Genomic DNA, 111495 nt, shown 5'->3' on the forward strand with positions numbered 1-111495 from the left:
AGTAGCTGGTACGCCCTCATCGTCTAGTGGCCCAGGACGCCGCCCTTTCAAGGCGGTAGCACGGGTTCGAATCCCGTTGGGGGCACGCGCAATCCTGTGCGAGACTTGTTCTCGCACAAGCTTGGTCCTGTGGAGCAGTTTGGAGTGCTCGCCACCCTGTCAAGGTGGAGGCCGCGGGTTCAAATCCCGTCAGGACCGCTGTAGTTCACTTCGGTGGACTACGTGGCTGGGTAGCTCAGTTGGTACGAGCGATCGCCTGAAAAGCGATAGGTCGCCGGTTCGACCCCGGCCCCAGCCACCACCCGAAAGCCCCGCCGATCCGGCGGGGCTTTCGCTGTATCTGGGGCGGGCCCGCCTCCCCCGAGCGGGCCCCCTCCCCTCAGCTCTCCTCCGGCTCCCGGGTTCGCGCCCGCCAGCCCCGTACGCCCAGGACGACCGCTGCCAGTGCGGCCAGCGCCGTCAGCAGCGCCCAGTCCGGGACCGCGTCCGCGATGCCCTTCGTCCACTCCTCCACCGCGTACGAGTCGTCCACGTCCAGCAGGCCGGGCAGGGCCGTCGCCCCGTCGTACGCCAGGAACAGGGCACCCAGGGCGATGAAGAACAGGCCTGACAACAAGGACGTCGTGTGGAGTTCGAAGCGGGCCACCTTCAGGACCCGGCCGCGCAGCCACTTGCGGCCGCCCAGTTCGAAACGCTCCCAGAGCAGGGCCAGGAGGAAGAGCGGGACCGCCATGCCCAGGGCGTACACCGCGAGCAGCAGGCCGCCGTAGACCGGGCTGCCGCTCACCGCCGCCACCGTCAGGACGCTGCCCAGGATCGGGCCCGCGCAGAAGCCGGCGAGGCCGTAGACCGCACCCAGCGCGTACACCGACAGCGCGGTCGTGGGGAGGATCTTCCCGGACAGTTCCGTCATGCGGCGGCTCGCGAAGCCCATGCCGACGATCTGGGCGACGCCGAGCGCGATGATCAGCCAGCCGCCGAAGAGGACGAGCTGGTCCCGGTGGCCGTAGAAGATCCGGCCCGCGTACGAACCCGCCGCGCCCAGCGGGACGAGGGTGGTGGCCAGGCCCGCGTAGAAGATGCCGGTGCGGGCGAGCAGCTTGGTGCGGCTGGAGATCGAGTACGCGAAGAACGCGGGCAGGAGCAGCGCGCTGCACGGGCTGAGGAGGGCGAGGAGGCCGCCCAGGAACGCGGCGAGGTAACCGATGTTCGGGGTCACTTCTTCGCCTTCGCCGCGGCCTCGATGGCCTGCGCGAACGCGTCCATCGGCTGGGCGCCCGCGATGGGGGTGCCGTTGATGAGGAAGGAGGGGGTGGAGCTGGCGCCGAGGCCGTACGCCTCGTCCTGGTCCTTCTTCACGGCCGCCTTCGCCGCGTCGCTGTCGAGGTCCGTCGCGAAGCGGGCCGCGTCCGGCACGTCGGCCTCCTTGGCGAGCTCCTTCAGGCGGCCCGCGCCGAACCCCTTCTCCTTCGATCCCTCCGCGTACGCCGCCGCGTGGAACTGCCAGAACTTCCCCTGCTGCCCGGCCGCCCACGCCCCGCGCGCGGCCGCCTCCGACTCGGCGCCGAAGATCGGGAAGTTGCGCCACTCGATGCGCAGGGTGCCGTTGTCGACGTACTTCTTCACGAGCTCGGGCTCGGTGTCGCGGGCGAACTTGCCGCAGTACGAGCACTTGAAGTCGGCGTACTCGATCATGACGACGGGTGCGTCCGCGCGGCCCTGGGCGAGCGGGTCCTTGGCGTCGCGGCGGGCCAGCTTCTCCAACTCGGGGTGGGCGCCCGCGGCCGGGTCGGCGGTGGACGCGGAGTCGTTGACGGTGGGCTTCGCGTCGGGGGAGGTCGCCTGGTAGGAGGCGATCCCGAGGACCGCGGCGGCGGCCACCGCGGCGACCCCGATCAGGATCGGCTTGCGGGACTTGGCGGCGGGCTTCGCGGTGGTCCTGCTCGGCTTGCTGTTCTTGCTGGGCTTCGTGCTCTTGGGCATGCGGAACTCCGGTGCGTACGGCAATCGCGTACGAGAAGAGACGGAAAGGGGACGGCGGTCGCGTGAGGCGGGACCGGCGTCTAGACCCTGAGCACCGAGAGTTCGACGGGGGTGGGCGCGCTGAGCGTGGGCCCGCGCACCGGCGGGTTGCGGTGGGCCGCGTACAGGCCGCACAGCGCGCCGGGGGCGACGCGGTCCTCCAGGACCGGGGCCTGGTCGTGGGCGGTGCGGGCCCGGACCGGCGCCGCGGGGTCGGAATCCTGGTGCGAGCCACCCTGCTTGCAGCCCGGCGCGGCCGAGCCGTCCGTGAAGGCGGGCGCCGATGCCTTCTTCACCAGGACGCCGCCGGGCGCGGCCGAAGCCGTCGGGGCCGGCCCGCACAGCGCCACCGCGAGCACTCCGAGCACCATGAGCAGCGCCGCGGTGAGGCGGCGGCGCGGGGCACGGGAGCGGGGCATGCCCGAAATGGTACGGGTGGGCTCCGGAGCGCGCCTAAATGCGTTCGCCACTCGTCCTCGGCGGGTGAGATCCTGAATCAGGTATGTCTACTTCCTTCGCCGATCTCCAGACGCTGCTCGACGGGGCCTCGCTGCGCGACGCCCACCGCCTCGGCCGCCGTCTCGAAGGCGCCCGTCGCATCCGCAAGCCCGAGGCCCGGCAGGCCGTGCTCGACGAGATCGCGGCCGAGGCCCAGAAGTCCGCCGAGCGCATCGCCCGGCGGTCCGCCCGCATGCCCGAGGTCAGCTACCCCGAGCAGCTCCCGGTCAGCCAGAAGCGGGACGAGATCCTGGAGGCGATACGCGACCACCAGGTCGTGATCGTCGCGGGTGAGACCGGCTCGGGCAAGACCACCCAGATCCCCAAGATCTGCATGGAGCTGGGCCGCGGAGTGCGCGGCATGATCGGGCACACCCAGCCCCGCAGGATCGCGGCCCGCACGGTCGCGGACCGGATCGCGGAGGAGCTCAAGGTCCCGCTGGGCGAGGCGGTCGGCTGGAAGGTCCGGTTCACCGACCAGGTCGACCAGGACGCGACGTTCGTGAAGCTGATGACCGACGGCATCCTGCTCGCCGAGATCCAGACGGACCGCGAGCTGCGCGGCTACGACACGATCATCATCGACGAGGCCCACGAGCGGTCCCTGAACATCGACTTCCTGCTCGGCTACCTCGCCCAGCTGCTGCCGAAGCGGCCCGACCTGAAGGTCGTCATCACCTCGGCGACCATCGACCCGGAGCGGTTCTCGCGGCACTTCGGGGACGCCCCGATCGTCGAGGTCAGCGGCCGTACGTACCCGGTCGAGCTCCGCTACCGGCCGCTCCTCGAAGAGGACTCCGACGACAGCGACCGCGACCAGATCACGGCGATCTGCGACGCCGTGGACGAGCTCCAGTCGGAGGGCCCGGGCGACATCCTGGTCTTCCTGTCCGGCGAGCGCGAGATCCGCGACACCGCGGACGCGCTGATCAAGAAGAACCTCCGGTTCACGGAGGTTCTGCCGTTGTACGCGCGTCTGTCGCACGCCGAGCAGCACCGCGTCTTCCAGCAGCACAGCGGCCGCCGGATCGTGCTGGCGACCAACGTCGCCGAGACCTCGCTGACCGTCCCCGGCATCAAGTACGTCATCGACCCGGGCACGGCCCGCATCTCGCGCTACAGCCACCGCACCAAGGTGCAGCGCCTGCCGATCGAGCCGGTCAGCCAGGCCAGCGCCAACCAGCGCAAGGGCCGCTGCGGCCGCACCAGCGACGGCATCTGCATCCGGCTGTACAGCGAGGACGACTTCGTCACCCGGCCCGAGTTCACCGACGCGGAGATCCTCCGTACGAACCTGGCGTCCGTCATCCTGCAGATGACGGCGGCCGGCCTCGGCGACATCGAGAAGTTCCCCTTCATCGACCCGCCGGACCACCGCAACATCCGCGACGGCGCCCAACTCCTGCAAGAACTGGGCGCGTTGGACCCTTCCGAGAAGGATCCGAAGAAGCGGCTCACGCAGCAGGGCCGCAAGCTGAGCCAGCTTCCCGTGGACCCGCGCCTTGCCCGCATGGTCCTGGAGGCCGACCGCAACGGCTGTGTCCGCGAGGTCATGGTCATCGCGGCCGCGCTGTCCATCCAGGACCCGCGCGAGCGCCCGAGCGAGAAGCAGGCGCAGGCCGACCAGCAGCACGCCCGCTTCAAGGACGAGACGTCCGACTTCCTCGCCTACCTCAACCTGTGGCGGTACGTACGCGAGCAGCAGAAGGAGCGCGGCTCCTCCAGCTTCCGCCGGATGTGCAAGCAGGAGTACCTGAACTTCCTGCGGATCCGCGAGTGGCAGGACATCTACTCGCAGCTGCGTACGGTCGCCAAGACCATGGGCATCCACCTCAACGAGGAGGACGCGCCCGAACAGTCCGTCCACACCTCGCTGTTGGCCGGCCTGCTCTCGCACATCGGGCTCAAGGACACCGACAAGAACGAGTACCTGGGCGCCCGCAGCGCCAAGTTCGCGATCTTCCCGGGCTCGGCGCTGTTCAAGAAGCAGCCCAAGCTCGTGATGTCGGCGGAGCTGGTCGAGACGTCCCGCCTGTGGGCCCGGGTGAACGCGAAGGTCGAGCCCGAGTGGATCGAGCCGCTCGCCCAGCACCTGGTCAAGCGCACCTACAGCGAGCCGCACTGGGAGAAGGACCAGGCCGCGGTGATGGCGTACGAGCGCGTGACGCTGTACGGCGTGCCGATCGTGGCCAACCGGAAGGTCAACTACGGCCGCATCGACGCCGAGGCGTCCCGCGAGCTGTTCATCCGCAACGCGCTGGTCGAGGGCGACTGGCGCACGCACCACAAGTTCTTCTCGGACAACCGCAAACTCCTCACCGAGGTCGAGGAGTTGGAGCACCGCGCCCGCCGCCGCGACATCCTGGTGGACGACGAGACGCTGTACGACTTCTACGACCAGCGGGTGCCCGAACACGTCGTGTCCGGCGCGCACTTCGACTCCTGGTGGAAGCACAAGAAGCACGACGAGCCCGAACTCCTCGATTTCGAGCGCGAGATGCTCATCAACGAGAAGGCCGGGGCCGTCACCAAGGACGACTATCCGGACTCGTGGCGCCAGGGCCCGCTGAAGTTCCGGGTGACCTACCAGTTCGAGCCGGGCGCGGACGCGGACGGCGTGACCGTGCACGTGCCGCTCCAGGTCCTGAACCAGGTCACCGACGAGGGCTTCGACTGGCAGATCCCGGGCCTGCGCGAGGAGGTCGTCACGGAGCTGATCCGCTCGCTCCCGAAGCCGATCCGCCGCCACTACGTACCGGCGCCGAACTACGCCGCGAAGTTCCTGGAGCGGGCCGTCCCCTTGCAGGAGCCGCTGCCGGTCACCCTCGCCCGCGAGCTCCAGCGCATGGTGGGCGTCCCGGTCACGGCCGACGACTTCGACCTCACCCGCGTACCGGACCACCTCAAGATCACGTTCCGGATCGTCGACGAGCGGCGCCGCAACCTCGCCGAGGACAAGGACCTGGAGGCGCTCAAGCTCCAGCTGCGCCCGAAGGCCCGTCAGGCCCTCTCCAAGGCCGCCGCGGCGACCGCCGGGCCCTCGGGCGAGTCCATCGAGCGCTCGGGCCTCACGGACTGGACGATCGGCACCCTGACCAAGGTCTTCGAGACGCGCAGGGCCGGCCAGCCCGTGAAGGCGTTCCCGGCGCTGGTGGACGCGGGCGAGAGCGTCTCGGTACGGCTCTTCGACACCGAGGCCGAGCAGCAGCAGGCGATGTGGCGCGGCACCCGGAAGCTGATCCTCCTGAACATCCCGGTGAACCCGGCCAAGTTCGCCTCGGACAAGCTGACCAACCAGCAGAAGCTCGCCCTGTCCCGCAATCCGCACGGCTCGATCCAGGCGCTCTTCGACGACTGCGCGACGGCGGCGGCGGACAAGCTGATCGCGGACCACGGCGGCCCGGCGTGGGACGAGGAATCGTTCCGCAAGCTGTACGACAAGGTCCGCGCGGACCTGGTGGACGCGACGGTGCGCACGGTCGGCCAGGTCCAGCAGATCCTGGCCGCCTGGCAGGCCTGTGAGCGCCGCCTGAAGGCCACGAACAGCCTGACCCTGGTCAACAACGTCACGGACGTACGGAACCAGCTGGCGGCCCTCGTGCCGCCCGGCTTCGTGACGAAGACCGGCCTCAGGCGGCTTGCCGACCTGATGCGCTACCTGGTCGCGGTGGACCGCCGGCTCCAGCAGATGCCGACGGCCGTCCAGCGCGACACCACGCGCATGGAGAAGGTCCACGAGATGCAGGACGAGTACGCGTGGCTCCTTGAGCAGTTGCCGCAGGGGCGGCCCGTTCCGCAGCAGGTCCTGGACATCCGCTGGATGATCGAGGAGCTGCGGGTGAGCTACTTCGCGCACGCGCTCGGCACGGCGTTCCCGGTCTCCGACAAGCGGATCGTGAAGGCGATCGACGCGGCTGCGCCGTAGCGCGGCTATCGCTGTGAGTGAGTTCGACCTGACCCGCTGACCTGCTGTACAGTCTCATTCGCAGCCAAGCACCAACGGGCTGCGAAACAAGGTCCTGTGGAGCAGTTTGGAGTGCTCGCCACCCTGTCAAGGTGGAGGCCGCGGGTTCAAATCCCGTCAGGACCGCAGTAGAACCGGAGCCCGCATCCCTCACCGGATGCGGGCTCCGGTGTTTGTCAGGTGCAGCCCCCGGAGGCCGCGCCCCGCGGCGGAGCCGCGAACATACACAGCAAATCCCGTCAGGACCGCCGCCGCCTCCGAGCCCGCATCCCTCGCCGGATGCAGGCTCCGGTGTTTTGTGCCGGATGCACGCCCTGCGGGTTTGTCGGCGCCCCGCGCCTCAGGAACTCCGCCGCTCGGCCCGGTCCCGGCTCCCCCAGAGTCCGGGCCTTCTCGCCGTCTTGACGGGGGCACCTGCCGCCGGTACCCCTGCAAGGGAGGGAAACGGGGGCTCCGTCCCAGGAGGTGGTGCATGACGGCGTCGTCGAGGCACGAGACGCGGGCGCTGCTGCGCGCCCACCTGTCGGCCGCTCTGGGCTACCGCCACCTCACCCGCCACTGCGCGGTCTGCCATCGGCTCCTGAGGCTCGCCATGGAGGTCGCCGAGCCCGCGCGCCCCGAGGACGAAAGTCCCCCCAACCGGTGACCTATGGCGGGCCGATGGCCGCCCGCGCGGTGGGAGGCTCTGAATGGACGGCTCTTGACGGTGTGACGGGAGTCACGGAATGAGTTTCCGGAACGACTGAACTTACGCACCCCATACAACGCCCCGATTTAATATGTGCAATTGCACCACCCTGGGGGGTGGGGCCACGGAGCCGACGGAAGGCCCCCCTCCGGAGCGCTCGCGACGGGCCCCGGGGAGCTGCCGGAAGTGCCGGACAAGGCCGGACATAAAAAGATCGCGCTGGACCCGGCGGAGTCCAGCGCGATCAATGACGCAGCCCGTTGGGGCGGGCTGGGCGTCATGTGGAGCTATAGGCGGGCCGGGTCGGGGTGGGGGCCCCGGATGGCCCGGATTATTGGGGTGTTGTTCAGGCCTCGCTGCGCTGCTGCGGAATACCCGCCAGCAGTGCGCGGACCTCTGCCTCGCGGTACCGGCGATGCCCACCCAGCGTGCGGATGGACGTGAGCTTGCCGGCCTTGGCCCAGCGGGTCACCGTCTTCGGGTCCACGCGGAACATCGTGGCAACCTCAGCCGGGGTCAGCAGCGGCTCGGCATCAGGGGTGCGAGCGGTCATGAGCGGCCTCCTCGGGAGAACCGAACCTTCTCGGTTCTTTCCTCTAAATTCTGCACCTTGACCCGCGTTGCCCGAAATGGCGGACGCGAGCCGAGTCGGTTATAGGACGAACGGCTTGTCCTCGGCACTACAACTACACCATCCGTCCAGCCACGTCGGCCAAACCGATGGAATTGCCCTCCCAGGTGTTCATCAGCGACGGAAGCCGATGGACCATGCCATAGCGGACAGTCACGCCACAGTGACGATCAGTCACAGAGCGATCAGGAGTCGTCAGACCCCCCATAGCAAGCAATACCGAGCAATCCGCCCTTAGTTGGGCGGAAGGGATCCTCCCCGGACCCCTTGTCCTATTTTGGCACGAGGGTGGGGTCTGGGCGCAAGGGTGAGATAAGTGCGGTCCGTCACGCTTAGGGCAAAGGCCCGGATCAGGACCTACGTCCTGCGGAGATCCCGCGAAGGCCCCCCGGAAGGCTCCCGAAGATCCCACGGATGGCCTCATGAAGACCCCCCGTCGGCCCCTCCGAAGGCCCCTCGGGACCGGCCGGGAGACCTCAGTTGGCCATCCGGCGTTCCTTGACGGCCCGCCAGCGCTCCGTGAAGCGGCCGTACGCCTCCTCCGCGCCGGCGTCGTCGCCGGCCCGCAGCGCGGCGATCCCCTCGGCCACGTCGGCCGCCGAGCGGTCCGCCTCCAGGCTGTCGTGCGAGAGGGCGTGCACGAGGCCGCCGTAGTCCAGCTCGACCAGCGAGCGCGGATGGAATTCCTCCAGCCAGCGCCCGACGTCCACCAGGCCCTCGGTCAGCGGCCCCTCGTCGATGTGGTCCCGCAGCGTCCGCAGCGCCCTCGCGAGGCGACGGCGGGCCTGGACCATCGGGGTGCGGTAGCGCAGCACGGGCGCGGTCGCACCCTCACCCGGTGCATACTCGCGCTCTTCGCCCGAAAAGACCGTGAACCAGCTCACAGGAATGTGCCAAACACTCGTCAAGATCCACGGCCGGGCGTCCGGGTTCCGCTCCCGCCAGCGCTCGTAGTCCGCCTCGGCCTGCCTGCGCACCACCGGAGGCAGCAGCGCGTCCAGGACCGGCTCGGGGAACTGGCCCGCGAGGCCCTCCAGGGCCTGCCAGCCGCGCAGCCGGGTCCGCCAGGGGCACACGCACACCACCCCGTCGACCTCCGCCACGAAAGCGTCCCCGCTCTCGTGCACGGGCACCGGGACGGGCGGGGTGGGCACCAAGTCGGCCAGCGCGCGCCGGAGTTCGTCCTGGGCTCCTGGGGTGCGCCCGCGCTCGGCGTAGCGCTGCCAGTGGCCGCGCTCGGGTTCGGGAAAGGCGGCAAGGGGCTCGTACACCCGCAGGTAGGACGCGTACGGAACGATCACCGAGGACACCACCGCCATGCCCCGCATCGTCCCACGGGCACGCGCCCCTGTGCTCCTGGTGGGGGTGATCCTCAGCACTGCGCCTGATCTACGGGCGCGTAGGACTTAACCTGCTCCCGAACCAGGCCTGCCCCACCCGCAGGCGGGCCGTCAACCGCCGCTTCGTACTTGGGAGTCACCACCGTGACCGATGTGACCGGAGCCGATGACGTACTGCACACCCTCTTCCGCTCCGACCAGGGCGGACACGAGCAGGTCGTGCTGTGCCAGGACCGAGCCACCGGGCTCAGGGCCGTCATCGCCATCCACTCCACCGCCCTGGGCCCGGCCCTGGGCGGTACGCGCTTCTACCCGTACGCGACCGAGGCCGAGGCCGTCGCCGACGCGCTCAACCTGTCGCGCGGAATGTCGTACAAGAACGCCATGGCCGGGCTCGACCACGGCGGCGGCAAGGCCGTGATCATCGGCGATCCCGAGACGATCAAGACCGAAGAACTGCTGCTCGCCTACGGCCGGTTCGTGGCCTCGCTCGGCGGGCGCTACGTGACGGCCTGCGACGTCGGCACCTACGTCGCCGACATGGACGTCGTGGCGCGCACCTGCCAGTGGACGACCGGCCGCTCCCCCGAGAACGGCGGTGCGGGCGACTCGTCCGTGCTCACCGCGTACGGCGTGTTCCAGGGCATGCGGGCCTCGGCCCAGCACCTGTGGGGCGACCCGACGCTGCGCGGCCGCAAGGTCGGCGTCGCGGGCGTCGGCAAGGTCGGCCGCCACCTCGTCGGGCACCTGCTCGCGGACGGCGCCGAGGTCGTGATCACGGACGTGCGCGAGGAGTCGGTGCGCACCATCACCGACCTGCACCCCGAGGTCGCCGTCGCCGCCGACACCGAGGCGCTGATCCGCACCGAGGGCCTGGACATCTACGCCCCGTGCGCGCTGGGCGGCGCCCTGAACGACACGAGCGTGCCGGTGCTCACCGCGAAGGTGGTGTGCGGCGCGGCCAACAACCAGCTCGCGCACCCAGGTGTGGAGAAGGACCTCGCGGACCGCGCGATCCTGTACGCACCCGACTACGTCGTGAACGCGGGTGGCGTGATCCAGGTGGCCGACGAGCTCCACGGCTTCGACTTCGACCGCTGCAAGGCGAAGGCCTCGAAGATCTTCGACACCACGCTGGCCATATTCGCTCGTGCGAAGGAAGACGGCATTCCGCCGGCCGCCGCGGCCGACCGGATCGCCGAACAGCGCATGGCGGAGGCACGTCAACACTGAGCCCCCCAAGGACCCGTCGGCCGCGCTGAGAGACATGCCTCACGCCGGTCGGCGGGTCGGGCGCCAAGAAGAGGTTAAAATCGCGGTTGACCAGCGAGGACAGGGCGCTTTGTTGGTTCTGCCAAGTGGCGCGTCATGCGGGCGGCGTACCGTATGGCCGCGGAAGCAGGTACCGTTGAAGCCCTACGGACGCGGTCTCTCTACGGAGAGTCCGTTCCGGATCATGAACGCGTGTCAAGACTCTGGGGCCGTCGAGCCCCGTCACCGAGGGGGTCGAGCCATGGGGCGCGGCCGGGCAAAGGCCAAGCAGACGAAGGTCGCCCGCCAGCTGAAGTACAGCAGCGGCGGGACTGACCTGTCGCGTCTGGCCAACGAGCTGGGCGCATCTACTCCGAACCCGACAGTGAGCCAACCGCCGAACGCGGAGCCACTGGAGGACGACGAGGACGACGACCCGTACGCCCGCTATGCGGATCTGTACGGGAATGACGACGACGAGGACGAAGAGTCCGGTCCGTCGTCGCAGCGCCGCGGCGCTTGACTTCGCTGATCCCGCTTTCGCAGCAACGCTTCTCTTCGCTGCTCTGAGCACACCGACCCGGTCCGGGGCCTTCGCCCCCGACCGGGTTTCGTGCTGCCTGTAGCGGCTTACTTGGAATAGTCACCGGTCAGCTCGGCGCCGTCGCGGTGGTCGCCCCGCTCGACGATCTCGCCGGCGACCCAGGCGTCCACGCCCCGGTCCGCGAAGGTCTGGAGCGCCACGTCCACCGAGGCCTCGGGGACGATCGCCATCATGCCGACGCCCATGTTGAGCGTCTTCTCCAGTTCGAGCCGCTCGACGTTGCCCGCCGTGCCGACGAGGTCGAAGACCGCGCCCGGCGTCCAGGTCGAGCGGTCGACCGTGGCGTGCAGGTGGTCGGGGATGACCCGGCCCAGGTTGTTGGCAAGACCGCCGCCGGTGATGTGGCTGAAACCGTGCACCTCGGCGGTGCGGGTCAGCGCCAGGCAGTCCAGCGAGTAGATCTTGGTGGGCTCCAGGAGCTCCTCGCCGAGCGTGCGGCCGAACTCCTCGACGTGCTGGTCCAAGGTCATCTTGGCCCGGTCGAACACCACGTGCCGGACGAGTGAGTACCCGTTCGAGTGAAGACCGGAGGACGCCATGGCGATGACCGCGTCGCCCTCGCGAATGCGGTCGGCGCCCAGGAGCTGGTCGTACTCGACGACGCCGGTGCCGGCGCCCGCGACGTCGAAGTCGTCGGGGCCGAGCAGGCCCGGGTGCTCGGCGGTCTCGCCGCCGACCAGCGCGCAGCCCGCCAGGACACAGCCTTCGGCGATGCCCTTCACGATGGCCGCGACCCGCTCGGGGTGGACCTTGCCGACGCAGATGTAGTCGGTCATGAACAGCGGCTCGGCGCCGCACACGACCAGGTCGTCCACGACCATGCCGACGAGGTCGTGCCCGATGGTGTCGTACACGCCCATCTTGCGGGCGAGGTCGACCTTCGTGCCGACGCCGTCGGTGGCGGAGGCGAGCAGCGGGCGCTCGTAGCGCTTGAGGGCCGAGGCGTCGAAGAGTCCGGCGAATCCGCCGAGGCCGCCCAGGACCTCGGGGCGCTTCGTCTTCTTCACCCACTCCTTCATCAGCTCGACGGCGCGGTCGCCCGCCTCGATGTCGACGCCCGCGGCTGCGTAGCTGGCACCAGTGGTCTCAGACATGTCTCTGGAGAACTTTCGTGTCGTACTGCAGGGTTTTACGGGCGGCGCAGGGCGTCGGCTGCCGCGGTCGCGGCGGGGCCGGACGCCAGCTCGGACTCCAGGAGCTGCTTGCCAAGCAGCTCGGGGTCGGGGAGCTCCATCGGGTACACGCCGTCGAAGCAGGCGCGGCAGAGGTCGTCCTTGGGGATCGTCGTCGCTTCGATCATCGCGTCGGTCGAGATGTACGAGAGCGAGTCGGCGCCCAGGGACGTGCCGATCTCCTCGATGGTCATGCCGTTGGCGATCAGCTCCGCGCGGGTCGCGAAGTCGATGCCGAAGAAGCAGGGCCACTTCACCGGCGGCGACGAGATCCGGATGTGGACCTCGGCGGCGCCCGCCTCGCGGAGCATCTTCACCAGGGCGCGCTGGGTGTTGCCGCGGACGATCGAGTCGTCGACGACCACCAGGCGCTTGCCCCGGATGACTTCCTTCAGCGGGTTCAGCTTGAGCCGGATGCCGAGCTGGCGGATGGTCTGCGAGGGCTGGATGAACGTACGGCCGACGTAGGCGTTCTTCACCAGGCCCGAGCCGTACGGGATGCCGCTGGCCTCCGCGTATCCGATCGCGGCGGGGGTGCCGGACTCCGGAGTCGCTATCACCAGGTCGGCCTCGACCGGTGCTTCCTTGGCGAGTTTCCGGCCCATCTCCACTCGGGAGAGGTAGACGTTCCGGCCGGCGATGTCGGTGTCCGGGCGCGCCAGGTAGACGTACTCGAAGACACAGCCCTTGGGCTTCGCTTCTGCGAATCGGGAGGTGCGCAGGCCGTTCTCGTCGATGGCGACGAGCTCACCCGGCTCGATCTCGCGGACGAAGCTGGCGCCGCAGATGTCGAGCGCGGCGCTCTCCGATGCGACGACCCAGCCGCGCTCCAGGCGGCCGAGCACCAGCGGGCGGATGCCCTGCGGGTCACGGGCGCAGTACAGCGTCTGCTCGTCCATGAAGACCAGCGAGAAGGCTCCCTGGACCTGAGGCAGGACCTTGGCGGCCGCTTCCTCGACGGTCAGCGGCTTGCCGTCGTCGTCCGTCTGGCCCGCGAGCAGCGCGGTGACCAGGTCGGTGTCGTTGGTGGCGGCGAGCTGGGTGGCCCGGCCGTTCTCCTTGGGCAGCTCGGCGACCATCTCCGCGAGCTGCGCGGTGTTCACCAGGTTGCCGTTGTGGCCGAGCGCGATCGAGCCGTGGGCGGTCGCCCTGAAAGTCGGCTGAGCGTTCTCCCACACGGAGGCACCGGTGGTCGAGTAGCGGGCGTGACCGACCGCGATATGACCTTGGAGGGAACCGAGCGAGGTCTCGTCGAAGACCTGGGAGACAAGTCCCATGTCCTTGAAGACGAGGATCTGGGAGCCGTTGCTGACCGCGATGCCCGCGGATTCCTGGCCCCGATGTTGGAGGGCGTAGAGCCCGAAGTAAGTGAGCTTCGCGACCTCTTCACCCGGAGCCCAGACACCGAAGACGCCGCAAGCGTCCTGGGGGCCCTTCTCACCGGGGAGCAGGTCGTGGTTGAGTCGTCCGTCACCACGTGGCACGCCACCGAGTGTAGGCGAGATCGACCACTGGTCCGAATTGGGGATACGGACAGCCGGGCACCCTGCCCGCATTTGTAGCTTTCGCGCCTCGCCCCCTCGCGGCGAGTCCCTGTCGGCCCCTCGGACACGTCCGTGCAGGTGGGCCCGGGTGTGCCTGGACCGGTCGCGATGTTTGCGCGTGCTTGCGACGGCGGATGTGCGAACGGTGCGAGTGTGACGGAGTTCGCTTCACGCCCGGAGTCGGGAAGGGCGGCCGGTAGGGGCGCGTGCGCGCTGCGTGAGGGCGCTCCCGCGCTCAGCCCGAGGTCGCGGACAGGCCCTTGCCGCCCGGGGTGGCGGTGAGGATCAGCGTGCGGTGGTCCAGGCGATAGCCGACCTTGCCCCGGAGAACGCCCAGAACGGCCTGTTCGAGCTGCATCTCGGGGCCCGCACACATCATCCGCGTGGAGCCGAGAGGGCCGAAGGTGACGGTGTGCTCGTCCGCGGAGACCGTCGCCGCACCGCGGACCGCATTGCACCCGGCGTTGCCCTGCACCTGCCCGTCCTTGCCGAAGGTCAGATACGCCCGGCCGGCGGTGCCGTCCGGGAGGGGCCGGGTGACGTCCGCGTCGAGGAGTCCGTTCACGGTCCACCGGGTGGTGGTGAGGGGTGCGTCCGGTTCGGCGCTCCGCAGCACGCGCTCCCTCGGGGGCTGGGGTCGCCCGGGGTCCGTGTCGCAGGCCGAGACGGCGAGCAGCCCGGCGAGGACGGCCGTGGTGGTGCTGAGCTTGCGGCTGGGCTTTCCCATGCGGATGGGACGGGGCGGGCGGGGGCCCGGTTCCGCGTGGGTGGGCGTATGTACGGCCACGACGTCGGCGTAGGTGCGGCTACGGCACCGGGCTCGGCAGCTGCGCGACCGCGATGTACGTACCGCTACGCCATGCCATCACGCCGCTACGCCATCACGACATCACCGGCAGCACCGCCGCCAGGTCCGCCCGCTCGCCGCTCGCCGCGACCTTCGCCGAGTCCAGCGCCTCGGCCCATCCCGTCCGGCCGGTGGCGAGCCGGATCCAGGTGAGCGGGTCGGTCTCGACGACGTTCGGCGGGGTGCCCCGGGTGTGCTTGGGGCCGGCCACGCACTGCACCACCGCGTACGGCGGGATCCGCACCTCGACCGAGCCGCCGGGCGCCTTCACGGCGAGCGCGTCGGCGAGCAGCCTGGTGCACGTGGCGAGCGCCTGCCGGTCGTAGGGGACGCCGAGTTCGGGCAGCGCGTCATTCAAGTCGTCGGTGTGGACGACGAGTTCGACGGTCCGGGTCACCAGGACGTCGGCGAAGGTCATCGCGCCGAACCGGGTCGGCATGAGCCGGGTGTCGGGGGTGGCCGCGAAGAGTTCCTCGGCGCGGGCCGCCCGCTGCTCGAAGAGCGCGTCGAGATCGGCGACGGAGGCCGCCAACTCCCTTGTCCCGTCGGCCACTTGGCCACCCACGTCCGCGGTGCGGAACGGCCAGTCGAGCAGCACGACCTCCTGCGCCGGCGGCTCGTCCTCGGCGAGGTGGCGATCCAGCATGCCGAGCGCCATCGTGTGGTGCACGGCGAGCTCGCGCACCGTCCAGTCGCCGAGCCGGGTGGGCCGGGCGAGCTGCTCGGGCGTGAGCGTGCCGACGGCTCGGCGTACGTGGCCGAACTGGGCGAGGACGGCGGCCCGGGTCTTCGCCGGGTCGTACTTGCGGGCACGCTTCTTGGCCGGGGGCATGAAACCGAGCCTACGCCGGGCCGGGATAGCTCCCCAGACCGTTTTCGACCTGCGCGAACGCCCGCTCGGCACGGTCCGCGGCATCGGTGGCGACCCAGCGCGCGGACTCCCCGCCGAGGATGCGGCGGTGGTGCTCGTTGATCAGCGCGTTGCGGGCGCCGGTCAGCTGGGCGGCCGCGACGGCGGCGAGCATCGGGTCGCCGCCCTCCGCGGCGAGCAGCTCGGCGAGTTCCCGCTGCGCCTCACCGAAGGCGAGGGAGGCGCGCTGGAGCAGCACCGGTGTGTTCTGGATGAGCTGGCGGGCCTGGAGGGAGCGCGGGTCGTCGTTGAGGCCGACCGACGGGTCGCGCAGCTCGATCATCTCCAGGAACTGGCGGCGCACGGCGGCCACGGCCGACTCACCGGACGCGCGCTCGCGCACGGCCCGTACGACATCGCCGACGTGGTTCATCATCGGCGCGGTGACCAGGTCTTCCTTCGTGCCGAAGTAGTTGAAGACGGTCATCTTCGACACGTCGGCCGCGGCGGCGATCTCCGCCACCGAGACGTGGTCGAAGCCGCGCTCGGTGAACAGGTCGAGCGCGGTGCGCCAGATCCGCGTCGCGGTCTCCCGCTTCTTGCGCTCGCGCAGCCCCTCACCAGCAGTCATGCAGATCACTGTACCAGGATGAAATTTAATCTGGGATGAAAGATTGACCCAGTACATTTTCTGGTCCATGGTGGTGCCCATGACGAAGACCATGACGAGCACCAAGACCGTGAAGAGCGCCAACACCCAGGCCACGGACCCCACTCGGCCCCTGATGACCAAGGCCCAGACCCTGATCGGGATGGTCGTCTGCATCGCCACGATCCTGCTCGCCGTGCTCGACATGAACATCGTGTCGGCGGCCACCGTGCCCATCGCCCGTGATCTCGACCCGGCGCACGGAGTCGACAAGATCCCCTGGCTGATCAGCGCGTTCGCGCTCGCCTCGGCCGCGGCGCTGCCCCTGTACGGGAAGCTCTGCGACAGCCTCGGCGCGAAGAAGGTCTTCGTCGGCGCCGTCGCCACCTTCCTGCTCGGCTCCGCGCTGTGCGGCGCCGCCCAGTCGATGGCCGAACTGATCGCGGCCCGCGCCCTCCAGGGCCTCGGCGGCGGCGGACTGATGAGCGTCACCATGGTCGTACTCGCCCAGCTCAAGGGCCCGGACGGCAAGGGCGGCAGCAAGGCGAGCGGTGTCGGCGGGATCGTCGGGGGCACCGGCATGGCGATCGGCCCCTGGATCGGCGGCACCCTCGCGGACCACGCCGACTGGCGCTGGATCTTCTACATCAACCTGCCGCTCGGCATCGCCGCGCTGATCGGCGCCGTCCTCGTACTGAAGCTCCCCATCTCCCCGGTCCGCCACCGCATCGACTACCTCGGCGCGGCGCTGGCCGCCGCGTTCACCAGCAGCCTGCTCCTGATGACGAGCTGGGGCGGCAAGCAGTACGCCTGGGGCTCGCCCGAGATCCTGGGCCTGATCGTGGCCTGTGTCCTCTCGCTCGCGCTGTTCCTGCGCCGCCAGAGCACCGCCGCCGAGCCGGTCCTGCCGCTTTCGATGTTCAAGGTGCCCCAACTGCGGTACGGGTTCGCCATCCAGGGGCTGGTCGGCGCCGCGATGATGGGCGCGCTGGTCTACGTCATGATCTACCTCCAGGCGGTGCGCGGCCTCGCCCCCGCGGCCTCCGGGCTCTACCTCATCCCGATGGCGCTGGGCATGACCGCCGTCGGCCTCGCGGCGGGCAGGCTCACCGACCGCGGCTGGCGGATGAAGACCTTCGTGCTGACCGGCACCGTCGCCTCCGCCCTCGCGCTCGCCCTGCTCGCCACCCTCGACGCCGGCACCTCGCTGTGGCAGATCCGGGGTGCGCTCCTCCTCATGGGCTGCGGGTTCGGCCTGCTCATAGGCCAGCTCATCCCGTACGTCCAGAACGCCGCCCCCGCCCACCAGTTGGGCATCGCGACCACCAGCATCCGGTTCTTCCAGACGCTGGGGAACGCCCTTGGCGCGGCCGTCTTCGGCACCCTGCTCAGCCGGGTGTACGAGACGAAGGTGCCGGGCGGCTCGACCAGCACCCTCGCCCACCTGACCGGCGCCGCCCGCGACACCGCCGTGCACGGCTTCATCTCCGCGCTGGACGTGGTCTTCCTGGTCGCGGCCGGGATCATGGCGGTCGCCGCCGTCCTGGCCGCCCGCCTCCCCGCCGAGACCCGGCCGGTGGCCACAGCCCCAGTGGAGACCGGGCAACTCGTCGACGCCTGAACGCACTTCGGCCCCGTACCTCATCAACTGAGGTACGGGGCCGAGGAGTTGGCGCGTACTAGGCCAGCAGGGCGGGGATGGTCGCCTCGTGGGCCGTGCGCAGTTCGGTCAGCTCCAGGGTGAACTCGCCCTGGACGTCGATGGATTCGCCGTCCACGACACCGATCCGGGTCGCCGGAAGGCCGCGCGCGCCGCACATGTCGGTGAAGCGCAGCTCCTCGGAGCGCGGCACGGACACGATCGCGCGGCCGGCCGACTCGCTGAACAGGAACGTGAAGGCGTCGAGCCCGTCCGGCACGACCAGGCGCGCGCCCTTGCCGCCCTTGAGGCAGGACTCGGCCACGGCCTGGATGAGGCCGCCGTCGGACAGGTCGTGCGCGGCGTCGATCATGCCGTCGCGCGAGCCCGAGATCAGGATCTCGCCGAGCAGCTTCTCGCGGTCCAGGTCGACCTTGGGCGGCAGACCGCCCAGGTGGTCGTGGATGACCTGGGACCAGGCCGAGCCGCCGAACTCCTCGCGGGTGTCACCGAGGAGGTAGAGCAGCTGCCCCTCCTCGGCGAACGCGATCGGGGTGCGCCGGTTCACGTCGTCGATCACGCCGAGCACCGCGACCACCGGGGTCGGGTGGATCGCCGTCTCACCGGTCTGGTTGTAGAGCGAGACGTTGCCGCCGGTCACCGGGGTGCCGAGCTGGAGGCAGCCGTCCGCGAGACCACGGGTGGCCTCGGCGAACTGCCACATCACGTCCGGGTCCTCGGGGGAGCCGAAGTTCAGGCAGTCCGAGATCGCGAGCGGCTTCGCGCCGGAGGCCGCCACGTTGCGGTAGGCCTCGGCGAGCGCGAGCTGGGCGCCGGTGTACGGGTCGAGCTTGGCGTACCGGCCGTTGCCGTCGGTCGCCATGGCCACGCCCAGGTTCGACTCTTCGTCGATCCGGACCATGCCCGCGTCCTCGGGCATCGCGAGCACCGTGTTGCCCTGCACGAAACGGTCGTACTGGTCGGTGATCCAGGACTTGGAGGCCTGGTTCGGGGAGGCGACCAGCTTCAGGACCTGGTCCTTCAGCTCGGCGCCGGACTGCGGACGCGCCAGCTTGCCCGCGTCGTCGGCCTGGAGCGCGTCCTGCCAGGAGGGGCGCGCGAACGGCCGGTGGTAGACCGGGCCCTCGTGGGCGACGGTGCGCGGCGGCACGTCCACGATCTGCTCGCCGTGCCAGAAGATCTCCAACTGGGAGCCCTCGGTCACCTCACCGATGACGGTGGCGATGACGTCCCACTTCTCGCAGATCTCCATGAAGCGGTCGACGTGCCGCGGCTCGACGACCGCGCACATGCGTTCCTGCGACTCGCTCATGAGGATTTCCTCGGGAGAGAGGGAGGAGTCCCGAAGGTGCACGGTGTCCAGTTCGACGCGCATGCCGCCCGAACCGGCGCTCGCCAGCTCCGAGGTCGCGCACGACAGGCCCGCGCCACCCAGGTCCTGGATGCCCGCGACGAGCTTCTCCTTGAAGATCTCCAGGGTGCACTCGATGAGGAGCTTCTCCTGGAAGGGGTCGCCGACCTGGACGGCGGGCCGCTTGGCGGGACCCGTCGATTCGAACGTCTCACTCGCCAGGACCGAGACGCCGCCGATGCCGTCGCCGCCCGTGCGGGCGCCGTACAGGATGACCTTGTTGCCCGGGCCCGACGCCTTCGCGAGGTGGATGTCCTCGTGCTTCATCACGCCGATGCAGCCGGCGTTGACCAGCGGGTTGCCCTGGTAGCAGGCGTCGAAGACGACCTCGCCGCCGATGTTCGGCAGGCCCAGGCAGTTGCCGTAGCCGCCGATGCCCGCGACGACGCCGGGCAGCACGCGCTTGGTGTCGGGGTGGTCGGCCGCGCCGAAGCGCAGCGGGTCGACGACCGCGACCGGGCGGGCGCCCATGGCGAGGATGTCGCGGACGATGCCGCCGACGCCGGTGGCCGCGCCCTGGTAGGGCTCGATGTAGCTGGGGTGGTTGTGCGACTCGACCTTGAAGGTGACCGCGTACCCCTGGCCGACGTCGACGACGCCCGCGTTCTCACCGATGCCCACCAGCATGGCGTCGTTGGCGGGGACCTTGTCGCCGAACTGCTTCAGGTGGACCTTGCTGCTCTTGTACGAGCAGTGCTCGGACCACATGACCGAGTACATGGCGAGCTCGGCACCGGTCGGGCGGCGGCCGAGGATCTCCCGGATGCGCGCGTACTCGTCCTCCTTGAGGCCGAGCTCCTTCCAGGGCTGCTCGACGTCCGGGGTCTCGGCGGCGTGCTTGACGGTGTCCAGAGTCATGCGTTGACCAGCTTCTTCAGGATCGAGGTGAAGAATCCGAGGCCGTCGGTACGCCCCGTACCGATCAGCGGCTCCACGGCGTGCTCGGGGTGCGGCATCAGGCCGACGACGTTGCCGGCGGCGTTGGTGATGCCGGCGATGTCACGGAGCGAGCCGTTGGGGTTCAGGTCCAGGTAGCGGAACGCGACCCGGCCCTCGGCCTCCAGCTCGTCGAGGACGCGCTCGTCGGCGACGTACCGGCCGTCCATGTTCTTGAGCGGAACCTGGATCTCCTGGCCGGCCTCGTAGTCGGCGGTCCAGGCGGTCTCCGCGTTCTCCACCCGCAGCTTCTGCTCACGGCAGATGAAGTGCAGGTGGTTGTTGCGGAGCATGGCGCCCGGCAGCAGGTGCGACTCGGTGAGGATCTGGAACCCGTTGCAGATGCCGAGGACCGGAAGGCCGGCCTTCGCCTGCTCGATGATCGTCTCCATCACCGGCGAGAACCGGGAGATGGCCCCGGCCCGCAGGTAGTCGCCGTAACTGAACCCGCCGGCCAGGACGACGGCGTCGACCTGCTTGAGGTCCTTGTCGCGGTGCCAGAGCGAAACCGGCTCGGCGCCCGCGATGCGCACGGCCCGCAGACTGTCCCGGTCGTCGAGCGTGCCGGGGAAGGTGACAACGCCGATGCGTGCAGTCACTTGGACTGCTCCTCGACCTTGACGGTGAAGTCTTCGATAACGGTGTTGGCGAGGAAGGTCTCGGCCATCTCGTGGATGCGGGCGAGGGCGGCCTCGTCGACCGGTCCCTCCACCTCCAGCTCGAAACGCTTTCCCTGACGTACGTCGCCGATCCCCTCGAAGCCGAGACGGGGCAGTGCGCGCTGCACCGCCTGTCCCTGCGGGTCGAGGATTTCCGGCTTGAGCATGACGTCGACTACGACGCGTGCCACTGGCACTCCCGGTGTGGTGTGGTGCGAAGGCGGTTCCCTCAGAGTACCCGCCCAAAAAATCTACGCGGGTAGATATAGTTGACCTCCGATCACGTTCCGGTTTCGGCCGCGACAACACGTGGGAAAAATCCCGAGAAAAAGTCGCCGAAGTCATTGCGTCGGGACACGCTGATGCAATTGGCTGGGCTTCACATTGCAATGGGTGCCGCTGTACAAAGGAATCCCAGCGAAAGCAACATTGCTCCATAACAGCCGGAAGGCCGGTATCGCCGCACGTCAGGCACGTGGGGGCGGCGAGGCCGTAGGAAGGATCCGATATCCGTGGCTCAGCGCGTAGTGGTCACACTCTCCGATGACATCGACGGCGGAGAAGCGGCGGAAACGGTCACGTTCGGCCTGGACGGAAAGGTCTACGAGATCGACCTCAATCCCGCCAATGCAAAGAAACTGCGCAAGGCGCTCGCGCCTTACGTGACAGCGGGACGCAAGCATGCGAAGTCCGGGAAGACCTACCGGCACACGGCCGTCGCGCCCGACCCGGCGGCCGTCCGCGCCTGGGCGCGCTCCAACAAGATGGACGTGCCGGCCCGCGGCCGGATCCCGAAGAAGGTCTACGAGGCCTTCGCCGAGGCGAGCTGACCTCCCGTCCGGGGCGGCCCTGCACCCGCCCCGGACACCGGAGTTGCAATCCCCCCCTGCTGATCAGCTAGAGTCTGGAGCACGCCGAGGGGCAAGGCCAAAAAGCCCGGTCCACCGGAGCGTGCGGGTGTAGTTCAGTAGTAGAACATCCCCCTTCCAGGGGGAAGGCGCAGTGTGCAATTCCTGTCACCCGCTCTGCATTGCGTGCCGATCCATCTTGTGGATCAGGTAGAGTAGTGCTCGCACCACGCGGTGAAAGCTGTGTGGCGGCATGCGGACGTGGCTCAGTTGGTAGAGCATCACCTTGCCAAGGTGAGGGTCGCGAGTTCGAATCTCGTCGTCCGCTCAGGAAGCACTAAAGGCCCCAGTTCATCGAACTGGGGCCTTAGTCATGTACCCGGCCAAGTGCCGCTCCCCTCCTGACATTTGTCATGTGCGGTGATGACACCGCGCACTGCCCGCGCCCCGCTTCCCGCGGAACGCTGAAGTCATGGCAGGCACAGCGAATGTGATCGAGGTCGAGGAGCTGCGGCGGACCTACGCCGGGGGCTTCGAGGCCGTTTCCGGAATCTCCTTCTCGGTGGCGCGGGGCGAACTCTTCGCGCTGCTCGGCACCAACGGCGCGGGCAAGACCTCCACCGTCGAACTCCTCGAAGGTCTCGCCCCGCCCAGCGGCGGCAGCGTCCGGGTGCTCGGGCACGACCCGTACACCGAACGGGCCGCCGTGCGCCCCCGGACCGGCGTGATGCTCCAGGAAGGCGGCTTCCCCTCCGAGCTCACCGTCGCCGAGACGGTACGGATGTGGGCGGGGTGCACGAGTGGCGCCCGGGGCGTGGACGAGGCGCTGGAGCTCGTCGGCCTGGAGCGGCGCTCCGACGTACGGGTCAAGCAGCTCTCGGGGGGCGAGAAGCGGCGGCTCGACCTGGCGCTCGCGCTGCTCTCGCGGCCCGAGGTGCTCTTCCTCGACGAGCCGACCACGGGCCTGGACGCCGAAGGGCGGCGCGACACCTGGGAGTTGGTGCGGGCGCTGCGCGACGGCGGCACCACCGTGCTCCTGACCACCCACTACCTGGAGGAGGCCGAGGCGCTCGCCGAGCGGCTCGCGATCCTCCACGAAGGGCGGATCGCGGCGAGCGGCCGGGTCGACGAAGTCGTCGCCGCCCAGCCCTCGCACATCGCCTTCGAACTGCCCGACGGCTACCACCTCGGCGATCTGCCGCCGCTCGACCGGCTCGGCGTCAGCAGCCACGAGACGAGCGGACGCACCGTGCGGCTGAAGACCACAGCGCTCCAACACGCCGCCACCGGGCTGCTGTTGTGGGCCAGGGACAGCGGGGTCGAGCTGCGGGGGCTCGACGTGCGCTCGGCCTCGCTCGAAGAGGCGTTCTTGAAGATCGCGCAGGACCAGCGCGGAGAAATGGAGGCCGCTCGATGAGCACCACCCTGGACGCGGTGCGGAGCCCGGTTCTGGCGCCCGCGCGGTCCCTGAAGACCGCGGCGGACCGCATGAAGGCACTGGCGCGGGCCGAACTCACCCTGCTCGGCCGGAACAAGTCCGCCCTGTTCACCGTCCTCGTACTGCCGAGCCTCATGAGCTACGCCATGTACTCGGCCGTGCAGGGTCTCGACCTGAAGCAGACCGGGCTCAGCGTCGGCACCGTGGTGCTGCCGGGCGCCCTCGGCTACGTCCTGCTGTTCGCGGTGTACTCACCGCTGGTCGGCGTCTATGTCGTACGCCGAGAGGAACTCGTCCTGAAGCGCCTTCGCACCGGGGAGCTGCGGGACCTGGAGATCCTGGCGGGAGCGGCGCTGCCCTCGGCGCTCATCGCCCTTGCGCAGTCCGCGCTGCTCGCGGTCGCCTGCTCGGTCCTGCTGCACGTTCCGATGCCGGGATCGGCATGGCTGGCGGTCGTCGGGCTCGTGCTCGGCGCACCGATGATGGCCGCCCTTGCCGCGGCGACCTCGGCCATCACCAAATCCGCCGAGGGCGCCCAGATCGCGGTCATGCCGATGATGATGCTGTCGATGGCGGGGTCGGGCATGGTCGTACCGCTGGACGTCATGCCGGACAAGCTGGCCACCGTCTGCGAGATGCTGCCGCTGACCCCGGCGGTCCAACTGATCCGGAGCGGCTGGACCGGCGGCACCGGCGTCGGCGACGTACTGCGGGAACTGCTCGTCATGGTTGTCTGGACGTTCATCGCGGTGTGGGTCGTGCGCAAGCGCTTCCGCTGGGAGCCGCGGCGCTGAGACAGGGGGGACGGCAGGGTGTTCGGGCGGATACGGGCGTGGCACCGGCGGCACTGGCGCGACCGCAGCAGGGTCGAGAAGGTCGAGGTGCAGAGCCGGCTGATCTGGCGGTGCTCGACCTGGTTCCTCTTCCTCAGCTGGGACGTGCCGTTCATCCTGGAGGGCCTGCGCAACGATCCGCTGCCGCTGGCCCTCGGCACCGCGACGGTCGTGACGGGCGCGGTGCAGGCCTTCCAGGGCAACAAGGTCCACCGGATGGCCGTCGACCACTACCTGGGGCGCGTCGAGGCGCCGCGGCGCGCACTGCTCGTGGCCGGGGCGCTCTGCGCGCTCTCGCTCGCCCTGCTCGCGGGGCTCCGGGCGGCGCACGGCATCACGGATCCGACGCTCCTGCTCGTCGTGATGTACATCATGATGCCGCTCGGAATGACGTACTGCCTGCTCGTCCAGCCCCGCACGTTCCTGTGGCGGTTCGCGCTGCTCGGCATCCCGGCCGTGGCGGTGTTCGCGCCGGTCGGAGTGCCGGGCGCGCAGCTGATCGGGCTGGCGATCGGGGTGGCCCTGTCCGGCACGTATGCCCTGATGGTCTCGCGCTGCGGGGCCTGGACGCTGTCGGTGCTGTGGGAGTCGGACCGGGCCCGCGAGACCGAGGGCCGGCTCGCCGTCGCCGAGGAACGGCTGCGCTTCGGGCGGGACATGCACGACGTGCTCGGCCGCAACCTCGCCGTCATCGCCCTGAAGGCCGAGCTCGCCGTGCAGCTCGCCCAGCGCGGCCGGCCCGAGGCGGTGGCGCAGATGGTGGAGGTACAGCGCATCGCGCAGGAATCGCAGAAAGAGGTACGGGAAGTGGTGCGCGGCTATCGCGAGGCGGACCTCGGCGTGGAGATCGAGGGCGCCCGAGGGGTCCTTGAGGCGGCCGGGATCGGCTGCGCCTACAGCGGCCCCTCCGACGCGCTGACCGTCGAGGTGCAGTCCGCGCTCGGCTGGGTGGTGCGCGAGGCCACCACCAACGTGCTGCGGCACGGGGACGCCCGCAGCGTGGCGATCAGGCTCGCCGTCGACGGGCGCACCGCGAGGCTGGTCGTCGAGAACGACGGCGTACCGGAGCGGCCGAACACCGCCCCCGGCTCCGGCCTCGCGGGCCTGCGCGAACGCCTTTCCGCGCTCGGCGGCACCCTGGAGGCGGGCCCGGCGGGCGAAGGTCTTTTCCGGCTGACCGCGGAGGTGCCCAGATGAGCCGCGTACGGGTGCTGCTCGCGGACGACGAGCACCTGATCCGGGGTGCGCTCGCCGCGCTGCTTGGCCTGGAGGACGACCTGGAGGTGGTCGCGGAGGCCGCGTCCGGGCCCGAGGCGCTCGCGATGGCGCGGGCCCACCGGCCCGATGTGGCGGTCCTCGACCTGGAGATGCCGGGGGCGGACGGTGTGACGGTGGCCACAAAACTGCGGGCCGAACTGCCGTCCTGCCGGACCATGATCGTGACCAGTCACGGGCGCCCCGGCCACCTCAAGCGGGCCCTCTCGGCGGGAGTGCGGGGCTTCGTGCCGAAGACCGTGAGCGCCCGGCGGCTCGCCGAGATCATCCGGTCCGTACATGCCGGAAACCGTTACGTGGACCCGGAGTTGGCGGCCGACGCGATCTCCGCCGGGGACTCCCCGCTGACCGTGCGCGAGGCCGAAGTCCTGGGGTTCGCGGCCGACGGGGCACCCGTCGCGGAGATCGCCGAGCGGGCCGCGCTGTCGCAGGGGACGGTGCGGAACTACCTCTCCTCGGCCGCCGCCAAGCTGGGCGCCGAGAACCGTCACACGGCGGTGCGTCTCGCCCGCGAGCGAGGTTGGGTATAGTGGTCTCCGCGCCACGGCGCATGCGAACGTAGCTCAGCTGGTAGAGCACCACCTTGCCAAGGTGGATGTCGCGAGTTCGAACCTCGTCGTTCGCTCAGAAGGAAGAAGCCCCCGGCCACTGGCCGGGGGCTTCTTCTCGCTTACGACCAGCTGTTGCCGGTGAGCTGCTCGTACGCCTCGATGTACTTGCCCCGGGTCGCGTCCACGATCTGCTGCGGCAGCGCCGGGGGCGGCTGCTCGCTCGTGCGGTCCCAGCCGGAGGCCGGCGAGGTCAGCCAGTCGCGCACGTACTGCTTGTCGTAGGACGGCTGGGCGCGGCCCGGCTCCCACGTCGCGGCCGGCCAGAAGCGCGAGGAGTCCGGGGTGAGCACCTCGTCGGCGATGACGAGCTCCTCGCCCGCGAAGCCGAACTCGAACTTGGTGTCCGCGAGGATGATGCCCCGCTCGCGCGCGATGTCGCGGGCCCGGCCGTACACGGCGAGGGTGGCCTGGCGCAGCTGGGCGGCGGTCTCCGCGCCGATCTGGCGGGCCACCTCCTCGTAGCTCACGTTCTCGTCGTGGTCGCCGACGGCGGCCTTGGTGGCGGGCGTGAAGATCGGCGCGGGCAGCTCGGACCCGTTGGAAAGGCCCTCGGGCAGCGCGAGGCCGCACACCGTACGGGACTCGTTGTACTCGACCAGGCCGGAGCCGGCGAGGTAGCCGCGGGCGACGCACTCCACCGGGACCATCGCGAGCGACTTGCACACCAGGGTGCGGCCCGCCCAGTCGGCGGGGGCGCCCTCGGGGAGCTCCTCGGAGATGACGTGGTTGGGCACCAGGTCGGCGAGCAGGTCGAACCACCACAGCGAGAGCTGGGTGAGCACGCGGCCCTTGTCGGGGATCTCGGTGGGCAGCACCCAGTCGTACGCGGACATCCGGTCGCTGGCGACCATCAGGAGGTCGCCGGCCTCGTTCTGATAGAGGTCACGCACCTTGCCCGTGTGCAGGTGGGTGAGGCCGGGAACCTGAAGCGGCTCGGGCTTTTCTACGAATCCGGACACGGTTCCTCCGCGTAGGTTGATCCAGGAGCGATTCCGATTCTCTCGCATGCGGCCGGGTACCCAGGTCGCGGGTCTTGCGCGGCGGCGTTCTTCGGAATCAGTCCCGCTTGCAGATGCGGTCGAGGAGGTTGGCCGTGGCGCGCTGGATGCGGCTGTCCACGTGGCCGGGCCGGTCGAGCGCCGGTGACCAGGCGAAAGTGCCCGAGGCGAAGACGAGTGCGCCGGAGGGGGCCCGGTACAGCGACGTCTCCTGGTGGCGGGCGTGCTGCTCGCCGTCCCGGTAGGGGGAGTGGGCGAGCAGGATGCGGTCCTGGTGCTCGGGGAGCGCGGTGCGCGGGTAGTAGCGGTCGGCCTCGCCCGCCACCAGGCCGTCGATCTCGTCGCCGTCACCGGCCCCGGTCGCCTCCCACAGCCAGTGGTCCGCGTTGCGCACGACCATGGGGTACGGCTCGGGGACGCGGCCCGCGTACTGGATGCCCAGGAGCTGCTGCTCGGGCCGGGCGACCTCGCGCCACAGGGCGGGGCGGCCGGGCCCGCGCCGCTTGCGGCAGGTGAGGAGCCGGTCGGGCACGCCGGACGGGGACGGCCCCAACTCCACTTGCCAGTAAAGGGAGTTGGCGGACAGGAAGACGAGCGAGGTGCCGCCGTCGCGGGCCAGCTCCACGGTGCGGCGCATCGGCGCCGACCAGTACTCGTCGTGGCCGGGGAAGACGAGGCCCCGGTAGCGGGAGGGGTCCACGCGGCCCGCGTGCAGGTCGCGGGCGTCCGCGTAGGCGAGGTCGTAGCCGTAGCGCTCGGCCCAGCGGATGAAGTCGTAGGCGTGGCCGACGTGCAGCGGCAGGCCCGCGCCCGCGTACGGCCGGTCGAAGGAGACGGTGATCGCCGCGTCCTCCTCGCCGAGCAGCCGGCCCTCCTCGTCCCAGGCGTGGTAGAGGCTGGCGCCGGTGCGGCCGTCCTCCGGGAAGAGGTTGTAGGCCTGCCAGGTGATGTCGGGCAGCAGCAGGAGCAGATCGGCGGGGTGGCCGTCGCGGACGGTGAACGGGATGTGCGAGCGGTAGCCGTCGGCGGTGGTCAGCACGGCGACGTGGGCGCCGATCGACGCGTGCGAGGGGACCTGGTAGCGCCAGGACTGCCACCAGTGGTGGCAGGAGACGGTGCGGTCGGCGGCCAGCGGGGGCGGCTGGACGATGCCGGAGAGCCGGGGACTGGTGGCGATCTTCGCGGCCCCGTCGCCGCCGTAGTGCCCGATCCGGTAGACGTCCACGGTGAACTGCTGCGGGGGGTCCACGGTGATGTGGAAGTCGATGGCCTCGCCGGGCTCGACGGCCCCGCTGGAGGCGAACCCTTTGATCTGCTGGCGTACGTCGTCGGCGGTGCGCGGCCCGGCGACCCGGGCGGTGCTGCGCGGGGTGCCGCGTTGGGCCGGGACGTGGTCGACGTACCAGGGCACCACGTGCCCGGTGTCGTCGAAGTAGGTTTCGCTGCCGCGCAGCCAGGGCAGCGGGCCCTGCCCGAAGGGGTCCGAGACGGCGTGCGCGAGGGCACCCGACTCCCAGCGCCGGATGTGGTCCGACCGTTCCACCCCCATCTCACTCCCCTCCCTCGATCCCCCGAGACAACAGTGATGCGACTGTGGTGCGCCGTCTGACAGCTACCGGTCCCCAGCACATCACATAACGCACGCACTCCGTCACCGTTCGTCGCGAATTGACGTTAAGGGGAAGCAGTCATTCCGGATGTATTACGGATGCGCGGGGCCAACTCGGCGTAGTGGGGGCCCTGTTGGGGGCGGGGCACCCACGTCGGCCGGGGGCAACCTCGGACAGCCGTACCGGCCTCGGGCGGGGGCGCCTCAGACCAGCCGTACCGGCTTCTCCGGGCGGATGCCGACGGAGGACAGCCAGGCGCGCAGCGCCTCCGCGTCGCCGTCCTCGACCAGGGTCAGCACCGGCGAGGCCAGGTCCGAGCGGCGTACGTCGTCGACGAGGAGCGAGGGGCCGTCCAGCCAGTCGAGCCCGGGCAGCGCGCCCGCCGTGTCGACCGCGGCGCAGCACACCATCGCCGTCACGTGGTCGGCGAGCAGCTCGCGGCCGGTGCGGGGCGGCTGGAGCGGGAAGAGCGGCATCGCGTCCGCTCCCCAGGACTCCGGGCCCGGCGCGGGCGGCGTGGACGCGGCTTCCTCACCGGCCACTTCCGCGGCGATCCCGGCGGCCAGGCGCTCCCCGGCCTCGTCGTCGGCGGCGGTGAGATGGTCGATGACGCGGGCCAGCGTCGGGGCGGCGGGCTCCGTGTCGCGGCGCTCGCCCAGCGCGTCGAGGACCCGGTGCAGCCGGGCCGCCTCGGTGCGCCATTTGCGGTCGACGACCTCCTCCGGGTACGCCGCCCAGTCCACCGGCGCCCAGGCGGGGCCGGGCTCGGCGGGGCCGCCGTGGAACAGCCGCGCGGCGAGCAGCGAGGTCGCCTCGTCGGCGGCCCCGGGCTCCTCCAGGAGGTCGCAGGCCGGGCGCTCGCCGAGCCGGGACGTGAAGCCCTCGGCCAGGCGGTCGCGCCGGGACAGCTCGGTGAGCGCCGAGACCACTCCCGCATCGAGCCGGGAGGGCCAGCGCCCCATCCGCCAGGCGGGCAGCGCGACCCGGGTCAGCAGCCGGTCCCAGCCCGCGTAGGCGAGCCCGACCTGCTCCTGGGCGACGATGCGCACCCCGTAGTCCACCGCCTGTGCGCGCTCGGACGCGGCGGCCGCGACCCCGCGCTCCATTTCGGCGGCGTGCACCCGGCACCCGCGAAGGAGCAGCCTGGCGATCGACCCGACGAAGCCGAGCGGTATGCGCCGCAGCGGGCCGAGCCCGGGCCTGGTGGCCACGCCGACGGCCGCGTCGAGACCCCGTACGAACCGGCGGGCGGCGGCTATGTCCGGGTGCGCGGAAGGGCCCGTACCGGCGACGACGGGGGCGAGGATCGCGCGCAGCTCGCCGACGCGCATCCACCACATGAAGGGCGAGCCGATGACCAGGACCGGCGCGGCCGGCACCCGCCGGGCGCGACCGGAGCGCACATCGGCGCCGCCGCGTATGAAGCGAGCGGGCATCGCCCCCTGCTCGGCGGCCGCGTGCGCCGGATGCGTACGGTCCTCCAGCCAGCTGTCGCAGTCCGGCGTCAGGGCTATCGCGGAGGGCGGGGGCACATCGAGCCGCTCGGCCAGGTCCCTGACCAGGCGGTACAGGTCGGGGGCGGCCGATTCGGCGAGGTCCACCGTCGGGGACAGGGCCGGTCTGGCCCGTACGATCACCGCCGCCACGGCGGCCGCGAGCAGCAGCACGAGCAGCGCGGTGGCGATGACCGCCCAGCGCGCGCTGTCCCAGCCGCTGCCGTCGATACGGCCCTGCGCAGCCGCGACGATCAGCACGACGGCGACGGCCGCCGGCAGCAGGGCCACGGCCAGCGCCCTGCTACGGATGCGCAGCACGGCGAGAGCCCGCGAGCGCGCATGCTGCGCACCCGCCTCTCCACCCATTCCGGTACCGGACACGGCCGGACTTCACCCCCTCTGCCCTGCGGCGGCGTTGCTCACTCCCCCACTGTGGCACCCGCCACTGACATCGCAATGCCAGTGGGCCAAGTGCCGGAACGCCTTCGCCGCACCCTAGTTGGGGCTTCGGCAGGAGTCATCCGGATGGGCCACTCGTCACCCGATGGAATGGCTTTGGGCAAAGGTGCGGTTGTTCCGGGCCGAGCCGCTGCGGGCCTCCCACCAGGATTCCACGGAGCTACTACGGGCTACTACGGCCTTCCATGGGCTTTCGCGCGGCTGCTGCGGGCGTGGGCCGAGCGCCGCGGGGCTCCGGCGGGAAAACACGAGGGCCCCGGCGTGCACCGGGGCCCCGCGGAATTCTGGCGGAGTTCAGCCCTGCGCCCCGGCCGCCTCGCGCGCGATGTCGGTGCGGTGCTGCGAGCCGTCGAGCCGGATCCGGCCGACCGCCGTGTACGCCCGCTCCCGGGCCTCGGCGAGGTCCTTGCCGGTCGCGGTGACCGAGAGGACCCGGCCGCCCGCGCTGACGACCGCGTCGCCGTCCCGCCTGGTCCCGGCGTGCAGGACGTACGCGGTGGGCGCGTCCTGGGCCGCGACGTCCGCCAGGCCCTCGATGGGGTCGCCGGTGCGGGGCGTCGCGGGGTAGTTGTGCGAGGCGATGACCACGGTCACGGCCGCGTCGTCACGCCAGGTCAGCGGCGGTTCGGCGTCCAGCGTGCCGCTGGCCGAGCGCAGCAGGACGCTCGCGAGCGGCGTCTTGAGCCGGGCGAGCACGACCTGCGTCTCGGGGTCGCCGAACCGGGCGTTGAACTCGATGACCCGCACCCCGCGCGAGGTGATCGCGAGGCCCGCGTACAGAAGGCCGGAAAACGGCGTTCCACGGCGGCGCAGCTCGTCGACGGTCGGCTGGAGCACGCTCGCCATGACCTCGTCGACGAGCTTCGGGTCGGCCCACGGAAGCGGCGAATAGGCGCCCATGCCACCGGTGTTGGGGCCCTCGTCGCCGTCGAGCGCGCGCTTGAAGTCCTGCGCGGGCTGGAGCGGCAGGACGGTGACGCCGTCGGTGATCGCGAAGAGCGAGACCTCGGGGCCGTCGAGGAACTCCTCGATGACGACGCGTTCGCAGGCCAGCGCGTGCTGCCGGGCGGCGGCGAGGTCGTCCGTCACGACGACGCCCTTGCCGGCCGCGAGACCGTCGTCCTTCACCACGTACGGGGCACCGAAGGCGTCCAGCGCCTCGTCGATCTCCTCGGGAGTGGTGCACACGTAGGAGCGGGCGGTCGGCACGTTCGCCCCCGCCATCACGTCCTTGGCGAAGGCCTTGGAGCCCTCCAGTTGGGCGGCCGCCTTCGAGGGGCCGAAGCAGGCGATGCCCGCGGCCCGTACGGCGTCGGCGACCCCGGCGACGAGGGGGGCCTCGGGCCCGACGACGACCAGGTCGCTCTTCAGCTGGGCGGCGAGGCGGGCGACCGCGTCCCCGTCCATCGGGTCCACGGGGTGGAGCTCGGCGACCTCCGCGATCCCGGCGTTGCCGGGGGCGCAGTGCAGCGCCGTCACGTCGGGGTCGAGGGACAGGGAACGGCACAGGGCGTGCTCACGGGCACCGCCGCCGATGACAAGGACCTTCACGGCAGCCAGCCTAGCCGCCGCGATGGCGTGATCTTTGTGCGGGCCACCAGGTGGACCCCTACCCCTCGTTCGTATATTCCTCCACCACGGTCGCCCCGAGCTCGCGCACGATCAGGTCGTGCCCGGACAACGCGTTGTCCACGAGGTCCGGGTCGTCGTCCTCCGGAGTGTCGTCCTCCAGCCGCACCGGCGGGGGCTCCTCCTGCCGCGCGTCGTGCCGTACGGGAGCGGCGGCCTGCGGCGGCTGCTGCGTGGGCTGTACGGGAGCGGGCGCGGCCGGGGTCGCGGGCCGGGGGGCCTGCGGAGGCGGCTGCGGGGGCTGGTACTGCTGGACGGGCGGGGACGGCGGCCGGGGCGCGCCGCCGCCGAAGTTGCCCGCGGCGGGCGGGGGCTGGACGCCGCCCGACGGGTCGATGATCGCCTCGACCTTCCACTGCACCCCGAACCGCTCGGAGAGCACGCTGCGCAGCACGTCCTCACTGCCGCTGCTCGCGAAGTTGTCCCGGGCGCCCGCGTTGATGAAGCCGAGCTGGACGGTGGTGCCGTCGAATCCGGCCACCTGCGCGTTCTGACTGAGCAGGATCCAGGTGAAGCGCCGCTTGTTCTTGACGGCCTCCAGGATGTCCGGCCACATGTTGCGCACCTGCATGGCGTTGCCCTGGGCGGCGCTCCCCTGGGCGACGGGGGCGGGCGCCTGCTCGGCGGGGGCGGCGGGAGCCGGGGCGGGCTCGGCAGCGGGCGCGGCCGAGGGCCAGGCGCCGGCGGCGGGAGCGGGGGCAGATGCGCCGGGCCACGCCCCGGGACGGCCGCCCCCCTGCCCGGGCGCGGCAGCGGACGGCCAGGCCCCGGCGGGCTGCTCCGCGGGCGGAGCGGGCTGAGGCTGGGCGGGCTGGGGCTGAGCGGAGGGCGCCTGTTGAACGGGCTGCTGCTGCGCGGCAGGTTGCTGCACAGGCGCCTGCTGCACCGGCGGCACGGGAGGCGCGACGGGCCCCGGGTGGGCGGGCCCGCCCACCGGCGCCGGCCCCCCCGCCCCCGCACCCCGCACGGCAGCCCGAGCGGCCTCGGGCCCGCCGGGTCCGCCGGGTCCGCCCTGCATCGGCGCATGCGCCTCGGGCCCGGGCACGTACCCCATGGCGGGCCCACCGGCGGGCGCCGCCTGGAAGTTGACCCCGCGCTCCAGACGGTCGATACGGGCCTGGAGCGAGCGCTCGTCGTCGTACGCGGCGGGCAGCAGCACCCGGGCGCAGATCAATTCGAGCTGGAGCCGGGGCGAGGTGGCCCCGCGCATCTCGGTGAGCCCGGCGTTGACGAGATCGGCGGCCCGGCTCAGCTCGGCGGCCCCGAACACCGAGGCCTGCGCCTGCATCCGCTCGACGACATCGGCGGGGGCGTCGATGAGCCCCTTCTCCCCGGCATCGGGAACGGCGGCGAGGATGACAAGATCCCGCAACCGCTCCAGAAGATCGGCGACGAAGCGACGCGGATCGTTGCCCCCCTCGACGACGCGATCGACCACCTCGAAGGCGGCGGCCCCGTCCCCCGCGGCGAACGCATCGACAACAGAATCGAGCAGCGACCCATCGGTGTACCCGAGCAGGGCGGTGGCCATGGCGTACGTCACACCGTCCTCGGCGGCGCCGGCGAGCAGCTGGTCCATGACGGACATGGAGTCACGCACGGACCCGGCCCCGGCCCGCACGACGAGCGGCAGCACACCGTCCTCGACGGTGGCACCCTCGCGCCCGCAGACGTCCCCGAGGTACTCCCGAAGCGTCCCCGGCGGCACGAGCCGGAAAGGATAGTGATGGGTGCGCGACCGAATGGTCCCGATGACCTTCTCGGGCTCGGTCGTGGCGAAGATGAACTTGAGGTGCTCCGGCGGCTCCTCGACGACCTTCAGGAGGGCGTTGAAGCCGGCCGAGGTCACCATGTGCGCCTCGTCGATGATGTAGATCTTGTACCGGCTGGACGCGGGCCCGAAGAAGGCCTTCTCGCGCAGCTCACGGGCGTCGTCGACACCACCGTGCGAAGCGGCGTCGATCTCGATCACATCGATGGAGCCCGGCCCGTTGCGCGCGAGGTCCTGGCAGGACTGGCACTCCCCGCAGGGCGTGGGCGTCGGGCCCTGCTCACAGTTCAGACATCTGGCAAGAATGCGGGCACTGGTCGTCTTGCCACAGCCACGCGGCCCGCTGAACAGGTACGCGTGATTGACCCGGTTGTTCCGCAGCGCCTGCTGCAGCGGGTCGGTGACATGCTCCTGCCCGATGACCTCGGCGAACGACTCGGGGCGGTAGCGGCGGTACAGCGCAAGGGACGACACACATACGAGGTTATCGGGGCCCACTGACAACCGGCCCCGCCGACGGCCGCCCAGCCGCCGTGCGCCCGGCGAAATGGCGGCCCGCACAGGGGAAACGGGGCACCCGCCCCGGAAAATCAAGCGCCCCTCACGCACCCGCCAGAGCCAACCTACCCTTGCTGCCTTCCGGCCCTGGGGGAGTTCAGTCAGATAGCGCCACGTGAGGGGCTCCGCACAGGGTACCCGATCCCTGACGTGGGAACGAGTTCGCGAGCACCCCTCAACGTCTTGTATTGTTTGCCGCGGAGGATTCGCCTAGTGGCCTAGGGCGCACGCTTGGAAAGCGTGTTGGGGGCAACCCCTCACGAGTTCGAATCTCGTATCCTCCGCCAGTGCCTCACCGGGCACGATGTCGAAGGGCCCCACCGCTTGCGGTGGGGCCCTTCGACGTTCGCGGTTGCAGTTCCGGTGCCGGCCCGGTGGCACACCCACCTTCCCAGGCCCAGGTACAGGTACAGGCACACCGACGGTCAGCGCTCAGCCCGAACGCGTACAGCAGACAGCCCCACTCCGCAGGATCAGCGCGTGGCCGCACTTCGTTCGAGGCTGACCGGCACCCCGGCACTCACATCGCGACCGGCTGTCGCGAGTTGGAAACGCCTTCCCACCTCTCGACAAAAGCTGGACCGCGCGAACCTTCCGGAGCCCTACGCAAGGGCATCACGCGAGATATACTCAGCACACAAGTTGATATCAAAGGAGGTGTCTCAATGAGTCGGACCGTGATCGACCTCGACGACGAGTTGCTCGCCGACGTGGCCCAGGCCCTCGGCACCAGCACCAAGAAGGAGACCGTCAACACCGCCCTCCGCGAAGTGCTGGAGAACCGCCGCCGGGCGCTGGCCCTCACTCGCCTCCGCGCGGCAGCCGACGAAGGCGCTTTCGACCTGGATCTGCTCGACGACAAGCGGAACTACCGCCGGTGAGCGCGGCCCAATTCCTCATCGACACCAGCGCGCTCGCACGCTTCATGCGCCCCGACGCAGAGCAGTACGGCTGGGACCAGGCTGCTGCCGCAGGACTCATCGCGACCTGCCCCATCACCGAGCTGGAGTTCTTCTACAGTGCCCGGTCCGCTGAGGACAGGGCAAAAGGCATCGACGACATGCGGCTGCTGTTCAGCTGGGTTCCGGTCGATGATCGTGCGTACGACCGTGCCTGGCAGGTCCAGGAAGTCCTCACCAAACGAGGGCAGCATCGGAGCGCGGGCGCCGTCGATCTCGTCGTGGCTGCAACGTCTGAGCTCCAAGGGCTGACGCTGCTGCACCGCGACCGGGACTTCGAATGCATCGCGGCTGTCACGGGGCAGGCACTCCAGTGGTACGGGCCTGAGCCCGGCAAGTAGAGATCCCTGATTGCAGTTCTGGTTGCAGCTCTGGTTGCTTCACCGTCGTACTGCACCGTCCAGAAGCCCTACCCCACACCCACTGCACCGTAGGTCGGAACGCTCCCGCACACCCCCGTGTGCCTACCGGCCCCTTCCTGGCCGAAGGTCGTCTTTCCAGGGGCGGAGGTGCGGTCTAGCGTTTCTCCTGGCCCCGGACCCCGGCCATGTCTCAGACGTGGAACGTCGATCCGGCGGCCGAAGCAGGGGTGGGGGCATTGCGACAGCAGCCGCACGCTGCGGGCGGTGCGCTGCTCGTCGGACGCGGCCCTTGGCCGACGGTACGGAGCGAGCCCGAGGCGATCCGCGTCCCTCGCGCCCTCCCTGCCCTCTCCGGCTCCCCCGATCCCGCGCTTGCCGCCACATGGTGCGCGGGCACATGTCGCACCGCCCTGTGTGGCCTGGCCACATGGCGCGTGGCCACGTGGTGCGCCCCCACGTCTCGGCCGCCCCTGGCCCGGGACCTGGCCCGGGACAACACTCAGCCGCACCGAAGCTCCCAGAACTCCCATGGGGCGCCGGAACACTCCCGCTGTTTCGGCGCCCCACGGTCGAGGGCGGGCCTGGCCTCGCGGCGGAGTGCCGGCAGGTGGAGGAGACCAGGGCCGCGAACAAGCACGGGGCATCCTCCTGCTCACGCCGGGGGCTTGACGACCCCCCATAGGTGCGCGGACCGGGAGGGTGGCGATATCCGGTCCCGTCCAGGGCCCGCCGGGAGCCGTCAGGCGTCTGCCGGTCCTCGGTGGGCAACCGGCCCTCAGGGCAGCGCGAGTTCGTGGTCGCCGTCCGCCAGGGTCGGCGGGAGCCGGTCGAGGACGACGAAGGCGGAGTCCAGGCCGGTGAGCCGGAACAGCCGCATGACGCCGCGCGTCCCCCGGACCAGCCGCAGGGTGCCGCCTCGTGCGGCCACGCCGTCCTGGACCTCGCCGAGGAGCCGCAGGCCGCCCGCGTCCATGAACGTGACCGGCCGCAGATCGACCACTACTTCCGGCGCCTTCCGGTCGACTATTCGCTGCACCGCGGGGCCGAGGACCAGCTGGGCCTCGATGTCGATCTCCCCGAACAACTCCAGGACGGTGGTCGCTTCCACCGCCCGATCCCACAGGCCGAACCCGGACACGTCGGCGCACATGAGGAACCCCCAACGACCCCCTCGGGAAAACGATCCCTCGGGACGGACAGACAGCACACGGACCGGCCGGTCACTCCTCAATGCCGGAGCGGAACAGAGCCACCAGGGTCCGGGGCGCACTGCTCGTGGTGCCCTTCCATCATGCCCGTTTATCGCCCATCAGACCCGCTTCCGTCCGGAGTTGACCGGACCTGCCCAGCCAGTTGCGTACCCGTACGTACCCGATTCATGGCGCTTCGTTCCGGCGCGCCCCCAAAGAACCCCGAAACATCACAGTTCTGCGCAGAACCGCCCCGGGCCGGATCCTCACAGCGGCGGCTCCTCCGACTGGCGGGGCACGTGAATCGTTTCCGTGGGGCGCAACTGGCGGCGTCTGGTGGGGAGTTGAGCGGGTTCCGCCGGGTGGTTGCGGGGGCCGCGGCCGCGGGGTGCGGGGCCGGCCAGGAGGGTGCTCGTGCGGTACAGGTACTGGACCTTGATGCGCAGGGCCCAGGGGTCGAGGGGCTTGATCAGGTAGTCGGCAACGCCCAAGTTCAGGGCCTGGGCCGCCATTTCGCTGTCCTGGCCCATGCCCGTCACCAGGATGACGGGGATCAGCTGGGTCTGGGTCAGGCGGCTCAGATAGCGGGCCACGTCCAGACCGCTCACGCCCGGCATCACGACGTCGAGGATCGCGACCGCTATCCCCCCGTGCAGCGCGGCCTTGAGGGCGGCGTCCCCGCTGGTCGCGAGCTCCAGCGGATATCCGAGCGGCGCGAGGATGCTCTCCATGGCGAACAGGTTGTCCTCATGGTCGTCGACCAGTAGCACCTTCATGTCCGCGGACATGGCCCCATCACCTTCACTCGGGAGCGCCGGATAGGCATATGCCCGTTCGCGGCCGCTCGTACGCAGTCGTGGAGCACCACCGTGGTGTGCATGTGGGGGATGCACATGTGGCATGCATGTGCCGGGTCGGTCCGCACATAGTCTTCGGCTCGCTTGTGTGGACCGAATTCTCGCACCGGGCGCCCCGGAACATCAGGGTGTCGACAATGCCGGTTCCGCCTCCCTTGGCGACACCGGGTGCCGACACGCACGTGCCACTGGCCCATGTCCCGCCTCGCTCACACCTACGGGTGAACCCCCGGGACTCCGCTCCGAGGCCCGTCGGAGCTGCGAAAACCCCAAGATCCGCTTCCATCGGACGCGGAAGCCCGGCTTCCTGTGGTCTGAACCACCGTTCACCGTGCGGAACTTGATCCCGATCAACCGTCAGAATGACCGGATGATGATCCCGTCATCCCCTTTCGCACGGTACGTGGCCAGGAACGGCGAGCGATGAACACACCCGCCTCCCCCAAGCTCTCGACTTCGTTCGAGCAGGAGGGACCCCCCTCGGTCCACGACCGCTCGGCCGCCCTCACCCCCGCGGTGATCGGCGCCGTGCTCGTGCTCGTCGCCGGCTGGCTGCTCCTCGCCACCGTGCCCCGCGCGCTCGACGAGGACCGGGCGTTCGCGGCGTCGGCCGACTGCCCGGTCGCCGAGGTCTCCACGGAGTGCAGATACACCGTCGCGGCCACGGTGACCTCCGCCGCGGCCGACCACAAACACCGCTCGACGTACTACTGGCTGGGCCTCGGCCACGTACAGGACGGGCCCGGTGCGCTGCCGGGGCGGCTCAAGTCCGGCCCGCTGAGGGGCAGTTCGATGAGGAGCAGTTCGGCGAGGAGCGGTTCGGTGACGGGGGCCGCCGAGGCGGCGACGCGCCGCGTCAAGATGGAGGGCCGCACCCCGGTGTTCGCCGTCGTGCGGCCCGGCGCCCCGCTCCAACTCACCTACTGGCACGGGGAGATCAGGTACGTCGAGTTCCAGGGCCTGCGCCAGTACACGGCGGCGGATCCGCGGGGCGGCTACCGGCTGCCGCTGGCCGCTGCGCTCGTGCTGCTCTCCGTGGGAGGGGCGTGCCTGCGCAGCGCGTACTGCTGGGTTCGGCGCGCCGACCCGGCCGCGCACGAGCCCTGGCGGCTCACCGTGCCGCTGGCCTCGGTGCTCCTCATCTCGTGCTTCGCCTTCGGTACGCCGTGGGTCACCGGCGGGGTGCCGACCGCCCTGCTGCTCACGGCGGTCGGGGCCGTGCCGGTGCTCGCCGGGGCCGCCTGGCTGGCGCGCCGCCATCATCGGCGCACCACCGACACGATCAAGGTGACCCCGCTGATCCCCCTCGGCGAGGCGTGCTTCCCCGGCACGATCCTCGGCGAAGTCCCCTACAGCCACGAGGGGTTCGGACATCTGGTGGCCGCCCCGGGGCTGCTCGCCGCCACCCCCGACCCGGCCGGCCGGTTCGCCCGCCGTCCGGTGCCCCGCACCCTCACGGCCGTCCGGGTCCGCCCGCCGTACTGGACCGACCCGGGCCCCCGGCCCGCCCCCGGCGCGCAGGTGGTGGAGTGCCGGGACGGGGCGACCCCGGTGTATGTGGTGACCGAACAGCGCTACACAGCCTGGGTGTTGGGTGCACTCAGGCACCCGACGGAGGCCCAGCTCAGGGCGGGCAGCGCCGTTATGTGGGCGTAGTGCCCATATAACGGCCCCCATATGAGGGCCGCCCATATGGGGGCCGTTATATGGAGGCCGGGAGGCCGGGCCTCCACCCCCAACCACGCCGAGCCTCCCCGAGGCACAGCCCCCTACACCCCGAACGGCGCCGGGTAGCGGATCACGCCCGCCGGCGCGGCCGCCCCGTCCGGACGCAGCCGGAGCGCCATCATCGCCTCGTCCGGTACATCGAAGGAGGCCCGGATGCCGAGGCCGGAGGCCGTGGTGAAGCCGAAGCGGGGGTAGTGGTCCGGGTGACCGAGCACCAGGACCAGGTCCTCGCCCAGCTCCCACGCGGCATCGAGCGCGGCCCGCACAGCGGCGGAACCGGCGCCCGTGCGCTGATACTCGGGCGCCACCGCGACCGGCGCGAGCGCCAGCGCCGGGGCCTCACCGACCCGGCACCGGGTCAGCAGGGCGTGGCCCACGACCGTGCCGTCCGGCGCCTCGGCCACGATCGACAAGCCGGGGATCCACGCCTGGTCGTCCCGCAGCGTGTCCACGAGGTCGGCCTCGTGCGCGGTGGGGAACGCGGCCAGGTTCACGGCCCGTACGGCTGCCCCGAGCACCGCTCCAGCACCGGCCCCGCTCCGCCCCGCCGGACTCGCTCCCCACCCCCGCAGGGCGCCTACGCCTCTACTCGTCTACTCGTCCGGGACCTCCGCCGGACAGCTCGTCCCCGCCTCCGGCACGGTGCCGTTCACGAAGAAGGAATCCACCTTGGCGCGGATGCACTGGGAGGCCGAGTACGCCCCGTGGCCCTCACCCTCGTATGTCATCAGGACACCGGAGCCGAGCCGTTTGGCTGTGTCCTGCGCCCATGGGTACGGCGTCGCCGGGTCGCCCTTGCCGCCCACCACCAGGATCTTGGGCGCGCCGGGGTGGTCTATCCGCCGGATGTAGTCGGTGCCCGCCGGCCAGCCCGCGCAGGCCACGGCCCGCCCGGCCGATCCCGGCCCGAAGTACGGGGATTCCCGCGTGAGTTGCTTCTGTACGGCGTCGAACTCCTTGGCCGGGTCGGCCGGCCGCACCGGGTCGTCCGCGCAGTTGATCGCGAGCATCGCCTCATTGGAGTTGTCGGCGGGCGCGTAGTCGATGCCCTCGGTGAGCGAGGCGAGGACGGTGGGGTCGTCCTCCTGAAGGAGGGCGGCGATCCCCGCGGACAGCGTGGGCCAGGCGGCCTGGCTGTAGAGGGCAGCCTGGACCGCATTCTGGAGGTCGTCTCCGGTGAAGTCCTGGTTGTCGGCGCCCGTCACCACGTTGCCGTCGGCGAGCTTCGCGACCGCCGTCTCAAACGTCGCCCTGACCTCCGCCGGGCTGGTGCCGAGCTCGCAGTTCTGCTGGGCGCAGCCCGCGAAGAACGCGTCGAGTGCCCGCTGGAAGCCCTTGGCCTGCGCCAGCGCGTCCTGCTCGGCGGTGCCCTGGAGCGTGTCGACCGCGTCGAGGGCCATCCGCCCGGTCTTCTTCGGGAACTGGCTCGCGTAGACCACGCCGAGCCGCGTCCCGTACGAAATCCCCAGGTAGTTGAGCTTCTTGTCGCCGAGCACCTGGCGCAGTATGTCCATGTCGCGGGAGGCGTTGATGGTGCCGACGTGGTCGAGGAGCGGGCCGGTCTTCTCGCGGCACGCCTTCGCGATCGCCTCTGCCTCGGCGACCGCGGCGGCCCCCGTGCCCGGCGCGCCCTGGCTCTGGCCCTCCAGTCGCGCCGGCTCGTCCTCGCCGCCGCACCGCACGGGGGAGCTGCGCGCGACCCCGCGCGGGTCGAAGCTCACCAGGTCGTAGTGCTTGCCGATCCCGGCGGCCTCGGCCCGGAACGCGGCCAGGCCGTCGACCCCGGAGGCGCCGGGCCCGCCGAAGTTGAAGACGACGGAGCCCTTGCGGTCCTTACCGTGTGCCGTGGTCCTGAAACGGGACACCGCCAGCGAGATGGCCCCCTTGCCGAGGTCCCCGTAGTCGACCGGAACACTGAGCGTGCTGCACTCCATCTCCCGTACGGAATCCAGGAGTTCGCCGGTCTGGCCCTCGGTGGGCTTGCACGGTTCCCAGCCGATCTTCTGCCGGTAGAACCGCCCCAGGTCCGGCTCCGGCCCGGCGGCGCGGGTGACGGCCGTGGGGCCGATGAGCGCCAGGGCCGCCGCAGTGGCCCCGGCCGCGATCGCATGTCGAGCGAGCATCGACTCACCCTTCCAGGAGGCCAAGTCCCTCGTTCAGGCTAGACACCGCCGCCGGAACCCGCGCGCCGGGCCGCACTCACGCTCCGTAACTGTCCGTGGCCGCCCGCTCCCCCAGCCACTCCGCGAAGGCCGTGCCCCCCTGGGCGTCGGGGCGGGCGGAGGCGAGGTGGCCGGCGCGGAGGGCCCGGCCCATGCGGCCGGGGACGGGAGCGGGCAGCAGGGCGGCCCGGCACGCCGTGGTGGTGCGCCAGGTCGCGGCCAGGGTGCGCAGATCGGTCCGCTCCGGACCCGCGGCCTCGATACGGCCGTGGCGCGGGGCGGCCTCGGCGGCGTCGGCCACGGCCCGGGCGGCTTCCACGGCGGCCATCGGCTGCATGATCACGTTCTTCGGGGCGGGCAGGAAGCGGGCCCGGGCCGTCGCCGTGAACACCCCCGCGACCAGCTCGTGGAACTGTGTGGCCCGCACGATCGTCCACGGCACGGGGCCCGCCGCCACGGCGTCCTCCTGCGCGACCTTGACCTTGTAGTACGGCATCGGCACCCGGTCGCAGCCCACGATCGACACGCACACGTGGTGGCCCACGCCCGCCGCGCGCTCCGCCGCGACCAGCCGCTTCGTGCCCTCCACGAGGGTGGCGCGCATGGTGCGCGGGGAGACGGAGTTCGCCGCGTCGACCACCACGTCGCAGCCCGCGAGCGCGGCCTCCAGGCCCTGGCCCGTGGACAGGTCGACCGGGTACTGGGCCGAACTCCGGCTCAATACCCGCACGTTGTGCCCGCGCGCCCGAAGCTCCTCGACGACATGCCGGCCCAGCGTGCCGGTGCCTCCGGCGACGGCGATGTCCAGCGGGTGTGTGTGGTCGGCGTGATTGGTGTGGTCGGCGCCATTGGTGTGGTGCGCGTCCATGGGGTTCGTGCCCGAGGGGTCTATGGGGTTCATGTCCAAGGGACGGGACAGCCCCGCCATCTGTGACACATGGGCGGTGACGGTCAGGTGTGGAGGGATTCCGCGGCCTCGCTGTGGCCCTCGGGTTCCAGCTGGATCGTGGAGTGGGCCACGTCGAAGTGGTCCCCCACACAGCTCTGGAGCCGGGTGAGCAGCGCCCCGTATCCACCGTCCAGGGCGGCCTCCTTCACCACCACATGTGCGGTGAGCACAGGCATCCCGGAAGTCACCGTCCAACCGTGCAGATCATGTACGTCGACCACACTCGGCTCGTCGAGGAGGTGGCGGCGCACCTCGGCGAGGTCGACGTCGTCCGGGGCCGCCTCCATCAGCACGTGCAGGGCGTCGCGCAGCAGTCCGTACGTCCTCGGCACGATCAGCAGCCCGATGACGATGGAGGCGATCGGGTCGGCGGCCTGCCAGCCGGTGAACAGGATGACCAGGCCGCCCACGATCACCGCGACCGAGCCCAGCGCGTCGCCGAGCACCTCCAGGTAGGCGCCGCGCAGGTTGAGGCTCTTGTCCTTGGCGTCCTTGAGCAGCCACAGGCCCACGAGGTTCGCGGCGAGCCCGCCCACCGCGACCGCGAACATCAAGCCGCCCTTGACCTCGACCGGCTCGCTGAAGCGGCGGATCGCAGACCACAGCACCCAGACGAAGATCGCGGCCAGGAGCAGGGCGTTCAGGACCGCCGAGAAGATCTCCACCCGGTAGAAGCCGAAGGTCCGGCGCGGTGTCGGGGCACGCTGGGCGAGCGTGATCGCGCCCAGCGCGAGGGACACCCCGATCGCGTCGGTGAGGCTGTGCGCGGCGTCGGCGAGCAGCGCGAGGCTGCCGGAGAGCAGCGCGCCGACCACCTGGATGAGGGTGATCGACGCGCTGATCGCGATGGTCCACAGGAGCCGCTTGCGGTAGGTGCCGCTGAGCGTGCCGGATGCGGCGGAGGGCGCGCCGTGGTCGTGTCCCATGCGCGCCTCCTCGTGCGGGTGTGGCCCCCGCACATTAGAGGATCACGAGGTGTGGGCTCCCGCCACTGAAGGCACGACCGCCGCCGGCACCTCGGGCAGCCGCACCCGGTCCGCCGAGGTCCCCGTCCCGGTGGGCCGCATCCACCCCGGGGCCGCCCCCGTCTGAGCCGCGGTCTGTGGGTGGCTGCCGTGCGGCAGGGCGTCCGGGAGGTCCTCGGCGCTGTAGCGGCGTACCGAGCGATGCCAGTTCAGGATGCCCGCGATCCAGTCCTGGAGTTCGGCCACATAGGTGTCGAGCGCCGCCCGCCCCCGCTCGTCGAGCTCGAAGTCCTCGTAAAGAACGGGCAGTTCGTTCTCGATGACGTGCTGGAACTGGCGCAGCCGCGAGCGCATCAGGTCGTCGACGATGCGCAGGCCCGTCGGGTAGTCGCAGTTGAAGAAGTTCTGGACGACCAGGACGCCGTTGTGCAGCTCGCCCTCGTACTCGATCTCCTTCTGGTACGAGAAGACGTCGTTGAGGAGGCAGCAGTAGTCGGCCGCCGCGTTCTCCATGCTGCGGATGGGGCCGCTCTCGTAGATCCCGGGCGGCAGTTGGCCCCCGTGGCGGAGCCGGGACAGGCTCATCGTGAGGTCGGAGCCGAAGGTGTTGCGGCGCATCTCGATGTAGTCGACGGGGTCGGGGATGCGGTGCTGGGCCTGGTTGTGCAGCTCCCAGAGCCAGCTCTCCAGCATCGCGTCGACGGACCGGCGGAAGGCCGCGCGGGCCTCGGGGGGCATCGGCCCGGCGGTGCGCGCCCACAGGTCGGCGAGGCCGCGCTCCATGGGGGTCCGGGCCACCGCGAGCCCGGCTTCGGGCTCGTCGACCGGCATGCACGCGGAGAGCCGTTCGTTGTTCGCCCGCGCCCCGGCCAGGTTGCGCGGGCGCCCGTAGAAAAGGGGGTAGTAGTCGTCGCCGTACGTGCCCCAGGTCAGCCACTGGGCGCTGAGTTCGAGCTCTTCCGGCGTCGCGTCGGGGTCGAGTCCGGCGGAGCAGAGCGCGAAGTCGTAGCCCGCCAGCTTCTCCTTGTCCCAGACGTCGTGGAGCAGCCCCATACGCTCCGCCCAGTCGACGGACGCCACACGTGCGCGGGCCACATGCGGGCTGAGCGACAGTGGGTAGGGCACATCGAACTCGGGCAGCAGCGACGGGCCGACCTTCTGCATCGGTACATGCGTGAAGCTGCGCTGCCGGGCCGCGGCCGGGCGCCCGAACAGCGTCGTGATGTCGAGCGCCGAGGTGCCGAGCACCCCTGCGAAGAGGGAGGGGCCGGTGACGGCGTCCTCGTTCATGTAGCGGCTGGAGCGCATGTGCCACTCGTGGCCGCCGGACTGCCAGTCCTGGAGCCCCTTGACGTACGCGGCGACGCCCGCGCACTGGTCCGGCGTGAGGCCCTTCTCCAGGCACAGGGCCGGCACTTCGGTGAGCGCGGTGTTCTCGAACTGCTGGAGCCGCGAGGTCAGCAGGTCGTTGACGGCCTCGGCGGCCTCCTGCGTCGTGCACCCGAGAAAGGTCTCAAGTACCAGTACGCCATTGCTGAGTTCGCCCTCGTCCTCGACCTCGCGCTGGTAGGAGAACAGGTCGTTGCGCAGGTGGACGGCGTCGGAGAAGGCGTCGGTGAGGACCCGCAACGGCCTCGACTCGGCCACGGACACGGGTAGTTCGGCGTTCGCGGCGTACTCGATGAGGCCGGCCGACCAGGGCGCGCCGCCCACCTTGCGGCGCATTTCGATGTACTCGACGGGGTTGGCGATCCGCCCCGCGTTGATGTTGGCGAGCTCCCACAGCGACTCGTTGAGCAGGTTGCGGGTGCTGATCGCGAAGCGCTCGCGCCACGCCCCCGTCATCGAAGGGACGGTGCGCGCCCACAGGTCGGCGAGGCCGGCCTCGACCGGGTTGGTCGCCTCGGGGAACCCGTCGGCGAGGTCCATCGGCATGAACGCGGGCAGCCGGTCCAGGTATTCCTTGCCGCCCTTGCGGTCCAGGGTCCGTTTGAACATCTCCAGGAAGTGGTCGTCGAAGAAGAACACCCACACGTACCAGTCGGTGACCAGGGCAAGCTGTTCCGCGTCGCAGTCGGGGTGGGTGTACGAGCAGAGCAGCGCGTAGTCGTGCGCGTCGAGGTCCTTCTGCTCCCAGATTCCGGAGCCTTCCAGCATGCCCATCTGCCGGGCCCAGGTACGGGAATGCGCTCTGGCGGACTCCAGATGGGGATTGAGCCGGGCCGGATACGGCAGATAGAAATCCGGCAGGACAAAAGGCTGGCTCACTGCGGCGGCCCCTCCTGAATACGCACGTGCCCGATATGCACATGGCTGGGACGCACATGCTTGGTACGCACGTGATGGTCCGAGCCGAGCTACCCCGCCGGGCCGGGGTCATTCGGGGGCCGTACGCCTGTCATACGAAAGCGTGAGTCGCGGCGAAAGCCGATTCGAACGGGCCCTCCGCCGCCGGACGGGGGACGTGTGCGGCGGTGGTCCGTGTCCGGGGGCCACTCCCGGGGCGCCCGCGTCCGGCGGTGTCCGCGTGCGTCGCGGTCTTCGGCCGTCGATCATCTAGGCATGAACACAACCCTTCGGCTCGCCCAGCAGCCCGAGGCCGACGAGCTGCTCGGCCGCAGCCCGCTGGCCGCGCTGGTCGGCATGCTGCTCGACCAGCAGGTCCCCATGGAATGGGCGTTCTCCGGCCCGTACACGATCGCCCGGCGCATGGGGGCGGACGATCTCGACGCCGGGGCCATCGCCGCGTACGACCCGGAGGCCTTCGCGGAGTTCCTCAAGGAGAAGCCGGCCGTACACCGCTACCCGGGGTCCATGGCCAAGCGGATCCAGCAGCTCTGCCAGTTCCTCGTCTCGGAGTACGGGGGTGACGCGGCGGCGGTGTGGACGGGCGTCGGGACCGGCGCCGAGCTCCTGGCCCGCCTCCAGGCGCTGCCCGGGTTCGGCGAGCAGAAGGCGAAGATCTTCCTCGCGCTCCTGGGCAAGCAGCTCGGGGTCCGGCCCAAGGGATGGCGCGAGGCGGCCGGGTCCTACGGCGAGGCGAACTGCTTCCGCTCGGTGGCCGACATCACCGGGCCGGAATCGCTGACGAAGGTACGGGCGTACAAGCAGGAGGCGAAGGCCGCGGCGCGGGCGGCGAAGCCGGCGAAGTGAGCGGCCCGGGGCACCCCGGGGCCCGGGGTTGCCCAGCGCACAGGCCCCGGGGGCGCCGCCGCCCCGCCAGCAGAGTGGCCGCGCACGGCGCATGGAACCCCCAGCAGACCCCCTACCGCCTCCGCGTCCCGAAGAGCGAACGCGAAATCTCCCGCCCCAACTGCGTCCCCAGGGACCTCGCCAGCGAGCGGAAGATCCCGCTGCCCACCACCTGCTCCGCAAGCGACGCGTCCTGCTTCTTGGGACGCGCCGAACCCTTTTCCGAGGGGGTGTTCAGGGCGGCCTCCACCGACGCCGCCTGCCTCGTCCGCTCCGCTGCCGACAGCTTCTCGAAGGCCGACTCGCGGTCCACCGGTTCCGCGTAACGGCCGTACAAAAGAGAGGACTCGACCGCTGCCTCAAGGGCCGCCGCGTCAATGGGGGCCATCAAAGACTGCGGGGCCCGCAGGCGCGTCGCCGCGACCGGGGTCGGCGCGCCGTTCTCGCTCAGTACGGTGATGACCGCCTCGCCCGTGCCGAGCCCGGTCAGCAGCTCCTCCAGGTCGTACGGGGAGTTCGGGAAGGTCCGTACCGTCGCCTTCAGGGCCTTCGCGTCGTCCGGGGTGAAGGCCCTCAGCGCGTGCTGGACGCGGTTGCCGAGCTGGGCGAGGACGTCGCCGGGGACGTCCTTCGGGGTCTGCGTCACGAAGAAGATGCCCACGCCCTTGGAGCGGATCAGCCGTACCGTCTGCGTGATCGACTCCAGGAACGCCTTCGACGCGCCGTTGAACAGCAGATGCGCCTCGTCGAAGAAGAAGACGAGCTTGGGCCGGTCCACGTCCCCGACCTCGGGCAGTTTCTGGAAGAGGTCGGCCAGCAGCCACATAAGGAACGTGGAGAAGAGTTGGGGTTTGTCCTGGACCGCGGGAAGCTCCAGCACCGACACCAGCCCCCGCCCGTCCGGAGCCGGCCGCAGCAGTTCGCTCGTGTCGAACTCCGGCTCCCCGAAGAACGATTCCGCTCCCTGCTGCTCGAACGCGGTGATCGACCGCAGGATCACCCCGGCGGTGGTGGACGACAGCCCGCCGATTCCTTTCAGCTCCGCCTTTCCCACGTCCGAGACCAGGAAGCCGACCACCGCCTTCAGGTCCTTCAGGTCGTACAGCTCCAGGCCCTTGCTGTCCGCGTAATGGAAGATCAGGCCCAGTGACTGCTCCTGGGTTTGGTTGAGTTGGAGCACTTTCGACAGGAGAACCGGGCCGAAACTCGTGACCGTGGCGCGCAGCGGGATGCCGGGGCCGATGCCGCCGAGGCCGTAGAACTCGCAGGGGAAGCCCGCCGCCTCCCAGTCCTGGCCGACCTGCGCGGACCGCTCGGCCACCTTGTCGCCCGCCTTGCCCGGGGCCGAGATGCCCGACACGTCGCCCTTCACGTCGGCGAGGAAGACCGGCACGCCGTTGGCGGAGAGCTGTTCGGCGATGAGCTGGAGGGTCTTGGTCTTGCCGGTGCCGGTGGCCCCGGCGACCAGGCCGTGCCGGTTGAGCATGGAGAGGGGGATGCGGATCGGCGCGCCGGGCAGGCACTGGCCGTCCCAGAGGAGGGCGCCCAGCTCCATCGCGGGGCCGGTGAAGCCGTATCCGGCGGCGATCTCGGCGGCGGCCGGCGGCAACGAGGCGGAGCCGGGAGGGGGCGCGGACGCGGCGGCGGGCGCCGGGGTCCGATCCCGCGCTCCGGTTTCGTCCGGCCCGGCGGCACCCATGGGCTCGGAAGCGGCCGCGGTCTGGTCGCTGTCGGTCATGACGGGCCCCCCGCGTCGGGTTGCGTCGGATTTGCTGGCTCTTGCCCAGGATTGCACTCGCCCTCCATGGCTGCGCCCGGAGCCGCTCGCCCGGTAGGCTTTCCGTGTGATCTTCAAGCGCATCGGAAGCGGGCGGCCCTACCCCGACCACGGCCGGGAAAGCACCCGGCAGTGGGCGGATGTCGCGCCGCGCCCGGTCCGGCTCGATCAGCTCGTGACCACCAAGGGGCAGCTCGACCTGGAGACCCTCCTCGCGGAGGACTCCACGTTCTACGGCGACCTCTTCGCGCACGTCGTGAAGTGGCAGGGCGACCTCTATCTGGAGGACGGGCTCCACCGGGCGGTTCGGGCGGCGCTCCAGCAGCGCCAGGTTCTGCACGCCCGCGTACTCGAAATGGACTGAGTGCGACAGCCGGGTGAGCCTTTCGGACCCTTTGAGGCGCATACGGGCGCACACGCGCGCCAACCGTTGATCATTTAGTAGGCATCGTCCCGGGTCGGCACTACCCTGCGCCTATGAGCATGCTCACTCCCCCCGGCATGGGCGGAAAGTACCGCATCAAGGGTGACGCGTACCCGCGGATGCGACGTCCTCGTAGGCGCGGCCGGCTGGTCCTCGCGCTCGTCGGGGCGATCGTGGCCCTCGGCCTGATCGGCTGGGGGACGATCCAGCTCATCGACGTTTTCGGCGGCGGCGGGAAGGCGAAAGCGGCGGCCCACCAGAAGGACTGCCCATCGCCCGGCGCCTCGGGCGCCCCCCAGGCGCTGCCCAAGCCCGCGCAGATCACCGTCAACGTCTACAACGCGACCCCGCGCGCGGGCCTGGCCAAGACGGTCGCCGACGAGCTGAAGAAGCGCGGCTTCGCGATCGGCAAGGTCGGCAACGCGCCCGAGGCGTACGACAAGAAGGTCCCGGGCAACGGGATACTGCTCGGCGCCCCGGCGGCCACCGGCGGCCCCTTCTCCGTACTGGGCGCACAGCTCAAGGGCGCCACGCCGAAGACCGACACGCGCAACACGCCGGACATCGATCTGATTCTGGGCACGACGTTCGCCGACCTGAACACGCCGAAGGACGCGGACACGGCGCTGGCCGCTCTGGCCAAGCCCGCACCCGCGCCCTCGGGGAAGTGCTGAGAACCCTCTGACGGGACCGCGCCGGCGGTCCCGTACGGGAACCCGACCGCTAGTCGGCCGTCCCGTACATCCGGTCGCCCGCGTCGCCCAGGCCCGGCACGATGTAGCCGTGCTCGTTGAGGCGCTCGTCGACCGAGGCGGTCACCACGGTCACCGGCGTGCCCGCCAGCTCGCGCTCCATGATCTCGACGCCCTCGGGCGCGGCGAGCAGCACCACGGCGGTGACGTCGTCGGCGCCGCGCTTGATCAGCTCGCGGATGGCCGCCACCAGCGTGCCGCCGGTCGCCAGCATCGGGTCCAGGACGTACACCTGGCGGCCGGAGAGGTCCTCGGGCATGCGGGTCGCGTAGGTGGAGGCCTCCAGGGTCTCCTCGTTGCGGATCATGCCGAGGAAGCCCACCTCCGCGGTCGGCAGCAGGCGCACCATGCCGTCGAGCATGCCGAGGCCGGCCCGCAGGATCGGGACCACCAGCGGGCGCGGGTACGAGAGCTTCACGCCCGTCGTCGGCGTCACCGGGGTCTCGATGTCCACCTGCTCGGTGCGCACGTCCCGGGTGGCCTCGTAGGCGAGCAGGGTGACCAGCTCGTCGGCGAGCCGCCGGAAGGTCGGGGAGTCGGTGCGCTTGTCGCGCAGCGTGGTGAGCTTGTGCGCCACGAGAGGGTGGTCGACGACATGGATCCGCATGACGTCCACAGTAGCCGGGGCGTAGCCGCCCCGCGTCCCACCTGGTGCCCTTACGCACTGGCGTCAAGCGCCCGAACGGGGGGAAGGTGGGAGGCAGGAGACGACCCGGGGCGGTGTGAGCCAATGCCGGACGAGCACGACGCGGAGCGACAACCGGAGAGCGACGCGGACCGGCGACGACGGCGCGCCCAGTTCCTGCGCGAACTGCACGAGGCGAAAGCGCTGCGCGACCGGGTCCAGCCCCGGCGCGCCCGCGCCGCCCGGATGCGCCAGGCCATGCGCATGCGAACCTTCCGCTGGTGACCCCGCGAAACGGCGCGCCGGGCCCGTGATCACGGCGATCGGGAACCCTTGACGGCGGCGGCCCGAAGGCGTGGTCCCGGCGCGTCGGACCTCGTGATCACGGCGCGTCGGGGACCGTGATCACGAGGGGTCGAACCCCGCGTTCGCGACGACCGGAAAAACGCAACCGCGGAAGAACTCTCGCAACGGCGGTGTTTTCTGCCACGATTCCGAATGAAGCCACAGCCGGGGGGACCCCCAACCGGCACGCCTATGACCAGTGGGAGAGTCACGGTGTACTTCGCCGCACTGCTCGCGCGCACCGAAGACGGGTGGGAAGCGAGCGACACAGAGCTCGACGATGTGGAGACGCTGTCGGATCTGGCCGACCTGGCCCGGGAAGCAGCAGCCGACGGGGCCGACGACACGGTGCTCGTCTTCATCGAGCAGGAGGACGCCTGGTTCGGCGTCGTCCGCGTCGACGGCGAGGAGGACCCGCGCGTCTTCGTCTCCAACGCCGCCGTCGCCGCCCGCTCCTCGTACGGGGCCATGCTCACCGACGAACTGCTCGGCCACGACCAGGACGACGAGGAGGACGAGCTGGACACCCTTGACCTCGACGGCACGGAGGACGGCTACGAGGACGAAGCGGCCGGGGCCGCGGACGAGCCGGACGGCGGCGAGCCGTCGGACGGCGCCGCACCGGCCGGGCCGCTCGGCGAGAGCGCGATCCTCGCCGACCTCGGAGTGAGCGAGCGTCGCCTCCTGGCGCTCGACGGCGACGCCCTCGTGACGATCGCGGACGCGCTGGGCGCGGCCGAGGTCCTGGAGGCCGTCCGCTAGTGCTCCACCCGCACGATCCCGTACGCGAACGGTGGGCGGAGCCGATGCGCTCCGCCCTGGCCGGGGCCGCACAGGCCGAGTCGGCCGGCGATGTGCCGGTCGGCGCGGTCCTGCTCGCCCCGGACGGCGCCTTCCTCGCGGCCGGGCACAACGAACGCGAGGCGACCGGCGATCCGACCGCGCACGCCGAGGTCCTCGCGATCCGGCGCGCGGCGCGCAGGACGGGCGAGTGGCGGCTGACCGGCTGCACGCTCGTCGTCACCCTGGAGCCGTGCGTGATGTGCGCGGGCGCCATCGTGCAGTCCCGGATCGAGCGGGTCGTCTACGGGGCCCGCGACGAGAAGGCGGGCGCGGCCGGTTCGCTGTGGGACCTCGTGCGCGACCAGCGCCTCAACCACCGCCCCGAAGTGATCGCGGGCGTCCTCGAAGAGGAGTGCTCGGCGCAGCTGACGGCCTTCTTCCGACAGCGGTGACCCAGCTCTCCCCGAACCGATTTCAAACCACGGCCCACCTTGGGCTAAGCTCTCTCTCGGTAGCGTGTCCGAGCGGCCGAAGGAGCTCGCCTCGAAAGCGAGTGTGGGGAAACTCACCGAGGGTTCAAATCCCTCCGCTACCGCTTCTGAAGGGCCCCGACAGCGTCGGGGCCCTTCTTGCGTGCCCGGTCCGCGAGACCGGACGGACGTTGCCCGGACGCGAAGAAGCCCCGGTCGGGGGGAGTGACCGGGGCTTCGACGTCAGGACGGGGGGAGCGGCATCGGGGGGACAAGCCGCTCCCCCCGATGCGAACAGAACCTGCAAGCCCTGCGCCGCAGTCAGGGGGGAAGCTCGCGGCGCGGACCCCGCAGTGAGGTCCTGTTCCTCGCCCGCCGCATTCCTGCCAGATGTGGTGGGCTCAAGAACCATCCTGCTCTCCCGTCACGTCCTTACCGTCGGGCAAAGGGCCCCGATCACCGGGCCCTTGGTCCTTAAAGGCCGGGTGAGTACCGGCCAAGTGGCGGTTAGACTCACCCGACCGCACAGGGGTAACGCCGTCGCCGGGGAGGGGCAAGGCACAGTGGACGTCAAGAAGGTCCTGCTCTACATCGCCGTGGTTTTCGTGCTGTACACGATCATCACGTCGCCGGTGCAGGCCGCCGGGATGGTCCAGACCGGGTTCGAGGGCATATCCAGCGCGGCCAAGGGCGTCGGAGAGTTCATGACCAACCTGGTCCGTTGAGCCCGTCCACCCTGTCGTCACAGACGTAGTCGTAGGAGAAGCCATGATCCGCCACCTGGTCCTGTTCAAGCTCAACGAGGGCGTCGGGCGCGACGACGAGCGTGTGGTCGCCGGCGTGAAAGCCTTCCAGGAGCTCGACGGCCTCGTGCCCGAGATCGAGTTCTGGGAGTGCGCCTGGAACATCACCGACCGGCCGATCGCGTACGACTTCGCCATCAACTGCGCCGTGGCGGACGCGGACGCGCTCAAGCGGTACATCGAGCACCCCGCGCACCAGGCCGCGGCCGGCCAGTGGCGCGAGTTCGCCACCTGGGTGATCGCCGACTACCCGTTCTGAGCCGGTGCCCGATCCCTCGACGGATCCGGTACGCAGCCCGGCCCCGCGCCTGAGAGGTGCGGGGCTTTTTCGTGCCTCCGCGACCCTCCGACCGGGGCCATCTGCCCCAACTTGCCCTCAACACGTGGTTATACGGTGCTTGCACACAGTGGACATGTCTTGTGATGCTATGACCGCTTTTGACGGATGAGTTGACCGAAGACTAAGGGGTGGCGTGACCGTGCCGGCCAGTACTACGCCTCAAGTGCCGCCCCAGAACGAGCCCCAGGACGCCCCCGAAGTGCCCGCCCAGGACTCCTCGGAGGGCCCCAGAGGCCCCGTCAGGACCTCCACCAGGGGCGCCGACACCCGCGCCCTCACCCAGGTCCTGTTCGGCCAGCTCAAGGGGCTCACACCGGGCACCGCGGAGCACGGCCGGGTGCGCGGGGCGCTGATCGAGGCCAACCTGCCGCTCGTGCGGTACGCGGCGGCCCGGTTCCGCAGCCGCAACGAGCCCATGGAGGACGTCGTCCAGGTCGGCACGATCGGCCTGATCAACGCGATCGACCGCTTCGACCCGGACCGCGGCGTCCAGTTCCCCACCTTCGCGATGCCCACCGTCGTCGGCGAGATCAAGCGGTACTTCCGCGACAACGTCCGCACCGTGCACGTCCCGCGCCGCCTGCACGAGCTCTGGGTGCAGGTGAACGGCGCCACCGAGGACCTGACGACCCTGCACGGCCGCTCCCCCACCACCGCCGAGATCGCCGAGCGGCTCAGGATCGGCGAGGACGAGGTGCTCGCCTGCATCGAGGCGGGCCGCTCGTACCACGCGACCTCCCTGGAGGCCGCCCAGGAGGGCGACGGACTGCCCGGCCTGCTCGACCGGCTCGGTTACGAGGACCCCGCGCTCGCCGGCGTCGAACACCGCGATCTGGTCCGCCACCTTCTCGTACAACTGCCCGAACGCGAACAGCGGATCTTGATGCTCCGCTATTACAGCAATCTGACGCAGTCCCAGATCAGTCAGGAATTGGGAGTGTCGCAGATGCATGTGTCAAGGCTCCTGGCCAGGAGCTTCGCCCGACTTCGATCCGCAAATCGAATCGAGGCATAACCGGTTCGAGTGAGCCGGGCTCCCGTCTCGGGCCGGTAAAAAATTTCCGACCGAAAAACCCCACACCCCCTGTTTCCTGCACGTACGCGGGCCCACCTTGTCGACATGTCACTACAGCGTGTTGCCGACATGTGACATTCTGCGGAAACCGCGTTTGCCGCAGCCCCGCCTCCGGTATTCAGGTGGAGGCTGCTTCCTCCGATGGTCGTAGCCCAACGCGACCGTCCGCGACCTCAAGGGGGTGGCATGTCCGCAGAACAGGGCAGCTCGAAGGTGCTCACGCTCACCAAGAGCGCACCCGCACCGACCGTGCGCCGACACGCCGCAAACACCGCAGCAATCGACACCCGCACGCTGTCCCGCTCCCTGTTCCTGCGCCTCGCCACGCTGGACACCGACAGCCCGGAGCGCACGTACGTACGCGACACGCTCATCGAGCTCAACCTGCCGCTCGTGCGGTACGCGGCGGCCCGGTTCCGCAGCCGCAACGAGCCGATGGAGGACATCGTCCAGGTCGGCACGATCGGCCTGATCAAGGCGATCGACCGTTTCGACTGCGAACGGGGCGTGGAATTCCCCACGTTCGCGATGCCCACGGTCGTCGGTGAGATCAAGCGGTTCTTCCGCGACACCTCGTGGTCGGTGCGGGTGCCGCGCCGCCTCCAGGAGCTGCGGCTCGCCCTCACCAAGGCCAGCGACGAGCTCGCCCAGAAGCTCGACCGCTCGCCGACCGTCCCCGAACTGGCCGCCGTTCTCGGCGTGTCCGAGGAGGACGTGGTCGACGGGCTCGCGGTCGGCAACGCCTACACCGCCTCCTCGCTCGACTCCCCGGCCACCGAGGACGACGGCGGCGAGGGCTCGCTCGCGGACCGGCTCGGCTACGAGGACACGGCGCTCGAAGGCGTCGAGTACCGCGAGTCGCTGAAGCCGCTGCTCGCCAAACTCCCGCCCAGGGAACGGCAGATCATCATGCTCCGCTTCTTCGCGAACATGACGCAGTCGCAGATCGGCGAGGAGGTCGGCATCTCGCAGATGCACGTCTCGCGCCTGCTCACCCGCACGCTGGCCCAGCTCCGCGAGGGCCTCATCTCCGACTGACCCTCGCCGACTCCCGTTCCCCCCTGGTTAATTGACGCTCCGTCAGACACACTGGCGCGATGCGACGACGTGCTGCGCTGATCGGCGTCTCGGCGGTGGTGGTACTGGGCCTGGGCGGCGCCCTCGCCGCCTGTGCCGGCGGCGGGGAGCGGTCCGGGTACGTGGCGGTCGGGGCAGCGGGTCCCGGCCCCTCGGCCCCGGACCACGCGGTGCCGCCGCGGGACGGGGTTCGGCTGGTCCCGCTGGACGGTTCGGCCGCGCCGGGCCCGTCCGGATCTTCGGGTACGAGCCCCGGTGCGGGCCCTGGTACCGGTACCGGTACGCCTTCGGTGCCGCCGGGGCCGGGCGCTCCGGCCGGGCAGACACCCGCGACCCCGGTGGTTCCGGGCCCCGCCAAGTCCCCTGCCGCACCCGGGCGTTCGCCCTCGGCCGGCTCACCGGGCGCGCCCAAGGCGCCGGGCAGTCCCGCTGCCCCGTCCGGTACGCCTTCCGGCTCCGCCGGGCCCGCCGGGCCCGCGGTGCTCAGCCTCGGGGCGCCAAGCCGTTCGGCGGGGGATCACCGCTGGTGCGAGAACGTGACCGTCCAGTTCCGCAACAGCGGGGGTACGGCGGTGAAGTCGGGCAGCGTCATGTTCGCGACGCACATCATCGGGCTGCTCGGGGTGGACTGGGCGACCATTACGTCCAGCCAGCCGCTCCCGGTGCCGATTGCCGCGGGGGCGGTTTCCTCACATACCTACGGGGTGTGCGTGGAGGCCTGGCGAGTGCCGCTGGGGATGCATGTGGAGACGCGGTCGGTGACGGCCGGTTGGAAGTGACTCGCCCGGATCCGCCGGTCAGCCCAGCGCCAGCCAGGCCACCGCCGCGAGGATGACGATCACCGCGACCACTCCGACGATCAGGCCGACGCGCGGGCCTGCCGGAGCCGCCGCCGGGGTTGCCGCCTGGCGGCCCTGCGGGGCGCCCTCGTCGACGAAGGCGCGGAACATCTGCGTGGAGCCCGCCGGGTCGTAGTTGCCCTCGGGACCCTGGGGCGCGTGGGGGTTGTGTGCCATGGGGCAGGACCCTAGCGAAGATGGGGGTCCGGCCCAACCCCCGCCCCCGCGCGAACACGCCCGCGAGCCAACCCCCACACCCTCGTGAAGACTCCGCGAAGACGGCCGCAACGCGCCTCACCTGCAACTTGGGTTTTCGCATGCAAAGGCTTTGCTCTTCCTTTGCCGCCCACCCCCGCATTTAGTTTGCCTTCGGCAACCAACAATCTTATGGTTGCCCGAAGCAACAAGATGTCGGGAGGTGTCGTCCATGGCCGCACAGAGCCTTTACGAGGAGCTCGCCCGGCAGCTCAGTGCCATCGGGGCCGTCAAGCGCGGGCTCGCGCGGATTCTGCCGCCCGAGTGCCCCGGCGGGTCCGCCGCCGTGCTCACCCTCCTGGAGCGGCACGGCGAGATGCGGATCAGCCGGCTCGCCGAACTCCTCGCGGTGGACATGTCGGTGACGAGCCGTCACGTCGCGCACGTCGCGCAGCGCGGCTGGATCGAGCGGTCCGCCGACCCCGCCGACAAGCGCTCGCGGATCCTGCGGCTCACCCCCGCCGGCCAGGTCATGATCGACGATCTCGGGCTGCGCACCACGGAGATGTTCGCGCACACCCTCAAGGACTGGACCGACGACGAGGTCGGGCAGCTCAACACGATGCTGGCCCGCCTGCGCGACTCCTTCGGGGACTGCCGGGCCCCCCACGTCCGGGCCCCCGAGCCCCGTCCGCCCGCTTAGCACCACCAGCACCACACCCGTACACCTGCCCAACAGACGTACAAGACAAGGAACTTCATGGCTACGACCACACCAGCCGGTGTGCGGGGCGGCCACGCCAAGCACGGCGGGCACGCGCCCGCCGGTGACGGCGCGCCGATGACTCACCGGCAGATCATGGAGGCGCTGTCCGGGCTGCTGCTCGGCATGTTCGTCGCCATTCTGTCCTCGACGATCGTCTCCAACGCCCTGCCGCACATCATCAACGACCTGGGCGGCGGCCAGTCCGCGTACACCTGGGTCGTGACGGCCTCGCTGCTCGCGATGACCGCGACCACCCCGCTGTGGGGCAAGCTGTCGGACCTCTTCAGCAAGAAGCTGCTGGTTCAGATAGCCCTGGTCATCTACGTCTCCGGCTCGATCGTGGCCGGTCTGTCCCAGAGCTCGGGCATGCTCATCGCCTGCCGAGTCGTGCAGGGCATCGGCGTCGGCGGTCTCTCCGCGCTCGCCCAGATCATCATGGCCGCCATGATCTCGCCGCGTGAGCGCGGCCGTTACAGCGGCTACCTCGGCGCCACGTTCGCGGTCGCGACGGTCGGCGGACCGCTGCTCGGCGGCATGATCACCGACACCGACTGGCTCGGCTGGCGCTGGTGCTTCTACGTCGGCGTGCCGTTCGCGATCATCGCGCTCATCGTCCTGCAGAAGACCCTGAAGCTCCCCGTCGTGAAGCGGGACGTCAAGGTCGACTGGATCGGCGCCTTCCTGATCAGCGCCGCGGTCTCACTGCTCCTGGTCTGGGTGACCTTCGCGGGCAACAAGTACGACTGGATCTCGTGGCAGACGTACGCCATGGTCGGCGGCTCGATCGCGCTGGGCGCGCTGTTCGTGCTCGCCGAGTCGAAGGCCAGCGAGCCGATCATCCCGCTGCGCCTCTTCCGCAACCGCACCATCACGCTGGCCTCGCTCGCCTCGCTCTTCGTGGGTGTCGCGATGTTCGCCGGCACGGTCTTCTTCTCCCAGTACTTCCAGCTGGCGCGCGGCAGGACGCCGACGATGTCCGGTGTCATGACGATCCCGATGATCGGCGGACTCTTCATCGCGTCCACCGTCTCCGGGCAGGTCATCACCAAGACCGGCAAGTGGAAGGCCTGGCTGGTCAGCGGTGGTGTGCTGGTGACGGCGGGCCTCGGTCTGCTCGGCACGATGCGCTACGACACCCCGTACTGGCACCTCGCCATCTACATGGCGCTGATGGGCCTCGGCATCGGCATGATGATGCAGAACCTGGTCCTGTGCACCCAGAACCAGGTCTCCCCCGCCGACCTCGGCTCGGCCTCCTCCGTCGTCGTCTTCTTCCGCTCCCTCGGTGGCGCGGTCGGCGTCTCGGCGCTCGGCGCGGTCATGGCCAACCGGGTCACCCACTACGTCACCGACGGCCTCACCGCGCTCGGCCCGCAGGGTGCCGCGGCGGCGAAGAACGGCGGCGGCTCCGGCAGCATCCCGGACCTGGCCACGCTGCCCGCGCCGATCCGTACCGTCATCGAGAGCGCGTACGGACACGGTGTCGGCGATGTGTTCCTGTACGCGGCGCCGTGCGCGCTGCTCGCGTTCTTCATCACCCTGTTCATCAAGGAGATCCCGCTGCGTACCCATGCGGTCGGCGCGGCCAAGACCGAGACCGAGCAGGCGCCCGCGGCCGCCCCGGCTCCGGCCACGGCCCCAATTCCCGCCCAGGCAGCAGCAGTTGAGGCACCCGTGGCCGCCACCGCGATGCTCGAAGGCACTCCGGTGCGGGGCACGGTCCGGGCAGCCGAGGGAGCGCCCGTGGCCTCCGCAGCCGTCACGCTCATCTCGCTCGGCGGCAGCCAGCTCGGCCGCGCGGTGGCGGGCCCCGACGGCGGGTACCTGCTCGCCGCGCCGGGCGCCGGTTCGTACGTCCTGATCGCGGCCGCCGACGGCTTCCAGCCGCAGGCCTCGACCGTGGTCGTGGGCACCGAACCGCTCGCGTACGACATCCTCCTGTCCGGCACCAGCGGCCTCACCGGCGCGGTGAAGGCGGCCGAGACCGGGGCGCCCGTCGAGGGCGCGATGGTGATCGTGACCGATGTGCGCGGCGATCTGCTTGCGACGGGCAAGTCGGGCGCGGCGGGCGAGTTCACCTTCGGTGAGCTGGTTCCCGGCCAGGTCACGGTGGCGGTCAACGCCGACGGGTTCCGCCCGCTGGCGCTGCCGGTGGAGATCGCGGGCTACGGCGTGACCCGCATCGAGGCCGCGCTCCAGGCCGGCGCGCTGGTCCAGGGCACGATCCGGGGCGGCGGCGACCGGCGTCCGCTGGCGGATGCCCGGGTCACGCTGCTCGACGCGGCGGGCAACGTGGTCGCGGGCACGACGACGGGCGACGACGGCGCGTACGCCTTCGCCGACCTGAACTCCGGCGAGTACACGCTGATCGCGACCGGCTACCCGCCGGTGGCCGGCTCGCTGACCGTGGCCGGCCGCGGCGTGGACGGCCACGACGTCGAACTCGCCCACCCGGGCGAGTAGTTCGGCGAGCGGTTCACAGACCCCCGGGTGCGGCGCCGCTTCGAGCGGAGGCGGTGTTCGCACCCGGCGTGGAAATGGGCCCCGGGGAAGGGGCGGCGGGCAGGGGACGGCCGGCCGCCCCGCCCCCGGGGCCCGGCCTTTGCACATGGCCTTTTGCACTTGGCCTTGTGCACTTGAGTTGCACTTGAGGAGAGAAAACGGGATGGGACTGCGGGCACAGGTACGGACGCGCGACGGCTGGGCGGTTTCGCACGCCGTGGTGACGATGACCGACATGACCGGCACGCAGGTGCTGCGCGCCTCGGCGGCGGAGGACGGCTCGGTGTCGGCGGACGTGGCGCTCGCGCCGGGCCCGTACACGGTGATCGTGACGGCCGTCGGGTACGCGCCCGCGGCCTCGACCGCGCTGGTCACGGCGAGCGGCCGGGCCGCGGTCGGCACGGTGGTACTGGCCCGGTCCGGCGGCGTCGAGCTGCCTCCGCCGGGCCCGTGGACGATCGACCCGGCGCACTCGTCGGTCGGCGCGGTCGCCCAGCACCTGGGGATCTCCAGTGTGCACGGGCGGTTCGGGGAGTTCGGCGGGCGGATCGAGATCGCGGAGGACCTGGAGAAGTCGCGGGTCGAGGCGGTCATCGGCGCGGCCTCCATCGACACGGGCAACGCGATGCGCGACGGGCACCTGAAGTCCCCCGACTTCCTGGACGTCGAGCGCTTCCCCGAGATCACCTACCGCAGCACGGACCTGGTCCCGGCCGGGCCGGACCGCTGGACGGTACGGGGTTCGCTGTCCCTGCACGGAGTGCTCCGCGAGGTCGACCTCGACCTCTCCTACCTGGGTACGGGTCCGGACCCGTGGGGCGGGGTGCGAGCCGCCTACCGGGCGACGGCGGAGCTGCGGCGCGAGGACTTCGCGATGCATTACAACCAGGTGGTGCAGGCGGGGATCTCGGCGATCGGCACGACGCTGCGGGTGGAGCTGGACATCCAGACCGTGCAGGGCGAGACCCTGCCGGGCGTCTGACCCTGCGGCCGGCCCTGCCGGGGCGGGGGGTGCGGTGCGTTCCGCGCGGGCCGGTGGGAGCCGGTCGCGCAGTTCCCCGCGCCCCTAACCCCCTCTTTCGGCCGCGGACCGTACGTGGTGCTCGCGCAGTTCCCCGCGCCCCTAGCAGGATCGACCCTGGCAGGGTCGAGCATCTTCAGCCCGTCCGGCGTTTGAGGACGAGCGCCCTTTAGGCGCGATACGGGGTCTGGGGCGGAGCCCCAGGGTCCTTCACCCCCGGCGGGTTTCGGGAAGGGGCGGGGTGGGGGATCCCCCGGGTCAGGCGGAGCCCCGCGTGCTCAGCGCCTCGATCCCCGCCACGAGCAGCGACAGCGCGAAGTCGAAGTCGCGCTGCCGCATCTCCTCCACCGTCTCCCCACCCCGCGCCGCCATCAACTCCGCCGCGTCCTCGAACTGCGCCCGGTATTCGGGCCGTTCGTTCAGCGCCCCCATCGCCTGGGCGAAGTACTCGTCCTGCGTGACCCCCGCGTCCTCGCAGCGCCGCACGAACGTCCCCTCGATCGTGCCGAACCCGTACACGAACTGGAAGACCGCGGCGAGACCGCCCATCTGCCCGTGCGGTGGCAGCCCGGTCCGGCCCAGGAGCCGCCAGGCCGTGCGCGAGAAGGCCATCGAGTTCGGCCCGATGTTGAGGTAGCGGCCCATCAGCGCGGACGCCCAGGAGTGGCGGACGAAGATCGCACGGTAGCCGGCGGCGATCGCGCGGAGCTGGTCGCGCCAGTCGGCCGACTCGTCCTCCATGTCGGGCAGCTCGATCTCGGCGAACAGCGAGTCGAGGGCGAGTTCGAGGAGGTCGTCCTTGGTGTCGACGTACCAGTACAGGGACATCGCGGTCACGCCGAGCTCGCCCGCGAGCCGCCGCATGGAGAACTTGGCGGCCCCTTCGGCGTCGAGCAGCCGTACGGCCTCGGCGGTGATCCGGTCCCGGTCGAGGGCCGGGCCGCCCTCGGCGGACGCGGGGGCTTCCGCCCGCCGCGCCCGGTTCCCCGCCTTGCTCCCGAGCCACACGCTGGTACGCGCCGCATCCTTCGTACGGTCCGCCGCCGACACCATCGCCGCCCTCCTCGGGCCTTGGTCCTGCCGACCCCTCGGGGTCCTGTTCGTAAGGGCACGCCCCTCAGGGGGTATGTCCGGAATTCGGGGATCTCACCCCTCTCGATGCTATGCGGCGGGAGCCGCCTCGGCGGGAGCGGGCGCGGTTCGTTCCGCGCGGTGCAGCAGGACCGCCGCCAGCAGCCCTCCCGCGAGCACCGCGACCGCGCCGACCAGCTGGCTGGTCTCCAGGCCGGAGGCGAACGCGTCCGCGATCCGGCCCCGTTCGGCGTCGCCCTTCGCGGCGGCGAGCGCGGCGGGCAGCGAGGCCGCGGCCACCGGCACCAGCGCCGCGAACCGCGAGTTGAGCACCGCCCCGAGCACCGCCACGCCGAGCCCGTTGCCGAACTCGCCGAGGGTGCCGTTCACGCCCGCGCCCACGCCCGCCTTCTCCGGCGGGATCGCGCTCATGATCGCGTTGGCCATGGCCGGCATGGAGAGCGCGATGCCCGCGCCCATCACGACCAGGCCGAGCAGCGTGCCGCCGTAGCTGTGCCCGCCGAGCAGCGCGATCGAGGCGAGCCCCGCCGCGTTCGCGGTCATGCCGATGGCTATGGCGCGCGGGGTGCCGACCTTGGTGACCAGCTTCGCGCCGACCCCGGACATGTTGAGCACGACGACGCTGAGCGCGAGCGGCGCGGTGCGCACACCCGCCTCCAACGGGCCGTATCCGAGCACGAATTGGAGGTGCTGGGTCAGCAGGAACAGCGAGCCGCCCATGCCGAACGCGACCAGGATCGAGCCGGCCACCGCGCCGATGAACTTCTGGTTGCGGAAGAAGTGCATGTCCAGCATCGGGTGCTCGATGGACAGCTCCCAGCGTACGAACGCCGCGAGGAACACCAGGCCTACGGCCGCCGAGGCCAGCACATGGCCGGAGAGCCAGCCGTGGCCGGGCCCGGAGATGATCGCGTACACGACACCGGTCATGCCGATGGTGGAGAGCAGCGCCCCGAGCAGGTCGGGCCGGTCGCCCTGCGGGTTCTTCGACTCCGGTACGAGGGCGACGACGGCGATCAGGCCGAGCACCGCGACCGGGATGTTGACCAGGAAGATCGCGCCCCACCAGAAGTGGTCGAGCATGACCCCGCCGATCAGCGGCCCCGCGGCGAAGCCGAGCGAGTTGACGGTGGCCCAGATGCCGATCGCCTTGACCCGGGACTCGTCGTCGAAGATCTGGACGACGACCGCGAGCGTGGTGGTCATGAGGAGCGCCCCGCCGACGCCCATGCCCGCGCGGGCGGCGATCAGCTGCCCCGAGTTCTGCGCGAGGCCTGCGGCCAGCGAGCCGATGCCGAAGAGGGCGAGGCCCGCCGCGAGCATCTTCTTGCGTCCGTAGCGGTCGGACGCGCTGCCCGCGGTGAGCAGCAGGCCCGACTGGACCAGCGAGTACGCGTTGATCATCCACTGGATGTCGGCGGTGGACGCGCCGAGCGAGGTGGTGAGCGAGGGGATGGCTACGTTGAGGACGGTGTTGTCGAGCAGCACCGTGAGCTGGGCGACGCAGATGACGCCGAGGATCAGCCAGCGCTGCGGGTGCCCGGTGGGGGTGGTCGGATTCTCGGCTGTCGTTGCCGTCATTGCGGCTCCCTGACTCCTTATACGGTGTAAGTGGGTGAGCGATGTACACCGTAAGGGAAGTTCTTGTACGCCGTAAAGCGATTTATGGGCGCGGTGGGTTGAAGGCTTGCCGAACCAAACGGTCGAATGCCTCAACCGGCCGCAACAACAGGCTCGTTGGAGCCCACGCTCGCGCCTCCGGCGCACACGCGCCCCGAGCGCCGGGGACCCAGCCCCCCGGCAGAGGCGCCCTGGGGCTCCGCCCCAGACCCCGGGATCCCCCACCCCACCCCTTCCCGAAACCCGCCGGGGGTGGGGGAAGGGGCGGAAGCCGGTTTCCTGGGGCTCCGCCCCAGACCCCGTATCGCGCCTGAAGGGCGCTCGTCCTCAAACGCCGGACGGGCTGAAATGCCCCGTGCGGGCCAGCACCGACGCCGCTAGGGGCGCGGGGCTGTGACATCGTGCGGCTCCGCCGCGTGGGCGCGACCAGCCACGAACGGCCTGCGGCCGAAGGACAGGCACATTCGCGCAGCGCACGGCATTCAGGGGCGCGGGGAACTGCGCGAGCAACCACGCACGGTCCGCAGATCGACGGGGTGGTCGGGGGTCCGGGGCGCACCCCGGGTGGAGCCCCCCCACCCCCGCCGAGCGCCTAGCTCACCCGCACCGTCAGGTCGTAGAACGTCGCCGTCCCCACCGTCACCTTCTTGAAGGACGACTCCACCCAGCTGCTGATCGCACTGCCGCCGGCCCGGCCTCCGCCGCCCATCACGCCGCCGCCGCTGGAGATGAAGTAGTGGATCTTTCCATCGGACACGTACTTCTTGAACTGCGCCAGCGTCGGCGACGGGTCGCTGCCGTTGAAGCCGCCGATCGCCATTACGGGCTTCGCGGTGGCGAGTTGGTAGCTCGCGGCGTTCTGCGAGCCGATGGCGGCCGCGGCCCAGGTGTACCGGCCCGCGTCCTTCTCCAGGAGCGCCTTGGCCTCGGCGCTCACCTTCGCGCCGTCGAGCAGACCGCCCATGCCCCGCGTGCCGCCGCGCTCCCCGGTGCCGCCGCCGGGCTGGCCGGGTGCCGTGGGCGCCTGGCCCATGCCGCCGCCGGGCATGCCCTGGCCCTGGCCTTGACCCTGGCTCGCCCCTCGGCCCGGCCAGCCACCGTTCTGGCCGCCGTTCTGGCCACCGGTCCGGCCGCCGTTCGCACCGCCGCCGAACCGCATCCGGCCGCCTCCCCCGGGCCCACCCATGCTCGCCCCGGCGGGACCCGCCGTGACGATCGAGCCGGTGTGGCCGGTGTTGAGCGTGCTCACCGAGTACGCGGCAGGGCCGGCCAGCGAGGCCGCCAATCCGACCCCGGCGACGCCGAGCGCCGCCCTGCGGTTCAGCCGGCCCGCGAGCGCGAGGCCCAGCGCCGCCGCGAGGCCGCCGATCAGCACCGCCCAGCGCAGCCACGGCAGATAGTCCGGGGTGCGCCCCAGCAGCACGTACGACCAGACGGCCGTGACCGCCACCGTCACTCCGAGCGCGAGCGCCGCCCAGAGGCGCGAGCGCTCCTCCCACAGGACCGTGACGCCCATGCCGACGAGCGCCGCGACGTAGGGGGACAGGGCCACCGTGTAGTACTGGTGGAAGATCCCGGCCATGAAGCTGAAGATCACGGCGGTCATCAGGAGCGCCCCGCCCCAGGCGAGGAACGCGGCGCGCGCGGTGTCGGTGCGCTTGGCCCGCCAGGTGACGACGAGGCCCGCGATCAGCAGGAGCAGAGCTGCGGGGAGCAGCCACGAGATCTGGCTGCCGATCTCGGAGTTGAACATGCGGCCGATGCCGGTCGCACCCCAGCCGCCTCCTCCGCCACCGCCGCCGCCCTGCCGCATGCCCGCCGGGAGTTCCATGCCTCCGGCGGCCCTCGCGGCCCCGCCGCCGACGCTGCCCGTCTCGTCGCCGTTGATCCGGCCGAGCCCGTTGTAGCCGAAGGTCAGCTCAAGGAAGGAGTTGTGCTGCGAGCCGCCGATGTACGGGCGCGACGACTTGGGCCACAGCTCCACGGCCGCCACCCACCAGCCGCCCGACACGACCAACACGCCGGTGGACAGGGCGAGTTGACCAAGCCGGCGACGTACCGAAGTGGGTGCGCACACCGCGTACAGGACGGCGAGCGGCGGCAGGATCAGGAAGGCCTGGAGGGTCTTGGTCAGGAACGCGAAGCCGATCGCGACCCCGGCCCACACCAGCCACTTCGTACGGGCGTCCTCCAGGGCGCGCAGCACGCAGTACACGGTGACCGTCATGAGCAGCGCGAGCAGCGCGTCCGGGTTGTTGAAGCGGAACATCAGCGCCGCGACCGGGGTCAGCGCGAGCACCGCGCCCGCGATCAGGCCCGCGGCCGGGCTGAACCGGCGCCGCACCGCCGCGTACAGGACGGCGACCGTGCCCACGCCCATCAGCACCTCGGGCAGCAGGATCTGCCAGGAGCCGAGGCCGAAGAGGCGTACCGACAGGGCCATCGGCCACAGCGACGCCGGGGGCTTGTCGACGGTGATCGCGTTGGCCGCGTCCAGCGAGCCGAAGAAGAAGGCCTTCCAGCTCTGGCTGCCCGCCTGGACGGCCGCCGAGTAGAAGGAGTTCGCGTACCCCGAGGCGCTGAGGTTCCACAGGTAACCGGCGAAGGTGGCGGCGAGCAGCGCGAGGAGCGCGGGCCGCACCCAGGCCGGGTCGTCGGGGCGGCCGCGCCACAGCCGGCTCCGGGCGGCCCGGGGGCCGGCCGCCGCGACCCCCTCGTGCGGATCGGCCTGACAGGAGGTCGTGGTCATCGTGCGTCGTCCTTCGAGTGGGGGTGGTGGGGAGATTCCGGCCGATCCGGGAAGACCCAGGCGCGGAACAGCAGGAAGCGCAGGACGGTCGCCGCGAGGTTCGCCGCGACCAGGACGGCCACCTCGGTGGAGTGCGCGGCGTCCGGGTTGGCCGCGTCCAGGGCCGCGAGCGAGCCGCTGGTGAGCGCGAGGCCGATGGCGAAGACCGCGAGGCCCTGCGCCTGGTGGCGCACCGCCCGGTCCCGGCCGCGCACCCCGAAGGTGAGCCGCCGGTTGGCCGAGGTGTTCGCGACCGCCGACACCAACAGGGCCACGGCGTTGGCGAGTTGAGGACCCATCGCGGTACGCGAGAGCGAGTACAGGAGGAGGTAGCAGAGCGTGGAGAGCGCGCCGACCGCGCAGAACCCGACGACCTGGCGGGCCAGGCCCCCCGGCACCCCGCTGAGCTGCCGGTCCCTCGGATCGTCGCCGAACGGCCGCGAGAGCCGGTCGAGCGGCAGCGCCCCGACGGCGAGCGCCCGGCCGACGCGCCACACCCCCTTGAGGTCGTCCATCGCGGTGCTGACGATGTGCACCGTGCTGGCCGGGTCGTCGACCCAGTCCACCGGCACCTCGTGGATCCGAAGGCCGGCCCGCTCGGCGAGCACCAGCATCTCGGTGTCGAAGAACCACCCGGTGTCCTCGACCATCGGCAGCAGCCGCTGCGCCACATCGCGCCGGATCGCCTTGAACCCGCACTGCGCGTCGGAGAACCGCGCCGCGAGCGAGCCGCGCAGGATCAGGTTGTACGTACGCGAGATGAACTCCCGCTTGGCGCCGCGCACCACCCGCGAGGAACGGGCGAGCCGCGAGCCGATGGCGAGGTCCGAATGCCCGGAGATGAGCGGCGCGACCAGCGGCAGCAGGGCGTTGAGGTCGGTGGACAGGTCCACGTCCATGTACGCGAGGACCGGCGCGTCCGAGGCCGACCACACGGTACGCAGCGCCCGCCCGCGCCCCTTCTCCTCAAGCCGGAAGGCCCGCACCTCGGGAATCTCGCGCTCAAGTCTCGCCGAAATCAAGGGAGTTGAGTCAGTACTGGCATTGTCGGCGACCGTGATCCGGAAGCCGTACGGGAAGGTCCGCGCGAGGTGCTCGTGCAGCCGCCGCACACACCGCTCCAGGTCCTGCTCCTCGTTGTAGACGGGGATCGTCACGTCGAGTACGGCGGTGCCGGCGGGCTGCACGGGCAGGTGCCGGCGGGCCGGGAGAGCCGCCGGATGCGCCGGGTTCACCGCGTGCGGCGCGGCCGCGGCGCCCGGGGCGCACACGGCACGGGCCGTACCGGCGGCGCTCGTGGCAGAGGGTTCGGTTCGCATACCGCGACCCTCGCGAGGGCCGCTGTCACACCTGTGTGGTCGGCCTGTGCCCAGCCTGTGAGAACGGCGTCCGGGCCGGGCCCTCGGCCTGTGCGGGGAGCGTCGGGGGCAGGCTCCCGGCGTCGGGCGCGCCCGGCAGGTGGACCCCGAACACCGTCCGCCCGGGCCCACTTCGTACCGTGACCCGTCCCCCGTGCGCGGCGACGACGGCCTGCACGATGGCGAGGCCGAGGCCGGTGGACCCGGCGTTGCGGGAGCGGGACGCGTCGCCGCGGGCGAACCGTTCGAAGACGTGCGGGAGCAGCTCGGGCGGAATGCCGGGTCCGGTGTCCTCGATCTCGACGACGACCCGGGGCCCGCGCACCTCGACCCGGGCGGTGACGGCGGTGCCGGGCGGCGTGTGCGTACGAGCGTTGGCGAGCAGATTGACCAGGACCTGCTGAAGCCGCTCCCGGTCCCCGCGTACGGCGACGGGCTCCCCGGGCAGTTCGAGCAGCCACTTGTGGTCCTGGCCCGCGGCATGCGCGTCCCCGACCACGTCCACCACCAGGGCGGAGAGATCAGTGCTCTCATACGAGAGCGGGCGTCCCGCATCGAGGCGTGCGAGCAGCAGCAGGTCCTCGACGAGCCCGGTCATCCGGGCCGCCTCCGACTCGATGCGGCCAAGGGAGTGCCTGGTGTCGGGCCCGACGTCCTCGCGGCCGCGCCGGGTGAGCTCGGCGTAGCCGCGGATGGAGGCGAGCGGCGTCCTGAGCTCGTGGCTGGCATCCGCGACGAACTGCCGTACCCGCGTCTCGCTCTCCTGCCGCGCGCTGAGCGCCTCGTGGACGTGGTCGAGCATCCGGTTGAGCGCGGCGCCGACCTGGCCGACCTCGGTGCGGGCATCCGCCTCGGCCCCCGGCACGCGCTCGTGCAGCGCGACCTCCCCGCTGTGCAGGGGGAGTTCGGACACCCGGGTGGCGGTGGCGGCGACCCGCCGCAGCGGCCGCAGGGCCACCCCGACGATGGCCGCGCCCGCGATCCCGGCGGCCACGAGCCCGGCGGCGGTCACGCAAATGACCACGAGGACAAGGGTGTTGACGGTGGCGTCGAGCCGGTCGGTGGGGAAGCCGAGGACGAACGTGTGGTCCTGATCCCACATGGCCCGGTAGTCGCCGAGCCCGGGGATCGTGACGGCATGCACATGGCCGTCCTTGGGAACGGTGGCCAGCGCCGCCGTCTGCTCATCGGACATCGGCTGGGTGCGGCTCTCGCCCTCCCGCTCCGGCTGCGTGCTCCGCAGCCCCGAGAGCGGCGTCCCGCCGGGCGGCGCGCCCGCGCCGACGGTGTGCAGCGGCTGCCCCGGCTTGGACACGATGAAGTCGAGCCGGTCACCGTCGGCCTTGACCGGCCCCAGGCCGCCGTGCCCGAGCCCCCGCATGGGCAGCCCCGCCCGCAGCTGGTCGTCGAGCTGCCGCTGGAGGTTGGCGCCCATCGCGAGCACGGTCACCGTGCCGATGACCGCGCCGACCACCGCGAGCAGCGCCACCGCCGACACGACGAGCCGGGTACGGAGCGACCAGGGCCGCCGGAACCTGCCCACGCGCCGCTACTCGCCGGGCTTGATCAGATATCCCGCGCCGCGCCGGGTGTGGATCATCGGGGAGCGCCCGGCGTCGATCTTCCGCCGCAGGTAGGAGATGTAGAGCTCGACGACGTTGGCCTGGCCGCCGAAGTCGTACGACCAGACGCGGTCGAGGATCTGCGCCTTGCTGAGCACCCGGCGCGGGTTGCGCATCAGGAAGCGGAGCAGCTCGAACTCGGTCGCGGTGAGGTGGATGTTGACCCCGCCCCGGGTCACGTCGTGGCTGTCCTCGTCGAGCGTGAGGTCGCCCACGGCCAGCACGGATTCGCTCCGCAGGGCCGCCGTGCCCGAGCGGCGGATGAGTCCGCGAAGGCGGGCCACGACCTCCTCCAGGCTGAACGGCTTGGTGACGTAGTCGTCGCCGCCCGCCGTGAGCCCGGCGATCCGGTCCTCCACGGAGTCCTTGGCGGTGAGGAAGAGCACCGGCACGTCGGGGAGCTCGCGGCGCAGCCGCCCGAGGACGGCGAGCCCGTCCATGTCGGGCAGCATGATGTCGAGGACCACGGCGTCCGGCCGGAAGTCCCGGGCGTCGCGCACCGCCCCGGCCCCGTCGCCGGCGCTGCGCACTTCCCAGCCTTCGTAGCGCAGTGCCATGGAGAGCAGCTCGCTGAGCGGCGCCTCGTCGTCGACGACGAGCACTCGGACGGGACTGCCGTCCGGCCTGAGCATTTCGGTCCGCCCCTGGGGCGAGGAGGTAACGGTCATGGCCCCACCCTGTGAGCGGGCGGTGAGAACATCCTTGCCCGATCCTGTGATTTGCCTGAGAAATTCCCTCGCGGGTCCGCCGAGGGGCTCAGCCGGTAAGGGGACTCAGCCGGGCAGCGGGCTCGGGCCCGGCAGGGTGTGGTCCGGGAGGGTGCGGTCCGGGAGGGTGCGGTCCGGCAGGGTGCGGTCCGGCAGGCCGAAGAGCCGGGCCCCGTTCCCGTGGCAAACGGCCCGGAGCCACTCGTCCCCGAGCCCGAGCCGCTCCAGCGCCTCCAGCTGATGGAGATAGGGGTACGGAATGTTGGGGAAGTCGGACCCGAGGAGGATCCGCTCCCCCAGATCGAGCAGCCGCCCCCGCTCCCGCACCGGGAAGGGCGCACTACGCTCGCTGAAGTCGGTGAAAGCCATGGTGGTGTCCAGCATGACCGAGCCGTACGTCTCGGCGAGGTCGAGGAAGTCGGCGTACTCCGGCATCCCCATGTGCGCGACGATCAGCCGCAGCCGGGGGTGGCGCGCGAGCACCCGCCCGACCGGGCCGGGCCCGGTGTACTTCCCGGCCGCGGGCCCGGACCCGCAGTGAATGACGACAGGTACCCCGGCCTCGGCGAGCACCCCCCAGACGGGATCGAGCAACGCGTCTCCCGGGTCATAACTCCACACCTGCACATGGGACTTGAAGACGCGGGCGCCGGCGTCGAGGGCGTCGCGCACGTACGCGGCGGCTCCGGGCTCGGCATAAAAGGTAGAGGTGTGAAGACAGCCGGGAGTCCGGCCGGCGAACCCGGCGCTCCACCCGTTGAGCCACTCGGCCATGCCTGCCTTGTGGGGATAGATCATCGAGGTGAAGGCGAGCACCCCGAACTCCTCCCGGAGCAGCCGCACCCGCTCGGCCTCCTCCTCCCGGTAGGTGATGGGCCACTCGACCCCGCCGACGAGCTCCCCTGCGGAGTCGAAGTACTCCCACACCTTGTTGAGTACGCGCTCGGGCATGAAATGGGTGTGCACATCGACGAGCCCCGGCACCCCGAGCCGCCCCCAGAACGCCCGAACGGCAGCCCCGCTACTGCTTCCGCTCAAATCCATAACTCCGCTCGACCTTGGCGACATGGACGCTGTAGCCGTCGTACCACTCGGCCCGCCCGCGCCGCTGCGCCTGCTGATGCTCGACGCGCCCCCGCCAGGCGGCGATGGCCTCCTCGTCCCGGAAGTACCCGACGGTGATCCCGAGCCCACCGGGATTCCGCGCGGTCTCGTACCCGAGATATCCGGGTATCTCGGTGACGAGCTCCTGCATCAGGGCGGAGGTCTCCTCGTACCCACCGCCGTCCTCCCTCCGGAGGGAGGTGAACACGACGGCGTAGTAAGGAGGTTGGATCCCGGAAACGAGCCCGTGAACTTGCCCTTGATCGCTCATGCCCCCACCCTCGACCGCCCCCGCGGACACTGTCCAGACCCCTTACCGGAAGGGATCCAAAGGGGATCCAGTTCTTGACCATCACCGACAGAGGCCGTCGGCACCCGCGCCCGCACCCCCCGAACGGCAGGGCCTCGCCCCCTCAGACTCAGAACAACAAGCCCCGCGTCCCGCACAGCCCGACCGGCATGACCGGCCCGACCGGCATGACGCGACCGGCATGACCGGCCCGACCGGCATGACGCGACCGGCATGACCGGCATGACCTCGGGCGGCCCCTAAGCCCCACAGCCCATCAGAACCTCAGCCCTTCAGAACAACAGATCCTGCACCCCGCCCTCACCCTCCTTGGGCACCACCCGCACAGGCACAGTGACGCCCCCGCCAGCGCCCCCGCCCGCATCCGCATCCGCATCCACGGCGGCAAGATCCCACCCGCTCATGAGCCGCGTATCCAGTACGAGAATGCCGCTCCCCTGCCCCACCTCCAGGTGGAGATCGGGCCCGGCGGCAGCGACGAGCCGCCCACCCACGACCCCGCCGTCGACGAGCTCAGTGACCACCCCGGAGGCGGGCGCGAGCCCGGCAAGCCCGAAATCCCGCGCGTGGTCGACGACTTGACACTGGACCCGCTCCAGCGACTCGGGCCAGCCGGCGAGCGCGAGAGCCCGCGCATGCAGTTGGGCGACCTCGGCCGCCCGCTCGTCGACCCCGGGAAGCCGGGCCCGTACGGCCCGCTTCTCGGCGTAGGGAATCCGGTCGGGCACCCCGAGCGCGGCCCTGAGCAGCTCCTCGCAGCGCCGGGCCGCCATCAGCGGGCCCCGCCCGAGCCAGCCGAAGGCCACCGCCCCCTGTTCGAGCAGCCGGGCCGAACCCCGCTCCTCGGCGGTGATCCCGACCTTGACCAAGCCGCTCCCGAACCAGGCGAGGTAGACGCGATAGGTCCGCGGATCGTCGAGGTACGTATCGGCGGCGACGGAGTGCGCCCGATCAAGCCGCGCGCACTCGGCACACCGCGCCTGAGTGCTGCGCCCCGGCACGCCCGCCGCCACAGGACACCGATTCCCCCGAGCCCCCACACAGCTCCGCTCCCCCACCACCCGAAACGCCAGGTCCCGCCCATAACCGAGCGAACTGCTCCGCCCCTCCTCCCAAAGAAGCCGAGGCACCCCCTCACCCCACCGAACCCCCGCACACCGCCACAACCCAGCCACGTCCCGAAGCTACCTCCCACCACTGACAACGGGACGGACACGGAGGAACGCGAGAGGCCCCCGGATCACTCCGCCCTCGCCGCTCGCAGATTCCGAGCCCTGGCTCAGGCACCCACGTTGGCCAGCACACAGACGTACTCAGGGGGTTGCGCACCGCCATCGTTCGGGAAGTCCAGGACGGCCGGGTAGGTCATCCTGGTGTCTGGGTAGGAATCCGCGCAGTCCGGGGGGATGGCGGTGAAGACGGACGTGTCGTCCGCTTGAATCGCCTGCCCGTCCGCACCGACGAGAGCAGCCCCGCACTGGTATCCCGGTGCGTTCATCAGGAGAGCGGCGTCCTTCCCGGTGCCCTCGCCACTGCCCGTCCAGGCGAGGCAGTAGCTGGAGCCGGGATCTCCCCCGGTGGCCGGCTCCGAGATGATGTGAACGGCCTGGAGAGGCGTGGGTCCCCCGCACAGGGCCAGGATGTCGGCTACGTACCAGGGTGCCCCGGGGGCGCAGATGTCCGCCTTCGGCTTGCAGCCGGCAGGGCCGTTGGGCAGCTTGAACCGTACGTGAAGGCAGGACGCCGCTCCGTCGGTGGAGGGGGACGGGGCCACCCGCAGCGAAGGAGTCCGCGTCGCGGAAGGGGAAGCGACGGCGGCCTTCACACGCTCGGTGGGTGCAGCACTGGGCGTGGCCCTGGCATGCACTTCGGCACCGGATCCGCGGCCGTCCGCCGCGGGGTGGTCCAGGACCAGCGCAGCAGAGAAGCCAACGACGACCGCGCCGACTCCCACAGCCATCGTGGCCTTCCAGGGGAAGCGCTGAGGCGGGGCCTCCCGTATGACAGGGATGTTCCCCAGCGTGTCGCCGTTGTGAAAGGCAAGCACTTCATCCGGACGCAGTGGCCTCTGCGGCTGTTGCGGCATACCCACGATGCTGCCCCCCTGCTCGCTGTGCGTGTCGGCCACGGTAGGACACGGCGGTTGCCGGCGTGGCAGGAACGAGCGGGGTACCAACCGCCTCTTCGCTGCTTGGTGCGCTCTTCGCACCACAACGCTTCCACGGCCAGGTGCGCAGTTGCGCGGACTCAAGGCGCTGAGCTGATCCTTGGGCCCCGTTCACACGTCAGCGCACCCCCGCGAACGGGCCGGCCGCCCTCGCCACGGAAAACACCAGAGGCCCTCAGGATTTCTCCTCAGGGCCTCTGGCCTGCTGTGCACTCGGCAGGATTCGAACCTGCAACCTTCTGATCCGTAGTCAGATGCTCTATCCGTTAAGCTACGAGTGCTTGTGCTTCCGGGGTTTTTTCTGCCCCGTCGGCGTTGCGAGAACAACATTACATGACCTGCGCCGTGACGCGAAATCCATTAGCCCTACCGCCCCTGACCTGTGGAAATGCCTCTGCGTGAGCAACCCCGGGGGTGCCGGGCGAGGTCGGGCGCGGGGCGGGGGCGGGCCCAGAACGGGGCCTCCGTGGCGGAGGAGTGGCGGAGGTACGGCCCAGCTGCGGGCCGTGGGCGCGGGGCGCACGCGGAGCGCGGGTGGCCGGCAGGCCAAAGGGTGCGAGTCCTGCGCGAGAGTCGGGGGCGGGGGCGGCCCGGCGAAGGGCCAGGGGTGGGAGCGAGACCTACGGGGTGCAGGCGTGCGGGGCGCAAGAGTGGCCCGGGGTGCGCGGCGGGCGCAGGGTGGCGGGCGGCAGGCCCGAACAACGGCCGAAGCCCCGGCCGTGGGGCCGGGGCTTCGGGTGTTGCTGGCGGAGGCGGAGGGATTTGAACCCTCGATGGGCTTTAAGACCCAAACCGCATTAGCAGTGTGTTGCCTCCCGTCCGATCGCGGCGGGAGGCAACCTCTCAAGACTCACTCCCGCAGCTCAACGGCGGTGCGGCACTTGGGGCTATCCGATCAGGTCCGAGCACATCCCCGCCTCTTGGTGCCATCGCAGTGCCATCAGGTGCCGAGTCCACCCGCCAGCTCTCGACCTTCATTCGAGGTCGTACTCGGAAGACAACTCGCGGCCAGGGCTCAGGTAGTCGACGGCGTACTCGGTCGGCTCGCCGTTCTGGTCCCAGTAGTGATTGATCACCACGAGGGCCTGCCCGCCCGCCTCCGTCTCTAGCGGTCCGGCCACCTCCTCCGGGACTTCCCGGAGCGCCACCGTGTCCCGGCGCCGAGCAACCCGCCTACCGGTTCGCTCCTCGATAAGGCCGAACGTCATCTTCGGCAGCGGTGCCACCTCAAGGAACTCGGGCGCCTGCTCTACAACGGAGGCCGCTACCCACGTCGTGGACACGGTGATGACACCTTTGCTGTCGAGGTATCGGCGGCGTCGCCGACCGACTTCTGAGCCAGCCTCCACAGCAAGAGCATCAGCGACCTCTTGAGAGGCCGCCACCTTGACCGCGTCGAGGATCTCGACGCGCTCGTCATCCCCGAGCGGCGCCCCGCCGGCCCGCAGCTTGGCGAGGCGGTCGGCTCCCGCGGTGAGCTTCTTGGGCTTGCTGACGATCGTTCCGATGCCGGGCGTAGCTGTGGCGTAGCCCTCGGCACGTAGGACTCCGGGGACTCGTGCGGCCGTGGCCCGGCTGACTCCCTCGATCTCCATGATCTGGTTCACAGAGGGGACACGGTCGCCGGGCTGGAGTTCACCGCTCTCGATTCGGGCGATGATCTGCGCCGCGATGCGCTGGTACGGCGGTAGCGCCGAGAGATCCCGAACCATGAAGACTCCAGACTTCTAGAATGTTCTGCAATGCCTGTTGACTCTGCAGGTGTTCTAGAACATCCTAGTCCTATGCCTGGTCAGTCCGACAGATCGGGCCAAGCCAGACATGCCAAAGCCCTGACGGGGTGATCTCGGTGTTCCAGCACCGAGCCCGCCAGGGCCTCGCACCTAAGAGTCGAGGTCTCAGATGCACGCTGAGCTTATTACGCCTGCCCAGCCGCAGGTTACGGAGCGCATGGAGCCGCTCCGGGTCAAGGACATTGCCGCCGCGCTCCGCCTCACCCGCGCCACGGCCTACGCCGAGATCAGGAGCGGCCGACTCCCCTCGTACAGGGTCGGTACGGGGCGCGGCACGATTCGCGTCTCCCGCGCCGCCTTCGCCCAGTACCTCGCCGAGCGCGGCATTCCGGCGAGCGAGCTGGCGGTGGCGCTGTGAGCACCGCCGCCCGCAACCGCCGGGCCATCCTCCGTACCCGCGCCGCCGCTAACCGGCTCGCTTCGTCCTGCCGTCGGCGTCCCCGCTCCATCACGACGGTGGCGATCGCCGCCGGTGTCGACCGCGACACCGCTGCGGGCTGCGCGAACGGACTGCGGTCCGTCGCGAAGCGCCTGGGCATCGCCCCCGCCATCACGGCCCGTACCCGTCGCACCGTCTGCGGTGGCCGCGCCCACCAGACCCACACGGTGCACCGGTACACGCTCCGCCAGGTCGCCCAGCTGGTCGCCAACTACTCGCCCCGCAGGGCCGAGTACCGCGCCGCTGTCGTCCGCATCGCCACCCTCGCCGCCAGTGCCTGATCGGAGCCCGTCATGACCACCGAGACCGTAACCACCGTCAGCCCGTCCGAGGTCAAGCCGTCCGGCGGCATCGTCCAGCCGCACATCGAGGCCCTGCCCGCGATGCCGGCGCAGCCCCACCCCGCCGGTCGTCGTATCGTCCCGGCGCTGATCGACTGCGCGCCGATCTACGTGGACTGCCCGTCGTGGTGCACCGTCGATCATGTCGCCGAGAACGAGGGCGCGCTGGAAGACCTGTTCCACTCCAGCGACATGGCCACGCTGTTCGTGGCGCACCCCGAACCGGCGGGCCCGCAGCCGATCGTGACCGTGCGGCTCAACGAGGACCCGTATCTGATCCGCCGGGACGGCCGCGGCGTCAACATCTTCATCGACACGGGCTCCGACCCCTACCCGGTGGACGCCCGGCAGGCCGACGAGTTCGCCGATGACCTGGTGGCCCTGGCCGCCCAGGTCCGCGCCATGGCCCGCACCCTGGCCGCCGAGGACCAGAAGTGAGCGGCGACGGCGGGCGTGACCCGCTGGAAGGCGTCGACCCGGAGGTGCTGGCCTGGCACTGGGGTGCCCTGGCCAACGATCCGGCGGTGTGCTGCGTCCCGCAGCCCGGCCAGGACGGCTACCCGTGCATCCTCAACCGCGCGTTCCACCCGGAGCACCGGGACGTCCTCGGCCGTACCTGGCCCGTCCGGGACGAGGCGCTGTACGTGGCCCCTGCCCGGCTGCTGCCCGGTCTGGACGGCACGGTCACCGTGCCGACGCTCGACCACGGGCCGGTGACCCTGTCCTGCCCCGTCTGGTGCCGTGGGCATGAGGCCGCCCCGAAAGCGCGAGTGGACCTCGGGCACGAGAGCGACGACTTCCTGATGCTCGTGCCGGTCCCCGGCGGGCACGCCACGTTGATGACCGCGGTGTTCGAGCAGCGGCCCTTCACCGCCCGTCCGCCCGGTACCGGGGTGTTCCTGAACCTGGAGATCGACGGGCAGTTTCATCCGCTCGGCCCGGACGGGGTCGCTGAGATCGCCGACACCCTTTCGACGGTGGCGGTCGACCTGCGGGTGCTGTCCCGTCGCCTGGCCCGCTACATCGCCGAGGAGGCCGGGCGGTGAGCGCGGACCGCAGGCTGCTTGAGGCGGTCTACGAAGCGCTCGACATCCCGTATCCGGCGACGATCGGCGACCGCGAGGTATACGAGCGGGTCCTCGGTGAGCGGGTCATGCACGCCCGGATCGCTCTGGCGGGCGTGCTGAACCAGGGTGACAACCCGGACTGGTCGGCGGGCTATCTGCTGGGCCAGCTCGCCAAGCATCCCCCCACCGGCTACCGGCACTTCGGGGAGTCCCTCCGGTGAACCAGTGGCCGATCCGCCGGCCGACCGAGCACGCCGCGATCCGTGCGGCGTGCCGGTCCCCCCGGCCGCTCCCTGAGGTTCCGGCGATCCTCGCCGACCTGATCACAGCAAACCGGCTCGGTGACCGCGAGGGCGTCTGCCTGCTCGCGCACCGCGCCGTCCGTTCCGCCTTGGAGGTGGGCGAGTCATGACGACATCCATCGAGCGCGAGACCGTACAGCCGACCAGCTGGCAGGCAATGCCGCTGCCCGCCCCGGTGCCGCCGCACGCGGTACGCAACGTCCCCGAGGGCGGCTTCGAGGCACCCCGGGCAGTCGTGACGGTCCGTCTGGCCCTCACCCGCGACCAACTGGCCGCCGCTGCCACTATCTCGGCGTCCTACCTCGACGACGCCGACTGCAGCCCGGACAACTGGCCGGTGGAGTTCACCCAGTTCATGGTCGACATGACCGTCACCCAAGTCAGCGCACTGGAACTCGACTTGGGTGCCGACTCAATGGTGGAGATGTCCGACTCGGGTCACCGCGACCCGGATGTGCGGGACTTCACCCAGGGCGTGTACCGGGCGATCGACCGGGCGTACCCGCCGGCCCCGGCTGCGGTCGTCCTGTCCGGCAATCCGCAGGCATCCCGGGTGCGCTGCGCCTGCTGCGCCTGGTCCGACGGGTCCGAGATGGAGCAGGCCCTGGCCCACGGGTTCAGCCACTACGAGCAGACCCACGGGAGGACAGAATGAAGTCCCTGACGTGCCCCGACTGGTGCGTCGTCGAGCACGATGACGCACCGCCGGTCGACACCTTCCACCGTGGCGCCAACCTCGTCCTGAAGCCGCCGACCGCATCGGCCCCGGACCAGCAGTCGCGCCTGTTCCAGGCGCCTGCGCCGCTGCCCGTCCTGCGGGCCGAGCTGATGCTCCCCGAGGTACAGCAGGACAACGACCTTGCGTGCATCATCCTCGACCACCACGACGTGTACGGGCCGTATGCGCAGCTCGACGTTGAGAGCGCCGACCAGTACATCCGGGACCTGAAAACGTTCACGGCTCGTCTGCAGCAGATGCGCGACCAGCTCACCGCCCTGAACGGGGTGGACCAGTGAACTCCCAGGCTGCTTGCAAGTGGATCCGCCGCGCGTCGACCGCTGCCGCCCTGACCTACACGGCGGTCGCCGAGTACCAGCTGGCCCGCCGGTTGGGCGCGGCCCCGCCGATCGCGGTCATGCTGCCCGTCGCCATCGACTGCTATGTGATCGCCGCCCTGAAGTGGTTCCGTGCGTTCGACGTCGCCCTGTCGCTGTCGTTGATGGGCGCAGCGCAGGTCGCCGCTCATGCTCTCGACGCGGGCGTCCTCAACGTGACCCTGCAACTGGTCGCGGTCGTCTCCCTGCTCGCCCCGATCGCGCTGTGGCGTACTCACGCCCTCGCCCGCGGCGAAGCGCAGGACACGTCCGCCGCACCGGAAATCTTGGATGTTATACAAGAAGTTCCGGCCGCCAAGGTCGACTTGGAGCGCGTACCCGAGGTGTACCCGGCGATCGAGGCGGCCGTACCCGCTGTACCCGAGGCTGTACCCGCAGGGGTTCGGCTGCTGCCGATCGTCGCCCGGCCCGAGCCTGTCTTGGATGTTATCCAAGGCGCCGCCGTACCCGCTGCCGAGTACGCCCGTACCCGTCCCGAGGTACACGCCGAGTACGTACCCGAGCCGGATGACGGCGACGGGTACGGCGTACCCGCACCGCCGGTCGAGGACGAGCTGACGGCGAAGGTCCGTGGGGACTGGCCGCAGACGATCGAGGCAGGCATGGCCCCGACGATCCGCCAGCTGCGCGAGCGGTACGGCATCGGGCAGGCCCGCGCACAGCGCATCCGTGACGAGCTGTCGGGGGCGACATCATGAAGTGGCTTCTGCTCGGCGCCGTTCTCGGCCTGCTGCTCGCGGTCCCCGCCCTGGGGGCGCCCGTCGGCGCTCTGCTACTGGGCTTGCTCGCCAAGCCGTTCGTCATGGCCTTCGTGGCCGGCGTCGTGGCCCGCCCCTGGATCGTGAAACGCCTGCGCAGGTGGGCGCCATGAACGACCTGGAGAAAGCGGCCCGGGACGCGGTCGAGGCCGCCGACAACACGGAGCAGCTGGCGCTCATCGCGGCCGTCCTGAAGGTGCAGCAGCTCACCCAGCACCAGGCGGCGCCGGTGGCTCAACGCCCGTTGCAGGCGTACCCCGTGGGCACCTACGTGACGTTCGGGTGCCTGGGCCTGGTCGCCCTGGTCGTCGTCGCGTTCGTGCTGGTCGCCATCCTGATCGGCCTGTCCATCGCCCTCGTCGTCCTCGCTGTCGGCCTGGTCGCCCTGACCATCTGCGTCCTGGTGCTCCGCTCGATGTGGGCCGACTACCAGCAGTCCAAGGGCTGACAGTCCCTCCGTCCTCCGTCAGGCGCTTGGCGCCAATGCGTCTGCGGGGGCGCGGTGGGGCCGGACAGTCCGGCCCGCTACGAGAGGAGCCCGTCATGGGCGCATTCAGCAAGTTCTTGGGCACGCCGGAGGAGCGTGCCGAGCACGTCGCCGACCGGATGGACGACGCCGTGGATTCCCTGAAGCACGGCGACCGCCCGGCCGCCGAGGCGACCTGGCGCGACATCAACTACGACTTCGACGCCGACGAGCGCGCAGGCGGCCGATCCATCTTCGCCCGCCGACACGGCATCTAACCCGAGGGGAATCAGCATGACCGCCGAACAGTACCGACGGCGCGCCGTCGAACTCCTCACCCAGAGGCACGAGCTCGGCCAGCGACGGGACTTCCAGGTCCGTGAGGCCGACGTCTGGGCGCGGCTCGCCCAGTCCGCCGCCATCTCCGAGCAGACGCAGGCGGTGCGCGATGCGGATCAGTGACCGTGACGACGTCAGCCACAGCGAGGCCGCCCGGATCTTCGGGATCACCGCTGTCGCCGTGCTGAAGGGCGGACGGTTCAGCGCCCGCCAGCAACGGCGCATCGACCGCATCGTCGAGCAAGCCCGCGAACGAGAAGCGGCGCGGCGCAAGAACACCAAGTAGTGCCGCGGGGCGGCCGTACCCGACCAAGGAATCCGGCCGCCCCGCGTACCCCAACCGCTCGCAGAGCAGCAGGAGAGATCAGCATGACGGATCTTCACGTACCCGTCGTACTCGACAAGGCGGGTACACCCCCAGACCCTGTACCCGCGCCCGTACCCGCGACGGATACGCCCGTACCCGAACCTCCCGAGACCGGGGTACACCGCCCCCGGCGCCGTATCCGCATCGGCTCGCTGCGCCGGGTGTTCGTCAACACCCGCCAGCACCCCGCCTACCGGTTCACCGTCCGGCACGGCGCCTACATGTGGGGCGGAACCCGCATCCTGACCCGCCGTACCTGGGAGGCCCGCACCACGGCCATGCACGCCCGGATGATGCGGATCGGGGAAGCCTCCGGCAACGAAGAGATGGTGCAGAAGTGGGAACAGCGCGCCTACGCCTACCGGTTCGCCCGGCACAAGCGGCGCATGGACCTGCTCCAGATGGCCATCAACACCCCGCGGGCCATCGCCTCCGCAGCCGTCGGCGCCGGCGGCCTGCTGCTGATGCTCGGCATCATGCTGGCCGTCTACAACCACGACCTGCGCGATGTCCTCACCCCGACGAACGCGGTGATCGAGTTCGTCGGCTGGGTGGCGCTCATCGCCGGCATCGTGTGGGGCCCGCTGCTGTACTCGCTTCCGCTGATGGCCCTGGCCGGCGCGTGGGCGGTCGGCAAGAACCAGAAGACCGCCCCGACGTGGGCCCTGCCCGCAGACACCGGCGAACAAGGGATCATCCCCGACGAGAACGCCATCCTGCGCGCCCTGGGCAAGCTGTCCATCCCCCAGCTGAACGCGGCCATCAAAGAAGGCTGGCAGCCCCGTTGGGTGCAGCCGACGACCAGGCTCGGCAACGGCTACCACACGCAGCTCCAGCTGCCGATGGGCGTCACCGTCGAGATGGTCAACGCCAAGAAGAACGTCCTGGCACACAACCTGATGCGCAAGCCTGTCGAGACCTGGCCGACCGAGCCGCCCAACATGCCCGGCGTCCTCGACCTGTGGGTAGCCGACCAGGGTTCTCTGAACGGCGTGGTGCCCGCCTGGCCGTTGCTGCACGAGGGCACGACCGACTACTTCAAGGGCGTGCCGGTCGCGGTGTCCCAGCGCGGGGACCCGATCATCGGCAAATTGATGGCGGCGAACTGGATCGTCGGCGGCATCATGGGGTCGGGCAAGACGTCCATCGTCGTCTCCCTGCTGCTCGGGGCGATCCTCGATCCGCTGGTCATCGCAGAGGTGTACGTGATGGCGGCGAACGTGGACTACGACCCGCTCAAGCCGCGTCTGCGAACCCTGGTCAAGGGCGACGACCCCGAGGAGCTGCGGGCCGCACTGGACGCGCTGCGGGGCCTGGCCAACGAGGTGACCATCAGGGGCAAGCTGCTGGAGGAACTGGGCGGCGAGTCGACCAAGCTCACCCGTGAGCTGGCCCTGCGTGATCCGCGGATGCGCCCGAAGGTCGTGGTGTTCGACGAGTGCCACGAGCTGTTCATGAGCAAGGACTACGGCAAAGAGGCTGCTGAGCTCGCCATCCGGGTCATGAAGAAGGCCCGCAAGGTCGGCATCACCCTGATCTGGGTCACCGTCTCCCCGACCGCAGACAGCATCCCGCGCGACGTCACCCGCAACACCTCCCACCGGGTCGCGTTCGCTGTGGGCGACCAGGTCGCCAACGACGGCCTGCTCGGCTCCGGCAAATACAAGGCCGGCATCCGGGCCACCGAGCTCGTACCGGGCCAGGACGTCGGCACGGCCGTCACCTACGGGTTCACGTCCAAGCCGTTCGAGATCATCCGGTCCCACTACGTTGCCCGCGACCCCGAGCGGGGCGTCGACGAGGTGACGCCGGTCGTCGAGCGGGCCATGGCCCTGTACCGGGGCGGTCCGGCTGACGCTCCCGCGTTCGCCCCCGTCGACCATCTCGCCGACATCGCGGCCGTCCTGGGGCACGAACCGAAGATGCTCACGCAGGACGTCCTGCGCGGGCTGGTCGACCGCAATCCGTCGGAGTATGACGGCTGGACGTTCCGGGACCTGCGCCGCGTCCTCGACGACGCCGGGCACGGCGAGTTCAAGACCGGCGGACGCCAACACGTCAGTCTCGACCGCGTCCTTGAGGCCATCGCGGCCCGTGACGAGGACGCCATCGATGACGAGGGAGGCGGCGAAGGCTGAGGGAGTTCTCCCTACCCGCCTCCCCACCCTGCCTCCCTGTACATGACCTGCACAAATGGCCAATCAGGGAGGCAAGGGAGGCGGTACCGGAAGGCCACCGGAACCCCGGAACCGGGGTGTCCGCCTCCCTGGCGCCGCCTCCCTCCCCATCCGCTCGCCAACCGCACGCGCCCTGTTAGCGCAGCCCGAGCACGGCCAAGATGGGCCCGACATCCAGTAGTTCGAAGGGGGCGGCATGGACCACGTCGAAGTGCCACGACGCACGTTCGACTATCTGCTCACGGGCTTCGTCTGTCACGAAGCCATCGACCTCGCCCGAAGCTACGCGGAGAGCGGCATCGCCCACCCAGGGGACCCGTTCGGCAACGTCTTCGCCTGGCTGTGGGAGGCGAACCGAGGCAACGCGGTCTCGCTCTTCGCGGACCTGCTCGCCGAGGCCCGCAGGCACGCACCTGAGGGCAAGGGATTGAAGCTGGACGACCTGATCAGGGACCTCCGCTTCGCGCTGCACAACACCCAGCTGTCCCACGTGCGGGAGTACGAGGAAGTGGAGAGGACGCTGCGCGCCAAGGTGCCCGAGTACTTCGGTGGCCGTACCGACTTATAACGGCACCCGATGACCGCCAAGGGGCCTACCTCCGAGTCGGAGGTAGGCCCCTTTCGCCTGCACAGGGTCTCAAGACTTTCGGCGTGCGCCACCGCGCGGCTCAGGCGGACGTGCCTCCCATCGCGGCGCCCGCGCCCGCTGCTCCTGCTCGTCGATCCAGGCATCAATCGCCCCGATCCTGGCCACAATGCGCCTCCCGATCCGAAAGGTCTCCGGACCTTCGCCGCGCATCCGCCACTTGCGGTAGGTACTGGAGGTGATTCCCAGCCGCGAGGCAATGCCGGGGCCAGCGGAAGTGTCACGGATGTAGACCAGACCGGGCGGCGGGGCACTCGTCATTCCGCTGCCTTTGCGGAGCGACGCTGACGGGCCTGCGCTGCCCGCCGCGCCTGGCTTCGGTGACGGCCGGGCTGCGCTGGCACGTGGTGCATTTCATAGATCTTCCTGACGTCATCGGCGCTGAAGAGCAGCCGCCCCATCCGGCTATGCGGAAACCCTCCGTGGTTCACGCCGTCCCGAATCAGCTTGGTGGAGCATCGAAATACCATGGCCACCTCGTCCACGGTGAAGTAGCACTCAAGCACCGAACTAGCCTTCTGAGGCTCGGCTTCAGCTACTGGCTGCTCCGCCACCTCAGAGAGCGGGGGCCCAGGGGCCGGAACTGGCACGACCGCAGACATGGCACACATCGTTTGGATATCAGCGACGCTGAACGAAAGATTGCCACCCATCTTATGGTGGGGGACTTTTCGCGCATACGCCCAATGGCGAAGTGTTGCTGCGGATACCGGCAGGAACTCTGCCGCTTCCTCAGCTGTGTAGTGCCTCAGCCCATCGGGCGCATTACGGGTGAATCCGCTCTCCATGCTCACGACTACCCCCTGCGTTCGAGCTGTTGATCACCAGATTCGGCGTGGACTTCCGCTTCCGCAATGGAAAGCCAGAATATCGGCACTAACGGGTTGAAAGGTCACAGAAGGTGTTTAGCCCGTTGTCGCCGGGATGCAGGCCATCTACAGGCGCAGCGATACCGGTTGTGCCTCGGCCGCAGGATCCACAACACGGGGCGCCGCACCTACAGCGACGGAAACCGATGACGGCTGCCAGCGGCAAGACCTCGGGCGGTGACGAGTACGGCTGGGGCCGCATTCGCGCTGGGTAACGAACTCGCCCTGTTCGATGGCGGGTCGCGCGACACGGCAGTACGTTCCGGACTCTGCGTGTTCCCGAAAGAAGGTGAGGGGCCATGCGCATTCGGATCGCTGCGGTTGTTGCTGGCGCCGCCTCCATGGTGCTTCTTGCGGCGTGCGGAGGTGGCACGCCGCACGCCCCGACTTCTTCGAAGGCCCCCGCCGCTACCGCGTCGGTGGACTGCACGTCGCAGACAGTCACCCAACAAGACTGGATCGACCACTGCGCGAAGGGCGCCAGCAAGACGGATCTAACGGTCGGAGAGACGTTCGCGTGGCAGGACGGGGTGGCCGCCTCGGTGACCCGCCTGGAGCTGCTCACGGCAATCGGTTCGGAAGAGAGCCGGCCCACGGCCGATCAGTACGGATTCCGTGTCCTCGTCACGGTCAAGAACGGGGAACAAGTGCCGTTGGACCTCGGGAAGATCACCCTGCTTGCTGAGGGTGCAACGACTGGCGGTGCGGCATCCATGGGGATCTTCCGTGGCGCGGATGATCTCACGGGGCAGCTGGCGCCCGGGGTGACCGTGACCAAGAACGCCGGGTTCATCCTTGACAAGAAGTACGGGATGAAGGTCGTCATCACCGTCCAGCGCGGCAGCGACCAGCTCGGCGAGTTCGCATTCCCCAAGTTCACTGGCACCGTCAGGTAGGGCGCCAACCGGCCAACTTGGAAGAATCGCCAACTTGCCCGTACCGGATGAACCAGGGCCTCACCTCCTCGGGGTGGGGCCCTTTTTGTCGTTCCGGGTTGCGCGCAACGCCGCGGACCGACTGCCGATTCGCAATCTGTCGCAATCACCGAGCGGACTCCGGCCTGTCCGTCGCATCCTGGTTCCCCAACCAGCGCAGATGGAGGGCGACATGACGCTCAGGTTCATCGGCACCACCTCCGAGCACGGCAACTGCCCCACCCTGTACGAGGTCATCGAGACCGGCGACGTCGCTGTTCAAGGCAAGCTGCTCACCGACCCTGAACATCTCGGTCAGCTTCGCGACGTCGGAGAGGACGAGACCGTCGTCATCATCCCCCGCGAGCTGCTCACCCGCTTCGCGCCGAAGGAGTGACCTTGCCACCCCTGATCCCGTTCGACGAGATCACCCATCTGTTCTCGGAGTTCGAGCACACCGCCTTCCGTCTGGAGACTCGCCGCGGCTACGCCTCCGACCGGCAAGGCCGGCGCTTCCAGGCCTTCATGCAGGGCGTCATGCCGCAGCCCGAGCCAGACCATCCATGGAACGTCAACGTGCGCGAGCGGACCGCCCAGGGCGCCCGCTTCTCCCGCGTCCGCATCATCGACGAGCCGCCCACTGATGGGCAGCGGTTCCTCATGGCGACCGCGGCCGGGAACGTCGCGGCCGGCGAGGACATTCGTGTCCTGCCCCGCTCCGAAGCCGAGCGGCTGCAGCTGCCCGGCTTCGATCTGTGGCTGTTCGACTCCCGCATCCTGGTGCGCCTCGACATCGACGACACCGACACCACCCTCGGCGTCGAGGTCATCGAGGAACCCGCCGAAGTGCTGGCCGCATGCCGGGCAAGGGACGCAGCCTGGCGCTGTGCAGTGCCTACTGCCGAGGTCTGGGCGCAGGTACGTTCGTCCGTGTGAGCACGGACTTTCAGAGCGCCAGAGTCGCCCTCGGTGCGCGCTTGCGCGAGCTGCGCACCGAGGCCGGACTCAACGGCAAGGACATCGCCGCCCGGCTCGGCTGGGCCCGCTCCAAGGTGTCCCGCCTGGAGAACGGCAAGCAGACCGCGACCGCCGACGACCTCGACGCGTGGGCGCACGCGGCGGGTGCGGCGGATCAGGCCGACGACCTGAAGAGCCGTCTGCGCGGCCTGGAGTCGCAGCAACGCTCCTGGCGCCGTCAGCTCTCCGCCGGGCACCGCCCGGTCCAGGACCGGTACGTCGTCGAGTACCGCCGCACGGCCAGCGTGCGCGGGTACGAGGCCACCGTCATTCCCGGGCTGTTCCAGACCCCGGACTACGCCCGGCACCTGCTCATCCAGAACGCCGAGTTGATGCAGTCGCCCCGCGATACGGACTCGGCCGTGCAGGCCCGCATGAAGCGGCAGGAAGTCCTGTACGAGGCGGGCAAGCTGTTCCGGGTTCTCGTCTGGGAGGGCGCCTTGCATGCCCTGATCTGTCCGCGTGACGTGATGGCCGGCCAACTGGATCGCCTCGTCGGGTTGATCGGGATGAGCACCGTGGAGCTCGGGATTGTGCCGTTCGGCGCGCCGCTCAATCTGACCCCGAAACACGGATTCTGGATCTTCGACGAGGAGCGCGTCGTCGTCGAAACCATCAACACGGAGCTGCAATTCGAGTCCGCCGAGGACATCGCTCTGTACGGGCGGGTGTGGGACGGACTCAACGAAGCAGCCGCCTATGGCCTGCACGCCCACCGTCTGATCGCACGAGCCCGAGCCCAGGTGCACCCCGCATAAGCAATCGGCGCGAACTGCCCCACGGGTACTCGCAATCCGGCGCAATCGGCGAGCGTGTACTCAAAAGCTCTCTCTACCGTGCAGGCCACGGCGGCATTCCGCGCCGTTTCGAGCAGCCGACGGCGGAGGCACCCATGGACACCCTCGGAATCCCCCTTGCCCACCCCCTCACCGAGGCCGAGCGGGAAGCAATCCGCGACTGGCTCGCGGGCAGTCTCAACCGCCCCCACGCGGCAAAGGACCAGTGGAGGAAGGGGGGCATTGCCACGCTCGCCCTCGGCCGCCGCTTCTCAGTCGTTCGCCTCACCGAGCCTCTCGTGTACGCGGTCACCGCCAGCACGCTCCCCGTCACCGTGACCCGCGTGCTGGCATCCGCCTTGCACGGGCCCGTCATCCACACGCCTTCGACGCGCAGGTTCTACGCCTTCACGCCTCCAGCCGCACCGACCCAGGGACTCGGGCCGCACGCGGAGTACCTCGGCTGCGACACCTACCTCGGCGTGCCACCCATCGAACTCATCGGCCCCGACAACGGGATCGACGGCTACTGGGCGGTCCCCATCACCCGCCCTGGCGACCTGTGCGATCCGGCTCGGCTGGCCGCCCTGGTCGCGGCCGGATCCCTGGAACTGCGAGGGGCCGAGTCGTGAAGCTTTGGGACTACGTCGTGTACGAAGGCCGGATCGGGCTCATCACTTACGACATGGACGACCTGAAGCGGGTCGCGTTCCTGCGGCCGGCCCCACAAGGGCAGCTGAGCGAGGCGACGATCCGGACCAGCGACCTGAGCCCTGCTTCGATCAAGCAGACGGAATCGGCTCGCGCCGCGGGGCTGACCCGCGAGTCGCAGAAGAGCTTCCTGCCGTCGCGCCGTCGTTGAACTCCGTTCCCTGCCGCCGCCGATCGGCAGGGAACGGGCTGAACCCGTCTCGCCTGTGCCCCCCGGAAAACTCGGAGGCGAGACGGGAACGGAAGCCCCGACCGGGAGTGCGGACCCGGTCGGGGCTTCGGCGCTCCCGGGAAGCAAACCGCCCCTAGCCTCCCGTGCCATACGGGTGCCAACCACCACCTAAATCAGCAGGTCAGCGCTAGGCAACCGCATCCTCTATGCGGTTAGGGGGTCAAGGCCGGGCCGCCGCGGACCTCACGCGTTACGGCTACGCGTAAAGTTCTCGAACCAAACGCCGTTACGGCTATGCGTAGAGTTCCCGATCCGGCTACCGTTACGGCTATGCGTAGAGGAATCTGCCGCCAGTGCGGCGCGGAAGACCTTGAAGTGGTGTACGTCGTCGAGGGCGGCGCCAGGTACGGGCGGGAGCGCGCTTGGACGCCTGAGCGGTTCCATATCTGCCAGGCCTGCCACGCCAGTGGACCGACCCCCGTGCCGGACTGGAACAAGGGGCGCATCCGCTGGCATGCGGTTCCCGGCCGTGGGGAGTTGATGCGACCCGCCCCGTGCGAGAACTGCGGCCTGCGGTTCGTCCGGAACGCCGACCCCCTGCTGCGACGGATGACATGTTCGGCCACCTGCCTAACATCTCTAACGCGTAGCCGTAACGGCAATCAGGGGAGCGGCCAGCCGTGCGAGACGTGCGGCGAGCCGATCACCACCGGGCGGGCCGACTCGCGTTACTGCGGATCCGCCTGCCGCCAGAAGGCGTACCGGCGGAGAGCGCACACTCAACCGACCGCACCGGCTAGCGGGAACCCGTAAGCCGGTCACGCCACCGCGGATACCTGCGAAGTCGCCCTCCGGCTCCCCGATGCCACCGCACGCCCCGGACATCGGTGAAGACGAGTTCCACCGCCACAGCATGCTGCTCGTGATGCCTGGCCCAGCAGGGCAGTTCGCAGTGCACCGTCTCCTGCGGAGGTACTAGCCCGACGGAGATGTTCAAGTAGTCCGACTCGCCCTCAATGGCTCCGGCTGCGCCCGTGATGCCTATCCCTACGTTGTAGGCGGGCTGCTTCCCACCGTTACGGATCAGCACCGAGTGAGCGTGATGGGACACCCACTCGTCTTTCGCGCAAAGTTCCTGGACGAACTCGCAGTCGTCAACGTGCGGGCCCGTCCATGCCGCCAACTGTTCAGGATCAGTCCTCCGGTCCGTCCGCCGGTCACGGAAGAATGTTCGGACGGTCGTTGCCAGCGACAGTGCGAAGCCGAGGGCGGCGACGGTCAAGACACCCCACGCGGGCGGGTGGCTCCAGGAGACAGCGAGAAGCATCCGCCGATGGTAGGGCGCAGCAGCCATGGGGCCAGCTTGCGAGGCTCTCAATCACTCGGAGGGCTTCGGCCCCATCCGGCCAGCCATCCGCGCGGCCTGCTCCGAGGTCACCAGCTGCACCCTGCGGCGGAACATCCCCTTGACCACGAAGAAGCACGAGAACTTGCTATGCGGGCCAATCTCTCGGCACTCGTACAGGCCGTTGCCGAGAAGCGGCCAGCCCCAGGGCTCGCCGTGGCGCGAGAGGAAGGTGCGCGCGTACACGTACTTCTCATTCGTGCCACGGATCTTGGCCACCCACCCGTTCATGTGGTCGCAGATGAGTCGTTGCGGCGTAATGGACACCTCGGGGAACACTGCCGCCAGGTCCGCGGTCGCAACGTCGAGGGGGACGTCCAAGGTCTGTGGACGCCGCCGCCTGTTCGGCCGTGGCGTGCGGTTTGCAGACTCCCGGGTGTGGGCCGAAGCCGTACCACCCCATCAGAGGGTTCCGGCACGGCTGGCCCTTCACGGTCGTGCACTTGTTCACGTGTCCCCCCAGCTTCCCCTGGTCCCCAGCCACTCGGCCACGGCGGCGGCAGCGTAACCGGCGCGGGCACAGCCGAATTCAGCAGGCGGGGCCGACGGCCACTTGTACCTTCTTCAGCCGCTTCGCCGGTTCGGCGTCGACGTTGTAGCCGGGGTTGTCACTCGCCCACGCCGCTTCGAGGCAATCGCCGGCCTCCTTCGGAGAGGTCTGCTCCAGCCACGTGAACGTGGACTCGCACGTCGCCGCGTTGTAGTCCCCCAACTCCTGTGCACTGGCAGGCACGTCGGGCACCTTGGCCCAAACGATGACGTCCCGGGTGGGCGGGCAGTCCTTCGTCGACGCGGACGGTTTCGGCTTCGCTGTACGAGGCGCACTGTGGGCGGGGTTCGCCGAGCTGTGGCTCTTTACGGGCATCCGAGCCGGGGCCGCCGACGAGGCCGGCGGGGCGTTCACGGTGTTGCCACTACTGCATGCGGCGGTCAGCAGGACGGCGGCAATAGGCAGGATGAATCGGCGCACGGGGCCCCCTTGGCAGTGCGGATGTTGCCTGCGGCCAGAGTGGCAACTGTGTACGGAGCGCGCGCCGTTGTTGCCGGACCGTGACGGCGGAGTGACCCTCGGCCGCCATCACACGTCCGTCCGGTCCTAGGCAGGCTTGCGGCGCTGCTTGCGTGTCTCCCGTACCGAGACGTTGAGCTTCAGCAACCGCTCGACCTTGCCCCAGACTTCGCGCTCCGGACCGGTCAGGTGCGGCACGATCGCGGCGAGGCGCTCGGCCTGCGCCCGCAGCTTCGTCTGCTGCCAACTCCAGTCCTGCCCGCAGCGCGGCGAGCAGAACCGCTGTCCCGGATGCCGCGGCGCCGGGGCGAACTCGACATAGCAGTGGTCGCAGCGCCGCGGCTCGTACCTGTCCACCCTGATCGCACCCATGGCGATCAGATGCCGTCCTTGAGGTACTGCTCAAGCGTCATCGGCGGCCGGGGCACCCACTGGTGATCGGCCTGCGGCCACAGGGCCGCGGTCGCTATCGCGCTGAACTCCTGAGGTGGCAGCGTCCACATCGGCGCCGGCGCGTCCTCTGCAGGCGCGGGGGTCGGGGGTTCGGAGGCCGCCTCCGCCGTGACCCGCTTCGGTGCGCACAGGCTGGCGAGTACCTCCTGCCGGAGACGAGCGAACTCGGCGTCGGTGGCCGGCGCCACCTCGTAAATCAGGGTCCGGCTGGGCTGCTTCGACATGACGTCCTCCTCGGACAGGTGGAACAGGGGATGGGTGCGCGCCCGGCGCAGGCCGCCCAGGACGGGGCTGCCTTGGCTCCCTGCTGGTGAGACGCGGGCCGAAAACACCGCACCACCGATAGACAGCGGGGTGACTTTGACGCCGGGCGCGCAGGTCTTGGTGCCTACAGGTCCCGGCCGCGCAGGATCGCGCAAAGCACGGCCGACCGCTCGATCCTGGCCGACGCCCAGGACGGCATGGGGACGTGGAGAACGGCCGCGGTGTCTGTGAGCTCGGCCGTTGCCGAACTGGCTTCCCGGCGGGCGCCGTGCGCGGTCTGCTCGGCGGCCTTGGCGGTGACCAGGGCGGCGCGGATCGCTTCCAGGCCGGCCGTCACCTCGGCCATGCACCGGTGAGCGGTCTCCTCAGCTTCCCGTTCGGTGGCCGTCGCAGCTTCGAGGGTGCGCTGCGCGGCCTCCTGCCGGGCCTGGCGCTGCGCCGCGGCTTGGGCCTGCTGCCTCTGGGCGTCCAGAGCGGCCATGGCGCCCTGGAGGGCCTGCACGTTGGCCTCGGCGAGCGCCATGGGCACACGAGCCGCCTCCACCCTCGCCTTCGCCTCGTCGGCGGCACGGAAGTCTTCGCGTTCGAGCGCAGCGGCGAGATCCTGCTCGGCTGAACTGAGTTCGCCGCGTATCTTCTCGGCCTCGGTGCGGGCGTCAGCCAGCTTGGCGTCGAGGTCGGGCGGTGTCCTGGTCGCCGTGGATGCCATCGGTGTTCTCCTGCCGGGCACGGTTTGCGTAGCCGACCACGTCCGCTCGGGCCAGCAGCCAGGTACGGCGCGAGTCCTGACGGGCCCGTACCGTGCCGCGGACCGCCAGGCGCCGCCACCACTCCGGGGAGTACCCGGCGATGTCGGCGGCCTGAGCTGTGGTCAGCTCTTCCACCCCCGACACTGACACCGGTTGGGCAGTCCCAAGAACCTCAGCAGTCACGGGCGTTGGGGGCGCCCAAGCCTGCCGCGCATGCTCACGGGCCTGATGGCGGGCCGCCGCGTCCCGGGCCGCGAGCATCACCGCCACAGCAGGACGCGACAGACGCTGGGCCCGGCAACTGGCCGGCGGGGGCGCACCCCGCACGAAGTCGTTCAACAGGGCCAGAGCGGAGGCGAGTTCCGCGCACAACTCCCCGGGCACCGCGATCCCGTCGTGCAGGAGGATCGGAGCCGGGCGCCCATCCCGGGGCGAAGCAGTCACGACTCGCGGCTCTCGAACGGTGAGGCAGAATCCAGCGCGCGCAAATGCCGGGCGACGATCCTCTTGGCCTCGACGGCGTCCTCGCCCCGAATCCCGACGGACGCGAGAGCGGCCTCGACGGCACGGACCAACACGTCGATCTGCCGCTCCCCGATCGCCGCCAGCCGCTCCTCGATGTTGAGACGGGCTATCGCCGTGAGGACCGCCACGGCCCGGTCCATGGCCCGCTCGTACAGGACGACTTCGGCGCGGATCTGCTCGGATCCGGTGGCGGACTGGTAGCGCACGGCATCCAGCCGGTTGACGAGTTCCGCGGTCGCCTTCTGCCAGGCCAGCACCTGCCCGGCGAGGGCGAGCAGCTGCTTGAGCGGGTCCTCGACCGGCGCGACGCCGAGCTCGGCGAGGACGGCACGGGCTTCTGCCTCGGCGTGCTGCCGGGCCGCGCTGGCCTTCTGGTTCGGGGTGGAGCCGCCGTGCAGCTTGCAGCGGCCAGCCCCGGCGTGGTCGGTGCCCCAGCCTGCCGGCCGGGTGCACGGTCCGGGCTGCTGCTTGCGCTGGGCTCCGCAGTAGCGGCTGTCAAGGCCTGGCGCGCTGCTCGACGCTGTCATGGCGTCTCCTTCGGGGTGGGAGGGTCGGGCTGAAGCCTGAGAAGATGGGCGGGTGGCCGGGCCCGATATCCGCGGGCCCGGCCGGTGTCGTCAGGTCCAACTCAGGTGCTGGCCGGGCATGTCGAACGCGCGGATACCGTCCGTGCGTGCCCGGCCTGTCAGCACGTAGTACAGGTCGTGGCTCGCCTGGCATCGATGGGTGTCGCAGACTGTGATGCGGACGATCTCGTCAGCGCCGTCCCTTGCGAAGCTGAAGCCGATCGCGCCGTTGTCTTCGTTGACGACCTCCGCCACGGCGAGGGTTACGAGGGTGGCGGGCCGGGGGCATCCATCCGGCTCGGAGTTCAGCTTCTGCCAAATCGGGCCGCCTTCGTCGCAGCGGGTGCTGCGGTAGCCGGGCGGGACGCGTTCGATGCGGGTCTGCACGATGGCGTATCCGTGGTTGTGGATGTCGTCGGTGAGCGCGGTGAGCACGCCTGGCGTGAGAGTGCGTTCAGTCATGACGGTCTCCTCGGTGGTGTCAGTCGTGACCGTCTCGGTCACGGTTGGGTCGGCAACCGGGTGCGTATCCCCCCGGTCGGGCTGAACCTTGGGGCTCTGCCCCACGGGTGCGGGGGGGGGCGCGGTGACCCTCGCAAGATGTCGGAGCTTGGCGGCGTGCCGGTGAGCGAGGCCGCGCTGGCGGGCGGCGGCGAGGGCGGCACGGCGGCGCTTCGTGGCCTCGATGCGGGCGAGGGCGGCCTCGACCTTGGCCGCGACTATGTCGTCGACGTTCATGCAGGACCTCACCGTGATGACGTGGCGTTGTCTGCCACGGCCCTGGCGATGGCGTCGATCAGCTCGGTGGCGTGGTCGGCGAGCCAGGCATCCATCGCGTCTTTGATCCCCGCCTGGATGAGCTCGGGTGTGGTGACGTCGTGCTGGCTGAGCCAGAAGTCGAAGGCGTCGGCGACGCCCTTGGTGATGGCGTCGGGTCGGATGTTCATTGAGACTCCTACGTAAAGGGGAATTGATGAGAAGATTGGGAATATTGGCGCTGACCTGCGGTGATTCGCTGAAAAAATTGGCGGGAAGATTGGGAAGACTGCGGGAAGATTGACGCCGCAGTCTTCCCACCATGATTCCCATGTTTCCCAGCCGAGCCCTGTCGCGTTACCGCAGGTCAGCGCCATGTTTCCCAGACTTCCCATGAATGTCAGTGCGCACGGGCAGAGCTGTCCGCAGACCCTGTCGGGGCGGCTTCAGGCAGGTGCCAGAACGAGCTCTTGGCCTTCCCGAACCCAGACTGGCGAGTGACCAGGCCGAGCTTGGAACGGGCCCGGTAGACCGAGGACTTGCTGTACTGCTGTTTACGCGCTTCTTTGATCACTTCGGCGGAGTCAGCGGACCCTCCTTGGTCAGCAAGGAAGTCACGGAGCCACGTGCGGACCTCGTCGTTCTCCATCCGCTCACCGGCGGGGACGTGCTCTTCCCTCATCACTTCACGAACGGACGTCGTCGTCTCAGGTCCAAGTACGAAACGGGAGACGTAGGACGGTCCTTCGTCTGTGTCGACCGTGACCGGTTGGATCACGTACTCATGCGAGGGAAGCCCGAGTCGGCCGAGGTTGTTCTTCTCCAGCGACATCACGAACCGGTCGTCTGCACCGTCCTCGCCGTCTTCCTTGGCGAAGGCGATGAGGGAGCGGATGAGCTGGCCGAATGCGCCGGATCCGGCGACGCGCGATAGTGGGTCGGCAGAGCCACTCTTGGTGAAGTGAGCCAGCCCGAGGACCGTGAAGTGGTGGCGGTCAGCGGCAGCTACGAGGGGTTCCAAAGCTTCACGGACTTCGGCGGCCCGGTAGTCGTTGATGCCTTTGTCGATCAGCGAAAGCAGGGGGTCGGCGATCACCAGTCCGACGCTGTACGCCTCGGCGGTCTTCCCGAGGAGGGAGATGTCCACGGGGAGTGTCAGCCGGGCGTGAAGCTTCTCGTCGTCGCGCACGTCCACACGGAACACGCGCTCAAGGTCCGCGCCAGCCGCCACGAGCCTCGGGGCAATGGTGTAGGTCCAGGAGTCCTCAGTGGCCGCATAGATGACGCTCCGCGGCTTCTCCCAGAGCTCGCCCGGCAGCGTCCCGGTCGAGATGCGGGCGCTAAGCCAGACAGCGAACTGTGACTTGCCGAGGCCAGGGCCGCCGGCGGCGATAGCCATCGAGTACAGCGGAATCCGGCCGTGCGACGTCGGCAAGGCTCCTTGCGGGGTGGTGTCCCACAGCCAGCGCACCGGTCGAATCTTGATGCTGGAAGCAGGCGTGAGAATGAGCTGCCGGGGAGCCTCCGCTTCTTCCTCTGGAGGGTGAGCCGGATTTCCATCGTCCGGCTTCTGTGGCGCCACGACCTCCGACCGCGCCGTCCTCCGATCATTTCGTCCCGACGCGGGCGGCCAAGGGGACCGAGGCTGCGCTGCGCCCGCGCTCAGTCCCGACTCGATGGTCGGCAGCGCCCGGCCATCCGGGTGGTTCCCTGCCCGAGCCCCGGCGAGGAGCGCCTCACGCGCTTCGCCCTCACTCAGGGCGCCCGCCCCAACGAGGGTGCCGATGTTGAACGCAGCAATGTTGATCGTGTTGTTCTGGTCGCCGTGGGGCGCGTTCGCGATTGCCGCGCATTCGTCCGCCACGGCCCTGGCGGTGTAGGCGTCAGCCGTACCGTTGACCACTCGCAGGAGCGGCGTTGCGACGGCGGCAGGGGGCGGCCCTTCGAGCTTCGCCAGGGCGGCGTCAACGCCTTGTTGGACCTCCTCGGAGGTAGTCATACCACCCTCCCAGCCTTGGGCGTGAGGGTGGCCGGCCAGGGGACCTCGGGCGTGCGGAACAGTTCGTCGCCGGACCATCGGTACCGGCGCCCGCTGCTGTGCACGGACGGGGCTAGCAGGATGTAGCCGTTGTGCTTGACGTCGAGGCCGGGACCGAGCGTTCCGGGGAGGCTCACGCCGGGGCTGCGGTAGACGATGTGCAGCCCGTCGCCACCAGTGATCTGCATGACCGTGCCGGGGAGGACTCCGATGCGCTCTTCCAGTACGCACAGGGATCGGTGGCCGGAGTGCCGCGGGTCGATGTCGAGGACCGCCCACTCGTTGAGCTTGCAGGGGGCGCCAATGTTGGCGTCGGGCTCGTCGGTCCACCATCGGTGGATGACGTCGACGTCGGTGGTCGCGGCGTAGTACCCGTGACAAGCGTTGCCGTCACAGCGGCACTGCTCGGGGCGGTGCTCGATGTACAGGGGGTTCGGCTTCTCCGGCGTCGGCCGCCTGCACCGGGGACAGTTGGGGTACGGGGCCTTGTCCGGGCGGACTCGGAACACCTTGACCCCGAGAGACGCGTAGGCGAGGGCTGCGTCATGCAGTTGCCCAGGAATCTTGACGGGGGCGGCCAGCCAAGCGTTCACGCAGCCACCGCCGTCGGTCGGAGTACGACGACGTACAGCTGACCGCAGGGTGCGGTCTTGCGGACGCTGCGGACGAGCGGGAGGGGGGCGCGGTGCAGGTGGGGGTGCCCGCACTTGGGGCAGGCTTCGACGCGGACTTGCCGGTACCACTTCGACCGGGACAAGTAGGTGTCGAGCCGTCCGGGGACCTGGGGTTCGTTCCCTCGTACTGCGGTGGCGAGGGGGTGGTTGTGCTTGCCTTCGGGGTCGTCCCCGGAGGGTTCGGCGGTGTTCGTGGTCACGTTCGTTGTCCTTCGCGAGGGGCGAGGGAGGGCGTAGCGGCGGGGGCCGCGCCTCGCGGGGCGTTACGGGTACGGGTGTTGGAGCACGGGGCCGCCGCCCCCGCCGCGGCGGGGGGGTCCGGCGCGGGACGGCGGCCGGTCATCGCGGGATCTCCCGAATGTCGAGGCCCTGGGTGTCGATGACGTACTCGGCTTCGCCACGCTCGGTGTTGGCGCACAGCAGCGCCGCGGGCGGGGCGAGCACGGTGTACAGGCGTCCGGGCGGGCGGTAGTTGAGGCCCCCGGAGGCGTACCGTTCGGAGACAGCCCGGTCGGTGGACCAGGACCAGTCGGTACGGCGCTCCGGTACGGTCCCGCGCCAGAGCACGATCGGCTTCGTGGGGCGGGGCGCCGGCTTGCCGTCGACCGTGAATCCGGCGAGGCCGAACAGCCACCGCCAGCTGTCGCGGTCGAGGTGCCGGTCGGGGAACTCGGCGCTCGACCAGACGCGTCCGATGAGCGCGGCCACGGTCTCGTTCGTGATCTTGCCGTCACTGACGGCCTCGGCCAGGTGTCCGGGCCCGGAATTGCGGCCTTCCCTGTCGATCAGGTACTGCAGCTCGGCCGTGGTGAGCTTGTCGGCCTGAAGCAACTGCTCGTAGTCGAAGCGGACCGGGACGGTCGGGGGCTCCGGGGGCGCAGAGTCCGGGGGGTGTGCCACGATAGGCATGGCGAACCTTTCTGGAATGAAGCCCCGCTCGGCTGTGGTGGTTGAGGCGGGGCTTCGTCGTGTGTGGATGGGTGCGTCTGGCCCCCGGCGGGATGCCGTCCTGCTGGGGGCTGCGCGCTATGCGCCTCGTAGGTGGTGGACGACCCCCGTAACAGAGGGGGTGCAACCGCATTGAGACTGCGGTTGGGGGCCCGTTGCGCATGCCGTGACCTGCTGCGATCCGGCGAGATGGCACGGAGATGCATCGTCCGGCGTAGGCGCGGCGTGGCCGAACAGGTACGTGACGATGTCGACGGTCGGGATCTTGACGCGGCGGCCGATGCGCAGGACCCGCGTCATGGTCCAGTCGTCGCGGCGGATCGAGTCGTAGATCGTGTCCTTGTCGACGCCGAGGATCGAAGCGAGGACGGGGACAACCGTGGTCGGCCCTTCAGCCTCGATCGCCTGACGCGTCCAGTCCGTCATCAGGCCGTCCCCTCATCGGGAAACCCGCAGAGCGCGAGGAACGGCCGAGTACGCACGCGGACTGCGCGCCCCGTGCGTATGACGGGCCACTCACCCCGCTTTGCCGCGGCGTATCCGGTGCGCCGGGCGACGCCAGCAATCCGGGCCGCTACCGGAACCGTGATGGTGGGGGTCTTGTCGGGATCCGGAATTGATATCCGATCCGCGCAGCCTCCACCGCTCGAACGATCAATTTGATCTGTCACGCGAGCCATCTTGCACCGGATCCGAAACGTGCGTCAAGGGCATCCTGTGTGCCTTGTGCAAGCATCATCTTGATGCGATGCTGCCCGCGTGGCTGATGAGAAGAAGAACCCCCTCGGACCAACCGGCGAGCGCGTGCGGAAGAACCTCAAGCGCATCAGGGAGGCGAAGCGGCTCACCTTCGTCGAGCTTGCGCAGCTTTTGAGTGACACGGGGCGCCCGATCCCTGTTCTGGGGTTGCGGCGCATCGAACGCGGTGAGCGAAGGGTCGACGCAGATGATTTGGCGGCGCTCTCCGTGGTTCTGAACGTGGGCATGCCTGCGCTGCTTCTCCCCCCGGAGGCGGGCGAGGAGCAGATCGAGTTGACCAAGGAATGCAGCGTTTCCAGCCGCACGGCCTGGCACTGGGCGACGGGGCGACGGACGGCCGTTGATTGGGAGCCGGTGAGCGCCCGTCTGACAGGCCCTGATACCGACCCCGCAGCCACAACAGAGGCATACGAACGTGAGCAGGAGTACAACCGCCTCCAGGCGGAGTACGTGACCCAGACGCTGCCGCCTGAGCTCCGGCGTGCCGCGGGCAGTCAGGTGGTGCGTATTGCGCAGCAGCTCTCGGAGCTTGTGGAGGACCTGGCCTCTCCGGAACCGGGAGTCGATCGCGCAGCTCAAGCGGCGCGGGTCCGGATGGCGCGCCGCCGGTACGAGTCCCTCGGTATCGAGTTGGAGGAACTGCAGGAAGCCCTCGCCGCCCGCAGTGAGGGCGGAGACCAGACCGCGAAGGACGAACCGAAGGGGGATTGATGAAGCCGTACAAGGCGTGTTCATGCAGGGATCCGGAGACGAAGCGGCTGCTCGGCAAGAAGTGCCCGGAGCTGAGCAAGAAGCAGCACGGCCGTTGGTACGCCCGGTACGAGGCGCCGAAGTCTGCCGAGGGGAGCCGACGCCAGCCCCGCATCGGCCCCTTCGATACGGAACGAGAGTGCAAGGAAGGGCTCGGCAAAGTGCTGGGCACGGCCTCAAATCCGAAGGCGCACGACGAGCGGAAAACGACGCTCGGCCAGTACCTCGAACGCCGCTACACCTGGCGGACATCCGAGGCCGAAACCGGCGAGGGCCTGAAGAAGAGCACGCTCGTCTCCGAGCGCGAAGCCATCGACCTGTACCTGAGTCCCGGGCTCGGTCACATCAAGCTCGTCGACCTGAGCGACGAACACATCCGTGAGCTGTACGCGGCCATGCGCAAGATCAACCGGCCCGAGGAGGGCGAGGAGCGGACCGAAGTGCTGCGCCGGCTGCAGGAGGTACGGGCCACCCGGCACGGCAAACGGCTTCACAGTCGCCCCATCTCGGAGTCGCGCATCCGGCGCGTACACGCCGTGCTCCATGGCGCGCTGACAGACGCCGCGAAGCTCTCGAAGATCCGGACCGACAATCCCGCCGACGGGGTCTGGCGGACCAAGGGCGGGAAGCGAAAGCAGGGTCGCGCAAAGCCACTGCTGTGGACGGCCGAGCGGGTCGAGCAGTGGGAGAAGACCGGGGTCGTCCCCGCGAAGGTCATGGTCTGGTCGTCGGATCAGTGCGGCGCCTTCCTCGACTTCGCGGAGGCTTCCGGCGAACGGCTCTATCCGGCGTTCCACTTGGATGCCTACTACGGGCCGCGGCGCGGCGAACTGGTAGGCGCCGAAGAGCAGGATCTCAGCCTGGCACGGCGCCGGCTTCACGTCCTTCAGGCCCAGTCAGACGACGAACTGGACGACACCAAGACCGAGGCCGGGTACCGGCAGATCCCGCTGGACGACGAGACCGTCCGTGTCCTGAAGGCTTGGCACAAGCGGAAGCTTGAAGAGCGGCTGCGGTGGGGTGAGCTGTACCAGGATGCGGGGCGCGTCTTCTGTTACGAGGACGGCACCGCGCTGAAGGCGGAGTACCTGTCGAGTCGGTTCCGGATTCTGATCGAGCGGTACGCGAACATCCGCGCGAGGGCCGCAGAGAAGTGGTCGGTCGAGCGGATCGCTCGGAAGTACCGGACGAGTGAGGCATCCGTCGAGGCGGCGCTCAGGATGACGCTGCCGCCGATCCGCTTCCATGATTTGCGTCACGGTGCGGCGACGATGCTGATCGCTGCGGGGGTCGACGACAAGTTCGTATCCGAGGTGCTTGGGCACGCTTCGGTGGCCTTCACGAAGGACGTGTATGCCGTCGTAGCCGAGGAGCTGGCCGAGGATGCCACACGCAAGATCTCGGCGTTCATCCCGCGCCAGGGCAGGGTTTCGGCTGTTGGTGCCAACACCGTGCCATCTGGGCACTGAATCGTCCCCGGAAACGACTCAGGGAGCCCGCACCGTTTGGTACGAACTCCCTGGTCAACTGCGGAGGCGGAGGGATTTGAACCCTCGATGGGCTTTAAGACCCAAACCGCATTAGCAGTGCGGCGCCATAGACCGGACTAGGCGACGCCTCCAGCACACCGTCGCGTGCGCGAGTGGTGCGTGCAGATGATGACACAGCCTTGCGGGCCGTCACCAATCGCACCCCACGGTACTAGGCAGGTGGGCACCAGAGCAAAGCCGTTCTGCGGCGCAACGCCGGGCGTTGACGCGCGTTAGACCCCTGGAGCCTTCAGGGAGCCTCAGGAGACCCCCCGGGGGACCGAACCGTCCGCCGAAAGTCCGCCCATACGCCTGGAGATACGAGACCCATGCTGCGCCGCCTCGCCGTCACCGCCGCCGCTTCCCTCACCGCGCTCGCCGCCGCGCCCGCCGCCTCCGCCGGGCCCCTGCCTGTCCCGCTGCCCCTGCTCGGCGACGGCCACACCGAGGACCGGCTCACCGTCACCGTCGAGCACGACCCCGGTGTCGAGGGGAAGTACACGCTTGAGTGCCACCCCGCCGGCGGGAGTCATCCGCGGAGCCAGCAGGCCTGCGACAAACTCGACTCCGTGACGACCTGGGGCAAGGACCTCTTCGCGCCGGTGCCCAAGGACCGGATCTGCACGATGCTCTACGGCGGTCCCGCCACCGCGCACATCACCGGCAGCTGGGCCGGGCGGCCCGTGGACGCGACGTACAGCCGTGCCAATGGGTGCGAGATCTCGCGGTGGGACAACCTGGTGCCGGTGCTGCCGAGCGCCAGGTAGGGGACCCCGTACGCCCACCGCGCGTACCCCTTGGTCACACAACCTTGGTGAGAGCTCCCCCTCATCCGCCGTCGCTCGCGCATCGCCAGCCTTTAGACTCCCTCCCAGTGACAGGCCGCAAGGTGCAGTGGTTCAGGGAGGAAGCGTCGTCGTGAGCAGCAGGCCATCCCGAGGCGCTGCTCGCCTCGCAGCCATACTTGACGCCCTTCCGGACGGGCTCCTGCTCGTCAACTGCAACGGCACGGTCGTCAACGCCAACACCGTCGCGCTGGGAATGCTGGAGGCGCCCGGTACGGGGCTCGTGGGGCGGGGAGTTCTCGATCTGCTGCCCACCTTCGACTCCAAGCTCATCCCCGGCTCCATGCGCCGGCCCGAGAGCGAGGACGACCAGGGCCGCACCAAGCCGACCCGGATGATCGCGCGCCGCACCGACGGCACCGAGTTCCCGGTCGAGGTGACCAGTGCCAACCTGGAGGACGGGCGGGACGCGTACGCCTCCTACGGAAGCGGCGGCGGGCCCGGCTCGTACTCGGGCGACGAACTCCTCATGCTGGTCGTACGGGACCTTTCGGGCACCGTCGACACCGAGGCGGAGCTGGCCCGTTCGCAGCGGCAGACCGAGATGATCCTGCGGGCCGCGGCCGAGGGCGTGGTCGGGACCGACACCGACGGGCGGGTCGTCCTGGTCAACCCCGCGGCCGCGCAGATCCTCGGCTACCGGGCCAGCGACCTCGGCGGGCAGGAACTCCACCCGCTGGTGCTGCACTCGCGCGAGGACGGCGAGCCGTTCCCGTACGAGGGCAGCCCGCTCGCCGACACCCTCAAGTCCGGGCGCAAGCACCGGGTGCGCGGGCAGGTCATCTGGACCAAGAACGGCACCCAGGTTCCGGTCGACCTGACCACCGCGCCGGTGCGCGACGGCGACCTGCTCGTCGGCGCCGTCATGACCTTCACCGACCGGCGCCCGTACGAGGAGCAGGCCGCCAAGCACGCCGAGGTCCTTGAGCGGGAGACCGCGCGCTACGACGCGCTCGCCGCCCGGCACCAGCAGCTGCTCTCGGTGCTCGCCGGTTCGCTGCGCGGGCCGATCGACGAACTGCGCGCCGAACTCTCCGCGCTCGCCGCCGACGACGCGGGCCAGCTGTGGCCCGAGGCCAACCAGGTCCTGCACCACCTCGCCGCGGGCTACTCCCGCATCACCACGCTCGTCGACAACGTCCTCGGCTACCAGCGGCTCGACGCGGGCAGCGAAGAGCTCAAGAAGGCCAAGGTCCTTGTCGATTCGGTGGTCGGCGCCGGCGTCGACGGCGCCGTCGAGCTGATCGGGCCGGGGCGCGCCCAGTTCGCCGTGCACACCCCGCCCATCGAGGCCGAGATCGACGCGCCCCGCCTGGCGACCGCGCTGGCCCACCTGATCGCGGACGTCGCCGGCGTCGACGCGACCGGCAAGGCGCCGGTCGCCGCCGGTGGCTACATGGACTCCACCGTGGTCGTCGCGGCCGCGGTGCGCGGCGAGGTCGTACGCATCGAGGTGCGCGGGCCCTACGCGGGGGGCGACCCCGTGCACGGGCCCATCGTGCGCGGCATCGTGAAGGCGCACGGCGGCGTCCTGCAGACCGTGGACGTGCCGGGCATGAGCGGTTCGGCGTACGTGCTCGAAGTGCCGCTCGGCGCGGGCGCCGGGACGGTCGAGGCACCCGCGGCCCCGCAGCCCGACGAGGCGCTGCTGCCCGCCCAGCAGGACGGCGGCGGGCGCAGGCGGGCCCGGCGGGCGTCCACGGACGCGTTCCTGGAGAGCCCGGTCAGCGAGGAGAAGTCCCCGACCGGCCGGCGGCGGGCTCGGGCCGGGGTCGGTTCTGAGTCTGAGTCTGGGTCTGGTGACGGTTCCCCTGCCGGTTCTGGTTCGGACGGTGCCGGGGAGGGCGACGGCCCCGACGGGGAACGAGCCCGGATTCCGGGTCAGCAGAACACCGGGACCGGTGGGCTCACCGAGTCCGTCGAGGGTGCGGGCGTACGCGCGAGTGCTTCCGGTTCCGGGGGCGCGGCCGCGGGCCCCTCCGGGTCCGGGCGGCGTCGTGGGCGGCCCAGTCCCGCTGAGCAGGCCGTCGGGCGCGCAGCCGGACAGCCCTTGGGGCAGGCCGCTGAAGGTTCCGTCGTCACCGGTGCGGAGAGCGCCCGCGAGTCGTCCGGCATGGGCCGGGCCGCGCTGGGCGAGACCGTGCCGCCGCAGGGGGTGCCCACCGAGGCCACGGGTCGCCGGGCCCGCCGTGCGCTGCCCGCGCCTGCCTCCAGCGAGGCACCACCGGCCGCCCCTTCCTCCGGCCCCGCCGAGAACGCCGCCGAGCCGACCGGGCGCCGGGCCCGCCGAGCCCTGGGCGCCGCGCCGGCCGGGGGCAGCGCCGCGAACGGGCAGGAGGGCTCGGTGCGGACCGCGTTCGCGCTGCCGCCCGCCGATGCCGACCGGGCGCCGCGTCCGGCTCCTGTGTCCCCGAACCCGACCTCGATCCCGACCCCGACCCCGACCCCGGATACTGCGGCTGATGCTGCCGCACAGGGTCGGCTCGGCTTCGTACCTTCTGCCGGTTCCGCACGGACTGTGGAGGAGGCTGGGCAGGTAGGTGCGGGGCACGTAGGTGCCGGGCACATGGGGTTGGCCGAGCACATGGGTGCCGGGCCTGTAGGCGCTGGAGCCATGGATGTTGAGCCCACGGGGGCTCGGGCTATGGGTGCCGGCCCTATGGGTGCCAGCCCTATGGGTGCTGAGCCCACAGGTGCCGGGCACATGGGTGCCGCCCCCGCCGGGTCCACAGGGGCGCACCCCACTCCGGCCGGGCCGGGTCCGAACACCGCCACCCGGAACAACCCCGCCCCCGGCGATCCCGTGGCCGATCACACCCCGCCTCAGCCGCACCCCGCCGAGCAGCCCGAATGGGCGGCCCGCGCGGTTCCGGTGCCGGGTGCGGCAGGTCCCGTACCGCCGCAGAACCAGAACGAGGCCCAGGCCGACCAGCCGCAGAACCAGCCCGCGCCCAAGTCCGCGCCCGCCAGGCCCGCTCGGCAGCCGTTGCCCGCCGAGACTCCGCCCGGAGGCATCCCGGTCGTCGGCGGGGACACACAAGGACGGGCGTTCAGTGTGCGGGCGCTCGGGCAGAATGCGCCGTTCAGCCAGACGCAGGCCCAGACATCGGCCCAGACGTCGGCCCAGATGTCGGGCCAGCCGTCGGGCCAGACCTCCGGCGGCTCGCTCGGTTCCGGGCGCCGGCGCAAGCTCGGCACGCCCCCCGAGGGCGTCGAGCGCCCCGCCGAACCGGCCGCCCGGCCGCACCCCGTACTCCCCTCGCCTCCCTCGGAGGGCCGGGGCCGCGCGTACGCCATCGGAGCGCCCGACGAGGGTGCCGAGGGGCCCGAGCCGCTGGACGGGCCCGGCGGCGCCGTCGAGGTGGCCAACCGGCCGCAGCCGCAGCCCGTCGACGACGAGCTGCCCCCCGAGCCGCTCGACAACCCGCGCCGGCTGCTCGTGTGGCCCGCGCCCGACGTCTCCACCCAGCAGGCGCTGAGCGAGCGCGGCTACCGGCCCGTGGTCGTGCACTCCCGCGAGGAGGTCGACGCGCAGATCGCCGCGTTCCCCGCCGCGCTGTTCGTCGACCCGCTGACCGGCCCGATCACCCGTACCGCGCTCCAGTCACTGCGGCAGGCGGCGGTCGCGGCCGAGGTTCCCGTCCTGGTCACGGCGGGGCTCGGGCAGGCGACGCGGGAGGCGGCGTACGGCGCCGACCCGGCCGTCCTGCTCAAGGCCCTCGCGCCGCGCGACAGCGAGCAGCACCCGTCCCGCGTCCTGCTGATCGAGGAGCACGAGGAGATCGCGCTCGCGCTGACCGCGACGCTTGAGCGGCGCGGCATGCAGGTCGCCCGCGCCGGCACCGACTCCGAGGCGGTCACCCTGGCCGCCCAGATGCGGCCGAACCTGGTCGTGATGGACCTCATGCAGGTACGCCGTCGACGGGCCGGAATCGTGGACTGGCTGCGCGCCAACGGGCAGTTGAACCACACCCCGCTGGTCGTCTACACCTCGGCCGGCATCAACCAGGCGGAGCTCCCGAAGCTCTCGTCCGGCGAGACGGTCCTGTTCCTCGCGGAGCGGTCCACCAGCGGTGAGGTGCAGGGCCGCATCGTGGACCTTCTGGCGAAGATCGGCACGAACTAGCGCTCTCGGCGGTGCAGTTGATCAACTGCGGGCCGTCGTGAGCCGCCCGCAGCCGAACAACCCGCACCCCAGCGGAGCGCCTACCGCAGCTCCGTCACGTCCAGCTCCCCGTCCGCGTACTGCCTGCGAATCACCTTCTTGTCGAACTTGCCCACGCTCGTCTTCGGCACCGCCTCGATCAGGGCCCAGCGCTCCGGGAGCTGCCACTTGGCGATCTTTTCGGCGAGGAACGCCTTCAGAGTGACGTAGTCGGCGGTGGCGCCGGGCTTCAACACGACCGTGGCGAGCGGGCGTTCGCCCCATTTGTCGTCCGGGACGGCGACGACCGCCGCCTCGGCGACCTCGGGGTGCGCCATCAGCGCGTTCTCCAGCTCCTGGCTGGAGATCCATTCGCCGCCGGACTTGATGACGTCCTTGGCCCGGTCGGTGAGGGTCAGGTAGCCGTCGGGGCTGATCACGCCGACGTCCCCGGTCCGCAGCCAGCCGTCCGGACTGAACTTGTCGTCCGGGCGGAAGTCCTCGCCGCCCACGCCGCCGAAGTACGCGCCCGCGATCCACGGGCCGCGCACCTCCAGCTCGCCCGCCGACTCCCCGTCCCAGGGCAGGAATTCACCGCCGGGTCCGGCGAGCCGCGCCTCGACCCCGGCGGGGAAGCGGCCCTGGGTGATGCGGTACGGCCACTCCTCCTCGGCGCCGAGCCCGGCCGGCGGGTTGGACATCGTGCCGAGCGGCGAGGTCTCCGTCATGCCCCAGGCGTGGCAGAGCCGCACACCGATCTTGTCGTACGCCTCCATCAGCGAGGGCGGACAGGCCGCGCCGCCGATCGTGACGTTCCGCATCGAGGTGAGGTCGCGGGGGCGGGCGGTGACCTCGGCGAGCAGGCCCTGCCAGATGGTGGGGACGGCGGCCGCGTGCGTCGGCTTCTCTCGCTCGATCATGTCGGCGAGCGGCGCGGGCTGCAGGAACCGGTCGGGCATGAGCATGCTCACGCCGGCCATGAAGGTGGCGTGCGGCAGACCCCAGGCGTTCACATGGAACTGCGGCACCACGACCAGCGTGGTGTCCGAGTCGGTGAGCCCCATCGACTCGGCCATGTTGACCTGCATGGAGTGCAGGTAGATCGAACGGTGGGAGTAGACCACGCCCTTGGGGTCGCCGGTCGTGCCGGAGGTGTAGCACATGGCGGCGGCGCTGCGCTCGTCCAGCCGCGGCCAGTCGTACGTCGTCGGCCGGCCGGCGAGCAGCTCCTCGTACTCGTGCACCTGCGGGCCCGCACCGTCGATGTCATCGAGCAGCGAACGGTCGCCGGGACCGGTGACGACGAGGTGCTCCAGCGTCGGCAGGTGCGGCAGCAGCGGGGCGAGCAGCGGCAGCAGCGAACCGTTGACGATCACCACGCGGTCGGCGGCGTGATTGACGATCCAGATCAACTGCTCGGCGGGCAGCCGCAGGTTGAGGGTGTGCAGCACGGCGCCCATGGACGGGATCGCCAGGTACGCCTCGACGTGTTCGGCGTTGTTCCACATCAGGGTGCCGGCCGCCTGGCCGTCCTCGACGCCGAGCTCGCGCAGGCCGTGTGCCAGCTGAGCGGCCCGGGCACCGATCTCGGCGAAGCTGCGGCGGTGCGGTTCGGCCTCGCCGGTCCAGGTCGTGACCTGGGACTTGCCGTGGATCGTCGACCCGTGGGTCAGGATCCGCGAGATCAGCAGCGGTACGTCCTGCATGGTGCTCAGCACGGCGTCCTCCCGGTGAGCGCTACGGTGCGCTCTGCGGCGATAGGGGTGTGCCGAATTCTGCTCACGTACCGCGCGGTATGTCACTACCCGGGAGTAGTTTCAGCCGTGGTTCCGCGAAGTTACCTGCAGAAACCTGGGCCGGGCGCTCGTTCCGTAGCCACGGCCGTCACCGCGTGTCACCAAATGGACGGTGCTGTCCGCGTCACCGTATGGGCTCCAGCTCCGGATCCTCGCGGAGCTTGCCGAGGGCGCGCGACACCGCGCTCTTGACCGTGCCGACCGAGACCCCGAGCACTTCGGCGGTCTGCGCCTCGCTCAGGTCCTCGTAATACCTGAGGACGACCATGGCCCGCTGACGGTCGGGGAGCTTCATGACCGCCCGCCACATCGCGTCGTGCAGCACCTGCTGGTCGGCCGGGTCGGGGCCGGGCACGACCTCCGGCTCGGGCAGCTCGTCGCAGGAGAACTCGTCGACCTTGCGCTTGCGCCACTGCGAGGTGCGGGTGTTGAGCAGCGCGCGGCGCACATAGCCGTCGAGCGCCCGGTGGTCCTCGATCCGGTCCCAGGCGACGTACGTCTTGGTGAGCGCCGTCTGCAGCAGGTCCTCCGCATCGCTCGGGTTCGCGGTCAGCGAGCGCGCGGTGCGCAGCAGCACGGGGCCCCTGGCACGGACGTACGACGAGAACGACGAGTACGCGTGGTAGGGCGTCGCCGCTCGGGAGGCGCTGGTGCAGACGGGCGTTGTCATGACTCCACGCTATGAGCGCCGAGGCCCGCCGGGATCGGCCCCAGGTCCCGAAGCGGTGTCCGCCTCAGGTTGTAGGGGTGGGGGTGGCCACACCTCCTGAAGGTGGAGGACGCATCCCCGGCCCTCAGGGTTCACCCTCCGGTCCGACGCCTGCGGAGGTGGCAGGGCCCGCTCCGGTTCAGCGACCGCGGAAGGCTCCCCGGCCCCCGGTTCAGCCAAGATGGAGAGCTCTCCCGACCTCCCTCAGCCGATGCGGGCGACCGGCGCGTCGACCTGGTTGCGGTCCACCACCAGCCGGTATCCGCCGTGTGACTCGGCGGCGTCCCCCGCGTACTGGTGGATGCGCAGGTGCTGCCAGGCGTTCTTGCGCAGCGACGGCTCCTGGTACAGCGCGGGGCCGGTGTGCCAGCGGGCGAACCAGATCGCCGCCGGAAGGTCCTTCACCCCCGCCAGCCTGGCCTGCTCCATCTGCCGTACGCCGGAACCGGCGCTGCTGTAGAACCCCGGCAGGTACCCGCGCCCGCGCACCTCCCGGTTCCAGGCCCGCACGAAGTCGAGCGTGGTCCGGGCGCACGACGCGTTGCCCACGTTGTACGCCTCCAGGTCGAGGTAGAGCGCGCTGCCGGCCACGATGCCGAGCGCCCGCGCCGCCTGGACGGCCTGGCCTCCCTCGGACCTGCCCTGCTTCGCGGGCTTGCTGCCGATCCGTACTCCCTTCTTGTTCTGCGCGTACACGCACGGGGACTGCGAGCCCACGAACACGGGCAGCACCTGCCAGCCCATCCGGTGCACCTGGGTCACCCAGCTCTTGTTCAGGTTCCGCTGCACCGGGCAGTGCCGGCCGCGGCCCGCGTAGTAGATGCCGACGGCGCGGTACGGCGAACTCCGCCAGGCCCGCATCGCGGCCAGCGAAGGCGTGTTGCAGAGGTCGAAGGCGGCGCCCTTGAAGGGCGTGGCGGCCACCGCCGCCTGCTCGGCCTGCCCCTCGTCCTGGCCCTCGTCCGCGACCGCGGAGGGGACCAGCAGAGTGGCGAGGGTGAGCAGCGAGGTGGCGCAAGTGGCGAGGGTCAGCGTGAGACGGCGCATGGCCCGAGTGAACGGCCGCCCGCCCGAACCGGCCACCGCTCGGCCCACCGCCTCCGCCGTCCGAGCGCAGGATCAGTCGGCCGGGCCAACTCGATCGTCCTGCGACGGACCTCCGCTCCGCGCCAACCCACCCGGCGCGCATGGACCACTGACGTACCTTCAGGCAGTGGCGCTCACTTCTGACTGGCTCTCAGCTCTCCCTCCCCAGAACGAGCCCCGATGTGGGGACGCCCGTACCCGCCGTGACCAGGACGTGGGCCGCGCCGGGTATCTGGTTCACCGACGTGCCCCGCAGCTGGCGGACCGCCTCCGCTATGCCGTTCATCCCGTGCAGGTACGCCTCCCCCAGCTGCCCCCCGTGCGTGTTGAGCGGCACCCCGTCCGCCGCCACGAAGTCGGCCGCCTCACCCGGTGTGCAGAAACCGAACTCCTCCAGCTGCATCAGCACGAATGGCGTGAAGTGGTCGTACAGGATCGCCACATCCATCTCGGCGGGGGCGAGCCCGGACGTCCGCCACAGCTGTCGCGCGACCACCCCCATCTCCGGCAGCCCGGCCAGTTCGTCCCGGTAGAAGCTGGTCATCGCCTCCTGTCGGCGGCCGGCGCCCTGCGCGGCCGCGGTGATCACGGCGGGCCGCTGCCGCAGGTCCCTGGCCCGCTCGGCGGTGGTGACGACGACGGCCTGACCGCCGTCGGTCTCCTGGCAGCAGTCCAGGAGCCGCAGCGGCTCGACGATCCACCGCGACGCCGCATGGTCGGCCAGAGTGATCGGCTTGCCGTGGAAGTACGCCGCCGGATTGTTCGCGGCATGGCGGCGATCGGTGACCGCGACGTGGCCGAACGCCTCGGGCGTCAGGTTGTAGGTGTGCAGATAGCGCTGGGCGGCCATGGCGACCCAGGACGCCGGTGTGAGCAGCCCGAACGGCAGCGACCAGCCCAGCGCCGCCCCCTCCGCCGACGGCTCCCGCTGCTGCACCCCCGAGCCAAAGCGCCGGCCCGAGCGCTCGTTGAACGCCCGGTAGCAGACGACCACTTCGGCCACCCCGGTCGCGACCGCGAGGGCCGCCTGCTGCACGGTGGCGCAGGCCGCGCCGCCCCCGTAGTGGATGCGCGAGAAGAACGACAGCTCGCCCATGCCTGCCGCCTGCGCGACGGTGATCTCCGGGCTGGTGTCCATGGTGAACGTGACCAGGCCGTCGACGTCCGAGGGCGCGAGACCCGCGTCGTCGAGCGCCGCGTGCACCGCCTCGACCGCCAGCTTCAGCTCACTGCGCCCCGAGTCCTTGGAGAACTCGGTCGCCCCGATCCCCACGATGGATGCCCGCCCGCCGAGCGCGTCGGCCTTGCGCACGCTCATGACTCACCCCCGGAACCGGCGGCATGCGCGGCCTGCGCGGTGACCCCGGGCGTCCCATGGGCCCCGGCAGCCCCAGCGGCCGCGGCGCGCCCAGCGGGCCCGGAAGGCTCGGGGACAGCCACCCGCACCGTGCCGGTGACGTGATGGCCCAGCCCGTTCGCCCCGATCACCCGCACCTCCGCGACCTCCCCCGCCACGGCCGTCACCGTACCGGTCAACGTCATGGTGTCCCCCGGGTAGTTGGGCACACCGAGCCGAATCCTCACGGACCGCAGCCTGGCCGCCGGTCCGAAGTGGTCGGTGATGTACCGGCCGACCAGGCCGTTGGTGGTCAGGATGTTCATGAAGATGTCCGGGGACCCCTTCTCCCGCGCGATCTCCGCGTCGTGGTGCACGTCCTGGTAGTCGCGGGAGGCCACCGCCCCGGCCACGATCAGCGTCCGGGTGATCGGGATCTCCAGCGGCGCCAGCTCGTCTCCGGCCTTCACGCCCCCACCCCCTCTCCGATGTCGGATCCCCCCACCGACGGGCGTCCCGCAGACGTCTCCGCCAGCCTCTCCGTCACGATCAACTCACCCAATTCTGCTAGGAGTTCGCCCCCGCACCCCAGATATGCATCGAGCTGCCGCCCCCACAGGAAGTGCCGGTGGACGGGGTGTTCCAGGTCCGCGCCGAGGCCGCCGTGCAGATGCTGGCCCGCGTGCACGACCCGGGTGCCCGCCTCGGACGCCCACCAGGCCGCCGTCAGCGCATGCGTCCCGTACGGCAGCCCCTCGTCCCGCCGCCAGGCCGCCTCGTAGGAGGTGACCCGTATCGCCTCGGTGTCCATGTACGCGTCGGCCGCGCGCAGCAGCACGCCCTGATTGGTGGAGAGCGGGCGCCCGAACTGCTCCCGGGTCGTGGTGTGCCGGACCGCCCTGGCCAGCGAGCCCGCGCACACACCGGCCTGTAGCCCGGCGAACGCCGTCCGCGCGGTGGCCAGCACGTCCTCGTACGCCCGGGCCCCGCCCACCCGCTCGGCCGGGGTGCCGTCGAGCGTGAGCCGCCCGGCCGCCCAGGGCGCGGTCGTCTCCACCGGCTCGGCCCCCGCGTCGGCGACCCGCACCAGCCACAGGCCGCGTTCCGCGTCCGGGACCAGCACATGGGTGGCGTCCCGCAGCCACGGCACGAGCGGCACCGCCCCGGTCAACTCGCCCGCTGCCGTTGCCCGTACGCGGCCGGACGACGCGGGGAACGCTCCGGTCGCCACCGCGCTGCCCTCGCGCAGGGCGGGCAGCAGCCGGTCGCGCTGTTCGGCCGTGCCGTGCGCCGTGAGCGCGAGCACTCCGTAGACACAGCTCGCCGCGAACGGCACCTGCGCGGTCGTCCTGCCCTGCTCCTCCAGGGCGAGGACCAGGCCGAGGAGGCCGACCTCCTCGACGGCCGCCACGAGGCCGGCCCCGCACAGCGCCTTCCACAGCTCGGCGTCGGTGCCCGTACCGGCCGCGGCGAGCCGCTCGTGCGTCGAGAGGTCGCCGAAGATCTGCCCGGCGAGCTCGGAGACGGCCGACTGCTCCTCGGTGGGCGTGAAGTCCATCAGGCCACCTCCGCCCGGAACACGGGGAGCTCCAACTCGCCGTCCACCCGCAGGAATTCGAGCCGCACCGGCATGCCGATCCGCACCTCGTCCGGGGCCACCCCGACCACGTTGCTGATGATCCGCACGCCCTCCGCGAGCTCGACCA

General features: G+C 70.5%; 114 protein-coding genes, 11 tRNA genes and 1 other RNA gene (1 of these 126 cut by a window edge). 62 read left to right on the forward strand and 64 right to left on the reverse strand.

What is annotated here, in order from left to right:
• The first annotated feature begins 12 nt into the window (after nt 1–12).
• The 3 genes from OHA17_RS18890 to OHA17_RS18900 all read left to right on the forward strand — a co-directional run bounded on the left by OHA17_RS18890 (nt 13) and on the right by OHA17_RS18900 (nt 301).
• Nucleotides 13–85, forward strand: a tRNA-Glu gene (locus tag OHA17_RS18890).
• A 38-nt stretch (nt 86–123) separates the two neighbouring features.
• Nucleotides 124–198, forward strand: a tRNA-Asp gene (locus tag OHA17_RS18895).
• 26 nt (nt 199–224) lie between these two features.
• A tRNA-Phe gene (locus OHA17_RS18900) sits at nt 225–301 on the forward strand.
• A 78-nt stretch (nt 302–379) separates the two neighbouring features.
• Here the strand turns inward: OHA17_RS18900 and OHA17_RS18905 are convergent.
• The 3 genes from OHA17_RS18905 to OHA17_RS18915 all read right to left on the reverse strand — a co-directional run bounded on the left by OHA17_RS18905 (nt 380) and on the right by OHA17_RS18915 (nt 2441).
• Entirely contained in the window at nt 380–1219 is an 840-nt protein-coding gene (locus OHA17_RS18905) for a cytochrome c biogenesis CcdA family protein (RefSeq protein WP_406507574.1), read from the reverse strand.
• Complete coding sequence (locus OHA17_RS18910) at nt 1216–1983, reverse strand: DsbA family protein (RefSeq protein WP_406507575.1); 768 nt, start codon at nt 1981–1983, stop codon at nt 1216–1218. Before OHA17_RS18910 ends, OHA17_RS18905 begins: the two co-directional genes overlap by 4 nt.
• A gap of 80 nt (nt 1984–2063) precedes the next feature.
• Nucleotides 2064–2441: a hypothetical protein gene (locus OHA17_RS18915; RefSeq protein ID WP_053725914.1), complete on the reverse strand. Its 378-nt coding sequence runs from the start codon at nt 2439–2441 to the stop codon at nt 2064–2066.
• 83 nt (nt 2442–2524) lie between these two features.
• Between OHA17_RS18915 and hrpA the strand changes: the two genes are divergently transcribed.
• The 3 genes from hrpA to OHA17_RS18930 all read left to right on the forward strand — a co-directional run bounded on the left by hrpA (nt 2525) and on the right by OHA17_RS18930 (nt 7130).
• Entirely contained in the window at nt 2525–6445 is a 3921-nt protein-coding gene (gene hrpA / locus OHA17_RS18920) for an ATP-dependent RNA helicase HrpA (RefSeq protein WP_406507576.1), read from the forward strand.
• Nucleotides 6446–6535: 90 nt separating this feature from the next.
• A tRNA-Asp gene (locus OHA17_RS18925) sits at nt 6536–6610 on the forward strand.
• 346 nt (nt 6611–6956) lie between these two features.
• On the forward strand, nt 6957–7130 hold the full coding sequence (locus OHA17_RS18930; RefSeq protein ID WP_199826951.1) for a DUF6274 family protein: 174 nt from the start codon (nt 6957–6959) through the stop codon (nt 7128–7130).
• A 388-nt stretch (nt 7131–7518) separates the two neighbouring features.
• Here the strand turns inward: OHA17_RS18930 and bldC are convergent, their stop codons facing one another.
• Nucleotides 7519–7725: a developmental transcriptional regulator BldC gene (gene bldC / locus OHA17_RS18935; protein ID WP_003949541.1), complete on the reverse strand. Its 207-nt coding sequence runs from the start codon at nt 7723–7725 to the stop codon at nt 7519–7521.
• Between the two features lie 554 nt (nt 7726–8279).
• Complete coding sequence (locus OHA17_RS18940) at nt 8280–9122, reverse strand: hypothetical protein (protein ID WP_406507577.1); 843 nt, start codon at nt 9120–9122, stop codon at nt 8280–8282.
• Between the two features lie 165 nt (nt 9123–9287).
• Between OHA17_RS18940 and OHA17_RS18945 the strand changes: the two genes are divergently transcribed.
• Entirely contained in the window at nt 9288–10376 is a 1089-nt protein-coding gene (locus OHA17_RS18945) for a Leu/Phe/Val dehydrogenase (protein ID WP_406507578.1), read from the forward strand.
• A 280-nt stretch (nt 10377–10656) separates the two neighbouring features.
• A complete protein-coding gene (locus tag OHA17_RS18950; RefSeq protein ID WP_053725910.1) occupies nt 10657–10917 on the forward strand; it encodes a DUF3073 domain-containing protein in 261 nt (86 codons plus the stop codon).
• Between the two features lie 107 nt (nt 10918–11024).
• Here OHA17_RS18950 and purM read toward each other — a convergent pair whose 3' ends face one another.
• From purM to OHA17_RS18975, 5 genes are all read right to left on the reverse strand, one after another.
• Nucleotides 11025–12092, reverse strand: coding sequence for a phosphoribosylformylglycinamidine cyclo-ligase (purM, locus tag OHA17_RS18955; RefSeq protein ID WP_406507579.1), 1068 nt, complete (start codon nt 12090–12092; stop codon nt 11025–11027).
• Nucleotides 12093–12127: 35 nt separating this feature from the next.
• Complete coding sequence (gene purF, locus OHA17_RS18960; protein ID WP_053725908.1) at nt 12128–13654, reverse strand: amidophosphoribosyltransferase; 1527 nt, start codon at nt 13652–13654, stop codon at nt 12128–12130.
• A 295-nt stretch (nt 13655–13949) separates the two neighbouring features.
• On the reverse strand, nt 13950–14441 hold the full coding sequence (locus OHA17_RS18965; protein WP_406507580.1) for an META domain-containing protein: 492 nt from the start codon (nt 14439–14441) through the stop codon (nt 13950–13952).
• A gap of 154 nt (nt 14442–14595) precedes the next feature.
• On the reverse strand, nt 14596–15393 hold the full coding sequence (locus OHA17_RS18970) for a sterol carrier family protein (protein WP_406507581.1): 798 nt from the start codon (nt 15391–15393) through the stop codon (nt 14596–14598).
• 10 nt (nt 15394–15403) lie between these two features.
• Nucleotides 15404–16042, reverse strand: a complete 639-nt coding sequence (locus OHA17_RS18975) for a TetR/AcrR family transcriptional regulator (RefSeq protein WP_406507582.1) — start codon at nt 16040–16042, stop codon at nt 15404–15406.
• A gap of 154 nt (nt 16043–16196) precedes the next feature.
• On the opposite strand from OHA17_RS18975, the gene OHA17_RS18980 reads away from it, so the two are divergent.
• Nucleotides 16197–17681 (forward strand): MFS transporter, encoded by a 1485-nt coding sequence (locus OHA17_RS18980; RefSeq protein WP_406510760.1) that lies wholly within the window; start codon nt 16197–16199, stop codon nt 17679–17681.
• Between the two features lie 58 nt (nt 17682–17739).
• Here the strand turns inward: OHA17_RS18980 and purL are convergent, their stop codons facing one another.
• Genes purL through purS form a run of 3 tightly spaced genes read right to left on the reverse strand, consistent with a single transcriptional unit; the run spans nt 17740 to nt 20923 of the window.
• Complete coding sequence (gene purL, locus OHA17_RS18985; RefSeq protein WP_406507583.1) at nt 17740–19989, reverse strand: phosphoribosylformylglycinamidine synthase subunit PurL; 2250 nt, start codon at nt 19987–19989, stop codon at nt 17740–17742.
• Nucleotides 19986–20666, reverse strand: a complete 681-nt coding sequence (gene purQ / locus OHA17_RS18990) for a phosphoribosylformylglycinamidine synthase subunit PurQ (protein WP_406507584.1) — start codon at nt 20664–20666, stop codon at nt 19986–19988. Before purQ ends, purL begins: the two co-directional genes overlap by 4 nt.
• Complete coding sequence (purS, locus tag OHA17_RS18995; protein ID WP_078966365.1) at nt 20663–20923, reverse strand: phosphoribosylformylglycinamidine synthase subunit PurS; 261 nt, start codon at nt 20921–20923, stop codon at nt 20663–20665. The genes purQ and purS overlap by 4 nt, the downstream gene beginning before the upstream one ends.
• 315 nt (nt 20924–21238) lie before the next feature.
• On the opposite strand from purS, the gene OHA17_RS19000 reads away from it, so the two are divergent.
• From OHA17_RS19000 to OHA17_RS19035, 8 genes are all read left to right on the forward strand, one after another.
• Nucleotides 21239–21556 carry an Lsr2 family protein gene (locus OHA17_RS19000; RefSeq protein WP_053725901.1) on the forward strand — a complete coding sequence of 106 codons (318 nt, stop codon included), beginning with the start codon at nt 21239–21241 and terminating at the stop codon, nt 21554–21556.
• Between the two features lie 123 nt (nt 21557–21679).
• Nucleotides 21680–21751, forward strand: a tRNA-Gly gene (locus tag OHA17_RS19005).
• A gap of 78 nt (nt 21752–21829) precedes the next feature.
• Nucleotides 21830–21902, forward strand: a tRNA-Gly gene (locus OHA17_RS19010).
• A gap of 144 nt (nt 21903–22046) precedes the next feature.
• On the forward strand, nt 22047–22991 hold the full coding sequence (locus tag OHA17_RS19015; RefSeq protein ID WP_406507585.1) for an ABC transporter ATP-binding protein: 945 nt from the start codon (nt 22047–22049) through the stop codon (nt 22989–22991).
• Nucleotides 22988–23806 carry an ABC transporter permease gene (locus OHA17_RS19020; RefSeq protein ID WP_406507586.1) on the forward strand — a complete coding sequence of 273 codons (819 nt, stop codon included), beginning with the start codon at nt 22988–22990 and terminating at the stop codon, nt 23804–23806. Before OHA17_RS19015 ends, OHA17_RS19020 begins: the two co-directional genes overlap by 4 nt.
• A gap of 18 nt (nt 23807–23824) precedes the next feature.
• Nucleotides 23825–25042: a sensor histidine kinase gene (locus OHA17_RS19025; protein WP_406507587.1), complete on the forward strand. Its 1218-nt coding sequence runs from the start codon at nt 23825–23827 to the stop codon at nt 25040–25042.
• Nucleotides 25039–25650: a response regulator transcription factor gene (locus OHA17_RS19030; RefSeq protein ID WP_398874065.1), complete on the forward strand. Its 612-nt coding sequence runs from the start codon at nt 25039–25041 to the stop codon at nt 25648–25650. The genes OHA17_RS19025 and OHA17_RS19030 overlap by 4 nt, the downstream gene beginning before the upstream one ends.
• A 22-nt stretch (nt 25651–25672) precedes the next feature.
• Nucleotides 25673–25745: transfer RNA gene (locus tag OHA17_RS19035), tRNA-Gly, on the forward strand.
• 45 nt (nt 25746–25790) lie between these two features.
• Here the strand turns inward: OHA17_RS19035 and OHA17_RS19040 are convergent.
• The 6 genes from OHA17_RS19040 to ffs all read right to left on the reverse strand — a co-directional run bounded on the left by OHA17_RS19040 (nt 25791) and on the right by ffs (nt 34380).
• The gene (locus tag OHA17_RS19040; RefSeq protein WP_406507588.1) at nt 25791–26690 is read right to left on the reverse strand and encodes a phosphoribosylaminoimidazolesuccinocarboxamide synthase; all 900 of its coding nucleotides are present in this window, start codon (nt 26688–26690) and stop codon (nt 25791–25793) included.
• Between the two features lie 97 nt (nt 26691–26787).
• Entirely contained in the window at nt 26788–28278 is a 1491-nt protein-coding gene (locus tag OHA17_RS19045; protein WP_406507589.1) for a N,N-dimethylformamidase beta subunit family domain-containing protein, read from the reverse strand.
• Between the two features lie 264 nt (nt 28279–28542).
• A complete protein-coding gene (locus OHA17_RS19050; RefSeq protein WP_406507590.1) occupies nt 28543–30216 on the reverse strand; it encodes a hypothetical protein in 1674 nt (557 codons plus the stop codon).
• Between the two features lie 372 nt (nt 30217–30588).
• Nucleotides 30589–31845: a phosphoribosylamine--glycine ligase gene (gene purD / locus OHA17_RS19055; RefSeq protein WP_406507591.1), complete on the reverse strand. Its 1257-nt coding sequence runs from the start codon at nt 31843–31845 to the stop codon at nt 30589–30591.
• Nucleotides 31846–31903: 58 nt separating this feature from the next.
• Nucleotides 31904–34168 carry a DNA polymerase III subunit gamma and tau gene (locus OHA17_RS19060; protein WP_406507592.1) on the reverse strand — a complete coding sequence of 755 codons (2265 nt, stop codon included), beginning with the start codon at nt 34166–34168 and terminating at the stop codon, nt 31904–31906.
• Nucleotides 34169–34281: 113 nt separating this feature from the next.
• An RNA gene (ffs, locus tag OHA17_RS19065) (signal recognition particle sRNA small type) lies at nt 34282–34380 on the reverse strand.
• 71 nt (nt 34381–34451) lie between these two features.
• On the opposite strand from ffs, the gene OHA17_RS19070 reads away from it, so the two are divergent.
• The 3 genes from OHA17_RS19070 (at nt 34452) to OHA17_RS19080 (ending at nt 35552) form a co-directional block, all read left to right on the forward strand.
• Nucleotides 34452–34539: transfer RNA gene (locus tag OHA17_RS19070), tRNA-Ser, on the forward strand.
• A 378-nt stretch (nt 34540–34917) separates the two neighbouring features.
• The gene (locus OHA17_RS19075) at nt 34918–35133 is read left to right on the forward strand and encodes a type II toxin-antitoxin system VapB family antitoxin (protein WP_053725891.1); all 216 of its coding nucleotides are present in this window, start codon (nt 34918–34920) and stop codon (nt 35131–35133) included.
• Nucleotides 35130–35552 carry a PIN domain nuclease gene (locus OHA17_RS19080; RefSeq protein ID WP_406507593.1) on the forward strand — a complete coding sequence of 141 codons (423 nt, stop codon included), beginning with the start codon at nt 35130–35132 and terminating at the stop codon, nt 35550–35552. Before OHA17_RS19075 ends, OHA17_RS19080 begins: the two co-directional genes overlap by 4 nt.
• Nucleotides 35553–36348: 796 nt before the next feature.
• Here OHA17_RS19080 and OHA17_RS19085 read toward each other — a convergent pair.
• Together OHA17_RS19085 and OHA17_RS19090 are read right to left on the reverse strand one after the other, a co-directional pair.
• Nucleotides 36349–36681 carry an STAS domain-containing protein gene (locus tag OHA17_RS19085; RefSeq protein ID WP_406507594.1) on the reverse strand — a complete coding sequence of 111 codons (333 nt, stop codon included), beginning with the start codon at nt 36679–36681 and terminating at the stop codon, nt 36349–36351.
• A gap of 348 nt (nt 36682–37029) precedes the next feature.
• Complete coding sequence (locus OHA17_RS19090) at nt 37030–37551, reverse strand: two-component system response regulator (protein WP_398874082.1); 522 nt, start codon at nt 37549–37551, stop codon at nt 37030–37032.
• Nucleotides 37552–38043: 492 nt separating this feature from the next.
• On the opposite strand from OHA17_RS19090, the gene OHA17_RS19095 reads away from it, so the two are divergent.
• Complete coding sequence (locus OHA17_RS19095; RefSeq protein WP_406507595.1) at nt 38044–39276, forward strand: hypothetical protein; 1233 nt, start codon at nt 38044–38046, stop codon at nt 39274–39276.
• Nucleotides 39277–39389: 113 nt separating this feature from the next.
• Here OHA17_RS19095 and OHA17_RS19100 read toward each other — a convergent pair whose 3' ends face one another.
• From OHA17_RS19100 to OHA17_RS19120, 5 genes are all read right to left on the reverse strand, one after another.
• A complete protein-coding gene (locus OHA17_RS19100) occupies nt 39390–39866 on the reverse strand; it encodes a GNAT family N-acetyltransferase (protein WP_406507596.1) in 477 nt (158 codons plus the stop codon).
• A gap of 75 nt (nt 39867–39941) precedes the next feature.
• Nucleotides 39942–41471, reverse strand: a complete 1530-nt coding sequence (locus tag OHA17_RS19105; protein WP_406507597.1) for an alpha/beta hydrolase — start codon at nt 41469–41471, stop codon at nt 39942–39944.
• 76 nt (nt 41472–41547) lie between these two features.
• The gene (locus OHA17_RS19110; RefSeq protein ID WP_406507598.1) at nt 41548–42411 is read right to left on the reverse strand and encodes an SDR family oxidoreductase; all 864 of its coding nucleotides are present in this window, start codon (nt 42409–42411) and stop codon (nt 41548–41550) included.
• A 50-nt stretch (nt 42412–42461) separates the two neighbouring features.
• The gene (locus OHA17_RS19115; protein ID WP_406507599.1) at nt 42462–43385 is read right to left on the reverse strand and encodes a cation diffusion facilitator family transporter; all 924 of its coding nucleotides are present in this window, start codon (nt 43383–43385) and stop codon (nt 42462–42464) included.
• A 42-nt stretch (nt 43386–43427) separates the two neighbouring features.
• On the reverse strand, nt 43428–45692 hold the full coding sequence (locus OHA17_RS19120) for a germacradienol/geosmin synthase (RefSeq protein WP_406507600.1): 2265 nt from the start codon (nt 45690–45692) through the stop codon (nt 43428–43430).
• Between the two features lie 294 nt (nt 45693–45986).
• Between OHA17_RS19120 and OHA17_RS19125 the strand changes: the two genes are divergently transcribed.
• Nucleotides 45987–46577: an HhH-GPD-type base excision DNA repair protein gene (locus OHA17_RS19125; protein WP_406507601.1), complete on the forward strand. Its 591-nt coding sequence runs from the start codon at nt 45987–45989 to the stop codon at nt 46575–46577.
• Nucleotides 46578–46689: 112 nt separating this feature from the next.
• Here OHA17_RS19125 and OHA17_RS19130 read toward each other — a convergent pair whose 3' ends face one another.
• Complete coding sequence (locus OHA17_RS19130) at nt 46690–48315, reverse strand: helicase HerA-like domain-containing protein (protein WP_406510761.1); 1626 nt, start codon at nt 48313–48315, stop codon at nt 46690–46692.
• A 145-nt stretch (nt 48316–48460) separates the two neighbouring features.
• Here OHA17_RS19130 and OHA17_RS19135 point away from each other — a divergent pair, with 145 nt between their 5' ends.
• Both OHA17_RS19135 and OHA17_RS19140 read left to right on the forward strand, forming a co-directional pair.
• Nucleotides 48461–48757, forward strand: a complete 297-nt coding sequence (locus OHA17_RS19135) for a type II toxin-antitoxin system VapB family antitoxin (RefSeq protein WP_053725882.1) — start codon at nt 48461–48463, stop codon at nt 48755–48757.
• A gap of 113 nt (nt 48758–48870) precedes the next feature.
• Nucleotides 48871–49491 carry a LytR C-terminal domain-containing protein gene (locus tag OHA17_RS19140; RefSeq protein ID WP_406507602.1) on the forward strand — a complete coding sequence of 207 codons (621 nt, stop codon included), beginning with the start codon at nt 48871–48873 and terminating at the stop codon, nt 49489–49491.
• Nucleotides 49492–49540: 49 nt separating this feature from the next.
• Here the strand turns inward: OHA17_RS19140 and upp are convergent, their stop codons facing one another.
• Nucleotides 49541–50176 carry a uracil phosphoribosyltransferase gene (gene upp, locus OHA17_RS19145; RefSeq protein WP_053725981.1) on the reverse strand — a complete coding sequence of 212 codons (636 nt, stop codon included), beginning with the start codon at nt 50174–50176 and terminating at the stop codon, nt 49541–49543.
• Between the two features lie 123 nt (nt 50177–50299).
• On the opposite strand from upp, the gene OHA17_RS19150 reads away from it, so the two are divergent.
• The 9 genes from OHA17_RS19150 to OHA17_RS19190 all read left to right on the forward strand — a co-directional run bounded on the left by OHA17_RS19150 (nt 50300) and on the right by OHA17_RS19190 (nt 55866).
• Nucleotides 50300–50479 carry a hypothetical protein gene (locus tag OHA17_RS19150; RefSeq protein ID WP_398874100.1) on the forward strand — a complete coding sequence of 60 codons (180 nt, stop codon included), beginning with the start codon at nt 50300–50302 and terminating at the stop codon, nt 50477–50479.
• Between the two features lie 273 nt (nt 50480–50752).
• The gene (locus tag OHA17_RS19155; protein WP_406510762.1) at nt 50753–51301 is read left to right on the forward strand and encodes a hypothetical protein; all 549 of its coding nucleotides are present in this window, start codon (nt 50753–50755) and stop codon (nt 51299–51301) included.
• Nucleotides 51302–51345: 44 nt separating this feature from the next.
• Nucleotides 51346–51774, forward strand: coding sequence for a tRNA adenosine(34) deaminase TadA (tadA, locus tag OHA17_RS19160; protein ID WP_053725978.1), 429 nt, complete (start codon nt 51346–51348; stop codon nt 51772–51774).
• A 58-nt stretch (nt 51775–51832) separates the two neighbouring features.
• A tRNA-Ser gene (locus OHA17_RS19165) sits at nt 51833–51917 on the forward strand.
• 438 nt (nt 51918–52355) lie between these two features.
• The gene (locus tag OHA17_RS19170) at nt 52356–52517 is read left to right on the forward strand and encodes a hypothetical protein (protein WP_189965863.1); all 162 of its coding nucleotides are present in this window, start codon (nt 52356–52358) and stop codon (nt 52515–52517) included.
• A 43-nt stretch (nt 52518–52560) separates the two neighbouring features.
• Nucleotides 52561–52854, forward strand: coding sequence for a Dabb family protein (locus tag OHA17_RS19175; protein ID WP_053725879.1), 294 nt, complete (start codon nt 52561–52563; stop codon nt 52852–52854).
• Nucleotides 52855–53074: 220 nt separating this feature from the next.
• Entirely contained in the window at nt 53075–53950 is an 876-nt protein-coding gene (locus OHA17_RS19180; RefSeq protein WP_053725977.1) for an RNA polymerase sigma factor SigF, read from the forward strand.
• Between the two features lie 246 nt (nt 53951–54196).
• Nucleotides 54197–55048: an RNA polymerase sigma factor SigF gene (locus OHA17_RS19185; protein ID WP_053725878.1), complete on the forward strand. Its 852-nt coding sequence runs from the start codon at nt 54197–54199 to the stop codon at nt 55046–55048.
• Nucleotides 55049–55107: 59 nt separating this feature from the next.
• Nucleotides 55108–55866, forward strand: coding sequence for a hypothetical protein (locus OHA17_RS19190; RefSeq protein WP_406507603.1), 759 nt, complete (start codon nt 55108–55110; stop codon nt 55864–55866).
• A gap of 18 nt (nt 55867–55884) precedes the next feature.
• Here OHA17_RS19190 and OHA17_RS19195 read toward each other — a convergent pair whose 3' ends face one another.
• Nucleotides 55885–56103, reverse strand: coding sequence for a hypothetical protein (locus tag OHA17_RS19195; RefSeq protein WP_406507604.1), 219 nt, complete (start codon nt 56101–56103; stop codon nt 55885–55887).
• A gap of 250 nt (nt 56104–56353) precedes the next feature.
• Here OHA17_RS19195 and OHA17_RS19200 point away from each other — a divergent pair, with 250 nt between their 5' ends.
• From OHA17_RS19200 to OHA17_RS19210, 3 genes are all read left to right on the forward strand, one after another.
• Nucleotides 56354–56824, forward strand: a complete 471-nt coding sequence (locus tag OHA17_RS19200; RefSeq protein WP_053725875.1) for a MarR family winged helix-turn-helix transcriptional regulator — start codon at nt 56354–56356, stop codon at nt 56822–56824.
• Between the two features lie 57 nt (nt 56825–56881).
• Entirely contained in the window at nt 56882–59350 is a 2469-nt protein-coding gene (locus OHA17_RS19205) for an MFS transporter (protein WP_406507605.1), read from the forward strand.
• Nucleotides 59351–59552: 202 nt separating this feature from the next.
• Nucleotides 59553–60371, forward strand: coding sequence for a YceI family protein (locus OHA17_RS19210; RefSeq protein ID WP_053725873.1), 819 nt, complete (start codon nt 59553–59555; stop codon nt 60369–60371).
• Between the two features lie 297 nt (nt 60372–60668).
• Here the strand turns inward: OHA17_RS19210 and OHA17_RS19215 are convergent, their stop codons facing one another.
• From OHA17_RS19215 to OHA17_RS19270, 12 genes are all read right to left on the reverse strand, one after another.
• On the reverse strand, nt 60669–61463 hold the full coding sequence (locus OHA17_RS19215; protein WP_406507606.1) for a TetR/AcrR family transcriptional regulator: 795 nt from the start codon (nt 61461–61463) through the stop codon (nt 60669–60671).
• Between the two features lie 108 nt (nt 61464–61571).
• Nucleotides 61572–63083: an MFS transporter gene (locus OHA17_RS19220; protein WP_398874115.1), complete on the reverse strand. Its 1512-nt coding sequence runs from the start codon at nt 63081–63083 to the stop codon at nt 61572–61574.
• A gap of 631 nt (nt 63084–63714) precedes the next feature.
• Complete coding sequence (locus OHA17_RS19225; protein WP_406507607.1) at nt 63715–65871, reverse strand: ArnT family glycosyltransferase; 2157 nt, start codon at nt 65869–65871, stop codon at nt 63715–63717.
• Entirely contained in the window at nt 65868–67229 is a 1362-nt protein-coding gene (locus OHA17_RS19230; RefSeq protein WP_406507608.1) for a glycosyltransferase, read from the reverse strand. Before OHA17_RS19230 ends, OHA17_RS19225 begins: the two co-directional genes overlap by 4 nt.
• Nucleotides 67230–67254: 25 nt before the next feature.
• Complete coding sequence (locus OHA17_RS19235) at nt 67255–68811, reverse strand: sensor histidine kinase (RefSeq protein WP_406507609.1); 1557 nt, start codon at nt 68809–68811, stop codon at nt 67255–67257.
• 6 nt (nt 68812–68817) lie between these two features.
• Nucleotides 68818–69558 (reverse strand): response regulator transcription factor, encoded by a 741-nt coding sequence (locus OHA17_RS19240; protein WP_053725868.1) that lies wholly within the window; start codon nt 69556–69558, stop codon nt 68818–68820.
• 105 nt (nt 69559–69663) lie between these two features.
• A complete protein-coding gene (locus OHA17_RS19245) occupies nt 69664–70665 on the reverse strand; it encodes an amidohydrolase family protein (RefSeq protein WP_406507610.1) in 1002 nt (333 codons plus the stop codon).
• On the reverse strand, nt 70619–70909 hold the full coding sequence (locus OHA17_RS19250; RefSeq protein ID WP_406507611.1) for an antibiotic biosynthesis monooxygenase family protein: 291 nt from the start codon (nt 70907–70909) through the stop codon (nt 70619–70621). The genes OHA17_RS19245 and OHA17_RS19250 overlap by 47 nt, the downstream gene beginning before the upstream one ends.
• A 374-nt stretch (nt 70910–71283) precedes the next feature.
• Nucleotides 71284–72186 carry a DUF2797 domain-containing protein gene (locus OHA17_RS19255; RefSeq protein WP_406507612.1) on the reverse strand — a complete coding sequence of 301 codons (903 nt, stop codon included), beginning with the start codon at nt 72184–72186 and terminating at the stop codon, nt 71284–71286.
• A gap of 104 nt (nt 72187–72290) precedes the next feature.
• A complete protein-coding gene (locus OHA17_RS19260) occupies nt 72291–72971 on the reverse strand; it encodes a hypothetical protein (RefSeq protein WP_406507613.1) in 681 nt (226 codons plus the stop codon).
• Between the two features lie 415 nt (nt 72972–73386).
• Nucleotides 73387–73459, reverse strand: a tRNA-Arg gene (locus tag OHA17_RS19265).
• A 693-nt stretch (nt 73460–74152) separates the two neighbouring features.
• On the reverse strand, nt 74153–74890 hold the full coding sequence (locus OHA17_RS19270) for a GntR family transcriptional regulator (RefSeq protein WP_406507614.1): 738 nt from the start codon (nt 74888–74890) through the stop codon (nt 74153–74155).
• A gap of 238 nt (nt 74891–75128) precedes the next feature.
• Between OHA17_RS19270 and OHA17_RS19275 the strand changes: the two genes are divergently transcribed.
• The 16 genes from OHA17_RS19275 (at nt 75129) to OHA17_RS19350 (ending at nt 82911) form a co-directional block, all read left to right on the forward strand.
• Nucleotides 75129–75329: a helix-turn-helix domain-containing protein gene (locus OHA17_RS19275; protein WP_406507615.1), complete on the forward strand. Its 201-nt coding sequence runs from the start codon at nt 75129–75131 to the stop codon at nt 75327–75329.
• Nucleotides 75326–75691: a hypothetical protein gene (locus tag OHA17_RS19280; protein ID WP_406507616.1), complete on the forward strand. Its 366-nt coding sequence runs from the start codon at nt 75326–75328 to the stop codon at nt 75689–75691. Before OHA17_RS19275 ends, OHA17_RS19280 begins: the two co-directional genes overlap by 4 nt.
• A gap of 12 nt (nt 75692–75703) precedes the next feature.
• Nucleotides 75704–76189 (forward strand): DUF6907 domain-containing protein, encoded by a 486-nt coding sequence (locus OHA17_RS19285; protein WP_406507617.1) that lies wholly within the window; start codon nt 75704–75706, stop codon nt 76187–76189.
• A complete protein-coding gene (locus tag OHA17_RS19290; RefSeq protein WP_406507618.1) occupies nt 76186–76797 on the forward strand; it encodes a DUF6907 domain-containing protein in 612 nt (203 codons plus the stop codon). The genes OHA17_RS19285 and OHA17_RS19290 overlap by 4 nt, the downstream gene beginning before the upstream one ends.
• Nucleotides 76794–77039 carry a hypothetical protein gene (locus tag OHA17_RS19295; protein WP_406507619.1) on the forward strand — a complete coding sequence of 82 codons (246 nt, stop codon included), beginning with the start codon at nt 76794–76796 and terminating at the stop codon, nt 77037–77039. Before OHA17_RS19290 ends, OHA17_RS19295 begins: the two co-directional genes overlap by 4 nt.
• Nucleotides 77036–77230 carry a hypothetical protein gene (locus OHA17_RS19300; RefSeq protein WP_406507620.1) on the forward strand — a complete coding sequence of 65 codons (195 nt, stop codon included), beginning with the start codon at nt 77036–77038 and terminating at the stop codon, nt 77228–77230. Before OHA17_RS19295 ends, OHA17_RS19300 begins: the two co-directional genes overlap by 4 nt.
• Nucleotides 77227–77775 carry a hypothetical protein gene (locus OHA17_RS19305; protein WP_406507621.1) on the forward strand — a complete coding sequence of 183 codons (549 nt, stop codon included), beginning with the start codon at nt 77227–77229 and terminating at the stop codon, nt 77773–77775. The genes OHA17_RS19300 and OHA17_RS19305 overlap by 4 nt, the downstream gene beginning before the upstream one ends.
• Complete coding sequence (locus OHA17_RS19310; protein ID WP_406507622.1) at nt 77772–78137, forward strand: DUF6907 domain-containing protein; 366 nt, start codon at nt 77772–77774, stop codon at nt 78135–78137. The genes OHA17_RS19305 and OHA17_RS19310 overlap by 4 nt, the downstream gene beginning before the upstream one ends.
• A complete protein-coding gene (locus OHA17_RS19315) occupies nt 78134–78934 on the forward strand; it encodes a hypothetical protein (RefSeq protein ID WP_406507623.1) in 801 nt (266 codons plus the stop codon). The genes OHA17_RS19310 and OHA17_RS19315 overlap by 4 nt, the downstream gene beginning before the upstream one ends.
• Nucleotides 78931–79107: a hypothetical protein gene (locus tag OHA17_RS19320; RefSeq protein ID WP_406507624.1), complete on the forward strand. Its 177-nt coding sequence runs from the start codon at nt 78931–78933 to the stop codon at nt 79105–79107. Before OHA17_RS19315 ends, OHA17_RS19320 begins: the two co-directional genes overlap by 4 nt.
• On the forward strand, nt 79104–79442 hold the full coding sequence (locus OHA17_RS19325; protein WP_406507625.1) for a hypothetical protein: 339 nt from the start codon (nt 79104–79106) through the stop codon (nt 79440–79442). The genes OHA17_RS19320 and OHA17_RS19325 overlap by 4 nt, the downstream gene beginning before the upstream one ends.
• A 95-nt stretch (nt 79443–79537) precedes the next feature.
• Nucleotides 79538–79738, forward strand: a complete 201-nt coding sequence (locus tag OHA17_RS19330) for a hypothetical protein (RefSeq protein WP_406507626.1) — start codon at nt 79538–79540, stop codon at nt 79736–79738.
• A gap of 16 nt (nt 79739–79754) precedes the next feature.
• Nucleotides 79755–79922: a hypothetical protein gene (locus OHA17_RS19335; protein ID WP_406507627.1), complete on the forward strand. Its 168-nt coding sequence runs from the start codon at nt 79755–79757 to the stop codon at nt 79920–79922.
• Entirely contained in the window at nt 79909–80085 is a 177-nt protein-coding gene (locus OHA17_RS19340) for a hypothetical protein (RefSeq protein WP_406507628.1), read from the forward strand. The genes OHA17_RS19335 and OHA17_RS19340 overlap by 14 nt, the downstream gene beginning before the upstream one ends.
• Before the next feature lie 83 nt (nt 80086–80168).
• On the forward strand, nt 80169–82304 hold the full coding sequence (locus OHA17_RS19345; RefSeq protein ID WP_406507629.1) for a cell division protein FtsK: 2136 nt from the start codon (nt 80169–80171) through the stop codon (nt 82302–82304).
• A 235-nt stretch (nt 82305–82539) separates the two neighbouring features.
• Nucleotides 82540–82911: a hypothetical protein gene (locus tag OHA17_RS19350; RefSeq protein WP_406507630.1), complete on the forward strand. Its 372-nt coding sequence runs from the start codon at nt 82540–82542 to the stop codon at nt 82909–82911.
• 335 nt (nt 82912–83246) lie between these two features.
• On the opposite strand, the gene OHA17_RS19355 is transcribed toward OHA17_RS19350, so the two are convergent.
• Nucleotides 83247–83777, reverse strand: a complete 531-nt coding sequence (locus OHA17_RS19355) for a helix-turn-helix domain-containing protein (protein ID WP_406510763.1) — start codon at nt 83775–83777, stop codon at nt 83247–83249.
• Between the two features lie 380 nt (nt 83778–84157).
• Here OHA17_RS19355 and OHA17_RS19360 point away from each other — a divergent pair, with 380 nt between their 5' ends.
• From OHA17_RS19360 to OHA17_RS19385, 6 genes are all read left to right on the forward strand, one after another.
• Nucleotides 84158–84754, forward strand: a complete 597-nt coding sequence (locus OHA17_RS19360) for a hypothetical protein (protein WP_406507631.1) — start codon at nt 84158–84160, stop codon at nt 84752–84754.
• A 211-nt stretch (nt 84755–84965) separates the two neighbouring features.
• On the forward strand, nt 84966–85169 hold the full coding sequence (locus tag OHA17_RS19365) for a hypothetical protein (protein WP_406507632.1): 204 nt from the start codon (nt 84966–84968) through the stop codon (nt 85167–85169).
• 2 nt (nt 85170–85171) lie between these two features.
• Nucleotides 85172–85708, forward strand: a complete 537-nt coding sequence (locus OHA17_RS19370) for a DUF6879 family protein (RefSeq protein ID WP_406507633.1) — start codon at nt 85172–85174, stop codon at nt 85706–85708.
• Complete coding sequence (locus tag OHA17_RS19375) at nt 85705–86547, forward strand: helix-turn-helix domain-containing protein (protein WP_406507634.1); 843 nt, start codon at nt 85705–85707, stop codon at nt 86545–86547. The genes OHA17_RS19370 and OHA17_RS19375 overlap by 4 nt, the downstream gene beginning before the upstream one ends.
• Nucleotides 86548–86681: 134 nt before the next feature.
• Nucleotides 86682–87197: a hypothetical protein gene (locus OHA17_RS19380; RefSeq protein WP_406507635.1), complete on the forward strand. Its 516-nt coding sequence runs from the start codon at nt 86682–86684 to the stop codon at nt 87195–87197.
• Entirely contained in the window at nt 87194–87427 is a 234-nt protein-coding gene (locus OHA17_RS19385; RefSeq protein ID WP_406507636.1) for a hypothetical protein, read from the forward strand. Before OHA17_RS19380 ends, OHA17_RS19385 begins: the two co-directional genes overlap by 4 nt.
• 1399 nt (nt 87428–88826) lie before the next feature.
• Here OHA17_RS19385 and OHA17_RS19390 read toward each other — a convergent pair.
• The 14 genes from OHA17_RS19390 to OHA17_RS19455 form a co-directional block, all read right to left on the reverse strand.
• Nucleotides 88827–89174: a hypothetical protein gene (locus OHA17_RS19390; RefSeq protein ID WP_406507637.1), complete on the reverse strand. Its 348-nt coding sequence runs from the start codon at nt 89172–89174 to the stop codon at nt 88827–88829.
• A 208-nt stretch (nt 89175–89382) separates the two neighbouring features.
• Nucleotides 89383–89586, reverse strand: coding sequence for a hypothetical protein (locus OHA17_RS19395; protein WP_406507638.1), 204 nt, complete (start codon nt 89584–89586; stop codon nt 89383–89385).
• A gap of 363 nt (nt 89587–89949) precedes the next feature.
• On the reverse strand, nt 89950–90234 hold the full coding sequence (locus tag OHA17_RS19400) for a hypothetical protein (RefSeq protein ID WP_406507639.1): 285 nt from the start codon (nt 90232–90234) through the stop codon (nt 89950–89952).
• Between the two features lie 5 nt (nt 90235–90239).
• A complete protein-coding gene (locus OHA17_RS19405) occupies nt 90240–90539 on the reverse strand; it encodes a hypothetical protein (protein ID WP_406507640.1) in 300 nt (99 codons plus the stop codon).
• Nucleotides 90540–90703: 164 nt separating this feature from the next.
• On the reverse strand, nt 90704–91288 hold the full coding sequence (locus OHA17_RS19410; RefSeq protein WP_406507641.1) for a hypothetical protein: 585 nt from the start codon (nt 91286–91288) through the stop codon (nt 90704–90706).
• Nucleotides 91236–91463 carry a hypothetical protein gene (locus OHA17_RS19415; protein ID WP_406507642.1) on the reverse strand — a complete coding sequence of 76 codons (228 nt, stop codon included), beginning with the start codon at nt 91461–91463 and terminating at the stop codon, nt 91236–91238. The genes OHA17_RS19410 and OHA17_RS19415 overlap by 53 nt, the downstream gene beginning before the upstream one ends.
• Before the next feature lie 305 nt (nt 91464–91768).
• Nucleotides 91769–92380 (reverse strand): hypothetical protein, encoded by a 612-nt coding sequence (locus OHA17_RS19420; RefSeq protein ID WP_406507643.1) that lies wholly within the window; start codon nt 92378–92380, stop codon nt 91769–91771.
• A 90-nt stretch (nt 92381–92470) separates the two neighbouring features.
• The gene (locus tag OHA17_RS19425) at nt 92471–93157 is read right to left on the reverse strand and encodes a hypothetical protein (protein ID WP_406507644.1); all 687 of its coding nucleotides are present in this window, start codon (nt 93155–93157) and stop codon (nt 92471–92473) included.
• An 8-nt stretch (nt 93158–93165) separates the two neighbouring features.
• Nucleotides 93166–93366, reverse strand: a complete 201-nt coding sequence (locus tag OHA17_RS19430) for a hypothetical protein (protein WP_406507645.1) — start codon at nt 93364–93366, stop codon at nt 93166–93168.
• 209 nt (nt 93367–93575) lie between these two features.
• Entirely contained in the window at nt 93576–95174 is a 1599-nt protein-coding gene (locus tag OHA17_RS19435; protein WP_406507646.1) for an AAA family ATPase, read from the reverse strand.
• The gene (locus tag OHA17_RS19440) at nt 95171–95806 is read right to left on the reverse strand and encodes a bifunctional DNA primase/polymerase (protein ID WP_406507647.1); all 636 of its coding nucleotides are present in this window, start codon (nt 95804–95806) and stop codon (nt 95171–95173) included. Before OHA17_RS19440 ends, OHA17_RS19435 begins: the two co-directional genes overlap by 4 nt.
• Nucleotides 95803–96087 carry a hypothetical protein gene (locus OHA17_RS19445; protein ID WP_406507648.1) on the reverse strand — a complete coding sequence of 95 codons (285 nt, stop codon included), beginning with the start codon at nt 96085–96087 and terminating at the stop codon, nt 95803–95805. The genes OHA17_RS19440 and OHA17_RS19445 overlap by 4 nt, the downstream gene beginning before the upstream one ends.
• A 139-nt stretch (nt 96088–96226) precedes the next feature.
• Nucleotides 96227–96787, reverse strand: a complete 561-nt coding sequence (locus OHA17_RS19450) for a hypothetical protein (protein ID WP_406507649.1) — start codon at nt 96785–96787, stop codon at nt 96227–96229.
• A gap of 126 nt (nt 96788–96913) precedes the next feature.
• Complete coding sequence (locus tag OHA17_RS19455; protein WP_406507650.1) at nt 96914–97261, reverse strand: DNA-binding protein; 348 nt, start codon at nt 97259–97261, stop codon at nt 96914–96916.
• 333 nt (nt 97262–97594) lie between these two features.
• Here OHA17_RS19455 and OHA17_RS19460 point away from each other — a divergent pair, with 333 nt between their 5' ends.
• Nucleotides 97595–98305, forward strand: a complete 711-nt coding sequence (locus tag OHA17_RS19460; protein ID WP_406507651.1) for a helix-turn-helix domain-containing protein — start codon at nt 97595–97597, stop codon at nt 98303–98305.
• Complete coding sequence (locus tag OHA17_RS19465) at nt 98305–99813, forward strand: tyrosine-type recombinase/integrase (RefSeq protein ID WP_406507652.1); 1509 nt, start codon at nt 98305–98307, stop codon at nt 99811–99813. Before OHA17_RS19460 ends, OHA17_RS19465 begins: the two co-directional genes overlap by 1 nt.
• A 61-nt stretch (nt 99814–99874) precedes the next feature.
• Here OHA17_RS19465 and OHA17_RS19470 read toward each other — a convergent pair.
• Nucleotides 99875–99965, reverse strand: a tRNA-Ser gene (locus tag OHA17_RS19470).
• A 237-nt stretch (nt 99966–100202) separates the two neighbouring features.
• On the opposite strand from OHA17_RS19470, the gene OHA17_RS19475 reads away from it, so the two are divergent.
• Complete coding sequence (locus tag OHA17_RS19475; RefSeq protein WP_406507653.1) at nt 100203–100640, forward strand: SSI family serine proteinase inhibitor; 438 nt, start codon at nt 100203–100205, stop codon at nt 100638–100640.
• Between the two features lie 151 nt (nt 100641–100791).
• Complete coding sequence (locus tag OHA17_RS19480) at nt 100792–104844, forward strand: PAS domain-containing protein (RefSeq protein WP_406507654.1); 4053 nt, start codon at nt 100792–100794, stop codon at nt 104842–104844.
• Between the two features lie 80 nt (nt 104845–104924).
• Here OHA17_RS19480 and OHA17_RS19485 read toward each other — a convergent pair whose 3' ends face one another.
• The 7 genes from OHA17_RS19485 to OHA17_RS19515 form a co-directional block, all read right to left on the reverse strand.
• Nucleotides 104925–106580: a long-chain fatty acid--CoA ligase gene (locus OHA17_RS19485; protein WP_406507655.1), complete on the reverse strand. Its 1656-nt coding sequence runs from the start codon at nt 106578–106580 to the stop codon at nt 104925–104927.
• A 202-nt stretch (nt 106581–106782) separates the two neighbouring features.
• Nucleotides 106783–107328 (reverse strand): SigE family RNA polymerase sigma factor, encoded by a 546-nt coding sequence (locus OHA17_RS19490; RefSeq protein WP_053729830.1) that lies wholly within the window; start codon nt 107326–107328, stop codon nt 106783–106785.
• Between the two features lie 243 nt (nt 107329–107571).
• A complete protein-coding gene (locus tag OHA17_RS19495) occupies nt 107572–108414 on the reverse strand; it encodes a DUF1906 domain-containing protein (protein ID WP_406507656.1) in 843 nt (280 codons plus the stop codon).
• 190 nt (nt 108415–108604) lie between these two features.
• The gene (locus OHA17_RS19500; protein WP_406507657.1) at nt 108605–109771 is read right to left on the reverse strand and encodes a lipid-transfer protein; all 1167 of its coding nucleotides are present in this window, start codon (nt 109769–109771) and stop codon (nt 108605–108607) included.
• Nucleotides 109768–110259: a MaoC family dehydratase gene (locus OHA17_RS19505; RefSeq protein ID WP_406507658.1), complete on the reverse strand. Its 492-nt coding sequence runs from the start codon at nt 110257–110259 to the stop codon at nt 109768–109770. The genes OHA17_RS19500 and OHA17_RS19505 overlap by 4 nt, the downstream gene beginning before the upstream one ends.
• Nucleotides 110256–111347, reverse strand: coding sequence for an acyl-CoA dehydrogenase family protein (locus tag OHA17_RS19510; RefSeq protein WP_406507659.1), 1092 nt, complete (start codon nt 111345–111347; stop codon nt 110256–110258). Before OHA17_RS19510 ends, OHA17_RS19505 begins: the two co-directional genes overlap by 4 nt.
• Nucleotides 111347–111495 carry the 3' portion of a bifunctional MaoC family dehydratase N-terminal/OB-fold nucleic acid binding domain-containing protein gene (locus OHA17_RS19515; RefSeq protein WP_406507660.1) on the reverse strand. It continues 814 nt past the right edge of the window, so the window shows 149 of its 963 coding nt (coding positions 815–963); the start codon falls outside the window, past its right edge — the gene reads right to left on this strand; it ends in the stop codon at nt 111347–111349. Before OHA17_RS19515 ends, OHA17_RS19510 begins: the two co-directional genes overlap by 1 nt.

Source organism: Streptomyces sp. NBC_00212, assembly GCF_045206365.1.
Taxonomy (GTDB): Bacteria; Actinomycetota; Actinomycetes; order Streptomycetales; family Streptomycetaceae; genus Streptomyces.

What these genes read in the sequence shown, in the direction of transcription:
- OHA17_RS18910 (WP_406507575.1), bottom strand. Translation starts at nt 1,983, where the DNA reads ATGCCCAAGAGCACGAAGCCCAGCAAGAACAGCAAGCCGAGCAGGACC.
- OHA17_RS18915 (WP_053725914.1), bottom strand. Translation starts at nt 2,441, where the DNA reads ATGCCCCGCTCCCGTGCCCCGCGCCGCCGCCTCACCGCGGCGCTGCTC.
- hrpA (WP_406507576.1), top strand. Translation starts at nt 2,525, where the DNA reads ATGTCTACTTCCTTCGCCGATCTCCAGACGCTGCTCGACGGGGCCTCG.
- OHA17_RS18930 (WP_199826951.1), top strand. Translation starts at nt 6,957, where the DNA reads ATGACGGCGTCGTCGAGGCACGAGACGCGGGCGCTGCTGCGCGCCCAC.
- bldC (WP_003949541.1), bottom strand. Translation starts at nt 7,725, where the DNA reads ATGACCGCTCGCACCCCTGATGCCGAGCCGCTGCTGACCCCGGCTGAG.
- OHA17_RS18940 (WP_406507577.1), bottom strand. Translation starts at nt 9,122, where the DNA reads ATGGCGGTGGTGTCCTCGGTGATCGTTCCGTACGCGTCCTACCTGCGG.
- OHA17_RS18950 (WP_053725910.1), top strand. Translation starts at nt 10,657, where the DNA reads ATGGGGCGCGGCCGGGCAAAGGCCAAGCAGACGAAGGTCGCCCGCCAG.
- purM (WP_406507579.1), bottom strand. Translation starts at nt 12,092, where the DNA reads ATGTCTGAGACCACTGGTGCCAGCTACGCAGCCGCGGGCGTCGACATC.
- OHA17_RS18965 (WP_406507580.1), bottom strand. Translation starts at nt 14,441, where the DNA reads ATGGGAAAGCCCAGCCGCAAGCTCAGCACCACCACGGCCGTCCTCGCC.
- OHA17_RS18970 (WP_406507581.1), bottom strand. Translation starts at nt 15,393, where the DNA reads ATGCCCCCGGCCAAGAAGCGTGCCCGCAAGTACGACCCGGCGAAGACC.
- OHA17_RS18975 (WP_406507582.1), bottom strand. Translation starts at nt 16,042, where the DNA reads ATGACTGCTGGTGAGGGGCTGCGCGAGCGCAAGAAGCGGGAGACCGCG.
- OHA17_RS18980 (WP_406510760.1), top strand. Translation starts at nt 16,197, where the DNA reads ATGACCAAGGCCCAGACCCTGATCGGGATGGTCGTCTGCATCGCCACG.
- purL (WP_406507583.1), bottom strand. Translation starts at nt 19,989, where the DNA reads ATGACTCTGGACACCGTCAAGCACGCCGCCGAGACCCCGGACGTCGAG.
- OHA17_RS19015 (WP_406507585.1), top strand. Translation starts at nt 22,047, where the DNA reads ATGGCAGGCACAGCGAATGTGATCGAGGTCGAGGAGCTGCGGCGGACC.
- OHA17_RS19020 (WP_406507586.1), top strand. Translation starts at nt 22,988, where the DNA reads ATGAGCACCACCCTGGACGCGGTGCGGAGCCCGGTTCTGGCGCCCGCG.
- OHA17_RS19030 (WP_398874065.1), top strand. Translation starts at nt 25,039, where the DNA reads ATGAGCCGCGTACGGGTGCTGCTCGCGGACGACGAGCACCTGATCCGG.
- OHA17_RS19045 (WP_406507589.1), bottom strand. Translation starts at nt 28,278, where the DNA reads ATGGGGGTGGAACGGTCGGACCACATCCGGCGCTGGGAGTCGGGTGCC.
- OHA17_RS19075 (WP_053725891.1), top strand. Translation starts at nt 34,918, where the DNA reads ATGAGTCGGACCGTGATCGACCTCGACGACGAGTTGCTCGCCGACGTG.
- OHA17_RS19090 (WP_398874082.1), bottom strand. Translation starts at nt 37,551, where the DNA reads ATGTCCGCGGACATGAAGGTGCTACTGGTCGACGACCATGAGGACAAC.
- OHA17_RS19095 (WP_406507595.1), top strand. Translation starts at nt 38,044, where the DNA reads ATGAACACACCCGCCTCCCCCAAGCTCTCGACTTCGTTCGAGCAGGAG.
- OHA17_RS19105 (WP_406507597.1), bottom strand. Translation starts at nt 41,471, where the DNA reads ATGCTCGCTCGACATGCGATCGCGGCCGGGGCCACTGCGGCGGCCCTG.
- OHA17_RS19110 (WP_406507598.1), bottom strand. Translation starts at nt 42,411, where the DNA reads ATGAACCCCATAGACCCCTCGGGCACGAACCCCATGGACGCGCACCAC.
- OHA17_RS19115 (WP_406507599.1), bottom strand. Translation starts at nt 43,385, where the DNA reads ATGGGACACGACCACGGCGCGCCCTCCGCCGCATCCGGCACGCTCAGC.
- OHA17_RS19125 (WP_406507601.1), top strand. Translation starts at nt 45,987, where the DNA reads ATGAACACAACCCTTCGGCTCGCCCAGCAGCCCGAGGCCGACGAGCTG.
- OHA17_RS19130 (WP_406510761.1), bottom strand. Translation starts at nt 48,315, where the DNA reads ATGGGTGCCGCCGGGCCGGACGAAACCGGAGCGCGGGATCGGACCCCG.
- OHA17_RS19140 (WP_406507602.1), top strand. Translation starts at nt 48,871, where the DNA reads ATGAGCATGCTCACTCCCCCCGGCATGGGCGGAAAGTACCGCATCAAG.
- upp (WP_053725981.1), bottom strand. Translation starts at nt 50,176, where the DNA reads ATGCGGATCCATGTCGTCGACCACCCTCTCGTGGCGCACAAGCTCACC.
- OHA17_RS19150 (WP_398874100.1), top strand. Translation starts at nt 50,300, where the DNA reads ATGCCGGACGAGCACGACGCGGAGCGACAACCGGAGAGCGACGCGGAC.
- tadA (WP_053725978.1), top strand. Translation starts at nt 51,346, where the DNA reads ATGCGCTCCGCCCTGGCCGGGGCCGCACAGGCCGAGTCGGCCGGCGAT.
- OHA17_RS19175 (WP_053725879.1), top strand. Translation starts at nt 52,561, where the DNA reads ATGATCCGCCACCTGGTCCTGTTCAAGCTCAACGAGGGCGTCGGGCGC.
- OHA17_RS19185 (WP_053725878.1), top strand. Translation starts at nt 54,197, where the DNA reads ATGTCCGCAGAACAGGGCAGCTCGAAGGTGCTCACGCTCACCAAGAGC.
- OHA17_RS19190 (WP_406507603.1), top strand. Translation starts at nt 55,108, where the DNA reads ATGCGACGACGTGCTGCGCTGATCGGCGTCTCGGCGGTGGTGGTACTG.
- OHA17_RS19195 (WP_406507604.1), bottom strand. Translation starts at nt 56,103, where the DNA reads ATGGCACACAACCCCCACGCGCCCCAGGGTCCCGAGGGCAACTACGAC.
- OHA17_RS19200 (WP_053725875.1), top strand. Translation starts at nt 56,354, where the DNA reads ATGGCCGCACAGAGCCTTTACGAGGAGCTCGCCCGGCAGCTCAGTGCC.
- OHA17_RS19205 (WP_406507605.1), top strand. Translation starts at nt 56,882, where the DNA reads ATGGCTACGACCACACCAGCCGGTGTGCGGGGCGGCCACGCCAAGCAC.
- OHA17_RS19210 (WP_053725873.1), top strand. Translation starts at nt 59,553, where the DNA reads ATGGGACTGCGGGCACAGGTACGGACGCGCGACGGCTGGGCGGTTTCG.
- OHA17_RS19215 (WP_406507606.1), bottom strand. Translation starts at nt 61,463, where the DNA reads ATGGTGTCGGCGGCGGACCGTACGAAGGATGCGGCGCGTACCAGCGTG.
- OHA17_RS19220 (WP_398874115.1), bottom strand. Translation starts at nt 63,083, where the DNA reads ATGACGGCAACGACAGCCGAGAATCCGACCACCCCCACCGGGCACCCG.
- OHA17_RS19225 (WP_406507607.1), bottom strand. Translation starts at nt 65,871, where the DNA reads ATGACCACGACCTCCTGTCAGGCCGATCCGCACGAGGGGGTCGCGGCG.
- OHA17_RS19230 (WP_406507608.1), bottom strand. Translation starts at nt 67,229, where the DNA reads ATGCGAACCGAACCCTCTGCCACGAGCGCCGCCGGTACGGCCCGTGCC.
- OHA17_RS19240 (WP_053725868.1), bottom strand. Translation starts at nt 69,558, where the DNA reads ATGACCGTTACCTCCTCGCCCCAGGGGCGGACCGAAATGCTCAGGCCG.
- OHA17_RS19245 (WP_406507610.1), bottom strand. Translation starts at nt 70,665, where the DNA reads ATGTCGCCAAGGTCGAGCGGAGTTATGGATTTGAGCGGAAGCAGTAGC.
- OHA17_RS19260 (WP_406507613.1), bottom strand. Translation starts at nt 72,971, where the DNA reads ATGGCTGTGGGAGTCGGCGCGGTCGTCGTTGGCTTCTCTGCTGCGCTG.
- OHA17_RS19270 (WP_406507614.1), bottom strand. Translation starts at nt 74,890, where the DNA reads ATGGTTCGGGATCTCTCGGCGCTACCGCCGTACCAGCGCATCGCGGCG.
- OHA17_RS19275 (WP_406507615.1), top strand. Translation starts at nt 75,129, where the DNA reads ATGGAGCCGCTCCGGGTCAAGGACATTGCCGCCGCGCTCCGCCTCACC.
- OHA17_RS19285 (WP_406507617.1), top strand. Translation starts at nt 75,704, where the DNA reads ATGACCACCGAGACCGTAACCACCGTCAGCCCGTCCGAGGTCAAGCCG.
- OHA17_RS19305 (WP_406507621.1), top strand. Translation starts at nt 77,227, where the DNA reads ATGACGACATCCATCGAGCGCGAGACCGTACAGCCGACCAGCTGGCAG.
- OHA17_RS19310 (WP_406507622.1), top strand. Translation starts at nt 77,772, where the DNA reads ATGAAGTCCCTGACGTGCCCCGACTGGTGCGTCGTCGAGCACGATGAC.
- OHA17_RS19320 (WP_406507624.1), top strand. Translation starts at nt 78,931, where the DNA reads ATGAAGTGGCTTCTGCTCGGCGCCGTTCTCGGCCTGCTGCTCGCGGTC.
- OHA17_RS19325 (WP_406507625.1), top strand. Translation starts at nt 79,104, where the DNA reads ATGAACGACCTGGAGAAAGCGGCCCGGGACGCGGTCGAGGCCGCCGAC.
- OHA17_RS19330 (WP_406507626.1), top strand. Translation starts at nt 79,538, where the DNA reads ATGGGCGCATTCAGCAAGTTCTTGGGCACGCCGGAGGAGCGTGCCGAG.
- OHA17_RS19335 (WP_406507627.1), top strand. Translation starts at nt 79,755, where the DNA reads ATGACCGCCGAACAGTACCGACGGCGCGCCGTCGAACTCCTCACCCAG.
- OHA17_RS19340 (WP_406507628.1), top strand. Translation starts at nt 79,909, where the DNA reads ATGCGGATCAGTGACCGTGACGACGTCAGCCACAGCGAGGCCGCCCGG.
- OHA17_RS19345 (WP_406507629.1), top strand. Translation starts at nt 80,169, where the DNA reads ATGACGGATCTTCACGTACCCGTCGTACTCGACAAGGCGGGTACACCC.
- OHA17_RS19350 (WP_406507630.1), top strand. Translation starts at nt 82,540, where the DNA reads ATGGACCACGTCGAAGTGCCACGACGCACGTTCGACTATCTGCTCACG.
- OHA17_RS19355 (WP_406510763.1), bottom strand. Translation starts at nt 83,777, where the DNA reads ATGGAGAGCGGATTCACCCGTAATGCGCCCGATGGGCTGAGGCACTAC.
- OHA17_RS19360 (WP_406507631.1), top strand. Translation starts at nt 84,158, where the DNA reads ATGCGCATTCGGATCGCTGCGGTTGTTGCTGGCGCCGCCTCCATGGTG.
- OHA17_RS19365 (WP_406507632.1), top strand. Translation starts at nt 84,966, where the DNA reads ATGACGCTCAGGTTCATCGGCACCACCTCCGAGCACGGCAACTGCCCC.
- OHA17_RS19380 (WP_406507635.1), top strand. Translation starts at nt 86,682, where the DNA reads ATGGACACCCTCGGAATCCCCCTTGCCCACCCCCTCACCGAGGCCGAG.
- OHA17_RS19400 (WP_406507639.1), bottom strand. Translation starts at nt 90,234, where the DNA reads ATGGGTGCGATCAGGGTGGACAGGTACGAGCCGCGGCGCTGCGACCAC.
- OHA17_RS19405 (WP_406507640.1), bottom strand. Translation starts at nt 90,539, where the DNA reads ATGTCGAAGCAGCCCAGCCGGACCCTGATTTACGAGGTGGCGCCGGCC.
- OHA17_RS19410 (WP_406507641.1), bottom strand. Translation starts at nt 91,288, where the DNA reads ATGGCATCCACGGCGACCAGGACACCGCCCGACCTCGACGCCAAGCTG.
- OHA17_RS19420 (WP_406507643.1), bottom strand. Translation starts at nt 92,380, where the DNA reads ATGACAGCGTCGAGCAGCGCGCCAGGCCTTGACAGCCGCTACTGCGGA.
- OHA17_RS19425 (WP_406507644.1), bottom strand. Translation starts at nt 93,157, where the DNA reads ATGAACGTCGACGACATAGTCGCGGCCAAGGTCGAGGCCGCCCTCGCC.
- OHA17_RS19430 (WP_406507645.1), bottom strand. Translation starts at nt 93,366, where the DNA reads ATGAACATCCGACCCGACGCCATCACCAAGGGCGTCGCCGACGCCTTC.
- OHA17_RS19435 (WP_406507646.1), bottom strand. Translation starts at nt 95,174, where the DNA reads ATGACTACCTCCGAGGAGGTCCAACAAGGCGTTGACGCCGCCCTGGCG.
- OHA17_RS19455 (WP_406507650.1), bottom strand. Translation starts at nt 97,261, where the DNA reads ATGACGGACTGGACGCGTCAGGCGATCGAGGCTGAAGGGCCGACCACG.
- OHA17_RS19465 (WP_406507652.1), top strand. Translation starts at nt 98,305, where the DNA reads ATGAAGCCGTACAAGGCGTGTTCATGCAGGGATCCGGAGACGAAGCGG.
- OHA17_RS19475 (WP_406507653.1), top strand. Translation starts at nt 100,203, where the DNA reads ATGCTGCGCCGCCTCGCCGTCACCGCCGCCGCTTCCCTCACCGCGCTC.
- OHA17_RS19490 (WP_053729830.1), bottom strand. Translation starts at nt 107,328, where the DNA reads ATGACAACGCCCGTCTGCACCAGCGCCTCCCGAGCGGCGACGCCCTAC.
- OHA17_RS19495 (WP_406507656.1), bottom strand. Translation starts at nt 108,414, where the DNA reads ATGCGCCGTCTCACGCTGACCCTCGCCACTTGCGCCACCTCGCTGCTC.
- OHA17_RS19500 (WP_406507657.1), bottom strand. Translation starts at nt 109,771, where the DNA reads ATGAGCGTGCGCAAGGCCGACGCGCTCGGCGGGCGGGCATCCATCGTG.
- OHA17_RS19510 (WP_406507659.1), bottom strand. Translation starts at nt 111,347, where the DNA reads ATGGACTTCACGCCCACCGAGGAGCAGTCGGCCGTCTCCGAGCTCGCC.